The following is a 115,343-nucleotide window of genomic DNA, read 5'->3' on the forward strand; positions in this document are numbered from 1 at the left end:
CTTGTTCGAACCACCTTTGTTTGGGCGTTCTGGGAGGGGATTCTGGCTGGGTTGGTGATGGTGGGGGTGGCGATCAACTGGGTCAGGTTGAGTAATGATCCGGAGAGTTGGGCTGCGATTGATGCGGCATCGCTCTCTCAGCGCTTCAGTAAAGCCTTCAAGTAGTGCTTGATAGCCAAGCTTCCGTTCCTATGGAGGCTTCGGCTAACCGACATGGGGTGCACATGGAAATTGATGAGATCGAGCGCGAACGCCGTCGTGATGCTGTGGCAGCAGAAGTCGCTTGTCTTGCTCTGGACGGGGGGCAGCTTGCAGCTGAGCGCTTGGCACAGTTGCAGCGCTATGTGGATGGCCGAGTTAGCCTCCAAGAGCTTCGAGCAGAGCTGATTGAACGTCTGCGATTAGATGATGAGGGAATCGCAGATGAAGACGAAATGCGTCGAGCCTGGGGTGACCTTGAGTGATTCGAGTCTCTCGACCGTAGGCGGCTAAAGCCGAATGACCGAGTTCTCGATCTCGATTTTGATTTGCTGCCCCATTTGGACGCACTGGAGACACGATCAGTATCGAACAGGAACCAACTGATCCGATGAAAATTTTGATCTACTCAGATCTGCACCTGGAGTTCGCCGACTTCCAGCCTCCTATGACGGAATGCGATTTGGTCGTGCTGGCAGGCGACATCTCGGTGCGAAGTCGAGGGGCGCTGTGGGCGAATGAGACCTTCAGCTGTCCGGTGATCTATGCCTGTGGCAACCATGAGTTCTACAAAGGCCACATCGATCGAACGCTGACCAAGATGCGCGATGCGGCTGCAAAACATGTGCACGTCCTGGACAACCAGTCCCTGATCATCGGCGACATCAGGTTTTTGGTAGCAACAGCGTGGACAGACTTCACCGCGACTGGGGACTACAAAGCCGCGATGAGGGTGTGTGCGGAGGGGATGAGCGACTTCAAGCGCATTCGCATCGGGGAGGGCTATAGCAAGCTTCGTCCTGTCGACCTCATAGCGCGGAACATCGCCACTCGAGAGTTTCTGGTCACGGAACTCGCCAAAGACTTTGCTGGAAAGACTGTGGTGATTACCCATCACTGCCCGATCCAAGAGGTCGCGGGTGATGGCCATGAAGGTCACCTGGGTGCTGCCTATTTCAATGAATGGCATGACCTGGTTGCTCTGGCTGACGTTTGGATTTTCGGTCACACGCATCATGCAGTCGACACAATCGTCTCGGGCTGCCGGGTCATTTCAAATCCGCGAGGCTATCCAGGAGAGTGCACTGGTTTTTCGCCGGACTTCACCATAGAGGTTTGACAGGGTTACGCCTGCAGGTGCGGGCAATGTCAGTTTTGAAAAGGGAAGAGCCGATGTCAGCTGAGATCAACATCGAGTACCACTGCAAGAGCCCGTCGGATCTCCAGCTCAAGCGGATCTTACGAGCGATGGCTTACAAGTACACGCCACCTGTTACCGCCTACCTGAGCGATGTGTTCATCACGTCGGAGTGTGCTGCCGGCATCGTTTTTGGTCACATCGACCCGGGGCAGTATGAGCAACGCGCGGATGGGCACGTTCTGCAAGCGTCACGCATCGAGCATCTGAAGAAGATAGGGCGTTACTGGGTGATCACGACGGCTGAGGGACGGTGCGTGCTGACGTCGTTCAAGCGGGGAATGGGAAGGGCGAGCTTACGAGCGCTCATTGCGAAGATGATTCAAACAACATCGACGCTGGAGCAGAAGCATGAAGCGCGATTTTCTTAACATCTACAAGCGCCCGACAGGCCACTGAAGCGCTGCGTTGCTAACATGAGGCTGTTGCCGCGAGCTTACCTTCCGCAAATTGAGTTGCTGCGGGTAGAGGCAGAAAGCCTTTTTCAGGCGCTTGCCGACGATCAAATGAGAGCAATGGGAGTGTCATCCCCCTCCATTCATTGGCAGCTGATCATGGCTATCCTGCCAATAGCATGCATTCTGCGAGGCCAGGCAGGTGTCACCCGCGACCTAGCAACATAACCGCCCGGCGCAGCACACTGATCTAACAAATATCCCCACAGCACACTGATGAGTAGTGTCAGCCCCGTCGCACCCAGGGACGAGTGCTTGAAACGGCGCTTGGCAATGTGCCATAAAGGCCTAAATCCAAGGTGCATCTATAGCACCTCGCTTTCGCTGATAAATTCCAGGGTTGAAATGGATTTTTACATTCTTGATCGAACAGACAAGCTTCCTACGCAGGCGACCAGTACCGCCTATCTTCGGTATGATCGCTGGAATGATTTTAACTTTGTGACAATGTTTTATGTCACGCTTTACGACAGTGCCGGAAAATCGCATGACCTTGGCAATGTCAAAATCGGTTTCAAAGGCCAGGACAAGGACACATCAACGGCGTCTAAGCTTACGGACAGTTTTCCAACGCTGCCGATGGATTTTTTCTCTTTAGGCACTAATGTTGAGTACTACGAAAAGCTTGCGAATGAGGTTCCACCTGATTCAAAACAGGCGTATCTCACCGGATTGCGAGATCTGGCGGCACATCCCGATTTGCTGGAGAGCGTTCGAGAAGAAGCAGTGTTATCGGTCTCTCTGCTCCGGGACGTCAGTTTAGCCAGTGTCAAGCAGCAATTTGTAAGGATTCTTGATGGCGGTGCAGTTCGTACAAACTACTCATTCATCTATGAGAAAAAATCTGGAGAGCGCGTAGCGGGGATCGAACTTGAGTTTGATGTCGAGGCGGACTCAACCCCTTCAAGTAATATTCATGCGTTGATTGGCCGAAATGGCATAGGTAAAACCACCATTCTCAACGGGATTATTGGGGCGGCCACAGGTCATGCTAAAGACTCTGACGCCTTATATCATACTGGTGAGTTTGGACTGGGGCGGATTCCAGTCACTAAAGAATATTTCAGTAGCGTAGTATCAGTATCATTCAGTGCATTCGACCCCTTCAATCCGCCGCCTGAGCAGCCTGATCCAGCGAAAGGCACATGTTTCTATTATGTCGGTCTCAAGGTGCCTGACGATACAGGCTATCGCCTAAAAGGGGCAATGGAGCTTAAAAGCGAGTACACCCAAGCGCTAAAGGCATGCTTCCGCGATGACTACAAGAAGACAAGGTGGATGGAGGCTGTAAAGGGATTGCAGTCTGATGATAACTTCGCTCGCATGGACTTTATGGCTTCAGTCGACCTCTCGCAAAGCAAATATATAGACGCTGCAGGCGACTTGTTCTCGACCCTGAGTTCGGGTCATGCCATCGTTCTGTTGACCATTGCCAAACTGGTTGAGCGCGTTGAGGAAAAGACCTTGGTACTTCTCGACGAGCCGGAAAGTCACTTGCATCCGCCACTGCTGTCTGCATTCATTAGGGCTCTTAACGACCTGTTGCTTGATCGAAATGGCGTAGCGATTATTGCCACCCACTCACCTGTAGTGCTTCAGGAAGTACCCTCATTCTGTGTTTGGAAGGTAAACCGCTCAGGATTGGTGGCTGCCGCAGCACGCCCGTCAATTGAGACGTTCGGTGAAAACGTCGGGATTCTCACCCGCGAGGTGTTCGGCTTAGAGGTGGAGCTATCCGGTTTCCACACCATCCTCAAGGCTGTGGTTGAACAAGGTGACAGCTATGATCGGATTTTTCGGAAGTTCGGAGGCCGCTTGGGCTACGAAGCGCAGGCGATCCTAAGAGCGTTGATTGCCGATCGTGACGCAAGGGCCTCCGAATGAGAAAGATGACCATTACAGAGTATGATCCTGATTACTCCTATCGGCAGTGTGTTTCCGCTATTTTGAGCGAGCAGGAGCGTGGTCGAATGCTCGACCAGGTCGATGGAGTTAAACAAGCAGCTATCGACTACCTGGAGCATACCCAAAGGGCAACAACCTACACTATCGTACCTATCATAGCGGGCAAAAACCAAGACCCCATTGTCCTGGGTGAAATTACCAAGTCAGAGTTCGTATATCTATATGATTATTATATGGTAAGGCGTGAACCCGGGCGATCCATCTACGATGCCATCCTTGTGGCTGCGAATGAAACGTGCCCGCTTTGTGGTGGAGTAGGGCAGGCGCGAACGATCGACCATTATCTACCCAAGGCCAATTATCCTCAATTTTCAGTGCTGCCCTATAACTTGATTCCGGCCTGTCGCGACTGCAACTCAGACAAGAAAAACCCCATTATTACAGAGGCCAAGAAACAGCATTTTCATCCCTATTATGATCAGGCGTGTTTCTACGAAGAGCCATGGGTTGTAGCAGTGGTGAGCCATGAGCTTCCATGCGCGGTCACCTACAGCGCAAGCCCACCCGAGCAATGGACTACGCTAAATAAAGAGCGCGCGACCAATCATTTTAACTTCTTTAATATTTCCAAGCGATATAGTATCAGGGCGGCTGAAGAACTTGCTATATTGGTGCATCAGCGGCGGGGCTTTTTGCGAGATTTCACTCCCGAAGCATTCGCTCAATTCTTGCAGTCGATAGCCGACAGTCCAGATCTGTTTCCCAATCATTGGAAGAAGGTTATGTACAAGGCTCTCGCGCTAGATGACTGGTTCTGTAGGGCAGAGTTTTAATGGGTGAGGGTCGTGCATCGGCCACCGAACATGCACTCTAGGTAGTCATGGCGATAATGAGATCATCAGCACTATTTGTGAGTGCTGTTCAGTGTTGCGTTGAATACAACTAAGAAATATCATTGTGGGTAAGTGGATGGGTGTCATCCTGTTCCACCTTTTGGATGGAACCATGCGTTTCAATGAACTCAGTCGAGTGCTGCGTGGAACTACCCCTCGTCTTCTGACCAAGCAGGTTCGTGAACTGGAAGAGGATGGTCTGGTGCATCGCACTGTCTACCCCGTCGTACCGCCCAAGGTTGAATACAAACTCACTGACGAAGCATTGAGCCTGGCGCCTCTTTTGATCGTTTTGAGCGAGTGGGGGGCAGTGGCTCGAACGGCGCGGCATTAAAACCGTGGTGCAATTGGAAGCAGAGGAAGCGAGCTCGCGTAGGTGCTGAGTCGCCCACAATTAAGCAAGACTGCGCGAGAACCATCAGCTCATATCTGATCGGAACGTTACGCGGCCGGCTCCGGCCGCAGCAGATCAGTTCACCACTTCTTCCGTGAATCCAGGGGCTAGGAGGGAGTTATCGACCCCTCTAAGCACCTCATGATTCCTGAGCCAAAGCCTGTACTCGGCACCCCTGAGTCGATGGTCAGGTGAGCAATCCACGCTCCACTGGCGCAAGGTATAGCCTGCAGTCAGAGCCTGGACAGTCATCTTCATGACCCCGTCCTGCATACCGTAGTCCAAGTGCGTGACCTCCGGGCGAGGCTGGTCGGGATGATGAATCAACTCAAGCGTCACTTGCTGATTCCACTGACCGTCCGCTTCACGTCCTTCCTGATCTTGCCGCACGACTTCGTCAACGATCCGTGGTTCCAAGATGCGCGTGATTACGAAATCCCTGAACTCTTCGGATTTGCGATCAAAGCCGCGCACGTGCCAGCGAAGGCCGTTGTCGACCAGCACGTGCGGGACAATAACTCGTTCACTTGCTCCGTTGAGCGATTCATAACGTATGTGCAACGGTTGCCGGTGGAAGATGGCGCGGGTCACTACGCCTAGAGTTTCTAAGTTCGGGTTTCCTAATCGCGCTGGCTGCAGGGCCGGGACGCCAGCCGCCCAGACACCCGGTAAGCCATCCGCAAAGCCTTGAGCCAACCAGGTCATGACCCGTTCAGAGCTGAAGCTGTACATTGGCTTGAATGCCGAGCCGATGAAGAATGTCTTCGCGCTGACGTCGTAGCTCAGATTCTCAGGGTTCAAGCTTGCATAGAGGGCAAGATCCCTCGTTGCGGAAGCGGCCTTGATCTGGAATCGCTTCACGAGCATTTGGCGTCGTACTTGCCCTAGAAACCACAGGTTGAGCTCAATGTAGGCGAGGCGTTCCTGCTGGGCCTGCGAGTGGTCTGGGATCTCTTTGGTCATCAAATCGTCTGCATTCTATTTTTTGGTTGCGATTCTTGGAGGCACAAGGCTAGTATCGGTACAACCACCTCAAAATGATTCGATAATACTGTCTGGAGCGGGTGGCTCGACAAGGCATCTGAGGGTTGATTATGAACGACCTTTCTAGCGTGGCGGAGTCCCCAAGTACGAGAAACGGTGCTCTGTTTGATCTGACAGCGCACCAGCGGAATCTTCTGCTTCTCCGCCCGATCCTGCGACTCGACATCAATAAGATGACGTACTCGGGAGAAGACGATAGCCCTGTTTTGGATGGGTTGGACACGAATTACCTTTGTCTAGCTGCCCTGTTTTTCATGATGGAAGGTGCCGCAATCAATCAGGGGTACACCTTGACCGAGGTACGAGACCATGTGATGGGGATCGCAGGTTCTATGCGCACAGTACTGAGTGATTCCGCTAGGTTGCGCGTTGCCGAGATTGTCCTGGACACCTTGGGCAACGCTTCAAACAAGTATGCCGCTCATCAAGAATCGTTCTTTCATGCCCCCACGGGTGAAACCCGGCATGTGAATTTCAAGCTGATCCGCTTAGAGCAGGATCATGAGGACGTCATTCGCTATACCCCAACCGAAGACGGGTATGTTGTATTGATGGGGATGCTCGATCTTGAAATCCAGGATTACCAGGTTCTCATCGAAAAAATGCTCGTGCATCTCATCGAGAATGGACGATTTGAGCAAGCGTTAGAGCTAGCGAACCGTGCCCGGGTACTGTCGATCGAGCACAGGCAAATGATTCGAGATTTGATACGCCAGGCCCATCGAGCCCCAGGAACGGTGAACTGGCGTTCAGACATCAGCCCACGGCTGGGAGAAGCACGGCTCCACGTCAAAGAGCGTCAGCTGGTAGATCATCACATGATGGAATCGCTGGCGGTAAAAATCCGCGACCTGGATAACCCCAACGCCATTGCCCCCCTTGCAAAGCTGAACCGTCAACTGCAAAACGCCAATGCCCAGCGGATGCACCTGCTCAACGACATTGGCGGTGCAGGCGAACAATTTCTCGCAGGCCAAACATTTGGTTTCCGTGCGCGGCGTCGCTCGGGAATTCCTGACATCGACCACCAACTGCTTCCGGGCCTGATGGAGAAACCAGCAGTTGAAATCGTCGGACTGGCTGATGATCTGCTGCTGAGTTTTTATCCTGCAGTTCCACCTAGGGTGTTTGATCTGTCGAGCCTCTTCGAGGCATTGCTGGAACGGCGTGCCACCTATGTGTTCGATGGTGAGGATGAAGAAACGGGCGGTGAGATCACCGAATTCTCAGAGATTCCAAACCCTTACTCAGATGCCTTGATTGCGAAAATACTGGACTGGCTGGATGCGAAAATGCATTCCGGTGAGACCTGGCAGTTGGCGCAACTGATCGATCTGGCAGAAAGCGAGGGTATGACATTCACGGAGCGAAAAGCTCTCTCCTATGAGCTCTACAGGGCATACGCCGATAGCGAATCCCGATACCCCCATCTTCATGCTGTCGTCGAGGGAGAGTTCGAAACGTCAGTTGTTTCCGGTGACAACCTTAGGTACGACACTCGAGAGGAGGCCAGTGATGAGCAGCAGTGATAGTCAGGATGCAGCGACGCTGCTCTATAAGGCCATGGGTGTTTCAGCCAATCCCAACAGCGATGCTGACTATCGCCAGTTGCTCGCCAAATACCGAAGTGACCGAGCGTTTTCAGAAATGGTCAGCGGCGTGGCAACCGGCATGGAACTGGTCATTTTAGATGTCAGTGAGCGTGGTCTAGTGATTGCCCCAACAGGTAAGAGCAGCAGGTTCTCGGTGCGGCTCTCCGATTTTCGACAGAACCTGTCAGAGCCCGAACGGGTAGCAATAGTACTGATTCACCTGGCCATCGCTGCGGTGTTCTATCCCACTACGGATCATGTCGAAGATGAAGGGCGCTCTCCGTTCCCGAGCAGCGTCATGGACGTCAGGGAAAAAGTAATCAGCGTCGCTAGCTCGCTTCGTTTAGCCGCGGAAGGGGACAGCTACGCGGCTGAAGAGCTTCGGCCAGGGTGGAGTCTGATTTTGGGATTGCCAGTGACCATTCCCGGTAGCGAGCGAGCCTCCATGAAGTCGGTGGATGGAATCGTAAAGGTGTGCCTTTCCCGACTTGCGCATTACGGCTTGGTGAGGAAGGAAGGTAAAGAAGATATCGGCGACAAGACGATCTTCACTCCGACGCACCAGCTGCGTGTCCAGTTGCGTGAGCTGACGCTTCCAAACCTTTTTCGAGCCATCGCAACTGCCGCCTCCGACGGCACCCAAGGGTGATCTATGCGCATCTCTAGAATTTACGTAGACCGGTTTGGATCGCCTACAAGCTGGTATGAGCAAATCACGCTTGACCTGTGTGAGCCGGTATCGGGTGAGGCGATCGACAGCTGCATGAACCTCGAAAATGCAGGGGGTAAGACCTCGTTGCTGTCCTACATTTTCAGCTGTTTTGAACCCAAGCAAGAGAGGTGGCTTCAGCACCTGCAATCGAAGGCCCACTCCTTCAGAGACTACTTCTCACGCGATGTCAGACCGTCCTTTATGGCGATCGAATGGATCATGCCTCCGCGCAGCCCTAATGGTCGGCCTTACCGCTTAGTCGTTGGGCAAGCCGTTCAACTGAAGGAGTCAGCAGACCGGGCGTCGGAGGTGGATCGACGGTTCTTTGCCTTCGAATCGAGCTCAGGCCTGGCCTGGGAGCACCTCCCAGTTCCAGGCATATCCATTGCACCGGTTCACTCGATGCAGGAGTTTTTGAACTGGGCTCATCACACCGCTCGCCTGGAGAGTCAGGGCGACTACTACATGACCTTCAACCAAGGGGATTGGGTTACCCATTTGGAGCAGCGTCGGTTGATCGACGTGGAACTCCTGCGGATGCAGCTGTCGTTCAACAGCCGGGAAGGCGGCAGTGAGGAGGGCTTTCTGTCTTTCAGTTCTGAAAGCGATCTCATCTCGAAACTGCTGCATTTGTCGATGAACCAAGAGCACACCGTCGCATTGAGGGACATGGTCGCCCAAACCATGGATCGCCTGAAGTCCAAGCCCAAGTATGAAGCCAGGCTGCACCAGCTACAGCTGCTTCAGGCTGCCATGAAACCGTTTGCTGAGAATGCCGCAAAACTTATGGGGGCGAAGGCTGCTCTTGCCGAGCTCGAACAGGATGCCGCGGATACCGCTTTCACGATGCGTGATCAAATCAACGGGTTGGATGTGAGGCTGGCTAAAGCCATTACTGCGCTGGCTCAGCTTGAGCAGTTGGCGACCAACGCGGACAACCAGGCTGCGTCGGCCAAGCGCAATCATTTGGCACTTCAGGGCATGAAGTTGTCCCGGGCTGATCTTGCTGCCAAGAAAACCAGGAGTGATTTGCAGGAGCAAGTCACGGCGGGCCAAGTTCGCCTTGAATGCCTAAAGGGCGCCATGCTTAAGCGTGAGATCGCCAACGCTGAAAAACTGGTTGAGGGGCTTGTACGACAAACTGCTGCACTCAAGGAAGAGCTGAAACCCCTTGAAGCGGAGACCGCCGAGAATGGTGCGATGCTGCGGTTCCTGCTCGAGCAGCACATTGAGAAGCAGGAGCAGGCGCGTTCCTCTTTGAATGCCCAAGCAACAGAAGCCAACGCCGTCCTGTCGCAGATTGCTCAACAACGGGAGCAGGGTACTACGCGTAGATCAGAGCTCCATGGGTTGAGGGGCGAGGTGGAAGAGCGTGTCAAGATTGGCGGCGAGGTTCGGGATGGCCTCATCGAGAGCGGCTGGTTCTTGCCCACTGACATTGATGTAACCGCAGCTATCGAGCGATTGCAGGCTATCGTTGATGAGCTCAATTCAGGCCTGAATGAGCTCAAAGAGCAGCGGGCCTCCAAGAAGGCTGCTCTCGACGAGACTCAAGGCAAGGACGCATTGATACAGAATGCCATTATCAACGCTGAACACGCGCAGGAGGCGCTGAGGCAACGCTTGAGGGTGTACGACCAGGCAGTAGAGAAACTGCAGAACGACCCCGTGTTGACTGGACTGGTAGAGGGGCAATGCGATCCCCATGCATTTTCATTGGTCACTCACGTCCAGCAGTACATCGAGACCACTAACAGGGAGCTTTCCAACTGTGCGATTCGGTTGAAGCAGCTTCGCGAGCAGCAGGAGTCGATTGAGCAGACAGGCTTGGCTGGGCGCAGCGATGATGTGGATCTGGTGATTGGTGCCCTCAAGGCAGCTGGCGTGTTGTCTGCGAGAGCTGCAAATACCTACATCGCTGATCTTCGGCCAGACGCTGCAGAAGCAAGGGCACTGGTTTTGTCAGACCCTGCACGCTTTCTCGGTGTGAACGTAGCTAAGGATGAATGGGGTAAAGCGCTTCAAGCCGCAGCCTCGTTAGACCTACAGCTGTCTTTGCCAGTTACGCTCGCAGTGGCAAGCCTCGATGCTCAGGCCACATCTGAAGACCGGTACGTTCTAGGCCCCGAGAAAAACTCAGCTTTCAACAAGGCCGCAGCGTCAGAGCTTCTGGCAGATTGCCAGACTCTCATCAAAAAAATCGATATCGAACACGGCGCATTAATGCATCGTCAGAGGCAAGCTCAATCCACCCTGGCCAACCTCCAGCGCTTTCAGTCTGACTATACCCCTGAGGCCATTCAGCAGATTGCCCGCGAGATTGAGCAACTGCAAAGCGAGCTGGAAGTTGGGCACGCCGACCATGCTGAGATGATTGGTCAAGCACAGGTTCTGAACCAAGAATTAGAAGCACTCAGCGGTCGGATCGAGGAGATCCCAAGGGAAATCTCGATCCAAGAGAATGGCCTGCAACGCGTGGTCAACTACGGCGAAGTCTGGGAGCCGAAAATCGAATCTGGCCGTAAAGAACTCGGAGAGATCAACCGCGAACTGCTGCACATTGATCAGGTGTTGCAGCAGCTGAGGGAGGAGGAGTCTGTCCAGAAAGAGCGATTGGAGGATCTGCGGAATGAGCTTGGAGAGGTCAGATCGAAGATTAGTAATCTCCAGCGGGAGCATGGTCAGGTCGTGCGGTTCGATTCGGGTTTTGACGCACATGCCCGAATTCTGGAAAAAGGTTACGTCCTGAGTCTGCTCCAGACAATGTACGCGAATGCCCTTCAGATGCTTTGTGCCCAGGAAGAGCAAAAGTTGGGTGTTGTTGCTTACCAGCTGGAGGGGCATCGCCAACAGGCTGGTAGGCTAGCCGAACAGTACCGCAAGGATTTCGGCCGCCAAGACGAAGCATTCATCTCCGAGTTAGCTCAGAGCGACGTCGACATTGACTTTGAAGTCGAAAGTCAGAACAGGCGCAATGCTCGGCTCGTCGCCGACAAGGAGCAAGCCGTAAGCAACGCTAGCGTGACCGAAGTGCTGCTGAAGAAGTTCATCGACGAGCATGTCCCAGATCAGCCATCGGTGGAGATGGAAGCGCTGGGTGATGATGAGGTGCTCGAAGCGATTGAGCGGGAGCAGGGTGACATGCAGGCGAAATTGGCTGAAGCATCTTCTCTCCGACGTCAGATGGGCCTGCAGCATGCCGAGAGCGAGGCTGACAAGAGGCGCCGAGATTCACTGGTGATGCAAGTCAATCACGTAAGCTCTGCATTTCCTGCAGCAGAACTCATACCCAAGCTGATCGACCTAGACCAGGATGTTGAGGGGCACATCCGCGCTCTGCTAGAAAAACGCACCGCGCGGGACTCATCAGTACGGAAAGCTAAAGACGAGACCAATAGCGCGCACCGTCAGTTGGTCAAGGTAGCCAGCCACGCTGATTTTGCCATCGCAGAGCCTGAGGTATCTCTGCATATCAGTCAGGATGACTTTGATAAGGCTTGCTCTGACCATGATCGTCTAGAAGAGCTGGTGAACGACCGGGTAGCATCGGTCACGGATCAGCTCAACGAGATGGCACCTGATTTCGAAAGCTGCATGAACGAGGTCTACAACCAAGCCACGTCTGCTAGTTCTCTCTTGAAACATGCCATTGGGATCACCATGCCAATTGGCACGCCCTACGTCAGCGGGAAAGCGATCCTGAAGATGGGGGGGAACCTGTCCAGCAAGAGCTCAGAGCAGCGAAAAATTGAAATCCGTCACTACCTCAATACCCAGATCGAAAGCGGAGTTGTCCCGAACACAGGCGCAGACATCATCACCCAGTGCCTGTTGCGCTTTACCAACAACGGGGTGTTCGGGCTGCAGATGCTGAAGATGGAGCAGAACACTGAGTTCCAGTACCAGTCCGTCAACGCCATGAAAAAGTCGGGAGGTCAGGGCACGGTTATCGCGACATTCCTTTACATGCTGGTGAGCCATATGCGGGTGAACACGCAACTGGATGCTCGGCGTGGCGGTGGCGGGCCTCTGCTCTTGGATAACCCGTTTGCGAATGTCCAGACTAGAGCACTGATTGATGCGCAACGAAAGCTCGCCTCTAGCCTTGGAATTCAGCTCATCTGCTTCACAGCTAACGCGGACGCCAACATCCTAGAAGGGTTCAGGCGCATCATACGACTGCGCAAAGCCGGCGTTAACAGTAAGACTAAGAGGACGCATATCGAAATGGCCAGGGCCACGTTTGCTGAGATGGGCCCACAGCCATGAGTAGCCTTTTCGTCGATAAGCTCATCCTCCAGCCCGGCAAGCGCGTCGCGTTGACGACTCTGAGAACTATTTGGTTGGACGCGTATCCGGAACAGGTAGCAACGCCTGATAGGGATCAGCAGCTACTAGCAGCTTTGGCTTTGGCGCAGACACAGGGAGTTCTGCGCCTGCCCGGGCCAGCAGGCTTCGAGAAGCTGGGCAATCCCCCCATGCCAAAGGCGGTGACTCTGATTCGGGAGGAGAGGCGTCCTCAAGCAATTGATTACGGCGCTGTTTCTTGGCTTCCTGAAATGGGTTTCTGGCCGAACCTTTCGCCAGGCGAGCAAGCGAACGCCTTCATGATCAACGAATGGCTCATACGGCGGCGGGGGCGCTTCATGCAGGTGCCGCTTCGGGAGCGTTCACTCGATATTTTTGGTGATGAGAAATTCCTGGATTCGCGAGCGCGCAATGGCGCGCTGTTCAACGGGCGCATGCCATTAAGTGCTATCGGGGCAATGCGGGTTGAGCATCCACTTGCATATCGGCCAGCAGATGCCATGGGATTGCCTGTCCTCGTGGTCGAGAACCACCACACTTTCTGGAGCCTAGGGGAGTGGAATGAGCAGGCTAAGCGCTACAGCGCCATCGTTTACGGGAGTGGTAACACTATCTGTGCCTCAGGATTAGCACTGGTTGAGGTCATGCGCGAACGAGAGGCCCAGCGAGCAGAGTATTTTGGAGACATTGACCCCGAAGGACTGAGCATTCCGCTGAAATTCAATCGACTGCACGAACTACAGTTGAGTCCGGGCGTCTTCTTCTATCAGATGCTGCTCGAAGTGGGGCGGCGGCGAGACCCTGTCATGCTTCCTAGCGGCTATGAAAGTTTGGCGACAGCTTGGCTGCCAGACTTGGCTGAGGAAGTGAATACCCTGTGGGGCGAGGGCTTCTGGTTGCCCCAGGAAGGATTGGGACTAGAGCAGCTCATGATGACTAGCTAAAAGTCGAGGAACAAGGGCAGCAATATTGCCGCCCATGCTATCTAGATGACCAGACTACCGCTTAGTAGCTCACTGGGAAGCCCAAGCCTCAACGGTTTCTGCGCCGTACTGGGATTTCCAATCTTTCAAGGTTTTGTGGTTGCCGCCCTTGGTCTCGAGGCGCTCACCGGTGTGGGGGTTTTTGTAGATTTTGAGCTGGCGAGGCTTACGGGTAGCCTTCTCTACTGTTGGGGCAGAGCGGCGTGAGGCTGCCGGATCCAGTAGGTCAATCACATTGCGCAGGCTGAAGCCGTACTCGCCAAGCAGGCCACGAAGTTTGGTCTCAAATTCAATTTCTTTCTTGAGGCCGTCATCATTCCTGAGGCTCTCAAGCTCGGCGAGCTGCTGGGCAAGTTGCTGCTCTAGTTTTCTGAACTCTGCAAGACGAGACATATGCCACCTCTGGCTGGAAAGAGTTCAGTATACACAAGCGTGCAAGTACTTGAGCCTTTTTTGTAGCGGCGAGCTCCATTGCCTCGACCTTGGCCGTGCAGTGCGCAGGTCAATTTCGCCGCTGCTAGCATGGAACATTTTTCATGCTATGATTCCCGCCATTGAGTAAGGGGTTGCATATGTGGATCTTTTTAGATACAAACATATACTACAATCAGTGGAATCTAGATGGCGCGAATTTTAATGCATTCAGGAACTTCTGCAACAATACTGGTGCGAAGCTTCTGCTGCCCGAAATTGTTAGAAGGGAAGTGCAGAATAAATACGAGTCGGAAGTAAGTGCTGCTCAAACGGAGTTAAACAAGGCTGCGCAGAAGCTGACAAAGCTAGGCGTTACGGATCATGGTGTGTCTGGCACAGTAGCAAACATAAACTACGATTTCTACGCTGTAGTTCGCGAGCAATTCCGCCGCGTACTGGATGTCCCTTACGGGGCAGTGCCGCACAGCGATCTGGTCACCAAAGCACTCGCTCCGAAGCTTCCTTTTCGGGATGGTGAGAAGGGCTATAGAGATGCGCTTATGTGGCTCTCCGTTCTGGACTTTGCCCGGAGTTTGAATTACCAGGGTGACATTCACTTCATTAACAATAACTCAAAAGATTTCTATCTAAACAAATCTGGTTCTCTAGAGCTACATCCTGATCTTAAGCAGGACATCATAGACCGTGAAATTATCGCGACAGTCATTCCTTATGTGGCGCTTAATGACTTCGTTGAGGCAAGAGTTCCGAAGGATCAGCACGGTATTGTTTGGAACGAGTTTTATGATGAATACAACGGTGAGCTGGATAGGGCGGTGAGCATGGCGGCGATTGAGTGGCTTGACGATGCCCCGTTAGTCGAATTGCGGGCAAGTTTCACGGCTGCTGGATATCCATCGGCAATAATGGAGGGGGCGTTTGCGGCCAACTTTGAAGATTGGGATGGGGTCGAGGACTCTTCGATATTGAGCATGCGTAAAATTGATGACGAAAGGTACTTTATTGATTATGGGTTCGATCTAAGGCAGCTAGAGGTAAAGCTCATATCACCCACAAGTGGTCACTCCTACTCTTTTGGGAATTTCGGAGGGTATATTGACACTGAAGTGGATAATGAAATCACAACAACGACTTTCTTTATGCGAGCTGACTTTACGGCCAGTGTAATTTTCAACGTAGAGTCCGGCCAAGTTGAAAAAGTTGATATGAATGGAATAACCATCAGGAGCCGTCATTGAGGTTGCCCGTCTAACCTTCCGTCTGAGGCCGGTAATCGCGGCCTTAGGCGGAAGGGCTGTAGCCCCAGCCATCGGTCTCAACGGTCATCTGGCCACAGCAGATTTCAGACCAAGACCGTGCGCCCAAACGGCGCATGGTGCGTACACGCGGCTGCCCCAGGAGGCCGTGCTTCACCATGAAACGTATTCGGCCGCCGGCGAGGAGGGCGTTCTCGCGGACTACGATGAGCGACTCGGTGCGTTCTATCAGCGCGAGGGGATGAACGCTGCTGGCTGGTCAGAGCAAGTGGTCAGCAGGCTGCGGAGTGTGTCGAACCTGCATGGGCGTGAGGAGCTTCTTGGTGAGCTGGCTCGAATGGGGTTTGGGCTGCGCTAATCAGCAGAACGTCATATGATCCCGCATGCTTGACCGAGCTAGCAACTTCCAGACGGTTCGCCCAGGCGGTGTATGGATACCTTGTAGGGCCTGAATAAATAGCAAGGATGCGTCTGAAATGAAACCTGAGATGTCTGAGTTTTCCTATGGGTTCGCCTTCACTAACGAGTTGATCCACGCTCCTGGTTCCCATGTCGTAGCAGCACCAGAATTCCCATCGTTGCAGAAGGAGGGAAAGCCTGGCGGCGGTTACGACGTCAAGATCCCCTTTGGTTCTCCACTTTTTCTCCAGTTCAAGCTCAGCCACTTCATGGCGCGCACCAACAGCAAGGAATACTCGCTGATGGGGGGAGCCTACTATCGCTGGCATCTCCATGCGCTGAAGCATTCCGCGCAGCATGATCTGTTGCTGGATCTCGAAGGTAGGGGCAACGAGGTTTATTACGTAGCTCCAGCTTTCCATCAAACCGCGGAACTGAATACTCATTACCTATCGAAGGAAATCGTTGAGCGATCGGCAGGTTTCCGCCCAAGTGATATTGGCACGCTAGATGATGAAGAGCATTACGTCGTGTTCGATAGCAGTCCCTTAGCCTATCGATGCTCGGACGATCCACACTCGGTCAGATTTCAAATGATGAGTCACTGGCTAGGTGCGCAACAGGGGCAACGGGATTCTCGAGCCTTGAGTGATGCTGAGGTTCACGCGATCGGTGAGACGATTGTCGATGCGCTGCGTCAAAGTAGAACCCGGCGAAAACTCGTGGGGCACAAGTCCATCGATCCGGATGATGTAGCAAGAGCAATCGATAACGAACCCACGCTAAGAACGCTAGCGTTTGTTTCACGGACGGTTCTGGATTCTGAGCTTCTGATCGTCACGCCCACGGAGCGATCCTCCAAGGTAGTAAGGCGTAAGCGCAGTTAGTTGTGTCAGTTATCCGAAGATCACGACAGACGATCGTGAAGGTCGCATGGGATGCTACTGGCTGATCAGCAAGCTCGACACTCGCCAGCCCTTGGCTACTGTGAGCGTCTGGCTTACCGTTAAACCAGACCTTTTCGCCAGGCCTTCCTGCCGCGCCAGCTCAAAAAGCCGAACGCATGACCCCATGCCGCTGTAGCCGATGCACGCCATCTGGATCGCGTAAGTCATCAGGCGGCGCTCTGGGCGTGTGGTTACCCACGCAAGGGGTGACGCCAGACTACCGCAATGGCAAGATGGCATTATGCCTACTCAGTCATAGTCAGGTACGACGTTTGACGATCCATAGCCAATACGCATGTGCCATTGATGGCGATCTACGTGTCCTCGTTCCGGTTAGGCGCTACCAACTGGTGCTGAAACACCGCCTCCTCGATCAGTTGGGTGGCTTCTCGCATTTACTGCTAGAGGCGCTCGCCCAGATGCCTGATCGTGGAATTAGGTGGGTGCTCGACATCACAGGATCAAGCCCCCAACAGTTGGCCCCAATCCAAGGCAGGCTAGAAGGCCTCGGGCTGATCGAGAACGGAAAGCTGACCCCTCAATCCAGAGCGCTTCTTACGTTCAAGCGGCTTCTACACGGGCAATCTCGTTCACTCTGGCTGGACGGAGCCTACAAGACGCATTCTTTCTGCGGTGCCCATACGCTTCAAACCGTTGCTCTGGACGAGCAAGATTTTGTTATTCGCCAATGGCATCGAGGTGACGGAAATCCCCGTCGTTGGCCCACTGCGGACTGGAATGAGGACTGTGAGCGTCAGAAGAAACGCATCATGATGTGCCCAGACCAGTACCTTTCGATAGCATTTGAAGATTTTTATAGCTGCTTCAAAGATGCCAAATTCATTCCAACAGAATGGGTGCTTCAAGTTCGACTCGATGCTGAAAGCGCCAAGAGTGATCAAGCGATCGAAGTGAACCTGGAGTCGCAGTTCGTCAGTCGTAAGCAGGGATGTGAATTCAAATTCGCGAGCCCGGTGATCTGCCTTTCGACCCGCTACAGCCTGCCCGCCGATGCACCTCACCATCTCTCCCAGCTCCTACCACCGAATCAACTGCGGTTCACCACGTTTCTTGACTATGACGATGAGTGCTCAGACGAGATTGTTTTATCTGAGTCGCCGGATACACCGTGGGTGTGGCCTATCGTAGATACCATCGTGCGAGAGCAAGTGATAGAGCAGCTGTTCTATGAGGTGGCTTCCTCGGAAGACGGCGTTTCTTCCGTTATCAATCGGAAACATGTATTGGAGGATCGCTGGCAGCACCTAGGGTTCAACTGGGGGGCTGTAGAGCAAAGCCTTAATCTGGAAGGCCTGCACGTTGTCAGTGGTGATCAATGAAAACCGTCGACATTTTTGCCAGCGTCATGGATCAAGCGTTTCAGGATACTCAAACACGCCGATACGGAGCGATTCTGCTTACACGGGGGGTAGGAGGTGTCGCCAAACTCAACCCGACGGCTGTATGGGTTGACGCAGTGGTAGCTGTGATTGAGGCCGGCTCCAGCTACCTACGCTACTGTGCCGCCCGTGAAGTGACAGCGCAAATTCGAGCGTTCAACGAGCAGCTTGAGGTGACTTTGGCTCAGCAACTGCGTTTGGGTGAGGATGAATTGAAGATCATTCGGCGCGATCGAGCGGAACGGGCCAAGATGATTACTCAGGTGCTCGCAGGGGCTCAAAATATGAAAGTACTCACTGCCAAGACGGTAGAGCGGCAACTCAATAGCCTTAGACGGCAACACGTTTTGCTACAAGCGGAGCGTCGAGAGCTAGGGAATTTCCAGGAACTCGTCGCCTTACAGGTGTGCCTTGACAGGTGCATTGATGCCACCTTGGCACTTCTTCTGAGTCCTACGGGAGAGAACGCATGAAAGCACCAAGCAAACCTACCCCTTCCAAGCCAGCACCTAAGAAGCCGGCTGGTAAAAAAGGAGGAGGGGGGATCAATTTTTCCCAGGCAATGGAGATGGCAAATGCCTCTGCAGATGCCTTCAAGGCATTTGCTGACTACAAGAAAGAGAGCCTGATTACTGAGAGGGCGCTCATCGATGGCGAGCGTGCGATTCGCCTTGGAGAGCAACAGCTCCAGGAAGCTCACCTACGAGATCAGCAGCATTTGAGGGAGCATCATGAGCGTATGCATGAACTCGAAACTCAAGGTCGACACGCTGAAAATAGCCATGAGCATGCGATGGCGTCGCTGGACAGCAAAGTCAGTAAGGAAGATCGGATCCTGAAGCAGCTCGAAGCAAAGGAAATCACAGCTCAAGAAGCTGCTCTCTTGCTGTACGGAGGCCAGGAGTAAGTCATGGCTATTCCCTTCCTCGTCGCGGCTGGCCTTATGGTCATGGCAACCGCCAAAGTAATTAGCTGGGTCGCTAACAGCATGACCGAGGAAGAAGAGCGTAAGCAGAGGGAGGAGAGGAGGAAAACAGCTGACATCCGCAGCCGTGCACGTGCGGCTAAAGAAAGGCAAGACGAGTCTCTCAGGCAAGAATACAAAGCCATGGCTCTTGAGCATGCTCAATTGCTACGGCAAGTCATTCAAGACAATCGCGAAGCGGTTGCTGGCGTCCCTCAAGTGCTTCTGGAGCTTGAGGCAATGATCGGCATGGAGGTTCGCGACAAGACGTCAAGCCCGTATCGCAAGTCAGCACTGCGCCGGGAGTATGCGCGCATCGAAGATGCCATTGTGCGAATGAAAGAGTACGAGAAGTACCTGTCCTACGCGGTATCTGAGATTGATGGTCTATTAGCTCGGAGCCAGTACGAAGCACTCCTTGAGGTCGAAACAACTGAGCCACTGCTTCCCCTTGAATGGCTATACCCGGGCAAGCTGGTACTGCTCGCTATGAATGAGATCGGAAAACCTCTGCCGCGGTTTGGTCATCGCGTCTCTTTCGGAAAAGATAGCGTTGCTCAGAAAGCCCTGGCGCTACCTTACAAGGACGAGATTCCTGTCCTGATCAATCGCCGTTGGGACAATGGATCCTTCAGCGGATGTGTTGCCAGAGGGCTGCTTTATTACAATCACATAATGACGGGTGAAGCTGTATCGCTCATAGTTGATCACCCAATCAAACAGGGGGTGGTGGGGACGCTTTTCGATGGTGTCATCAAAGCCAGGCTTCCAAGCAGTCAGCTCAAACATCCCGGTGTTCGATTGCTGGTCGGCCAAAAGGTGTTGGTACACTTAACCCACTACGACCTCTGCTTACAGCAAAACCCTTTCGAAGAAAAGCCGACTCATATCGAAGTCAGTGAGTTTGATTACCACACTCGCAGCGTGCAGTCATATCAGCAACTCTACGTTGCCGTAGATGAGGTGCTCCTTAGCGAAATCTCTGATCAGAAATTTTTCGATTCTGACGAGCCATGGACGCTTCTCGACTTTTCCAGCTCAACCGGAACAATTTCTCTAGCCAAATCGTCCGTACGCATTGAATGCAAGCCCTCAGCGAATTACGAGATACTTGAGGTTATCAAGGCCACCCAGACAGGGGCGTTGCAGATAGGGATTGATACTCCTTTCCGCTTCACGCTCATCGAGCGGAATTTGGCTGCCAGAGGACAGGTTGGATGGCGCGATGGCGTAGACGAGTTTCTCAGTTTCTGTGCCCAGACAGCCTTGGATATGAAGGACTCACCTGAGCGGCTAGCTCAAAGCCGCTTCTACCAGCGTTGGGAGCAGGTAATTGCCTATCAGCGCAGCAGGGAGGAAGTTTCGTCGGTGAACTTCCAGGCAAGCGCCTTGGTGCAGCTCGAGGATGAAAGCCTTCGTTTGTCCAGGGATCGCTTGTCGTACGCTGAGCTCGACGGATTCGATCAGACAGTTGAAAAACTGAAGGAGGTGCTTGATCCACGGAACAAGCTCAATCAAGACTTCTGCGTCCGCCTGTACAAATGGGACGAAGCACGGTGCGAGTTCATTCTGGCGACTGATCGTCGAAGATTTCCCTTATATTCATGTTCCAAAGATAGCATCAGCATAGACGGGGCATTCTCGCTCCCAGAAGATGAAACCATGATGCTCCGTTTGGTGGTGACAGTGACAAGCACTGCCCTCAAGCGTCAAGCTCAAGCGCTCGAAGATTTTTTCAACGACCAGCTGGTTAACCCTGCACTGAAAAATATACTGCTTTCCCCTGAGCAATATCTTGCCGAGCAAGATAGTCGAGAAAGAGAGCTTGCTTGGTCTGGGCCTCTCGACGAAAGCCAAAGGCGTGTTGTCCAGTTAGCGCTGAAGGAGCGCAATATCGCCTTGATACAGGGCCCTCCAGGGGCAGGGAAGACGACAGCCATCGTCGAAATGCTCTATCAGCTTTATCGTCAACGCCAGGATTTACGCATATTGGTCGTTTCTCAGCAGAACTCGGCTGTCGACAACGCGTTGAGTAAATTCCTCAAACAGCATGCTGATAGCTTTGATAGCCCGATTCGTATGATTCGTATCGGCAACCCAGAAAAGATGAGTGCAGAGATCAGGCCGTCAGGTTTCGATGCCCAGTTTTCAGACTACATCACTGAGCTGGAGGAGCGTGCGATCGCCGGAGCAGTCAGCTTGCCAGAGGATGAGGCTGCTCTGTGTCATATGTGGTTAAGCCTAATCAAGCAGGCCGCTCAGTCGAAGGCAGACCAAGATGAATTCTTCATCACATTGCTTGCTGATCGAAACCTGCTGGGCGCGACATGCGTGGGTCTGGCCAGCAACAAAGGCGGGATCGACCAACTGCAGTTTGATGTTGCTATCATCGATGAGGCGGGGCGCGCCACCATTCCCGAAATCCTGATTCCTATCCTTCGTTCGCGCAAGATAATCTTGGTCGGCGATCACTACCAGCTTCCACCTAGCATTGCTCCGCTGCTTCGGGAGGACGAGGCCGCTGAAGAGCTCGGGTTCCTTCGCGAGAATTTCTTAGACAACAGCTTCTTCGAACTTATGTTTGAACGCCTCCCGGCTCAATGCTGTGAGACGCTCAATCTGCAGTACCGAATGGCCCCCGCGATTGGCAATTTGGTTGCCGAGCTTTTCTACATGAGAAATGGACAGCGGGTACTGCACAACGGACGCGAAGATGATTATTTCAACGATCTCTATGTCTTGCAGAAGCCCATTTACTGGGTAGATGTGAAAGGAAAGCAACGTCAGCCTAAAGGTTCGAAAAGCCAGGAAAACAAGGAAGAAGCGTTGCGGATTACCGAATTCCTAAGCGAGCTCGCCCAGCGCGTGGAACGTCCTCTTTCAGTCGCAGTGATCACACCCTATGGGGCTCAAAAGGAATGCATCCGTAAAAGCCTGAAAAAAGCCGATTGGATCGATGGCTGCAAGGGATCTTTGACTGTTGCTGTCGATACTGTTGATGCCTTCCAGGGCAGTGAGGCAGATATCGTCTGCTACTCCACAGTGCGCACCGAGGGCAATCTCAACTTCATTCTTGATCGGAAGCGATTGAACGTAGCGTGCTCAAGGGCAAAGCTTCACCTGCTTTTCTTCGGGCATCGGGACTTTTTGGGGCGGTGGCGCTCGAAGAAAGACTCTGAAGCAAACCTCTTTCCAAGGCTGATGTCTCACGCGTTTAACCTAGCTGTCACGTTTAAGGATGCAGAGCAGGAAGGACTCACGGAGTGCTGAGATACAGAGCCGTGGCGTCGCGCCACTTGCGCCGAGTCACTCAGGAGGGGGGCGTCAGTGTCGCCCTTCCTATTACGAGGCTAAAAGCTGTGCTTTCACTCAGGGTTTGCGGCGAAAAAGACTCAGGTTGAACTCTTGGCTGAAGCGAGTGGCTATATCGATGATTTGTGCTGCGAAGCCATTTTCACTCTGATTCATCAAGTTAAGCCAGGCATCCGGATCAGTGTTCCAATTGGAATGGATAGGGTAGGCGCTGAATGCTCTAGTATCGAATGTCCACCAAGGCCACCACTTGGTCGGTGCTGATGAAGAGATACCACAAAACTCGGTCATCGCCTTACTAATGGCATCGTTCCGCATGTTAGCAATTTCCTCTTGACTCCAGGCGCAGATGCCGAAGTAGAGTTCCTGATGGTTGCGCTTGTTAAACGCCCAAGCTGGGCCACAAACATCCTCAGGACTGAAACGTATACCTAATGTGCAATGAGATGCACCGTCGGCCAAGCCTTCATCGACTAGAACCTCCACGTGGAGGTGCGAGATTTGCTGGCGAAGGGATGCTTGAAAGTCTTGCCAAACCTGCCGCTTTGCTGCGTGCAGCTGCTGGCTGATTTGAAAGGCGGCTCTAACATTCTTTTCGGTACGCAAAATGAGTGCAGTTAGTTCCTGGCCATTCTCCACAATTAATTCTCCATTGATCTGTTCACGAACAAATTGCGCAATCGCCTCCACGAAAAGGCGCACAGCGTGTGCGCGTGTATGCTGAGCGCAGTCCTCAAGCCAGCGAGCAAGTTGAAAAAAGTCGAGACCTACAACTTGGTCAGTAAGAGCAGCCGATGACTGCTTAGGAAGCGTATATTCGCTGACCTCACCATTACTCAGGTAGATTAATAGCCATTGGGCTTTGGTGTGCTGGCTTTCCAAGTATCTGGCGTAGTCAAACAGCTGATTTTTTTGATCGGTTGCCCAAGGTTTGTTCTCAATAGCTAACCCGCCATTACGAAACCTTAGATATATGTCCATTCGGCGGTGGCTAGGGAGGCGAAACTCGGTGTGAGCGGCTACAAAATCTTCTGATAAGGCAAAGCCTGTGTCAGGGAGGAGAGCAAGAAATTTAGTAAGGTATAGATCACCTTGTCCGTGGCTACCGTTGGGATCAAGCAGCTCTCCCAAGTAGCTAGAAAGAGCATTTTCATCACGCTGCAAGAACATCATCAACCTGAAATCTGGTGCGAGCTGGGCCTGGTAGCGGCGCTTTGCCTTCGAATCCAGGTCATTCCACAGCTGGAACTCACCGAGCAACTGCTCAGCTCCTACAAAATCCATGTTATCGCCCTAACGAATGCTAGCAAGACCAATTGGGGGTTCATGATATTCGTACCGGCTGTACTCAGCCATCCTAGAAGCCTCTCGATCACCAACCCTTGGCTAACTCCTCAGTCGCCTGCGCGATGTGGGTGGTCGTGGGTCGAAGTGAAGATACCCAGTTTGGTGATTCGGAATCGTCTTCAGCACCTTCTTACTTAGCATGCCCATGAGCAGAGTGAGCCACTGTATTCAAACGGCCTCATACACGCACTAGGCATGCGCCGCCCAAGAGCAGTCAGGCCTACGGCATAGCGTTTGGATCAATCATGTCCATACGTGGCGAGTCATCAGCTGACGCTTGGTCGACTCACCCCTCCAGTTTCCTAATAAGGCCGCCAAACTGTTGAGCCGGCTCAACATAGCGAAGCGCTGACTTCATGTCGCTCCAGCCCACGTACTCCATAAGCGTTTTGATGTCCCACCCCGAGCTTGCTGCCCATGTGGCGAATCCACGTCGGATTGAGTGGGCACTGTACATCTGGAACGGCAGGCCGCAGCGTTTCAGGACATCTCGGAGGAGAGGAATCAGGCTATGTGCCGCGAGCGGGCGATCGCTGATGTTCCCCCAGCGATCGATTCCCCTGAATACACCGCCGCGGGTTAGGCCGGCAGCTTCAATCCAGTTCAGGTAAGCCTCCACCGGGCAAAGCTTGCTCAGCGATGGCGTTCTGTACTCCCGCCCGATGTTCTGCCGATCTCCCTTGCTGGATCCCAGGTAGAACCGGATGCCCACATGGCGCTCGGCATGCGTGTTCTCGATCGTCAACCTGGACAACTCATCTCCGCGAAAGCCCCTCCAAAAGCCGATGGTGAGGATGGCAATGTCGCGAGTCGCTTTCAGCAGGGTGGCTATGTTGCCGGCGGCTCTTGCTCGCGCAACCTCATCCTCGAGATGAGCTACTGCCTTCTCGAGCTGGAGCAGTGGTAAGGGAGCTGCTTGCTTCTGCTGTACCGGGTGTAGTGCCCGGATGCCCTTCAGTAACTGCCTGATCTTGGGTGCCTTGGTGGGATCCGGGAATCCATTGCTTTGATGCCAGTTAGCTAGCGCAGCCAGGCGCTGCCTGAGCGTGCTAATCGCCAGTTGGTCAGCGTACTCGGCAATGTATCGCACAACTGTCTCGGTGGTGGTGGGCAGGAAGCCGCCCCAGGTCACTTCGAAATGGGATAGGGCGGCCGCATAGCTCTTCGACGTGTTCTGCCGGACGCTCGCCTCTAAGTACTTATCTGCCTTGCTGACCACTTCAACCACGCCAGTTCCCCGCATCCAGCTCTAGGTGGCCTAATTTCGCCACACGTACCGCTTTTCGGGCCATTTTACCCGTCACCTAGGCCATGACAAGCGATAATGCTCGATTATATCTTGTCAAACGTCAGTCTGTTTAAGCTATGAAATAATGATAATGTGGCACGTAATTACATGAAACGTAAAACAGTACGAAATCGTAGGAGCTGAAATGGCTAGAGGCGGCATTAACCTGGCACTGGTGCGCAAAGCTCGCGAGGCGCTGCTGTCCAGGGGGCAGAACCCTAGCATTGACGCGATCCGTATTGAGCTCGGAAATACAGGTTCAAAGACCACAATTCAGCGCTATTTGAAGGAGATTGAGTCACATGATCCTCGCCCTTCGGCTTCGCCGTCGCGCTTGAGTGATGAGCTCACCGAGCTCGTGGGCAAGATGCTTGAGCGACTTCTGGTGGAAGGGAATGAAGCTTTAGCGCACGAGCGAGCAGCGTTTGAGCTAGAGCGTAAGGCCATGAAAGCCGAGAGCAGTACACTTCAGGGACACCTGGAACGGGCACAGCGGGAGATCACCAAGTTGCAGTCAGCACTGCAGACTCAGGATGAGGAGCTCAAGACTGTTCAATCCAGTCTGCAAACCGAGATCACCCGTAACGCCAGGATCAGCCAGAGCTGCAGCGACCTTGAGATTCGACTCCAAGAGAAGGACACCCAGATCCAATCTCTGGAGGAGAAGCACACGCATGCCCGAGAAGCCCTTGAGCATTACCGTGTAGCGGTTAAGGAACAGCGTGACCAGGATCTGAGCCGTCACGAATCTCAGATTTACCAGATGAAGCAAGAGCTGGCAGTCCTTCAGCAAACGCTGATGGTTAAACAGAAAGATGCCACCCGAATGATCCGCGACAACGAACGCTTGATCGCCGAAAACCGCCAGCACGCCAAGGAAGCGAACCAGCATCGGGATGCTATCGAACATCTGAGGGGTGACCTAGGCATCGCTAATGCAGCCACTGCGCGCGCGGAAGGCGCTAAAGAGCTCCTTTCTCAGCAACTGGAGGCCAAGGCTAAGGAGACTGTAGATGCTCAGTCCGAGGCCGCCGCAGGGAAGCTGCGGGAAGCTGAGTTGATCCAGCAGCTTGCCAGTGCACAAGCCGACCTCGAAAGGATGGACGACAAATCCTAGGAGAGGAGGCCAAGGGCATTCGCCTCGCCCTGTGTGTCCTCGCTAAGAAGCCGCGCTGTTGAGACTGCAGCCTGGAGATCAAGATGGCTCGAGGCAAACGAATTCATCAGGAGCGAGCGGGGAAGGGCCCAATCCCATTTCTCTCGGATCATGTTTTCGACGTTTTCCAATATGGGCTCTACATCTGAGATGTCCATTTGACCGACCACGCGCAACGCTCGCAACGTATCCTCCCCACTGAATGCTACTTCTAGGAAGAGCCCGGTGTTTTCACACTGAATGCCCACATGCCTGAGCAACAAGGCCAGCGCATCGTTGGTATAGTCCCCTCGCCAGGTCGCGACGTGGCTTACGCTGGCAGAGTCAACAATTGCCACGGCACTTAAGCCGAGGGCACGGAAGTTACTCCGAGCTTCCTCCAGTAGGGCTTGAGCGTGTTTGTCCAGGAAGGGACAAGGGGTGGTTTCCATCAGTACGTTGCGCATTTCAAGCCTGACGCGATCATCTACCTGCGCACCTAGCCCATCAAACTGAGGGGGCTCGCCGCCCCGCGCTGGCGTGACCACGATCACCTTCGCTTCAAGGTCGACGTCCTGAACCTGCCAGCGTCTGCCGCCGAAAATGATACGCTGCCCCTTGGTCAGGGGTTTGCTGACGGGCACCGAGCCAAGTGGTTTGCCATCCCGGAGCAAACGAAACTCTTCATCGCTCGTGAAGGCGGTGTAGAACTCATAGTGGTTGATCAACCGCTCCCCGAGCTCGCCTGGCAGCAGAAGTCCTGAGCTGTCCTGGACGATCAACTCTTTCTCACCCATACCTTTGAGCAAAGACAGGAAATCAGGCTTGGTGACGCTCGCAAAACTGCCGCTTGCTATGAGATTTCCCCATAATTGCGCCGCCGAGGCACCGCCGAGCTGAGCAATCGAAGACAAGCACTGCTGCACCAGTGTCGAGGCGTGTAGGCCCTCCGACCGTGGCGGTTCAAACCATCCATTGATCAGCAAGCGGATCATGGCGACCGTTTGGACAAGGCCCTCACGTAACTGATCGGAGAGATCAGACTGATCCGTTAAGGGGCGCTCTCGGCAGTACGCCCTGAGCATGGCAGGCTCACCGGGTCGACGACCTGAGCGGCCAAGTCGTTGCCTGAGACTTGCAACAGAGGGTGGGGAGCCGATCTGTGCGACCGTCCTGATGTTACCGATGTCGATACCCAGCTCAAGGGTGGTAGTGCATACGGCAGAAGCTGGAGGATCTCCAGCTTTCAACGCCCGTTCGGCATCCTGGCGGAGCTCCTTGGACAAGCTACCGTGGTGCGGCCAGAACTCGTTTGACACTCCATCGTTCTCGCACAGTGAGCGCAGACGGTCGGCAAACCATTCAACCTCCTGGCGCCTGTTGGGGAAGATCAGGTTGTTATGCCCCCTGAGCACCTTATACAAGTGACCTGCGATAGCCACTTTGGTACCTGAGGTGTCTTCCTTTTCAGCGCTTTCCTCTGTTGACGCATTTTCGGGGTGTTCGGCCACCAGCTGCTGCATGGGTTGTTCAATGTACCCACGTACCTGCACCTGGAGTTCCTGGCCAGAGGATTTCGACTCGATGACGGTAATGTCATCGGGGCGAACTGGCCTCAGGAATTTTCGGGCCAGCGACATCTCCCCAAGCGTCGCCGAAAGCCCTACACGAGGCAGGGCCCTACCTACGACGATCTCAACCCGCTGCATGAGCGATTGCAGCTGTTTACCGCGCTCACTGCCAATGAAGGCATGGAGCTCATCGACGACGATGTAGCGTAGGTTCTGAAAAGCTCCAGGCAAACTCGAGCCTCTGTTCACGAACAGCGCCTCGAGTGACTCCGGAGTGATCAGCAAGATGCCTTCAGGCGACTTCAGGAACCGTTGCTTCTTACTTGCTGCCACATCACCATGCCAAGCAACGACGGGCATCTCTAGCCGTTCGCACAGCCGGCTGAGTCTGTCCCACTGGTCGTTGATCAGTGCCTTGAGCGGGCTGATATACAGCACTGCGCCGGCGGGCTCACAGTCGTTGAGTAGGTTGGTCAGGATGGGTAGGAATGCAGCCTCTGTTTTGCCTGCCGCTGTGGACGCCGCAATGATCACATCGCGATCAGCGCCGACCAACGCCGGCACCGCCCACTCCTGGGCATCACGTAACGACGTCCACCCCTGTGACCAGATCCATTGCTGAACCTCGGGGTGCAGGCGTTCAAAAGAAGAAGAGTCAGAGCTTGAAGCTGGCGAGCTCATCGTCGGCCTCTACTTCAAGATCCTGCTGCCCAGCCTCATCCTTGGCCAGCTCCACGGCGCCCAGCAAGGTACGCCAATCCGCTGTAGGGTTTTGCTCTATCACCGCGAGCAGGTTGATGAAAGCTGTAATGGTCGTGCGTGGCGTCCGGAAGTAAGCCTCGCCCAAGCGCTGGTTGCAGTGCGCCATGAAAGCAGGGATGGCTTCGTCCGGCAGCAAGAACTTCTCAGGTTCACCGAAGGCGTAGACGTTACGCAGCTTCTGTAGCAGCACATAGAAGTCTTCTGGGGTCAGGCTGCTGAGTCGAATGACCGGCCCAGAAAGGTCGACCAGGCCAGATTTAGCAAAGCTGTTTTCAGCGAGGCGCGACTGGAGGGCAGGGTAGCTGTAGAGCCCGCGACGCGTGTCCATCAGAAACTCAGGCGTCCCCCCCAGGACAAGGCCCAGACCTTCGGCGGAGCCCTGCAGAGAATCGTTGAGGATGCGCAGAATCTGTTCGTAGTTGGCGTTGCGGGCCTGGGTGTTCGCCAGTTTGTACAGGTTGACCAATTCATCCAGGCAGACCATCACGCCGCCAAAACCTGCTAGACGCACAAACCGTGATAACAGCTTCAACTGGTCGTAGATGGAGGCATCGTCGACGATCGTCCTTACACCCAGTGCAGCCCGAGCATCGGTCTTGGTGGAAAATTCGCCGCGTAGCCAGCGGATGGCATCAGCTTTGAGCTGCTCATTGCCTTCTTCGAAACCGCGGCAGTAGGCAGCAATGACGTCGGCAAAGTCATAGCCGTTGACCATCTCGGTGAGCTCCGCCAGGTACTCACGAATGACCACTTCACTTTCGACCCCTTTGGCTTTAGCTTCCGTTTTAGCCTGGGAGATGAATTTCTCAACGATACCCTGGAGTGCGCCGCCGTCAGGCTTGGTACGCGTGGCCATGTTTTTGGCCAGCTCCGAGTAAAGTGATCGCGCCTGACCGCCTGAGGCGTGAAGCCGGCGGTCTGGGTTCAAGTCGGCGTGCATGGTGACGAGCTTGCGCTCCATGGCGATGCCGCGTACCAGGTTAAGGAAGAAGGTTTTACCCGCGCCGTACCCGCCAACGACGACACGGAATGCCGAGCCGCCATCCGCGAGGCGATCTACATCCTTGAGCAGCGAGTCGAGCTCACCTGCCCGACCTACCTGGATCAGGTGCTGTCCCACACGAGGCACAACGCCCGCGCGCAGCGATTGAATGACCGCGTCGCGATCCTTGGCTCGTATCTTACTCATAGGGCTAATTCATCCAGAATGTCGGGGTTGATTTCGATGAGATCGTCGCCTTCGGTCACGGGCATGTCGAACAGCTCAAATGCTGTGTCGTTGATCCGTTCCAGGGCGCCATCCAACATCAGTTCCATATCACTGGCTGCGTCTTCCAGCTCAGCGCGGCTCCATTCAGTCCGAGAAACCAACAGACGGAGGAACGCGGAATGCTCGACGTCCAAACCGTGTACGGTAGCAAGCTGTTCGGCGGTACTGCCTTCCTGTTCTTGGGGTGCTTCTGATTCCGAGGCGCCCGATGTTTCGGTGGGAGACTCTTCATTGAAGACGCTGGCTAGAAGCGCCGACACCTCTGCCGTTTCTTGTTGCAGACGAGCGACCTTGCCCATGTCCAGTACAAAGCCTGAACTCATGCTTTCTGACGCCTGTGCCGCAGTCGCCGGCGTGGCAGTCGAAGTCATTGCCTCCAAAACCTGGGAAGGGCGAACGGCTGCACTATGGAGATCGCTGTAGACGAATTGGGGATCGAGAGCGAGCGATTTGTACACGCGCTCAAGCAGCTTCACTTCCTGCGGCGTCACCTCACCATCCGCATGTGCCAGGTGGGCCAGGAAACTGGCAATTTTTCGTTTGGCCTCAAGGGGCAGGGGCTCAAGCTTCTTCTTGAGGCTTGCCAGCGTGGGCGGTTGCTTCAGTTGGATTTGGAGGTGCGCTTTCAAGCGTTTGCGATGCGCAACGCAGAGGTGATCCCACGAGTCAATGTGGCCTGACAGCAGACTTAGCTCTTCTAGCGAGGTGTCACCGTCTGCCGCAGCGACTGCACTGGCCAGGTCTAACGTCACTGCTGCAGCACTGTAGGCATCGGTAGAGCGAAGGCTGCCTTCGTCAGAGTCCGCGGCGAACAGCGCGATGGTGTCTTCTGCCTTGGGCGTACGGCTGCCAGAAAGGACATCGGGCTCCAATCCAATTCGCTTGCTTTCCAAGGCCCGGGCGAGTGCGACGACTTTGTCGCGGGAGAGCGCGCCGGCTGATTTGAATCGGCCTGCCAGCTCACCGAAACTCATGCAGATGGCTTCGCCCCCGACGCGTTGCTCCAACTGCTCGAGCTCTGCTTTTGCTTCAGCAGGCCAGAGTTCGGTTGGCAACTGCAGGATGGCTTCCAGGCTATCCCCGACGTCTGGATTGCGCCCCAGATACCGACTGTAAGCGTCGAGTACGGTGGTGCAATCCTCGACAATAACCTGCAGCTTGTTACGCGTTCCTGAGGTCGCCGCGACATCAGGAAGGTCACCTACGGCCACTGCCGGAATGCTCAATCCGGCAGAAGCGGGTCGATAGGCGATCTTCAGCTTGGTCTTGTTCTGGGGAAGCACAATGCCGTTGGGATAGCGCTTCGCGAATTCGTGTTTGAAGAGCGCTGCGAATTGCTCGGGACACCGGGTCACAGGTGTGCGCCTGGAGATGTTGGGCTCTGCGAGCGCCCAGGCCAATGCCCAGCTCGGATTGAGTGGGTATTTATCCACGGCCATCTGACCCAGCGCGATCCTCAGTGACATGGGCAGCTCGTACCCATCTGCGGCAGTGGCGGCGGGCTCACTCATGTAGCTTTGAGGTTGAACAGAACCCGCGTCGATATGGGCGAGGAAGCGAGTTGCGTAGCTGCGGAAAGAATTGTTGTCGCCGTAGACATCAAGCAAGCGCTCGACCTCAGCCTTGATGGCTGGGATCTCTGCCTTGGCCTGAGGGTCAGTCGGTGCATCGACCAGCGCGCGGCGTTCAAGTCCGTAGAAAAACAGGAACACATAACCTGCATCGGCAGGCTGGCGGCGACTTCCTGCCAACCATTGTAGATACGCTCGCCGCGCCTCGGGCGTGATGCTCCGGTAGCTCGGCCAGTAGGGCATCTGTCGCTCGGTGAGGTTCATCGGTGAGCGCGCGACTCGAAGCGTGGCATCGATCAGGTACGGTTCAGATTGGCCGAATTGTGTCGCTCGCTCGGTGATGTAGAGCAGTCCACCTGGTATTGCCAGCCCAGCCACGTTGATGGACTCACCTTCAGCAAGCCAACGAACCCCTGCGGATTTAGCACTGGGCTTTGGGATGGCGTAGCTCTGACTATCGCTGGACGAACCGACCTGGACGGAATGGAAGTCTCGCTCGCGGTTACTGGTACTAAACTGGACGGTTACAGTGGGGGAGGTTGCTTGTCGAGAGGACGCCGCGATCTCGGCGGCAATATCATCTTCAGGAACGTAGGGCTTTGCTTGGGTAGCGCGTCTGACGGCCCATACCAATACACCTATGCCCAGGATAACCCCGATGGCGATCCAGACCTGTTTTGGAATCTGTGCCAAGAGGGCAACGACGAACAACAAGGCGTATAGAGCGATCGACCCGCCGCCGCCCCCTTTGAGCTTCCGTGGCATATGAGTGTTCCGTACAGTTGGTAATGGCCAAGTGACATTCTTACGGATTTTACGAGGCGGGCCAAGCGGAACAGACGGAGGGGCATTGGGGCGTAATGGGCAACCCCACTCTTAGGTATCTGCAGTTACAGGAATTTCCTCATAGTCATAGCGTTCGAGCATCTCCTTTACGTTACCTTGCCTGTTGCTGCGTAGGCATTCCCAACCCCAGTCAGCGTCCTTTTTTTCGCTCGCGGCCAATCGGAGGTGCTCTTGTGAGAGACCAGGCGCTGACTCATCGATTCGAAACGGTTTTCCCATCGCAAAAAAGATGTCGAATCCATATGTGATATCGAGCAGTTTCGCCATGACACGGGTGCGCTTACTCCAAGGAAGAGACTGGCCTTTCCCGATTTTAGTGCGATAGACTAAAATGTTAAGTCGCGCGGAAGCCTCGATGTATTCATTCACTGAAAGTGCCACCCGCTCATGCGGCTGCATAGCAAGTGGCAGAATGCGGTCAACCAGGATTTGAAGGAGAGGGCGGGCGACTTTCATTGCATGCAAATCCATCGCCATCATGAGCAAAACGTGGTGCAGCGCCATACCAATTCGGCCTGTGTTAGTGCCACCAGCATGCCGTGACTCACGAAGTAGCCAAACCAGGCAAGCAACGGCATCCAGATTCGCCTTACGCACCAAGCGTTTTAAGAGAACAAACGTCACTGGCAGCCGGGCACTTTGGATCAAGGGTGCATCGTCTTCAGGTGTGAAGATCACCGTTTGCACGCCAGGCGCAAGCGCTCTCAGAAAACTCTCACCCTTCAATATTTTCTGGTCTGAAACATCCAGAGCGCGCCACAAAGGATGGTTCAGGTCTCGCGCTGACCCGTGGCACTTCTCATCAACCATCCTGAGCAGCGCTGGCTGGGGGCGGTGGACACCATCCTCATAGCGTATCCACTTGTTCCGGTAGCTGCTGATCGAGTCATTCTGGTCACGGATGAATGAGCTTGGCTCAAAAAACTGCTCAAGGCTGTAGGCGGTCGGAAGTGCAGTGCGGCGACGCAGGTTTTCGAACCAAAACCGGATCGACAAGCTTTTAATAGACTCGTGCCCGCTCAGGGGATCTATGTGCAAAAGATTTCGCGTCGGAAGGTGAAACTGCTTGATTATCCTAAAAACGCCTTTTAAATCAACCATGTAGTCAAAAATCGCTCTATTTCCATACAGTAAAAAAATAAGGGGGTCTTACGGCTCGTGCAACCCCTAGGGGTCGTCTAGCATGTTCCGCAATCGCTCTGGGGCAGGCATTTTAGCTAGAGCATGACTCATTCAATTGCGAAGAACATGGAGCTAGGCAGTGGCATCCGTTGAACATGGTAACCAGACCAATCAAGCACCCGAAATCCTCATTCCCCAGGGAGTTCTAGCCCGCACCCTAGCAGCGTTAGCATCCGCAGTCCTGCGCTCCCAGCAAGCGCATGACAAAGCATCTTGGGAGCAAGGCTCTAATCATGGCTATGAACGTGGTTGGCAGAAAGGCGTCGATGCAGGCTTTCAGCAAGGCCGAGATAAGGGTTGGGTACAGGGACACGCGGAAGGAGCTCTGCAAGGCCATCAGCGGGGAATGGAAGAAGGGCTTGAGGCAGGCAAGCGGATCATCGAGCTGCGCCCGGGGAGAAAGGTCGAGGTCAAAGGCCCGCTGATTGACCACAATCTCTTCGAAGATTGGCGCTTTCCTATCAACGAAGAGGTTGAGCGAGAGGTGAGAGCCAAAGTAGCTCAGCATCTGAAAGGGCAGGAGCCAACGTCTGATCAGTGGAAGATGATTTTCTCTACAGATCCTTCCACCTGCATCGTCGCAGGTGCTGGCAGCGGCAAGTCCACAACAATGGTGCTGCGCCTTCTCGTCTTGCATCGATATCTGGGAATCCCGAAAGAGAACATCGCCGTGGTGACGTTCACGCGCGAATCCCGCAAAGACTTCAGGCGCAAGCTCGCCGAGGTATTCGCCCTATGGGAAATCACACTCACTGAGAAAATGACCGGCCAAATCGTTCGGACGTTCCACTCCAGGATTCTCGATTTCCTTCGCTGGAGCCAAGATCACTCGAAGGTTACCGCCTTCGAGTTCTTCTCCCTCAAAAAAAATGAGGAGGACGAGGAGGCAGAGGAGGTGGACGAGCTTGAAGACGTATTCGACATCCGCCTTACCGTGGAGCAGCTTACGCTGATGAATGCCGCCTACCAGCAAACCTACGAAGCAGACGAGGAGTTCAGAGGGTTGGTAGCTGAGCTTGTACGTCGGTCATCCGAGCTGCCTCCTTTGGGCGCAAATACGCCTGAGGCAAAGCGCCGCGCTGGTCGAATCACGGAGTGTTCAGAGCGTGATGCAGAGCTCACTGAAGCAGTAGAGGGGCTGTGGCGGGAGGCAGGTGCTTGGCCGATCGAAGGTATCCAACCTGGCCCCTTTCCAGTCATGCTCAAGGGTAAGGAATTCTTCGCTAATGGGTACTGCGAGGAGCTTGAAGCTTATGTAATCCTTGGGGTGGGAAAAAATGACCGGAAACTAGCATTGCCTTCGCACCCTCGGATGAAGCTCACGGGCGCGACGACCATGAAAAAAACCTTTTTCCAGGTCGACTGCGACAAGGGGATAATTTTCCTAGATAACTACGCCGAAGCGGCTGCAACGCTCGACGTTCTCCGGGGTTATGTTTCTAGATGTCCAAAATTTGATTATCAGATTGAGGGTGAACTAGGCGAAGCCCCTGTCATGCAGGCTTTCCATTCAGCCGCTTCTTTTCTGGAAACTCTCGGGCTCGATGTCTCTGAAGCAGTGAGCCAAATGAGCTTTCCAGCGAGGAGCAGCGATGCACTGTTCTTCAAGGCATTGGCCATTTACTGGCCCGCTTTCAACCTTTACCTGAGCCAGCAGAATCCGCCCATTTTCACTTTCAATAAGATGTTTGAGATGTTCGGCGAACGAGGGGAGGCGAACCTTAGGGAACTACCCGATGACGTCTTCATGCCCATGCTCCATTTGTTGGTCGATGAGTTCCAGGATTGCGGGGCCAACACGATCTCCTGGCTTAGGGCTGTTTTCAAGGAGTCGCGCTGCCGGCGCCTGCATGTTCTGACTGACACAGCTGTTTGTACAGGATCGCTCATGGCGGTGGGTGATGATTGGCAGAGTATTTATGGATGGCGAGGAAGCTCTCCAGAATTTTTCACCGATTTTGAGGAGTATTTCCCCTCATCCAGCACAACTCATGTGCTGATGAAAGAAAATTACCGCTCACAACAGATGGTGATTGATGCAGCAGAAAGCCTGGTCAAGCATCAGTCGACAGATGATGAGAAGCACGGTGTTGCCTCGCACCCCAAGGTAAAAGATTTGAGGCACCCTGTGCAGGTGCTGGATCGAGACGACGAGCTTCTTGCGCAATTCGTTGAGCATCATTTTGATCAGGAACAGTCCATACTCGTGCTCTACCGAAAAAATGAGACCAAGAAAGAAGTGCAGGGCAAGCTCCGGGCCGTTCTCGCTAAAGCTAGGAGACTGAAGCGTTCAGCGAGCATCAAGCTTTTGACTTACCACGGCTCTAAAGGCCTGGAGGCCGACGCCGTATTTTTAGTTGGGGACTGCGCGCAGCTATCAGTCTCGCCCTACCGCAACATGGCTTATAGGCAGGCTAAATTAGGCAAGCAAGGCGACCCCAAGCCCTATGACACTGCCCAAGGAGAGGAGACACTGCGATTAGCCTATGTCGCGATCACACGAGCGAAGAAACACTGCTACTGGTTTGTCGATCCAGCCCAGCCGCTCAAAGGTGGCTTGGTAAGCGCACTGGCGCAAGTGTCCTTCAAGGAACCATTCTTTGAAGATGTGAGGGAGCGATAGTTTTATTCTCGAGCTGCAGCAGGGGGGAAGGAAACTCCTCCTTCTGCTCGCCTAGATGAAGAATGCGGATGTCCTTAATCAGTTAACGCACTTTGGGCACCGTGGTGGAGTCGGGAAAATCATGGGAGTGAAGCCAGCAGGCCATGAGTTGAATTTCTCCGAAGCAGCACGACATCGAAGGCTCAGCTCCGATTACTCAGATACCCAGCGAGCTGACCTTGGCAGCGCAGTTGGATAACCTGGTTGGAGGCAGCTAGATGTACAAGACGGTTTCGTTCCCGGCCCAAGAGCTTTTCGAGAAGGTTTGGTCGACGCCTGTCCTGACGCTTGCTCGAGAAATAGGTATCTCAGACGTCGCGCTGGGTAAAGCCTGCAGAAAGGCGGGTATCGCTGTCCCTCGCCGCGGTCATTGGGCAAAACCAGCAACAAAACGACCGAAAAAACCTGCTCCACCAACTTCTAACGAGCTGGTGTCATTTCGTGTGCTAGACCGCACCTTGTTCCCTGAAAAACTGGCGTCCGTAACCGATGAATTACCTCCGCCACCCAAAGTCACGATCCCTGACAGTCTTGTCGATCCACATCCACTCGTAGAACGCTGGCGGAGGACGGCACAGAAAGCCAAAGCGATTGAAGGAAGGCTGGCTCTTCAGCAAGCCAACGTGCTCAACACCAGGATCTCGCCAGCACTCATCGATCGCGCCGCAATCCTCCTGGACACATTGATCAAGCATACCGAGACCAATGGTTGTACGTGGGCCGTATCCAAACAGCAGACGACAGTGACCTTTGATGGTGAAACGGTCTACGTAACCCTCCGAGAAAGATTACTTAAGCAAGAGGTGCCACCGCCGCCGCCAGACCCAAAGCCCAAAAGGGTTTGGACTCCAGACTTCTCACGCATGGGACTGCCGAGGTATGAGTTCCTCTCTACTGGAGAGCTGACCTTAATTCTCAGGGAGAGCCCAGACTATGGGCCTCAGAAGACATTTTCCGAAGCGAAAATGGGACGAATTGAGGAAAAAATACACCTGTTCACTACAGGTCTAGAAGCGCTCATCCTGCGGATCAGGGCAGCTCGTAAAGAATCGGAGGAGAGGAGGCGCCGTGACGAAGAGGAAGAGCGCGTCCGCAAGGCTCACACGATCAAGTCGGAGCAACAAAGGCGCCTGCGTAAACGCTTGGTGCAAAATCTCGAGCGGTGGGAAAAAGCCAACAGGCTGCGGTCATTTGTCGATGCGGTTGTCAGAGACAGCAAAGCAGATGCTGACCAGGTCGACGCATGGGCAGAGTGGGCGCTCCAGCAAGCCGCACTCTTAGACCCTTCAAAATCGCTCTCTACCACCTCTCTCGACTGTCAGATTGAAAGCTATTTCACTGGATATCGAGTTACGAGAGACGAGGGCGATTGGTGGGAACGCTAGGTAGGTGTCAATCCAACCCCAAATGTGCGATCACTACAGCACCGTCATGAGTAGTAGGCCCGAGAGTGCCAGGAATCACAACGCCCAGCCGGCCGGTGCCACCCCCAAACCACCGGCAATCGCCCATCCTCGTAAACTGGCGCTAACGGCATTTAGGGCTGTGATTGAGTTGCCTAACTGAGCAGCATCGGTAAGCTGCGGCGGTTCAACCTCTTTACCTGGAGCCATGAGTGGATGTGCTGAATGCGGTGCAGGTGTTCGTGAGTGTTGTGGAGACGGGCAGCTTTACCAACGCTGCACAGTCGCTCCACATGCACCGGCCCGCTGTGTCAAAGACAATCCAGCTTCTTGAGCAGCAGCTTGATGGGCGACTCCTCAACAGGTCTACACGCAGGCTGAGCATGACCCCGGAGGGTGAGGCGTTTTACCACCGATGTAGGGCCATCCTCGACGATGTCGGGCAGGCGATGGCTTCGCTGGGCGATCGTCCAGCGCGATTGGTAGGGAAGCTGCGTGTCGACTTGCCGGTGTCGGTGGGCCACTTGCTCGTCATTCCTTCACTCATGGAGTTCCAGCAACGCTATCCTGGGATCGAGTTGACGCTGGGTACAAGTGATAAGCCGATCGACCTGATCAGCGAAGGCGTCGATTGCGTTGTCAGGCTCGGCGCCCTGGAAGATTCGAGCCTGATTGCCAGCGGGATTGGTTATCTACCCATGGTGACCTGCGCATCTCCAGCGTACCTCGCTCGACACGGGGTACCCGAACGCATTGCTGATCTAAGCGAACACCTCGCGGTAGACTATTTCTCGGGCAGCAATCTTCGCACGCTGGAATGGTTGTTTGTTCAGGGCGATGAAATTCAGACCGTCCGAGTCAGGTCGGCAAGTAACGTGAATGACACTCAGGGATTCGTCGCATCAGCCCTGGCGGGGTTCGGCCTTATCCAAGGCCCAGCGCTCAATGTTCAGGCTCATCTTGATTCCGGCGCACTGGTGCGGGTGATGCAGCAGTGCCCAGTACCTTCGAAGCGTGTCTCGATCCTGTACCCTCATCGCGAACTGATGCCGCCGGCGGTCGAGGCCTTCGTTGCATGGCTACGCTCGCTGATGGCTGACAAGGGCTTGACCCAGCCTTGATTGGTAATTTTGGGATATCAGTCTGTAACTCGGACGCGTCTTTTTCTCTGGCTTGCAGCTCAGTAATTTTGTGCTTTGAGCATTCACAAGAGAAGCAAAGACATGTCAAAGGTTGTTCGATTCCACCGTCTTGGTGGCCCTGAGGTTCTTCAGATTGATGAGCTTGACGTCAGGTCTCCAGGCCCAGGTGAGGTGAGGATTAACGTCAAGGCACTTGGGCTCAATCGCGCGGAGGCGATGTACCGCTCCGGCCAATACACCTTCACGCCCGATATGCCCGCCGCCCTAGGCTATGAAGCGGCTAACGGCTAATGAGCGTTTTTCACGCGCATTCGGGCTGCCAGCGGAGAGGTGCATGGCCGGCATTCCGATCGAAGAGGCATTCTCCCCAATTCACCCAGATGACCGTGATCGTGTCTCCGCCGACATCCGGGTAGCGATGAATCGTGGTGGAGCATACCGGCGTGAGTACATGGAAAGGCAAGAAGATAGTAGCTATCGGTGGATCGAGGCAAATAACCGCGCCGAGCTCATTTCAGAAAGCCAAGCTGTACGCTTCCCTGGGATTCTCATGGACATCGAGTCACGCCGCTCTGCCGAGGCGGAGCGTGACAGGATGTCAGCCTTTTACTGCTGCAGTGCCTGGAGTCGTCTACGCCAAAGACTTGGAAGGCAGGCTCCTCGTTGCGAACCATGAAGCTATCCAATTCATCGGCAAAGCGTTGCTCAGGAGCGACCCAGGCAAAAGGTTGACCTCGCTTTTCCGCCTCCAAGCACGTAAAGCTTGAATACGAACCCGGCGCGGGAGCTCTCAAGCCTTTGCGAGACGATCGAATACCTCTTGGTAGATATCACCGTCAGCCAGAGCGAAGAGCAGCATCTCTACCTCATGAATATGCTTTTCATCGCCCCACAGATCCTTGCTTACCTTGCGCACGATGGATAGGTACCGAAGGTAAGCATCCTGCTCTGGCACAAAATGCTTTTCCCTCATGCTTTTCGGGTCACTGCTTTCGCCTTGAAGTAACCGTTCACCCAACAACAATGTGGTGACATCCAGCATCTTCAGCCGCGTATTACGACCTTCAGGCATCGGAAAAATAGGGTGGGCAGCACCGGTAAGGTAATTGATGGCATTCAGAGAGTACGCCACGCGTGCATCATAGATGCATGCCCAGTCTGGGCAGACGATAGACGCCCACTTCGACCAGCTGCTGATGAGTTTGAAGGGAGGCTTGAACCCCGACGGCACTGCTGGGGAACCCTTGTGAGGGGAGAAGAGTTCAAGCGTCTCGCGGACTTTTGAGAAACGCTTGATACCACCCCAAACCTTGATGAAATAGGTGGCTATTCTGCCATGCTCAGCCTCACAACGGGTTGAGAGAACAAGATCTCGAAGTCCTGCTTTCAGCTCAAGAGTGCGATCGAATGAGGTTTTACCTGTAAAAGCGATACCAAACTCTTTGGTCGCCAAGTGATCATCGAATGCCCAATCGTAAAGAGACGGCAGATCATCTTTTTTCTCCCGCAAGAATTCTGCTACAGCTTTTTCCATCATCTGCCCGCCGTAAAAATGACGCAGATGATAGCAAAAGCACATCTCCGTATGGGCCCCGGACTATCGTTCGTCTAGTGTGAGCTTGCTAGTTCGTGAAAGCTAGCTCGGTTTGCATTGAGCGTTGCTCTCCGGGTTTAGCTGCACGAGGCGGGCGACGACCAGACAATTGAATGGTGCTTGAATCGTTCAGCTGGATGCTCAGGCTAGGCAAGCCTCCATCGTGTAGAAGCTCATCAAGCTCGGCTCGCATTTTTGACATCAAGTCCGATGCAGACCTTCCAGTATCGTCGCTCAGTGTCAGCGTGAGGAGCGTCAACGGGCTCAATTCGAGTCGGTTACTGATTTGTTCAAGCTTGTCCAGAGTGATGCTTGATTTCCCTAATTCAAGCTTTGATAGGTAGGTGCGGCTAGTCGTGTCAGCAAAGTCCCGCTGTGTGATATTACGCTTGCTGCGCAGTGCACGAAGCACGTTGGCGAAGGAGGCTTTGAGCGTCATGCTTCGTTCTCTGCGTTTTTGGCCATTTTGATAGTGGGCTACGTATCCTGCCTCTAGCCTATCATGGCTGGAAAGGGGTACTCGCATGTAGAGGTAACACCGCACCGCTAATTCGCAGCACAGAAGCAATGTGAGGTTGAGCATATGCAGCGAAAAAAACGGCAACCAGTCCTGCCCGATGATCCTCTGTATCAGCAGGCCATAGAGGCCATGAAACGCTATGATCAAGCCAAAGCGGATGGGAGACCTAAAGCTGAGGTGGAGCGCCTCCGTCTGGAGGCCGAATACGCATTTCAGTCAGTCACCGACTACCAACTTGAAGCGCTCGGTGGTCGGTCTCCGACACGCCATTAGCGTACGCTGCGGTACCAAGGAAAGCGCGTAGCCCCTATCGCAGGTGTAGTTGAGTCGACCAAGCTGGCGCTCACGGAACTTGGTCGCACAACTGCGGAGGGCACTGATGCTGGCGCCAATTCAGGTAGGATGGCAGAGCCTCTGCAGCCCAGCTCGGGACTGCATCTGACCTGCTTGAGATCCACCTATGAACGGACACTCGAACACCTTCATCGACCTTGATCGTACTTTCTCCAAAATCCCCTTCGACTCTGATGCGTCCGACGATGTAGATTTGAGTGGTCGCCATAGCAGGAGCGGAGAACTTCGCTGGCCAGACCTGCTTCAGCACCGCCGAGTCATACTGCTGTCCGAGGCGGGATCAGGCAAAACCGTTGAAATCCGGAACGTCACTCGTCAGCTCCGCAGCGAAGGAAAGAGGGCCTTTTTTCTACGGATCGAGAACGTCTCCACGGATTTGGAAGACGCAATCGAGGAGGGTAGCTTCGATGAGTTCGAAAGCTGGTTAGATTCGGGCACCGAAGGTTGGCTGTTCATGGATTCAGTGGACGAAGCTCGGTTGAAAGATCCGAGGGATTTCGAGCGCGCAATCCGTAAGATTGGCCGTTTGACTCAACGCTTAGGGGCCCAGGCGCACATACTCATCACCGGGCGGAGCACAGCGTGGCGTGCCAGGACGGATCTAGCGATCTGTGAGGAGAACTTTTCCTTTGAGCCCATAGCCCAGCAAGCACCTACTTCTGAGTCTGATGTGCTTGCAGACTCAGCGCACACGGTTTCAACAAAATCGAAGTCAGGTGTGTCGTTTCTCGTAGTGACTCTCGACGACATTCATGGGAAACAAGTCGAGCAGTTCTTAGCAGCCACTGGTGTCGAAGATGGCAAAGCATTTCACGCTGAACTTGAGCGTAGGGATGCATGGTCGCTGACGACGCGCCCCCTGGACTTCTTGGAGCTCGTCGATTTTTGGCAGGCACACCATCGTATAGGCTCGCGCTTGGAGCTGATGAAAAGCAGTATCGATCGTCGCCTGGAAGAGCGAGACCAAAATCGCGCCGAGATCAAGCCTATCGCACCAGAGAAGCTTCGCGAAGGCGTCCGTCTTATAGCTGCCGCGACTACATTTGGACAGATCTCTGCCGTCCGCGTCCCCGATGGCGATGCCAACAAAAAGGGTATTCCAGTTCAATCTGTCCTTAAGGACTGGAATGACGCAGACGCTGGTGCTCTGTTGACCCGCCCGATTTTCGAGCCGGGCATTTATGGAACGGTACGCTTTCACCATCGCACTGTCCGTGAATACCTGACAGCGGAATGGCTTCACGAGCTAATTCGAGATGCGGCCTCTCGCGTCAAGATCGAGAATCTGTTCTTCCGCACCCAATACGGACTGCAGGTAATCAACCCCTCGCTGCGTCCAGTCTTGCCTTGGCTGGCGCTATTGGATGATCGCATTTGCGCACGGCTGGAGGAGGTTGCTCCAGAGGTATTCTTCGAGGGTGGTGATCCAGGCCAACTCCCATTAACGACTCGCCGGAACGTGTTGCGTAAAACTTGCGAGCACTTGGCGCAGCCGGCCCATAGCTGGTCAATGACTGACTATTCAGCTGTACAGCGATTCGCTCACCATGACCTCACCGAAGATATCAAAGACCTGCTGGCGCTCTACAGCACAAACGACGATATCACCTGGTTCCTGTTACGCATGGTTTGGCAAGGGGAGGTGGTGGGCGCGCTCGCAGAAGCGAAGCAATTCGCTCTCACTGCAAAGCACAAGCACACGCGTTTGGCAGCCATACGTGCCGTCATCGATTTGGGTACGCCCCAGGACGTCGCTGACCTACGCCAAGGGTTATTGAATGGTGACAAGGACATTAATCGGGAGTGGTTGGCAGAGCTCGTCGATATCGTGCCGCCGAACGATGACTCAATTCGTTGGTTGCTAGATGCGATCCAGCGAGCGGCCAAGAAGGAGCGTTACAGCGGTAGGGACAGCCTAGCGATTAACCTTTCAAGCTTGGCAGTAGATTTGCCGCTGGAGTATTTCCCTACCTTTATCCGTGGGCTAAGGGAGCTTCTGGCCAAGCCGCCTACCAAAGATCACGGCTTCATTGCCATCTCGAAAAAGTATATCTGGCTTGCCGAAATTGCTGGCCAATGTGTGCTCCGGCTGATCCATGAGCGCGATCCGTTTGCGCTCGATGAAGCCGCCCTAGGCATCTTGAGCAAGCTCGCTCTAGCTCATGTGCACGATGAGCGGGATATTCAAGAGCTAGGTGAAAACCTCCGAATAGCGGTGCCCGCTTGGCCTGAGCTTGATTACAAACTGTTCTGGCATGACGTCGAGGTTGCCCGAAAGGGGCGTGTGCACCGCAACGCGCCAGTGATCAACGTCTGGCAATTGATCGGTTTCCGACCATTCTGGACGCTGAACAAACAGAATTTTAGTCGCGCCTGCGACCAAATTGTCAGCCTTACTGAATTCCAAGATCGCCACATGGCGATGAGTATGGCCTTTGAAATTTATAAGCAACATGGCACGCCGATTGAGTGGCAGGTGCAGCTTCGAAGGGGCACTGAGTCCGACGCCGAGCTAAGCGATAAGCTGGAACTCATGCTGAATCCGCCGCCGCGACAAGTCGAGGAATGGGAGATCCAGCAAGCCCAGTGGAAAGAAGAGGCGGCCCTACGAAAGAGTGAGGAAGCGAATCGACGTCGCGAGTGGCGTGAAGGTCTTGCCGCCGATGTATCGCACATCAACAGTCCCGAGCCGGGTGTGATGACTCGCTGTCAAGCCTATCTACTCGAGGAGATGCGTGATGGTACGTCATCCTCAAGTACATGGAGCAACGGCAACTGGCAGTCACTCGCTCTCGAGTTCGGAATGCCGGTCGCTCAAGCGTTCCGTGTAGGGGCGATTAATTTCTGGAGGGGCTATTGCCCGCAGCTTCCATCAGAAGGCGCGCCGGCGAATACGACTCCATACCAGGTGATTTTTGGGTTGACGGGGCTTGCTATAGAAGCAAGGGAAGAGTCGTCCAGTTTCTTCCAAATGTCTTGCAGGGATGCTGAGTATGCCGTTCGTTATGCTCTCCTTGAATTGAATGGTTTCCCAGAGTGGCTCCCTACGTTATTCAAACACTGGCCGCAATCTGTTCTAGAAATCGTAGAACGTGAGATCTGTTACGAGCTGAGTCAGCCATGCTCGGATTCAGGTGGCAACCATGTCCTACGCAGGCTTCGCTACGGTGGTGAATGGTTGTATGAAGCACTATCAACCCCGCTCATGACTCGGCTGGCTCAACCTGTGAAAACCCTGGAATCCCTTCAACTCGTCATGAGCGTCGTAGTGGAGTCCCCCATCAGTGATCAGGCACTGGCTGAGCTCGCCAGCGAGCGTGCTATCGCAGAGAGCGATCTGGATATCGCGCCGTCTTGGTTTGCTACGTGGATTGGATCGGAACCTGCTGAAGGTATCCCGGCACTGGCGGCTCGTCTCGACTCGCTGCCTTCAGATGACGCTAAAGCTCAATTTGCGATGCTCTGCCTAATTGGCATTGTTGGTGGCCACAATGCACACCGTTGCCGGCAAAACTACAAGACAGTAGGGCATGCCAAAGCGCTGTATCTGCTCGTTAACGAGTACGTACGTATCGCGGATGACATCCAGCGCGCAGGAACAGGCGTCTACTCGCCAGGCCTGAGGGACGACGCCCAGAATGCACGTGACGGATTACTTGCTCTCATCCGAGAAACACCTGGTAAAGAAGCGTTCCTGGCTTTAGAGGAAATTGCTCGGGCGCATCCTTCAGAGAGCCTTCGCCCGTGGAGTGCTTTCTACGCGCAACAGAAAGCCACGGCAGACTCTCAAACGCCGCCTTGGTCACCAGAGAAAGTCATCGATTTCCATAACTCGCTGGAAAGCACTCCTACCACGCACCGAGAGCTTTGGAATCTCGCTATTGATCGCTTACTGGATTTGAAGCATGTGCTGGAAGAAAGTGACTCAAGCTGGGCAGAGCTTCTTTTGCCTTCAAGCCAGGAGACCTCGGTTCGAAAATTTATCGGGGACTGGTGTAGAGACCGGGCTGCTAGCCGCTACGGGGTAGTCCAGGAGGAACAGCTAGCAGACGACAAGCGACCTGACTACAGATTCCTGAACACTCAGTTCGATGCCCCCGTACCGGTTGAACTGAAGCTCTCGCAGAACTGGAGCGGGCCGCAGCATTTCGAGCGCCTTGAGAATCAGCTATGCGGGGATTACCTTCGCGATGACAGGTCGAGCTGTGGAATCTTTTTGCTTGTCAGCCGAGATGATCAAACCAGATGGGAGACCCCAAAGGGTGATCGAGTCGGGTTTGACGGCTTGGTAGCAGCCTTGCAGGAACACTGGTTGAGTATCGCCTCTAGATACCCTGGCGCTGAGGAAATAAAGGTCATCGGCATCGACCTTACCAAGCGGGGAGGACAGGCAGCAGCCAAAGCCATCAAGGCCAACCAGGTGGAAGCCGGCCTGAGTGAGGAGGGGTAAAACCTTGGCTGATCTCATTGAAGGCGAGCGTCGATTCAGACGGCTGCTTTGGGCTCTCTCCGATCTCCGCCCTGGCGACCCTAAAGCGGTAGCTGTCCTCCAGGAGCTGGATCTGGTCGAGCGCGACCTTTGCGACGTGTCCTTGTCCTGCAAACATCTCCTCGACCTGGTCACTAAATCTCCTCGATCCTCAGGCCGCTTGGTCGTTGACGAGCATACGATCCCGATGCCTTGGCGGGAGCGATTCGCCCAAGCGAGCATTGGGTCTACCCGAGTTGCCGCGGGCCCGTACTTGGATGACTTTGAAAAATTCGTCGAGGAATGGGGGAGGGAGATGACTCATCTTCAGGCGCATAACGTAGTTTCTGGAATGTAACATGGACAACGTTACATTCCGAAAATCGCGTTACAAATCATGAGGTCGGGCCGCTAGGGCAGAGCGTCGCTTTGCTTCAGCTAGGCACGCCTTGAGCTTCTCAATGCTCATGACCTCGGATCCACGATGCACCACCGCATGGCAGTTCGGGCACAGTGGGATCAGATCCTTTATAGGATCAAGCTTGTACTCTGCGCCGATCGTACTAAGGGGAACGATGTGGTGGACATGGATGAGCCCTTCGGCAACCTCGCCATAAACCAGTCCGAAGTCAAATTTGCACGCGTAGCAAACCGCTTTATAGTGATCGATACATGCTGCCCGAGCCTGAGCGCTGCGCTCATAGGCATTAACCTTTACCTCGCGGACTGCGCCCTCTAGGTACAGTTCGGGCTGACTGACCTCTTCAGGGAGCGCTGGCATCGTCGGCTCATCGCACGCAAACCACTCACCATTCTGTTTAAGAAGCCACTTACGAGTGATCGAGCGCTTAAAGTTCTTAATCTTTGCAGGCCCAACACCGTCCGCGTTGCGGCGCTCATCCGAATGCATAATCTTAAACGTATAGAGTTCGTATCCTTCTTCGGCGACCAGCCTGAGATGTTCGACGCTCTGCGCATAGCCATTGTTGCGGCGTCCATTTTCAATCTCCCAATCCTCACTGAGGATGAGTGAGCGGTCACCGCTGATGTGCGTATCCCACTCTCCGAAAATGATCTTTTGCTCCTGATGGTTCACAAACGACCAGCTCCAAATCCAGTTCTTACACGTCGCTCCCAAGGATTCGATAAACGCTTTGCGGCTTGAGTGATTAGGAGTGGTCATGCGCGGATCCTGTGCGTGTAGTGCCGGGAGGAGTGGGAGTGACGGTGTCGACAACGTTAGCGCTTCGCTTATAGCATCAGGCCACGAGGCCATCAAAGCGCCATACACCAGCACTTCGCCAAGGAACGTCGACTGTGATCACAAAAATCCGTATCCGTGGGTACCGCATCTACAAAGATTTCGAGCTCAAGCCCAACCCGGGCGTAAACATCCTGGTCGGTGACAATGACGCTGGGAAGTCCACATTGATGGAGGCCATTTCGCTGGCGCTGAACGGCCGGATAGGTGGGCGGGGGATCCTCGAAGAATTGAACCCACACTGGTTCAACACTCAAATGGTGGCTCAGTTTCTGGCACTCCGGAATGCAGGGAAGACGCCCAAGCTCCCAGAGATTCTGATCGAGCTTTACCTGCAGGACACAGCTGATCTGCAGATACTGCTCGGTGCAGTGAATGCGGACGTACCGACCAACGTGTGTCCGGGAGTATTCCTCTCCATTTTCCCGAACGAGGAATATCAGGACGAGCTGGATCAGTGGCTTAAGAATCCTTCTCCCCTGCTGCCCGTTGAGTATTACACCTATGAATGGCGGTCGTTTGCTGACAACGAGCTCACTCGGCGCCCGCGGGCTCTATCGGTGGCCACGATCGATTCTCGGACGGTTAAGTCCGCTGCTGGGGTTGACTACCACCTTCGACAAATCCTGAGCGATCACCTGGAGTCAGCCGAGAAGGCGCAAATCTCGCTGGACTATCGAGGCGTGAAAGCATCCATGACAGAAGGAGCGCTGGCGCCGGTGAACAAGCGGCTCGAGGGGCTTGGCGCTGCGCTGCAGTCTGAGCCTCTGGCGCTGGCAATGGATCAAACGTCCAGGACATCCTGGGATAGCGTGGTCACTCCTCACGTCGATGGCCTTCCGTTCGCGATGGCTGGCCAGGGGCAGCAAGCCGCAATCAAGATCTCCCTCGCGATGAAGCGGCACTCTTCAAGCGTGAAAATCGTGATGATCGAGGAGCCTGAAAACCACCTCTCACACACCAGCCTAACGACACTTCTCAACCGTATCGAAGACCTGGCCACGGAGGAGCAGCAGCTTTTCATTTCAACTCACAGCACCTACGTCTTGAATCGACTCGGCCTCAACGCGTTGCTACTACTCCACCGCAACAGCGCGGCCAAGATCACGGGGCTCGATCCGACAACGGTGAGCTATTTTCAAAAGCTCCCGGGCTACGACACCCTCCGCCTCGTGCTAGCGAAAAAGGTCGTCCTGGTAGAGGGGCCGTCTGACGAGATCATTTTTGAACGCGTTTACCAAGACTGCTTCGGCGCTCGACCAATGGCCCATGGAGTTGATGTCATCAGCATGCGTGGACTTGCACTAGCACGATGCCTAGAGCTTTGCGCTGCGATCGACAAGCCTGTCGCCGTCATGCGCGACAACGATGGCATTGATCCAAACGAGCTGCGTGAACCAGTTGAGAAGTGGCTGGAAGCGAAGCGCAGAGATCTGTTCATCGGCGATGTTGTCCACGGCAAAACGCTCGAGCCGCAACTCATCACCGCCAACGGTGAATCTCAGTTACGGAAGACGTTGGGCATCAGAGATTCAGCAGACTTGCTGACGTGGATGACACGCGAGAAAACGGAAGGGGCGATTCGGATTGCCGTGTCTGACGAAGCCCTCAACCCACCACCTTATATGAAGGCCGCGGCGGAGTTCATTCACGATGCCTAACCATCTGACACTCGCGGTCGCCGGCGGGAGAAAAACACAAGGCCTCGTAGATCACTGCAAAGGGTTGCCCAGTGATCGCCGCGTCCTTGTCGCCACTTTTACCCAGACCAACCAGCAAGAGCTTTCCCATCGGCTTCGAGCACAGGCTGGCGATCTCCACAACATCGAGGTGCTGGGTTGGTACACGTTTTTGCTTCGCCACTTTGCGAAGCCGTTCCTGCCGGTGAAATTCCCCGGAGAGCGGGTAGGGGGCTTCAATTTCGAAGGACGCCCCTACAGGTTCGCCAAGGGCAAGCAAAGGTTTATGGACGGAAGCAACCAACTTTATGCCTGCGAACTCGGCCGCCTGGCGCGTGAGCTGATGGCTGCAACACCTGCTTTGCTTCGCCGCCTGGAGCACCTGTACGACGAGATTCTGATTGATGAGGTTCAGGATCTGAGTGGCTACGACTGGGAGATCGTCCATGATCTCCTGCAATCTCAGATCGAAGTTCGTATGGTCGGTGATGTACGCCAGGCCGTGCTGTCGACCAACCCGAGGGGACAGAAGAATAAGCAGTATGGTTATGCCGGCGCTCTTGAATGGTTTCAGGAACGCGAGCAAGGAGGGCTGTTGAGTATCAACTACGCGACGGTCACCTATCGCTGTCGGACGGAGATTGCAACGTTCTCTGACACCATTTTTGATGCGTCCTGGAAGTTTCCGGGCACCACCTCAGAAAACCACGAGGTGTCTGACCATGATGGCGTGTTCCTGGTGCACTCGAAGCACGTTGACCAATACGTTCAACAGTACCGACCGCAATGCCTTCGTGCCATGGCAGCATCCGGCAAGGAGTTTGCCCTCGACTATATGAACTTCAAGGTCTCCAAGGGCGCGACGTTCGAGCGTGTGCTAGTCGTACCTACAGGGCCAATCACGGCTTTCATTCAGAAGGGAGCCTACCTTGAAGCCACCTCTGCAGCTGCATTCTATGTAGCTGCAACACGCGCAAAGCAGAGCCTCGCAATCGTGATCGACAAGCCGGGCAAGTCGACTCTGCCGGTCTGGGAACCTTGACCACTTGAATCGCTCCATCCAATCAAAAAGTTGCCAGTCCGGCTAAAGTTTTCGCGATTTTTTACCGTTGTTGTAGTGAGTCCCCCTAAATCGAGACTGGTAGCTTGACTGATCAAACCACTGCACCACTTTCAAAAATCGACCCTGTCCAACCGATTGAATCGTGCAACGACTCATCGCTGCAGGGTACACACATCGGATGGAAACCGTATCTCCTTGACGCTCGAGGGCCACAGCTACCTGAAGGCCAACAATGTGATCAGCAGCATGAGCCGACGGGGAAACTGCCACGACAATGCCGTCGCCGAGAGCTTTTTCCAGCGGCTGAAGAGGGAACGAATCAGACGAAAGATCTACGCAACACGTGACGAAGCCCGAAGTGACATTTTCGATTACATCGAGATGTTCTATAACCCTAAACGCCGGCACGGCAGTGCTATGCAGCTGTCGCCAGTTGAGTATGAGAAACGCTATGTCCTGAGGTTGGAGAGTGTCTAGGAACCAGGGGCGATTCATGGAGGTGGTGACGTTTGATGAGTTGCTAGGCAATTTGCACTTGTTGGCGCAGCACCTGACGCCTTCACAGTCGAAACCTGTTACTAATGTCTTTTGAAAGCACTACCGATGCCGAACCTGGACGTGGATACCATGTGCTCAGCATGTGTTGGAGAGCGCCCAGATGGAGACCTTGATAGGGCGAAAAGAGGGAAGGGTAGTTAAACCCTCAAAACGAGTGCAGCAGCTACCCGGGGAAAATCACGGATGACAATCTAGGTAATCTTCGGCTTCTTACCTGCGAGCTCAAAATTTGCACGCGCCGAACGACGCACCTGGCTGAACGTCAACTGGCGGAGTTTAGCCGCAGTTTCTGGTGCATCTGGCAGCATCTCATCATTCCTTGCGGCATCCGAAATAGCCACCCGATGCCGTTGGATCACGCCATCGGCACTGCCGGCAGTCATGCCGTTCGACTTCCGATTTTCTTGCAGCGTGCAAACATCAGGGAGCGCATTTTTGGTCGTCAGTCCTCGAGATTCGACGTAGTCGTTCAAAATCGGAATGAATTGGGGGCAAAGCGGGCGCTCTGTTTCTAGAGGCGCTCCCGGGTTATCAGTGAATACCCAATGGCTACAGCGAGGCGGATCACCAGGCTTGGCCGGCCGTGCATAAGTCGTAAATTGGCTTAGCAAACCTACATACTGACCGTCCCGGCATAATCTAGCCAGTGGAATAGTCGTAAATCTCGCCACAGCTAACATGAATCGGCACATCTCGTATTCGGGGCTGATATGGCGCCAGTACTCGAGGTGTGCGAAAAGCCAATCCATTTCCTTGTGCGACAGATTTGCAGCGGCCAGGCCCTTATCTGGCGGGGTTTCCGGGGTCTTAGCCATGACTGGAGCCGGCTCCTTCCGAACGCGGATACGCCACAGATAATTGAGAAAATGAAAGGTGATACCGTGTACCTTGCGCATGACTGTGCTGACGATCGGAGCCTCAGGGTCGGGGCGATAGCATGGGCGCCAGGCCGGGTTAATGGGCTGCTTTGTGAGAATCGGATGGCCTCTGAACAGGAAGCGACATCCAGCCGTACTCTGACTGATCCAATTGTCGTCAGGCTGCTTTATGAAGTGCAGAAATCGCGTAAGGCTCTCGTTATCCCATTCCGTCATGGGCCGCCGATCAACTAGGAAACTCCAGTTCAGCGCCATCTGTAGCACAGACGTGTAGTCCAAGTATCGACTAGCCCAGGGTGTTTGCTTGGTCTGCATTGACTCAAGGATAAAGTCCGCGGCGTGACGGCACATTTCGACTGGGAGGCAGGATGGGTCGACATCGGATAAACGTCGCTGTACATGGACATTTGCCGGGAAATCCATGCCTTCGTTTAAGCAGCGGACGAACGTCGACATCGTTGGGAAAATTGGGAACGGGCTTGACGTCCAGTTCATGAGAAATGCACGTTTTGTGAGTTCAGGATAAGTGTAGTCCGGGGAGCTTTATGTGACCGGTGCCTAGGATGCGCTGTAGTTATTACCGCATGGTGTGCAGCTACTTGCGTAAAGCCACTGGCGTGGTGTCGAAGTCTTTACTGTGTCGGTGAGTCACGGATGTGGTTTGTCGCTTGTCGGATGCTGACGATGCGCCGATAGGAGGATGTTTGAAAATCCAGTAGAAAGGGTACGATTGATCGACTGGATGTTCTGAGGTTTGAACCTTCCGCGCCAAGAGCGTCCAGTATCAAGAAACGATCCAGGTGGACACGGAATCGGGTAGGCGAGGACAAGGCTTTGAATTTCCTACGTTCGAGCGTCCAGATTCAGAAAATTTCCGTCCGATCATTAGGAAACGCTGACAATCTGTGCCTTCTGACACAGTATGTGATTTAACATAATATACATTATACGAACCTAGACATATTCCACCCAGCCCACACCCAGGGTACATTTCAAACCCTGAACCCCACCCAGGACGCTGAGCCTCAATCCAAGGACCGAAACCCTCCATGCCTCACCACCCATCCGCGCACCGGATCATCGATCTCTATGACCGCCATGCCGATACCTGGGATCGACTGCGCAACAATCATTTTCCCGATCGCAAATGGATCGAGCGTTTTCATTCGCTGCTGCAACCGTCTTCACGCGTGCTGGATATCGGCTGCGGTTCCGGTCAACCCGTGGCGCGTCTGCTGATCGAGGCTGGTCATCAGGTGACTGGCGTGGATTCCTCGGCGCAGATGATTGCCCAGTGCCGCGCGCGATTCGCCGCGCACGAATGGATTAGCGCCGATATGCGCACGCTGGATCTGAACCGCCAGTTCGCCGGGATCCTTGCCTGGAACAGCTTTTTCCATCTGCATCCCGACGACCAACGCCGAATGTTCCCGGTGTTCCAGCGCCACGCGGCGCCCGGCACGCTGTTGATGTTCACCAGCGGCACCGGCCTGGGCGAAGCCCTGGGTGAATTCCAGGGCGAGACGCTGTATCACGCCAGCCTCGATCCGCAGGAATACCGCAGTCTGCTGCACGAACACGGTTTCGAGGTGCTGGAGCATGTCGTCGAAGACCCGGAAAGTGGCGGCCTGACGGTCTGGCTGAGCCGCGCCCTGTCCTCTTGACATATGCAATAAAATTATAACTAAACTAAATAATCATTTAGTTTAGTTATATTAAGGTGCGTGAAGCACCGCCATCACTACCCTCCTCGTCACTTCACGGCCTTGCGCCATTCGCGAATCTGCTCGATGGTCGCGGTCACCCCACCACAGACCACGACCAGGACGCGTTCGTAGCGGCGCAACTCGGCACTCGGCGCATAGGCCAGGGCCAGCGCGGCGCCGCAGGCGGGCTCGACCAGCAGCCGATGGTCGGACAGAAAGCGCTCGCAGGCATCCAGCGCTTCGGCATCGCTGACCACATGGCTGAACACCTTTCCACGCTGGCTCAGCATGAACGCCTGTTCGCTGACCTGCTTGGCACCCAGGGAGGTGGCGACGCTGTCGATGCTGTCCAGCACCACCCGCTCGCCCTTGGCCATGGCGGCGGCCAACGAGGCGGCACCGGCGGTTTCCACGGCGAACACCGGCACATCCTCCCAGCCGTTGCGCCGCAGCCCCTCGCAGACACCGGACAGCAGCCCGCCCCCACCCACCGCCAGGACCACCGCATCCGGCGTGAAACCCGCCGCGGCGACTTCGTCCACCAGGCTGGCATGCCCCTCCCACAACAGCGGGTCGTCGAACGGATGAATGAAGGCGTCGTCCTCGCCCAGCAGCGACAAGGCCAGCTCATTGGCCTCCTGCCAGACCTTGCCGTGGACGATGACCTCGGCCTGCTCCTGGCGTATCAGCTGGCGGGCGCGCTCGGTGGTGCTTTCCGGCACCACCACGGTCACCGGCAGGCCCAGGCAACGCCCGGCATAGGCCACGGCGATTCCGGCATTGCCGCCGGAGGACGAGATGAAGCGGCGCTTGCCCTGCCGCGCATGGTGTTCGCAGGCCAGGCCGATACCGCGCAGCTTGAACGAGCCGGCGGGCTGCAGCGCCTCCAGTTTCAGCCAGACTTCCTGGCCGCTGGCCAGGCTCAGCGGGCGCGACGCCAGCAAGGGCGTGTTCAGATGCAGGCTCATGCCGAGGCTCCGAGGAACAGTGTGCCGCGCAGGTACAGGCGTGCTTCGCCGCTGATGAGCACCCGGCCGTTGTCCGCCAGTTCGCAACGCAACTGGCCGCGCCGCGCGCCACCCTGGCGGGCGACGAAGCGACGCTTGCCCAGGCGTTCGGCCCAGTAGGTGACCAGCGAGGTATGCGCCGAGCCGGTCACCGGGTCCTCGTTGACCCCGACCCGCGGACCGAAGAAGCGCGAGACGAAGTCGAAACCGTCGCTGCCCGCCGCCGTCACGGCGATGCCACGCACGTCGTAGTGCATCAGGGCGGCGAAGTCGGGTTTCAGGTTCTCCAGGGTCCGCGCATCCTCCACCACCACGATGTAGTCGTCGCTGCGGTACAGCGCTTCGATCCGGCAGCCCAGGGCTTCGGCCAGGCCGGCTGGCGGCGTGTGTGGCTGGGGGTACTTCTGCGGGAAATCCATCGTCAGATGATCGCCCTCGCGGCTGACCCGCAGTTCGCCGCTGCGGGTGAAGAAACGCAGGGTCGACGCGCTGGCGCCGAGTTCGTTGAACAGTACCCAGGCCGCGGCCAGGGTGGCGTGGCCGCACAGGTCGACTTCCACCTCGGGGGTGAACCAGCGCAGACGGTAGCCCTCGCCCTCGTCGACGAAATAGGCTGTCTCGGAGAGGTTGTTCTCTTCGGCGATGCGCTGCAGGGTGACGTCGTCCAGCCAGTGTTCCAGCGGACACACCGCCGCCGGATTGCCGCCGAATACGCGATCGCTGAAGGCATCGACCTGGTAGATCGGGAGTTGCATGGCGATATCCTTAACCGTTGCGGATTTCTTCGAGGTAGTTGTAGATCGTGTAGCGACTGACACCCAGCGCCGCCGCGGCTTTCTCCACCGCGCCCTTGACGATGAACAGCCCGCCGTCGTGCATCTGCCGCACCGCTTCGAGCTTCTGCGCCTTGCCGAAACGCACGCCACGCTGGCGGGCGTCCTGCAGCGCGCCGTCGATGATGCGGTTCATCAGCTGTTCCAGGTCCGGGGCCTCGGCGGGCGTTGGCGGCGGTTCTTCCGCGCTGCCAAGCAACTGCTCCAGGCAAGCCTGGGCGGCGGCGATACCGCTGAGGTCGCTGTTCACGCAGAGACTGGCGAAGGGCTCGCCGCCGGCATCGCGGAACACCGCGGTAGCGCTGCGAAAGGTTTTGCCATCGTGGCCCTGGGTCGGGTAGTTGCCGATCACCACCGGGGTCTGGCTGCCCTTCTCCATCGCCGCCCGCAGCACGGCGTCGAAACCGCGGTCATGGCGCGGGCCGGCTAGGATCGGGCTACCGACCCGGCGGCCGCTGATATGACCGTTGACGATGGCCAGCACCGAATGTTCCGGTCGGGTCAGGTCGTGCAGGACCACTTCGGTGTTGCGGCCCAGGACGGTGCCGAGCATGCGCACGGTGGCATGGAGCACGTCGAGGACCAGTTGACGTTCTGGGGCGGCAGGCATGGGACTGTCCGGGAGGGCTGGACAGGCAAAATATCAACAGAGAGTTTAATTTTCAACAAATCATCGTAGAAACTTCGATCAGGACTGCTCCACATCCAGCGCCTCGCCGATCGCATAGAAGTGCCCACCGGCCACGTAATGCAGGCTGCGCAGCGCCGGATCGGCCTTTTCGAACACCCAGTGCCCCTCCACGAACACCCGCTCGTCCGCCCAGGCGCCCACCACTTCGGCGATGAACAGATCGTAGGTGGTCTGGTTGTGGGGCTCGTCGATCACCCGGCACATCAGCCATGCCGAGCATCCGGCCACCAGTGGCGCCGGATAGCCGTCGACGCGAAACAGCTCGACGCCGGCCTGGTCGAGCTTGTCCGGCTGCTCGGCCAGGCTGTGGCTGCCGACCTGGTGAGTCAGTTGCAACTGCCCGGCATTGGGCACCTGCAGCACCATCCAGCCGCTGTTTTCCACCAGTGCGCGGGTGCGAGTGATCTTGTCGATGACCACGGTGACCTTGGGCGGATCGAAGTCCAGGGCGCAGGCCCAGGCGGCGGCCATGACGTTGTCGACGCCGGCGTGGCTGGCGGATACCAGGACGGTCGGGCCGTGGTTCAGGAGGCGGTAGGCTTTTTTCAGGTCGACAGGGTGGAAGTGGGGAGACATTCGGAACCTCGGTGTCAGTGGTGGGACCGCGTTGCGGTCCTTCGCGAGCCAGCTCGCTCCCACAAGGATCGCGGGAGCGAGCTCGCGAATACTGACTCAACCGCGGTACAGAATCACCAGGTCATTGATCACCGAAGGCCGCTCCTGCCCCAGCACGTGGATATTGATCTCCAGGGTCAACTGCGTGCCGCGTCCGAGCAGTTCCACGCTCTTGACCCGCGCCCGCGAGTGAATCCGTGCCCCCGCCGGCACCGGCGCGGGGAAGCGCAGACGGTCCGAACCATAGTTGATCTGGGTGCTGAAACCGCTGATCTCGAAGCCCAGCGCCAGCTTCATCCGCGACTGCAGCACCTGGACCAGCGCGCCATGGGCGATGGTGCCGCCAAACGGGCTGTGCAATCGCGCCCGCTCGGGATCGGTGTGAATCCAGTAGTCGTCCCCGGACAACTGGGCGAAGGCATCGATCAACGCCTGGTCGACCACGATCACATTGCTCCAGTCGCTGAAACTGTCGCTGACCAGCGCCTGCAACGCCGCGGCATCATTGAAGTCGATGCGGGTGACCGCCGGCGCCTCGACCTCGACCGCCGCTGCCAGCCCCGGCAACGGTTCCAGCGCCGCGGCGTGCTTGTCGACGGCGGTAAAGCGCAGCAGGCGATTGCCCTTGCCGTCGACCTCGGCGAATACCGGCTGCAGTGCCATGCCGACGTGGATCTCGTCCTCGTTGAGGCCGACCAGGGTGGTGTTGATCCGCACCCCTTCGGCCAGCTCCACCACCGCCAGCTTCTGCGGCATCTCGTCGGCGAAGTCCGGCAAGGTCGCAATCCGCGTCAGGGTGAAGCTGTACAGCGTCGCCCTGCCCTGCACCTCGCGCCAGGCCAGGTCGTGGGCCAGGCATTGCGGGCAGTGCCGGCGCGGATAGAACACCCAGTGCGCACAGGCATTGCACTGCTGGATCAGCAGGCGGCGGGCCTTCAGGCCTTCCCAGAACGGCGCGGAAATTTCCGTGGCGACGGGCATCGGTTTGTTGTTGGACATCGCTCAAGCTCCCTGAAGAATCAATGCGCCCTGCTCGCTCATCACGCCGCCGGTACCGGAGACGTAGACGCTGTCGCAGCGCTGCAACTGGCGCTCGCCGGCGGCGCCGGCAATCTGCGTCACCGCTTCGATCACCTGCGACATGCCGCCGGCCGAGCCGGCCTGGCCGAAACTGAGCTGGCCGCCATGGGTGTTCATGGGGAAATCGCCGCGGAAGGTCAGGTCGTGTTCGCGAACGAACGCCATGCCCTCGCCCTTGCCGCAGAAACCGGCGTCTTCCAGGGTCAGCAAGGCGGTGATGGTGTAGCAGTCGTAGATCTGCGCCGCGTGCATGTCGGCCGGTTTCAAGCCGGCCATGGCGAAGGCTCGCTGCGAGGCCGGGCCGATCGGCGTGTGCAGCATGTCCTCGGCATAGGACGGCGACTTGAACGCCAGGTGTTCGCCGAAGCCGGTGACGAAGGCCGGACGCTTGCGGGCCCGCGCGGCCACTTCCTTCGAGGCGATGATCATCGCCGCGCCACCGGCCACCGGCATGACGATCTCCAGCACATGCAGCGGGTCGGCGACCCTGCGGCTGGCCAGCACCTGCTCCACGCTCAGTGGCTGGCCGAAGAACATCGCCTCCGGGTTGGCCTGGGCGTTGGTCCGTTGGTCCACGGCGATCTTGGCCATGGCCCGCGGGTCGTAGCCGTACTGCGCGGCATAGCGCTGGGCGATCATGGCGTAGCCAGTGTTCTGCCCCATGTGCCCGTAAGGCAGGTCGAACTCCGCCTCCGGTGCACCGAACGCCGTGCTGTGGCCGCCGAAACGCATGGCCCGGGCCATCCAGCTCGGGTCTTCGTCCGGGCCCAACGGCGCCATGCGCGCCGGCAGCACGCACAGCACCGCCTGGCACAGGCCCAGTTCGATGGCGGCGGCGGCGCGCCAGACCATGCCCACCGAGGTGCAGCCGCCGAGGTCCACCACTTCGGCGAAGTTCAGCCGCAGGCCGAGGTATTCCGCGGCCATGGCCGGGACGAACACCGAGGCTTCGTGAAACTGCGGGCCGTTGATCACCAGGCCGTCGAGGTCTTGCGCGCTCAGGCCGGCATCGCGCAAGGCGCGGGCGGCGAGGTCGGCGACCTGCTCCAGGTGGAACATCTTCGGCGCCGTGGCGTACTTCTCCGGCTTGTATTGCGCGGTGCCAACAATGGCCGCGTGCCCTTTGAGGCCCATGTTTCCTCCCTGCCCGGGCCCCCTGGCCCGGGTGTCGTGTCGATGGATGTGGATCAGAAACTGTACTTCATGGAGAAGGTGGCGTAGTCGCGGTCGGCGAATGGCCGCTTGATCGGGTCCGGCGAGCCCAGGTAGCCGGTATAGTTGAGGCCGACTTCGAGGTTGCCCAGGTACTTGAAGGTGGTGCCTACGCTGATGCGTCGGTCGCCCTGCACCCCGGAGATGCTTCCGGACATGGGTGTCGAGCCGCTGAACACGTTGGAGAAGCGCACTGGCACTTCCAGATCCCAGCCCTGGAAAACCCCCGGATAACTGAACGATGCGCCCAGGGTGTAGGCGCTGGCCGTGCGGCTGCGCCAGGCGGACGAGGTCTTGTAGCTGTAGTCATCGGACTCTCCCACCATGCCGGCCAGCGACGGCAGCAGGTTGACGCCTTGCAGGTTGGGCGCCGCCGAAGTGGCGTCGACGCTGTCGGCCCGCACATGAATGATTTCCCCGGTCAGGGTGGTCTGGCTGGCCCACGGCCGGTCGCCCAGCACGCGCATGGCCGAGAGTTGCATCTGCTGGCCCTTGCCGCGGGCCGGGACCGGGCCGAGGCCGGTGTTGACCATGATCGGTGCGCCGTCGCGGTACGACCATTCGCCGCCGACCTGCACCTCGCCGATCTTGGTCGAGGCGCTGATCCCGGTGAGCTTGATGTCCTCGAAATACTTGACCCGGTAGCCATTGGCGGCGAAGGCATACAGGCCGCCGCCCACCGGCAGCGGGTTGTAGCCGACCAGGGCGGTGGCCGGGTTCTTGTCGTGGTAGTTGACGTGGAACAGCGACATCTCGATCGCCGGCACCGGCCGGAAGCGCACCTGCACGCCCCACTGGCCGCTGTCGCGCGGCTCGTCGGTGCCGCGGTAGGCAACGCGCCCGGTCGGCGTGATGAGGAACTCGCGCCCCGGCCCGATCACATCGCTGCTCGACAGGTAGCTGCCCACCGGCGGCAGTTCGGTGCCCTTCCATTCGTACTGCACGTAGGCGCCGAAGGTGATCTGCGGATTGAGACGGAACGAGGCGGACACCTGCCCCACCGGCAGCAGCACTTCCTTGACCTCCACACCGGGCTGCGCGGCTTTCACCGCATCGGAGGGGTTCTGCACGCCATTGACCCCGGGGTAGTACAGGCTCTCGCCCCAGGACTCGATGTGCCGGCCGGCCTTGACGTCGAGCATGGTGTCGTTGTCGAAGCGCCAGCCACCGAACACGTAGGCATCCAGCAGGCGCGTGCGGCCGCCACTGTAGTAGCGGGTGCGGCTGGTGAACTCGTCGTTGTCGCCACTCTTGTTCACCGTTGCCGGCGAGTCGTTGTCGTTGCCCTTGTGGTAGACGTCGTCGTAGAAGGTACTGGCGCGCACCACCGCGCCGTAGTTGTCCTTGCGCAGAATCATCTCGCCCAGCGCGCCGATGCGGTGGGTGGTCAGCGCGCCACGGTCGAAGTTGCGGTTGGCGTCGTCGGCGTTGACCCCCAGCAGGCGGTCGCTCTGCTTGCCGAGACGTGTGCCGATGCCGTAGCTGGTGGTCACCGACCAGTCGATGGTGGTGCCATCGTCGAACTCGAGGGTCTCCCCGGCCGAAACCTGGGTCGCCACCAGGGCGATGGCCGTGGCCAGGCCGCTGAGCTGAAGCCCTCGTGAGCCAAGGCCAGGCGTTTTCTTGTTGTTATCGATCACACTGACTCTCCTGTTGGGCAGCCGTTCCGGCCGCCGGTTTTAGGCAAGGTTGGCGCGGCGCCGGTAGCGATACAGGCCGCCGTCCTCCTCGCGAAGCAGCAGCCCTTCGGCCATGAGGTAGTTGGCATGGGCGAGGGTTTCGCCCAGCGCCATCAGTTCGTCGAAGCGCCCGCTCAGCCGGGGAAACAGCACGCCCATCAGCTCGCGCGCGGTGCGCGGTTCGGCGCAGCTGTCGAGCAGGTGCGCGAGGTGGGCGCGGTGGTGCGCCGCCAGTTGTTCCAGGCGCGCATGCAGGTTGCGGAACGGCCGTTCGTGAGCCGGCAGGACCAGGACGTCGTCCGGCACGCCGCGCAGTTGCTCGATGGACGCCAGCCAGTCGCGCAGCGGATCGGCATCCGGCTCGGTGGCATGCACGCCCACCGTGGAGGTGATCCGCGGCAGCACCTGGTCGCCGGAAATCAGCAGGCGGTCGGCGGCGCTGTACAGGCAGACGTGCTCCGGCGAATGCCCGCGCCCCACCCTCACCTGCCAGTCCCGCGTGCCGATGCGCAGGCACTGGCCATCGCGCAGGCGCCGATAGCTGTTGAAGTGCAACGGACGGAAATGCCCGTCCTGGATGAGCCGGTACATCTCGCCGGCCTGCGCCGCGGTGAAACCGGCACGGGTGTAGTAGTCGAGGAAATCCCAGCCCGGCGCGTCGCCTTCCGGCACCTTGACGTACAGCGCCTGGTACTCCGCCTCGCTCATCAGGATCGGGCAACGGAAGCGCTCGGCCAGCCAGCCGGCGACCCCGGCATGGTCGGAATGGAAATGGCTGCAGATCACCGCGCGCAGCGGCAGACCGGCGCATGGCCCGGCCAGTACCGCGTCCCACACCGCGCGGGTCTGCGCGGTGTTCATCCCGGTATCCAGCGCCACCCAGCCGTCGCCATCGCGCAGCAGGTACAGGTTGATATGGTCGAGCCGGAACGGCAGCGGCATGCGCAGCCACAGCACGCCGTCCGCCACCTCGCGCACCGTGCCGCTGTCCGGGGCCTGCGGCCAGGGATAGCGCAGGCCGTCGCGCAGCTCGTGGCCGTTCGCGTCGAGTTCAGCCATGATCGGCGACCGCGAAAGGCGCCAGTTCCAGGCGCTGCAGCAGTTCCGGCGAATACGGCTGGTAGCTGCGGGTGCTTTCGTCACGGATGAACAACGGATCGGTGCACGCCTGGGGGCTGTAGCCCTGGCGCTGCAGATCGACCTTGCGCAGCTTGAAGGTGCTGGTCAGGTCCGCCGCCGCGCTGACCCTGACGAACACCGGCGCGGCATAGCGCGGCAGACGGGATTCGCTCAGCTGGTACAGGGCCTGCGGATCGAACGCCTGCCCCGCCTGCATCAGCACCGCGGCCATGCCCGCGCGCCCCTCGTGCCCCGGCACCTGCACACCGTAGATGTTGATCAGTTCCAGGCCATGCAGGTCGCCGAGGGCATCGGCCACTTCCTGGGTCGAGACGTTCTCGCTCTTCCAGCGGAAGGTGTCGCCGATGCGGTCGACGAAATAGCAGTAGCCATCGGCGTCCTCGCGCAGCAGGTCGCCGGAGCTCCACCAGGCATCGCCTTCGCGCAGCACATTGCGGCGGATCTTGCTTTCGCTGGCGGCGGCCGAGGTGTAGCCCTCGAAGCGCCCGCCGCCGATATCCGGATGATCGACGATGAAGCCCATGGCCTCGCCGACCTCGCCCACTTCGGCGAGCTGATAGAAGCCGTTTTCGTCGCGGGGATGGCAGTCGTTCTCGATGTCGTAGCGGATCAGGCGCAGGTTGGTGCGGCCCCAGTCCGGCACGCGGCCGCAGGAACCCGGGTAGTTGTCGACATTGATCAGGTTGGTGTTGGCCTCGGTGGCGCCCCAGCCCTCGAAGACCTGGATCGGGCCGAAACGCTCGATCCAGCGCTGCCACGACTCCGGGGTCAGGCCGGCGCCGAGCATGCAGCGCAGGCTGTGCTGGCGTTCGCCGGGCTGCGCGGGGCGATTGAGCAGGTAGCGGCAGATTTCGCCGATGTACTGGAACACCGTGATGCCGTGGCGGTTCACATCGCGCCAGAACTCGCTGACGCTGAACTTGCGCCGCACCACGATACTGGCCCCGGCGCGCAGCGCGGTGGAGGTCACCGAGGTGGCGGCGGCGCCGTGGTACAGCGGCAGGCAGCAATAGAAGACGTCCGCGCAGGTGGCGTCCAGGGTGACTTCCATCACGTCGCCGGACGACAGCCAGCGCATGTGGCTGTAGCGCGCCGCCTTGGGCAGGCCGGTGGTGCCGGAGGTGAAGATCAGCAGGGTCGGCGTCTGCGCCTCGATCCGCGCGCGGATATCCCGCGGGAAGGTCGTGCGCGGTGCGCTGTCCAGACGGCTGGCGAACTGCCGGTCGATGAACGCGGGGATCGTACCCGGCCACGGGTTTTCCGCATCGGCCACCAGCCAGTAGGCCAGTGCCGGCAAGTCACCGGTCCGCAGCAGATTGCCCAGGCACTCCTCGCCGATCACCAACGCTTTCGCCGCGGTGGTGGCCAGCGCATGCAGCAGCGGTTTGCCACTGACCTGGGTATTGATGAGCGCCACCACCACGCCGAGCTTGACCAGGCCGAACCAGGCGCTGAAGAACGCCGGACGGTTCTCCATGGCGATGGCGCAGACGTCGCCGGCGCGCAGGCCCTTGGCGTAGAAGGTGTGCGCCATCTGGTTGGCGCGGGCATCCATTTCGGCGTAGCTCAGCACTTCGTCGCCGTAGATCAGCAGGGGCCGCTCGGCGAAGCGCTCGGCCTGCTGTTCCAGGCGATCGGCCAGGCTGTAAAGGTCCGCCGGTTTGATCTGCGCGCTGGCCGCGGAACGACGGTCGAGCAGCGCCTGGGTCTGTTCCCGCGGCACCACGATGCTCGCTGGCAGGTTCATGGCGTGACCTCCCGCGCGGCGTCGAAACGCGGGTAGTCGGTGTAGCCGCGGCTGCCCGCGGTGTACAGGGTCTTGCGCTCGAAACCGGCCAGCGGCTGGCCGTGGCGCAGGCGCTCGACCAGATCGGGGTTGCCGATGAAGTGGCGGCCGAAGGACACCGCCGCGCCCTCGCCCGCCTCCAGCGCGGCGCGGGCCGAAGCGCCGTCGAAGCCGTCGTTGAGGATCAGTTTCTGACTCGCGTGCTCGCGCGCCAGGCCGAAGGCGTCGAGCCCGTCGAGGGGCGAACGCATCACATGCAGGTAGGCCAGCGCCAGGGGCTCCAGGGCCTGGCACAGGGCGACGGTGGTCGCCAGCGGGTCTTCGTCGTGGATATCGTTGTACGGGTTGCCCGGGCACAGGCGCACCCCGACGCGACCCGCGCCGATGGCCGCGGCCATGGCCTGCACGGTCTCGGCGACGAAGCGCACGCGCTTGCGCGCACTGCCGCCGTAGGCGTCGTCACGCTGGTTGCTGCCGGAGGCGAGAAACTGCATGGGCAGGTAACCGCTGGTGCAGTGCAGTTCGACCCCGTCGAATCCGGCGGCGCGGGCATTCAGCGCGGCCTGGCGGTACTCGCCGATCACCGTGGCGATGCCGTCCAGGCTCAGCGCCTCGGGCTGCTCGGTGTCCACCATGCCTTGGGCGTCGCTGAACACCTGGGTCCGTGCGCGGATCGCCGACGGCGCCACGGTCGCCGCACCTTCCGGCTTGTTGAAGCGGCTGGCGGCACGGCCAACGTGCATCAGTTGCAGGACGATGCGTCCGCCCTCGGCGTGCACCGCCTCGGTGACCTGGTGCCAGGCGGCGATCTGCTCGGCGTTGTAGATCGCCGGGGTGCGGCAGTAGCCCAGGCCGCTGGCGGACGGCGCGGTACCCTCGGCGACGATCAGCCCGGCGCCGGCACGCTGGCGGTAGTACTCGACCATTTCGGCACCGGGCACCGCCCGCGCATCGGCGCGGCTGCGGGTCATGGGGGCCATGACGATACGGTTGGCCAGCTGCAGTTCGCCCAGGCGCACCGGCTCGAACAGAATGCTCATGTCAGCTCCTTCGTTTCTTGTTGTTTCCCGGGCTGACGGGCCTGCCGCAACCCCGGACATGGGCTGCATGATTGACGTCGAACGAGGCGCGAACATCGTCCGACAAGACTAGTTTTGCGCCTTCGGGTATCGTCTCGGGCGCCGTGCGGAGAAGCATGGAAAATGGTCTGAACGGACGATGAAGCGGGTGCCGGATGCGCCGACGATCGAGCTCGATAGAACAAGAACCGGAGCAGCGCAGTGAACCCATCCAACCCTGTCACCTGGCGCACCCATTACGCGCTTCTGGTGCTCGCCAGCATCTACGTCTTCAACTACATCGACCGCCAGCTGATGGCGATCCTGATCGAGCCGGTGAAGCTCGAATTCGGCATCTCCGATACCGGTATCGGCCTGCTTTCCGGGGTGACCTTCGCGGTGTTCTACACCGTGTTCGGCTTTCCCCTGGGCCGGCTCTCCGACCGCATCGGGCGCAAACCGGTGATCGCCTTCAGCTGCATGGCCTGGAGCCTGATGACCATGCTCTGCGGCATGGCCGGCAACTTCCTTACCCTGGTCCTGGCACGCATCGGCGTGGCGGTGGGGGAAGCCGGCGGCACGGCGCCTTCGGTGGCGATGGTGTCCGACCTGTACCCGGCCGAGCGCCGCTCCACGGCGTTGTCGGTGCTGATGCTGGGGTCGAGCCTGGGGGCGATCGTCGGTCTCGGCCTGGGCGGCTGGATCGCCCAGCACCATGGCTGGCGCTATGCGTTCCTGCTGATCGGCGCGCCGGGGATCCTTCTCGGCCTGGTACTGCTACTTACCGTGCGCACACCGAAACCGCGGGTGGTCGCGGTGGAAAACCACGCGACGGTGCAGGACGGCTGGCTGCAGACGCTGCTGGAGCTGTTTCGCATGCCGTCATTCATCTGGCTGGTGCTGACTGGCGGCTCGGCGGCGATCGCCGGCTATGCCATCGGCACCTGGAGTCCGAGTTTCCTGATCCGTTCCCATGGTCTGAACCTGCAGGAAGCCGGCTTCCTCGTCGGTGTGGTCGGCGGCACCGGTTCGACCATCGGCACCCTGGTCTGCGGCATGCTCACCGATCGTCTGGCGCGTCGCGATGTGGGCTGGCAGATCGGTGTGCCGCTGCTCGGCACCCTGCTCAGCATTCCCTTCGCCCTCGCCTATTTCCTCTGGCCCCAGGGCATCGCCTTCCATATCGGCAGCATCGCCGTGCCGCAGGCGTTCCTGTTCTACAGCGCGTTCGGTTTCTTCGGGGTGTGGTGGGCAACGCCCTGCCTGGGCGCGATCACCCATCTGTTCCCGGCGACGCGTCTGGCCCAGGCCACGGCGATCTTCGTCATGGCCATGACCCTGCTCGGGGTTGGCATCGGGCCGTTGCTGATCGGGGTGCTGAGCGATTTCTTCGTGGGGACGCTGGGCGGGGAGTCGCTGCGTTATGCGCTGGCGGCGTCGGTGTCGCTGCTGGTGCTGGCGGCGTTGTTCCTGGGGGTGGCGTTGCCAAGGTATCGGCGGCAGTTGCGGGGTGAATTGCCGGGGGGCCGTATCGAGGCTACCGGGTGCCTGTCTTGAGTCTTGCAGCGCCTTCACGATCGAGCGCCGCCCGCGCGGCGCATCGCGAGCGCGCTCGCTCCTACATTTTTTGCAACGTGCCATGGCCTGTGAGAGCGGCGTCGCCAGCCTTTGGTGCCTGGCGATTCATCGTGGGGAGGCTTTTGGGCTCGACGCGGTACCGCGTCGTACCAACAAGGCGGTCAACCATGGCCTGTCAGGCATAGGCACGTTGCAAAAAATGTAGGAGCGAGCGCGCTCGCGATGCGCCGCGCGGGCGGCGCTCGATCTCAACGGCGCTGCAACGCTCAAGACAGCCCCTGACGGATCTCAGCGCTCAGCCTCGATCACCTTGTTCAACACCGCCCCATCGATACTCAGGGTGGCGCTGTTGAACATGCCCTCGACATAGGTCTTGGCCGCCTGCTCCTGGCGCTGCGCGCGCAGGGCATCGCGCAGTTGGCCGCGCATTTCCTCGAAGGTGGCGGTGCGCGCCGGCTGCAGTTCGGTCAGCTTGATGATGTGCAGGCCCAGCGAGCTTTGCAGCGGCTCGCTGACCGCCCCGACCTTCATCTTCGCCACGCTGCCACGCACTTCCGGCAACAACTGGCCCAGCGGTTGCAGGCCGGTGTCGCCGCCGCGGGTGGCGCTGCCATTGTCCTGCGAGTAGGTCCGCGCCATTTCGGCGAAGTCCGCACCATCGGCCTGGGCCCGTTTGGCCAGGGTCTGCGCCTGTTTGCGCACGGACTCCAGGGCACTGTCATCCGGCACGCTAAGGAAGATCTGGCTGACGCGATACAGCGCCGGCACCTGGAAGGATGCCTTGCCGTTCTCGTAGGCCTGTTTCAGTTCCTCGTCACCCGGATAGTCCTTCGGCACCTCGGTGACGCTGTTGAGGTAGCTGCGCAGGACGATCTGCTCGATGGCCGCGCGGGTCTGCGCTTCCACTTCCGGACGCTTCGACCAGCCCTTGGCCTCGGCCTGCTGGTACAGGGCCTTTTCCGCCAGACGCGCACGAATCCAGGTTTCCAGCGCCGGGCGGTCGTTGCGCAACTGCTCGCGGGCGGCAGCCGGCAATTGCGCGAACAGCGCCTTCAGCTCGCCGGCATCGACTTTCTGCTCACCCAGGCTGGCCAGGGCATCGCCGCTCTGCGCCGCTTCCGGCACCGAACGGCTGGCGGCGACCGGGTCGCTACCCGGACGCAGCGCCAGCGTTACCGCAACCGCCAGGACGGCCAGCGCACCTGCGCCGGCCCAGAGATTGCGAGGACTCACGAGGCGCTTTCCGCTTGCACGGCGGCTTCCTGGGCGGCGGCGATGTTGCGGCTGTAGTCACGCAGGAACACGATGAACTCCTGCAGCAGGCGATCCCACAGCACCAGCGAACCCTGCAGGTGCTTGTAGGTCACGCCGTCGGCGACCACCACGTCCTGTTCCAGGACCAGGAACTCACCCTGCAACGACAGACGCGAGTAACGCCGCGAAGCGTTCCACAGGTTGGCCAGGCCTTCCGGCAGTTCGCCCTGGATGCGCAGGGCGCAGCTGTAGGTGAAGTCGAGGAACTGGCCTTCTTCCACGGCACGATTACCGAAACGTACGGCATAACCCACGCCCTGGCTGGCGCTCAGCAGTTGGACAACGGCGTTCTGCTCGGTACGGTTGACGCGGCAACCGGCGTCCTGCAGCAGCGTGGTCAGAGAGTCGGCACTTACGGTTTCGATCAGCGTGTTTGCAGTCATGTGTCACTTCCTTGCGCAGTTAAAAGCCTGAAGACAAAGCAAAATTTGTAGCACATTGATGGCATCGGGTATAGCACGCGCACAAACCATCCACCGTTCTAGCGTGGCGCATTGCCGAGACGCCTGAGCAACTCCTCCCGCGCCAGCAGCGGTGCGAAGTAATGTCCCTGGCCGAGCAGGCAGCCCATGTCCAGGAGGATCAGGTGCTGTTCCGCGCTCTCCACCCCGGCCACGGTGATGCCCACGCCAAGTCGCCCGGCCAGCCCCAGGCTGCCGTGAATCACCGCGCGATGGCGCGGCTGGCTGTCCAGTTCACGCATGAACTGACTGGACAGTTTGACCTCGTTGAACGGCAACTGGCACAGACGCTGGAACGAGCCGCCGTTGCTGCCGAACTCGCCCAGGCTCAGGCCGCAGCCGAGCATGCGCAGGCGGATCAGGCTTTCCAGGTGCATCACCGACGGTTCCGCGGCGCCGCTGAAGGCCAGCTCGAAGCCGATGCCCTGCCCCACCGAGCGATGGAACTGCAGCAGCGACTTGATCCGCCGGGTCAGGCCGCGGCTGCCCAGTTGGGCCAGGTGCAGGGTGAAGGACAGGCGCAGCACGCGCCCCTCGGACATCAGCGTGCGCTGCAGTTCCAGGCCCTGCTCCAGCAACACCACCAGCATGTCGTCGAGCAGTCCGCAGCGCTCCACCTCGGGCATGAACAGGTGCGGCGCCAGCAGCCCCAGTTGCGGATGGTTCCATTGCGCGACCACGTCGACGCCCTTGATCTCGCCATTGGTGAGGTCGCAACGGGGCAGGTAATGGGCGACGAATTCCTTGTAGGACAGGCCACGACGAATGTCCGCTTCGCTCACCGGCACTTCCGGCAACGGCGCCGGCAGCGCCAGGGTGGCCTGGGTGCGAATGCGTTCGAGGGCACCGCGCATGCTTTCCAGGTGCAGCGGTTTGCCGACGTCGCCGAGAAACGCCACACCCAGACGCGCGACCAGCTGGGTGATGGCGCGGCGTACCTCCGAATGCAGGCCGCTGCTGACGATGACCCCGGCGATCAGTTGCGCCTGCGCCGCGCGGTGAATGAACTCCAGGCCATCCATGCCCTCCATGCGCACGTCGCAGACCACGACGTCGACCGGGCCGATACGTTCGAGCAGGAGGATCTTCACCGCGATGGCGCGTTGGAACGACTGGTTTTCAAGGATCAGAACACGCAAAGACTTGGCAGGCACAACCGGCTTCCTCGCAAAGGTCCAGCCCCCATGTTGCTACCGCCGCGGACAAGATGAATCAGGAGCCTTCCCAGCCTTGCGCGGAAATCTCCGACGTCTACCACCGGTATCGGTTCAGCGCTGGCAGAACTCCTCCAGACGTTGCGTGAGCGCCGCCATGGCCCGGCGCAGGTCGTCCACCAACGGATCGATGCGCGGTGCCGGGCGACTTTCCAGGCAGGCCTGTTCGAGGTTCTCGCAGGCCTGAAGCAACCAGCGGGCCTTGATGATCCGCCCGCCGCCCTTGATCCGGTGGACCAGGTCGGCGAGCCCGGCCAGATCGCTGTCGGCATGCAGGCTGGCGAGCTGGACCAGATCTTCGCGGTTGCTGGTCAGCAGGTCGCGCAGCAACAGCTTGATCGCGTCGCGATCGCCGCCGGTGAGGTGGCGCAGGCTGGAAATGTCCAGGCCCTCGCCCAGCTCGCTCTCGCCGGCACTGTCGGCGACCAGCAGGCGCTGCTCGCAGGGCGCCAGCTTGCCGGCCAATTCCTTCAGGTTCAGCGGCTTGAACAGGCAATCGTCCATCCCCGCCCGCAGGCAGCGCACCTGCTCCTGCGGCTGGGCGTTGGCGGTACAGCCAAGCAGCAGCACCGAGGTCTTGCCCTTGCGCCGCTCGTCCTCGCGCACCGCGCGCGCCAGGGCGTAGCCGTTGAGGCCGGGCATGTTGCAATCGGTGATGAGCACATCGAAACGCTGGCGCAACCAGGTGCGCAGGCCTTCGTGACCATTGGCGGCGGTGGCCACGCGGTGGCCGAGGAAGCTCAGTTGCTGCTGCAGCAGCAGGCGATTGGCCGGATAGTCGTCCACCACCAGGATGTCCAGGGGCATGGCCGCGCCAGCGGCGGGCTGCGGCAGGCTGGCGAGCAGCGCGTCCGAGGGCATCAGGCGCGGCAGGTCGAGGCGGATCTGCGCGCGGGTGCCGACCCCGAGGGTACTGTCCAGCTGCATTGCGCCGCCCATCATCGCGCACAGCGTGTGGCTGATGCTCAGGCCCAGGCCGGAACCGCTGCGGGCACTCTGCTGGTTGTTGCTGGCCTGGCGGAACGGACTGCCCAGCTGCGCCAGTTCATCGGCGGGAATGCCGACCCCGGTGTCCTCCACCGAGAGGTGCAGGCCAACCCGCTCGTGGTCCACCTCCAGCGCCAGGGTCACGCACACCCGGCCTTCATGGGTGAACTTGATGGCATTGCTGATCAGGTTGGACAGCACCTGCTTGAAACGCACCGGATCGAGCAGCACCTGGACCGGTCCGTGGCCGTCCATGTCCAGGTTCAGTTGCAGGCGTTTCTGCCGCGCCTGGCCCTCGAACAGGCGCACGGTGCTTTCCACCTCGCGGTACAGGTCCACCTGCTGCGGCGACAGCACCAGGTGGCCGGACTCGATGCGGGTGATGTCGAGGATATCGCCCACCAGTTCCAGCAGGCCGCGCGCGGCACCGGAGGCGACGTCCAGGGCCAGGCGGTCGAGCACGCCCTCCTCGGCCTTGCGCGAGGCCAGTTCGAGCATGCCCAGCAGGGCATTCATCGGCGTGCGGATCTCGTGACTCATGGTGGCGAGGAAATTGGTCTTGGCGCGGTTGGCCGCTTCGGCGTCGTCCTTGGCCGTCTGCAGGGCGTCGCACAGTTGCTGGCGTTCGGAGATGTCGATCCAGCCGCCGATCAGCCCGGCCACCGCGCCGTCGCTGCCACGGTACGGCAGCATCCAGTGATAGATGGTCAGGCGCCGCCCGGCCAGGACCAGCTCGCGGTCCTCGACCACCGAAACACCCTGGGCGATCACCTGGCGATAGGCCTCGCGGCACTGGCGGGCCTGGGCCGCGCCGATCAGCCATTCCGGCAGCGGCTGGCCGATCACCGCCTCGCGCGACACATCCAGGGCCTGCAGGTAGCTGACGTTGCAGGTCAGCAGGTGACCCTTGCGGTCACGCACGTAGATGGGGTTGGGCGTGCCGTCGATCATCACCCGCATGAACTCCAGCTGGTCGCTCAACGCCTGCTCGGCCTGCAGGCGTTTCTCCACCTGGCGGCGCAGGCCGCGAATCCAGTACACCGCCAGCAACAGCAGGCCGACGGCCATGAGGAAGCCCTGGAGGATCATGCCGCGGTACTTGCGCCAGTAGCTGTCGGCGACGATCACTTCGTTGCGCCAGCGATTGATCAGCTCGTCCATTTCCTGCGGGGAGACACTGAGCAGCGCCTTGTTCATGATCGAACGCAGCTCCGCTTCGCCGCGCCGGGTGGCGAAGGCGAAATGCACCGGCGCCACCGGCAGCGCGGCGCGGATGCGCAATTGCCCGCGGTAGTGGCGAGCGATGGTGTAGCGCGCACCGATCAGGCTGACCACCGCGCCCTGGGCTTCGCCGTTGGCGACCCGTTCCAGGGCCGCCTGCGGGCCCTCGCTCCAGAGCACGCGGACCTGCGGATGCTGCTCGCTCATGTAGTCTTCCAGCACGCTGCCCTCGACCATCGCCACGCGCATGCCGCTCAACTGATCCAGGCTGTCGAGCCGGGAGCTGTCGCGGGTCACCAGGACCAGGCTGTTGCTCAGCCAGGAGCGGGTGAAGGCAACCTGCTCCTGGCGTTGCGGGCTGAACGGCAGCGCCGCCAGCAGGTCGACTTCGTCCTCTTCCAGTTGCCGCGCCATGTCGCTGAAGCCCTTGCCTTCGACGATCGAGAAGGACAGCCCGGTGCGCTGGCCGATCAAGTCCAGCAGGTCCGCGCTGATACCGCGGAAGACGCCCTGGTCGTCGCGATAGCTCACCGGCAGGAACTGCTCGTCGATGGCCAGGCGCACCTGCGGATGCCGGTCGAGCCAGTCGCGTTCGCGCGGGCTGAGCTGCAGCGCATGCTTGCCGACGGGCTCCGGCACATTGCCGTTCCAGCGCCTGAGAATGCCCTGCCGGGCCTGCTCCGGGATGATCGCCAGGGCCTGGTTGACCATGATCTTCAGGCGCAGGTTGGCGGGACTGATGGCGAAGCCGTAGTGGTTGTTCTCGAACAGTTCGGTAGGCGACAGCTGCAGTTGGGTCAGGTAGCTCTTCTGTCTCTGGTAGCGGGTTCCCAGGGCATTGCCGAGGAACAGGTCGGCCTGGCCGAAAGCCACCGCGCCGAGGGCATTGAGTACCGAGGGATAGACCGTCAGCCGCGCCTGGGGAAACAGTTGCCGGACATGGGCCTCGGACAGATAGCCCTCGCGCATCGCCAGGCGTATGCCGGGGCGTCCGGGGTCGGGGACGGTTTCGTTGCTGCGGCTGACCAGGACAGTGTGGTTCGGCGCGTAGGGTTCGGACAGCAGCAGGCCATTGCGCGCGGCTTCGTCGGCGTTGGCGGTCCCCAGCAGATCGATTTCGCCGGCACTCAGGGCTTGCAGCGCTTCGGCCCGGGTAGCGTAGCGGCGTACCCGGATCTCCACGCCGAGCAACTGCCCGAGCAGCCCGACATAGTCGGCGGTCAGGCCCTCGTAGTCGCGGCCGGTGGTCATGATGTCGAACGGCGCGCGGTCCGGCCGACTGACCCCCAGCCACAGGGTGCGCCGATCCCAGAGCCAGTGACGGTCGTCATCGTCGAGCTGCAGGCGCAGGCCTTCGTCGAGGTTCGAACGGGCCAGCAGGCTCGGCGTTTCGTCCCAGGCCAGGGCGCCGCCCATCCACACGCACAGCACGACCAGCTGGAGCAGCCAGCCGTAGCGTCTTGGCAAGAAGAACAAGAGGATTCAGATCAGTGCATGGCGTCTGGCCAGATCGGCCAGGTCCACCTGGGAAGCCACCCGCAGTTTTTCCAGCAGGCGGGTCTTGTAGGTGCTGATGGTCTTGTTGCTCAACAGCATGGCCTCGCCGATCGCCTTGTTGCTCAGACCACGGGCCAGTTGCTGCAGGATCAGCAGTTCGCGGTCGGTCAGGCGCTCGATGCGCTGGGCCTCGGTGGCCTGGCAGTCATAGCGGTTGACCGAACTCAGCGACACCTCGGGGAAATAGGTATAGCCGGACATGATCGCCATCACGGCCTTTTTCAGCTCGGTCAGGTCGTCGTTCTTCGAGACGAAGCCCGAGGCTCCCAGGCGCATGCAGCGCAGGGAGAAATAGCCGGGCACCTGGGAGGTCAGCACCAGCATCTTCATGCTCATCTGCGCGGCCTTGACCCGGGTGATGATCTCCAGGCCATCCATGCGCGGAATGGAAATGTCGAGAATCGCGATATCCGGTTCGTGCTCGCGAATCAGGCGCAAGGCGTCGACGCCATTGTCGGCCTCGGCGACGATCTCGAAGTGCTCCTGGCGCAGGAGCATCCTGACACTGGCCCGGATGAACGGGTGGTCGTCCACGATCATGGCTTTGTACATGGATCCCTCACTCTACTGACGTGCATGGTCGGTTGGCCTGCCTTGCCTGGCGGGCGGTGCTGCGTGACATCAAAAAGCCACTAGCGGTAGACAGGAGTATCGGCCGCGAGGCAGGCAGATGGGCATCGGATGTTTCCTTCAAATGCGCAGGACGTTTCCTATTTTCCGAGTCAGCCCTTGATTTCGACCCGGCGGCGCTCCCCTCCTTCGATCAGCTCGAAGCGATACACCCGACCCGGAGCGCGCCTGAACGGGCGGTCGAGGCCCGGGCGGATATGGTGCTTGGTCGCCACCGCGCACTGGCTTCCGGTGCGGTCGCAGTCGTTGAAATGGTCGAGGACCACGGTGGCGCTGCCGTTGTTGCGAATGTGGAACTGGCTGTCCAGTTCGTTGATCTCGGTACGAAACGTCGTCTCCTGCGGTCGGACGAACAGCAGTGCGCCGTATCCGGCGAGGATGTTCACCCCGGCCTTGAGTTCCGCCTCATAGCTGCGCGCCTCCTCGTCGCTGATCGCGAAACCGTCGCCGTGCTCCGGCAGCACCGGCACGAAGCGCAGGCGGAAATAGCGCTCGCGTTCGCGCTCGCCGCGATACAGCAGGCGCACCGCCTGCATGCCATTGGCCGGGACGATCAGGCGGGCCGGGCTGGCGATCAGTGGCCGCTCGGCCACCGGCAGGCCGTCATGGGACACCTCGCGCGCCTGGCCACGGCCGTCGTAGACCAGTTCGACCACGCTGACCTTGACGAAGGCCGTGGTGTCACCCAAGTTGCGCACCCGCTTGAGCAGGGTGCTGGAACCGCTTTCGAGGTAGTCGTAGAGGCCGCCGACGTTGATCTGCGGGCCGGCCTGACTACCCCCCGCCAACAGGGCCAGGATCATCCCGGCGAGTAAACGCTTCATGGTGTCGCTCCTTCAATGATCAGAAATTGGCGTCGAAGACGATGGTCACGTCGCCTTCGTAGCGGGCGCCGGGGAAGCGGGTCATTTCCGCCACGGCGGCCTTGTCCACCTGGAAATGCAGGCTGGCACCGCGGTTGATCGCCGGCTCCATGGCTTCCAGCTGGATCGCTTCGGCCTCGCCCACCGGCAATGGCAGGCGGTTGACCGGCTGGCCGTTGTGCTGGATCACCGTGGGCAGGGTCAGCGCAACCTGCAGCGGGACCAGGTGGTCGTTGGCCTGGTTGCGGATGGCGCAGCGCCCGCCCATGGGGTATTCGCAACGGGTATGGGCGGTGAACGGCCCGGACGACCAGATGCGCAGCGGCAGGTCGCGGTACAGGCGTTCCGGCGGGCGCTGGTGGTTCAGCCATTGGGTCCAGCCGCCGGGCGGCTCCAGCACCACGCGGTCGGAGCCATCGGGAAAGTCCATGACGAAGGCGTGGACCACATCCAGCTCGAAGTTGACCGTCAGGCTGTCGTCGCTGAGGTTGCTGACATCGTTGCCGAAATCGAAATCCATGCCGGGCCCGACGGTGTAGTCGAGATGGCCGCGGTAGACGCCTTGCTTCATTTTCAGGGGCGATGGCATGACCAGCCGATACGCCACACCGAAATCGCTGGTGCGTACCAGGCGCTGCGCACCGACCCCGCCGGGGCTGCCGATGGGGTAGCAGCCAGTCGGGTTGGCCGGTGTCCGCACACTCCACAGGTAGGACGACCAGTTGCCACCGCTCAGGGTGAACAGGTAGCTGCAGCCCCCCCTGACGTACAGGGTGTGTACCGGCGGTGGTCCCCCGCCTTCCACGTTCACCACGTACTGGCTGACCGCATACATCTCGAAGGTCAGGGTGTAGGTTTCCCCGGTGCCCTGGTGGGTCACCGTCACGCTGCGCCGCGGCGGCAGACTGATATAGAAATTGTCGCGGGGTTCGGGGGCCTCGTTGATGGTCTTCTTTTCGTAGGTGATGGGCAGGCCGACGGTTTCGACACCGTTGCAGTAATGCGGCCAGCGCCCGCAGAACGCCGCCTGCGGCGTGGTGTTGGTGAACTCGGCGCCCTTGCGGTATTCGGCGGTGATGTTCACCTGCGCGGCCTCCAGCGGCGGCGCCCAGTTCAGGACCAGGGCCACCAGTGCGGCACGGAGCAGATAAGTGTTGCGTAGCATCAGGCGTCTCCGTTTGCGGATTGGTCGGTGCCGGCCAGGCTGTCCGGTGAGCAGACCTGGTCACCGGCCAGGAGCACGTCGTCCTGGCGTTCGGTACCGGTATTCAGGCTCAGCAGGCACAGCCGTCGGCCGCCCTGGCGGATTTCCAGGGTCGGGGTCGATTCGCTCATTTCCACGGCGAAGATTTGTAGCACATTGATGGCATCGGGTATAGCACGCGCACAAACCATCCACCGTTCTAGCGTGGCGCATTGCCGAGACGCCTGAGCAACTCCTCCCGCGCCAGCAGCGGTGCGAAGTAATGTCCCTGGCCGAGCAGGCAGCCCATGTCCAGGAGGATCAGGTGCTGTTCCGCGCTCTCCACCCCGGCCACGGTGATGCCCACGCCAAGTCGCCCGGCCAGCCCCAGGCTGCCGTGAATCACCGCGCGATGGCGCGGCTGGCTGTCCAGTTCACGCATGAACTGACTGGACAGTTTGACCTCGTTGAACGGCAACTGGCACAGACGCTGGAACGAGCCGCCGTTGCTGCCGAACTCGCCCAGGCTCAGGCCGCAGCCGAGCATGCGCAGGCGGATCAGGCTTTCCAGGTGCATCACCGACGGTTCCGCGGCGCCGCTGAAGGCCAGCTCGAAGCCGATGCCCTGCCCCACCGAGCGATGGAACTGCAGCAGCGACTTGATCCGCCGGGTCAGGCCGCGGCTGCCCAGTTGGGCCAGGTGCAGGGTGAAGGACAGGCGCAGCACGCGCCCCTCGGACATCAGCGTGCGCTGCAGTTCCAGGCCCTGCTCCAGCAACACCACCAGCATGTCGTCGAGCAGTCCGCAGCGCTCCACCTCGGGCATGAACAGGTGCGGCGCCAGCAGCCCCAGTTGCGGATGGTTCCATTGCGCGACCACGTCGACGCCCTTGATCTCGCCATTGGTGAGGTCGCAACGGGGCAGGTAATGGGCGACGAATTCCTTGTAGGACAGGCCACGACGAATGTCCGCTTCGCTCACCGGCACTTCCGGCAACGGCGCCGGCAGCGCCAGGGTGGCCTGGGTGCGAATGCGTTCGAGGGCACCGCGCATGCTTTCCAGGTGCAGCGGTTTGCCGACGTCGCCGAGAAACGCCACACCCAGACGCGCGACCAGCTGGGTGATGGCGCGGCGTACCTCCGAATGCAGGCCGCTGCTGACGATGACCCCGGCGATCAGTTGCGCCTGCGCCGCGCGGTGAATGAACTCCAGGCCATCCATGCCCTCCATGCGCACGTCGCAGACCACGACGTCGACCGGGCCGATACGTTCGAGCAGGAGGATCTTCACCGCGATGGCGCGTTGGAACGACTGGTTTTCAAGGATCAGAACACGCAAAGACTTGGCAGGCACAACCGGCTTCCTCGCAAAGGTCCAGCCCCCATGTTGCTACCGCCGCGGACAAGATGAATCAGGAGCCTTCCCAGCCTTGCGCGGAAATCTCCGACGTCTACCACCGGTATCGGTTCAGCGCTGGCAGAACTCCTCCAGACGTTGCGTGAGCGCCGCCATGGCCCGGCGCAGGTCGTCCACCAACGGATCGATGCGCGGTGCCGGGCGACTTTCCAGGCAGGCCTGTTCGAGGTTCTCGCAGGCCTGAAGCAACCAGCGGGCCTTGATGATCCGCCCGCCGCCCTTGATCCGGTGGACCAGGTCGGCGAGCCCGGCCAGATCGCTGTCGGCATGCAGGCTGGCGAGCTGGACCAGATCTTCGCGGTTGCTGGTCAGCAGGTCGCGCAGCAACAGCTTGATCGCGTCGCGATCGCCGCCGGTGAGGTGGCGCAGGCTGGAAATGTCCAGGCCCTCGCCCAGCTCGCTCTCGCCGGCACTGTCGGCGACCAGCAGGCGCTGCTCGCAGGGCGCCAGCTTGCCGGCCAATTCCTTCAGGTTCAGCGGCTTGAACAGGCAATCGTCCATCCCCGCCCGCAGGCAGCGCACCTGCTCCTGCGGCTGGGCGTTGGCGGTACAGCCAAGCAGCAGCACCGAGGTCTTGCCCTTGCGCCGCTCGTCCTCGCGCACCGCGCGCGCCAGGGCGTAGCCGTTGAGGCCGGGCATGTTGCAATCGGTGATGAGCACATCGAAACGCTGGCGCAACCAGGTGCGCAGGCCTTCGTGACCATTGGCGGCGGTGGCCACGCGGTGGCCGAGGAAGCTCAGTTGCTGCTGCAGCAGCAGGCGATTGGCCGGATAGTCGTCCACCACCAGGATGTCCAGGGGCATGGCCGCGCCAGCGGCGGGCTGCGGCAGGCTGGCGAGCAGCGCGTCCGAGGGCATCAGGCGCGGCAGGTCGAGGCGGATCTGCGCGCGGGTGCCGACCCCGAGGGTACTGTCCAGCTGCATTGCGCCGCCCATCATCGCGCACAGCGTGTGGCTGATGCTCAGGCCCAGGCCGGAACCGCTGCGGGCACTCTGCTGGTTGTTGCTGGCCTGGCGGAACGGACTGCCCAGCTGCGCCAGTTCATCGGCGGGAATGCCGACCCCGGTGTCCTCCACCGAGAGGTGCAGGCCAACCCGCTCGTGGTCCACCTCCAGCGCCAGGGTCACGCACACCCGGCCTTCATGGGTGAACTTGATGGCATTGCTGATCAGGTTGGACAGCACCTGCTTGAAACGCACCGGATCGAGCAGCACCTGGACCGGTCCGTGGCCGTCCATGTCCAGGTTCAGTTGCAGGCGTTTCTGCCGCGCCTGGCCCTCGAACAGGCGCACGGTGCTTTCCACCTCGCGGTACAGGTCCACCTGCTGCGGCGACAGCACCAGGTGGCCGGACTCGATGCGGGTGATGTCGAGGATATCGCCCACCAGTTCCAGCAGGCCGCGCGCGGCACCGGAGGCGACGTCCAGGGCCAGGCGGTCGAGCACGCCCTCCTCGGCCTTGCGCGAGGCCAGTTCGAGCATGCCCAGCAGGGCATTCATCGGCGTGCGGATCTCGTGACTCATGGTGGCGAGGAAATTGGTCTTGGCGCGGTTGGCCGCTTCGGCGTCGTCCTTGGCCGTCTGCAGGGCGTCGCACAGTTGCTGGCGTTCGGAGATGTCGATCCAGCCGCCGATCAGCCCGGCCACCGCGCCGTCGCTGCCACGGTACGGCAGCATCCAGTGATAGATGGTCAGGCGCCGCCCGGCCAGGACCAGCTCGCGGTCCTCGACCACCGAAACACCCTGGGCGATCACCTGGCGATAGGCCTCGCGGCACTGGCGGGCCTGGGCCGCGCCGATCAGCCATTCCGGCAGCGGCTGGCCGATCACCGCCTCGCGCGACACATCCAGGGCCTGCAGGTAGCTGACGTTGCAGGTCAGCAGGTGACCCTTGCGGTCACGCACGTAGATGGGGTTGGGCGTGCCGTCGATCATCACCCGCATGAACTCCAGCTGGTCGCTCAACGCCTGCTCGGCCTGCAGGCGTTTCTCCACCTGGCGGCGCAGGCCGCGAATCCAGTACACCGCCAGCAACAGCAGGCCGACGGCCATGAGGAAGCCCTGGAGGATCATGCCGCGGTACTTGCGCCAGTAGCTGTCGGCGACGATCACTTCGTTGCGCCAGCGATTGATCAGCTCGTCCATTTCCTGCGGGGAGACACTGAGCAGCGCCTTGTTCATGATCGAACGCAGCTCCGCTTCGCCGCGCCGGGTGGCGAAGGCGAAATGCACCGGCGCCACCGGCAGCGCGGCGCGGATGCGCAATTGCCCGCGGTAGTGGCGAGCGATGGTGTAGCGCGCACCGATCAGGCTGACCACCGCGCCCTGGGCTTCGCCGTTGGCGACCCGTTCCAGGGCCGCCTGCGGGCCCTCGCTCCAGAGCACGCGGACCTGCGGATGCTGCTCGCTCATGTAGTCTTCCAGCACGCTGCCCTCGACCATCGCCACGCGCATGCCGCTCAACTGATCCAGGCTGTCGAGCCGGGAGCTGTCGCGGGTCACCAGGACCAGGCTGTTGCTCAGCCAGGAGCGGGTGAAGGCAACCTGCTCCTGGCGTTGCGGGCTGAACGGCAGCGCCGCCAGCAGGTCGACTTCGTCCTCTTCCAGTTGCCGCGCCATGTCGCTGAAGCCCTTGCCTTCGACGATCGAGAAGGACAGCCCGGTGCGCTGGCCGATCAAGTCCAGCAGGTCCGCGCTGATACCGCGGAAGACGCCCTGGTCGTCGCGATAGCTCACCGGCAGGAACTGCTCGTCGATGGCCAGGCGCACCTGCGGATGCCGGTCGAGCCAGTCGCGTTCGCGCGGGCTGAGCTGCAGCGCATGCTTGCCGACGGGCTCCGGCACATTGCCGTTCCAGCGCCTGAGAATGCCCTGCCGGGCCTGCTCCGGGATGATCGCCAGGGCCTGGTTGACCATGATCTTCAGGCGCAGGTTGGCGGGACTGATGGCGAAGCCGTAGTGGTTGTTCTCGAACAGTTCGGTAGGCGACAGCTGCAGTTGGGTCAGGTAGCTCTTCTGTCTCTGGTAGCGGGTTCCCAGGGCATTGCCGAGGAACAGGTCGGCCTGGCCGAAAGCCACCGCGCCGAGGGCATTGAGTACCGAGGGATAGACCGTCAGCCGCGCCTGGGGAAACAGTTGCCGGACATGGGCCTCGGACAGATAGCCCTCGCGCATCGCCAGGCGTATGCCGGGGCGTCCGGGGTCGGGGACGGTTTCGTTGCTGCGGCTGACCAGGACAGTGTGGTTCGGCGCGTAGGGTTCGGACAGCAGCAGGCCATTGCGCGCGGCTTCGTCGGCGTTGGCGGTCCCCAGCAGATCGATTTCGCCGGCACTCAGGGCTTGCAGCGCTTCGGCCCGGGTAGCGTAGCGGCGTACCCGGATCTCCACGCCGAGCAACTGCCCGAGCAGCCCGACATAGTCGGCGGTCAGGCCCTCGTAGTCGCGGCCGGTGGTCATGATGTCGAACGGCGCGCGGTCCGGCCGACTGACCCCCAGCCACAGGGTGCGCCGATCCCAGAGCCAGTGACGGTCGTCATCGTCGAGCTGCAGGCGCAGGCCTTCGTCGAGGTTCGAACGGGCCAGCAGGCTCGGCGTTTCGTCCCAGGCCAGGGCGCCGCCCATCCACACGCACAGCACGACCAGCTGGAGCAGCCAGCCGTAGCGTCTTGGCAAGAAGAACAAGAGGATTCAGATCAGTGCATGGCGTCTGGCCAGATCGGCCAGGTCCACCTGGGAAGCCACCCGCAGTTTTTCCAGCAGGCGGGTCTTGTAGGTGCTGATGGTCTTGTTGCTCAACAGCATGGCCTCGCCGATCGCCTTGTTGCTCAGACCACGGGCCAGTTGCTGCAGGATCAGCAGTTCGCGGTCGGTCAGGCGCTCGATGCGCTGGGCCTCGGTGGCCTGGCAGTCATAGCGGTTGACCGAACTCAGCGACACCTCGGGGAAATAGGTATAGCCGGACATGATCGCCATCACGGCCTTTTTCAGCTCGGTCAGGTCGTCGTTCTTCGAGACGAAGCCCGAGGCTCCCAGGCGCATGCAGCGCAGGGAGAAATAGCCGGGCACCTGGGAGGTCAGCACCAGCATCTTCATGCTCATCTGCGCGGCCTTGACCCGGGTGATGATCTCCAGGCCATCCATGCGCGGAATGGAAATGTCGAGAATCGCGATATCCGGTTCGTGCTCGCGAATCAGGCGCAAGGCGTCGACGCCATTGTCGGCCTCGGCGACGATCTCGAAGTGCTCCTGGCGCAGGAGCATCCTGACACTGGCCCGGATGAACGGGTGGTCGTCCACGATCATGGCTTTGTACATGGATCCCTCACTCTACTGACGTGCATGGTCGGTTGGCCTGCCTTGCCTGGCGGGCGGTGCTGCGTGACATCAAAAAGCCACTAGCGGTAGACAGGAGTATCGGCCGCGAGGCAGGCAGATGGGCATCGGATGTTTCCTTCAAATGCGCAGGACGTTTCCTATTTTCCGAGTCAGCCCTTGATTTCGACCCGGCGGCGCTCCCCTCCTTCGATCAGCTCGAAGCGATACACCCGACCCGGAGCGCGCCTGAACGGGCGGTCGAGGCCCGGGCGGATATGGTGCTTGGTCGCCACCGCGCACTGGCTTCCGGTGCGGTCGCAGTCGTTGAAATGGTCGAGGACCACGGTGGCGCTGCCGTTGTTGCGAATGTGGAACTGGCTGTCCAGTTCGTTGATCTCGGTACGAAACGTCGTCTCCTGCGGTCGGACGAACAGCAGTGCGCCGTATCCGGCGAGGATGTTCACCCCGGCCTTGAGTTCCGCCTCATAGCTGCGCGCCTCCTCGTCGCTGATCGCGAAACCGTCGCCGTGCTCCGGCAGCACCGGCACGAAGCGCAGGCGGAAATAGCGCTCGCGTTCGCGCTCGCCGCGATACAGCAGGCGCACCGCCTGCATGCCATTGGCCGGGACGATCAGGCGGGCCGGGCTGGCGATCAGTGGCCGCTCGGCCACCGGCAGGCCGTCATGGGACACCTCGCGCGCCTGGCCACGGCCGTCGTAGACCAGTTCGACCACGCTGACCTTGACGAAGGCCGTGGTGTCACCCAAGTTGCGCACCCGCTTGAGCAGGGTGCTGGAACCGCTTTCGAGGTAGTCGTAGAGGCCGCCGACGTTGATCTGCGGGCCGGCCTGACTACCCCCCGCCAACAGGGCCAGGATCATCCCGGCGAGTAAACGCTTCATGGTGTCGCTCCTTCAATGATCAGAAATTGGCGTCGAAGACGATGGTCACGTCGCCTTCGTAGCGGGCGCCGGGGAAGCGGGTCATTTCCGCCACGGCGGCCTTGTCCACCTGGAAATGCAGGCTGGCACCGCGGTTGATCGCCGGCTCCATGGCTTCCAGCTGGATCGCTTCGGCCTCGCCCACCGGCAATGGCAGGCGGTTGACCGGCTGGCCGTTGTGCTGGATCACCGTGGGCAGGGTCAGCGCAACCTGCAGCGGGACCAGGTGGTCGTTGGCCTGGTTGCGGATGGCGCAGCGCCCGCCCATGGGGTATTCGCAACGGGTATGGGCGGTGAACGGCCCGGACGACCAGATGCGCAGCGGCAGGTCGCGGTACAGGCGTTCCGGCGGGCGCTGGTGGTTCAGCCATTGGGTCCAGCCGCCGGGCGGCTCCAGCACCACGCGGTCGGAGCCATCGGGAAAGTCCATGACGAAGGCGTGGACCACATCCAGCTCGAAGTTGACCGTCAGGCTGTCGTCGCTGAGGTTGCTGACATCGTTGCCGAAATCGAAATCCATGCCGGGCCCGACGGTGTAGTCGAGATGGCCGCGGTAGACGCCTTGCTTCATTTTCAGGGGCGATGGCATGACCAGCCGATACGCCACACCGAAATCGCTGGTGCGTACCAGGCGCTGCGCACCGACCCCGCCGGGGCTGCCGATGGGGTAGCAGCCAGTCGGGTTGGCCGGTGTCCGCACACTCCACAGGTAGGACGACCAGTTGCCACCGCTCAGGGTGAACAGGTAGCTGCAGCCCCCCCTGACGTACAGGGTGTGTACCGGCGGTGGTCCCCCGCCTTCCACGTTCACCACGTACTGGCTGACCGCATACATCTCGAAGGTCAGGGTGTAGGTTTCCCCGGTGCCCTGGTGGGTCACCGTCACGCTGCGCCGCGGCGGCAGACTGATATAGAAATTGTCGCGGGGTTCGGGGGCCTCGTTGATGGTCTTCTTTTCGTAGGTGATGGGCAGGCCGACGGTTTCGACACCGTTGCAGTAATGCGGCCAGCGCCCGCAGAACGCCGCCTGCGGCGTGGTGTTGGTGAACTCGGCGCCCTTGCGGTATTCGGCGGTGATGTTCACCTGCGCGGCCTCCAGCGGCGGCGCCCAGTTCAGGACCAGGGCCACCAGTGCGGCACGGAGCAGATAAGTGTTGCGTAGCATCAGGCGTCTCCGTTTGCGGATTGGTCGGTGCCGGCCAGGCTGTCCGGTGAGCAGACCTGGTCACCGGCCAGGAGCACGTCGTCCTGGCGTTCGGTACCGGTATTCAGGCTCAGCAGGCACAGCCGTCGGCCGCCCTGGCGGATTTCCAGGGTCGGGGTCGATTCGCTCATTTCCACGGCGAAGAAGCCGTCGGCCTCGCTGACGCTGCGACTGGCGTGGTTGATCACCATCGCGCCCTTGAGCGGCTGGCCATGCACGTCGAGCAGGCGTCCGAGCACGGTCACCGTGCGCATGACCCGCAGCAGGCGGTAATCGACGCCGCCGCGGTTGAGGTGATAACTCAGCGCCGACGGCTGGATCACCGCCGCCGGCACACCGCCGTCGGCGAAGTCCAGTTGCACGCTGCCGGACTTGTAGGCGTTCACCGGGATCACGTTGCGGCCGGGACGCAGCAGGCTGCTGTGGCCATCGAGGTCGTCGACGCGCAGCTTCAGGTCCTTGAAGTCGGTTTCCACATCGACGATCAGTCCCGCCTCGTACGGCAGGTACTGCCCGCTCAGGGCCAGTTTGCCGCCGCCCAGGGCCAGGGTGCTCTCCAGGTTGAGGCCGGCGCTGATGTCGTTGTTGTACGAGGAGTTCTGCACATAGGCGTCGCCATACAGCGCCTGGTTCTCGAACTGGGTATTGGCGGCGAACGCGGTGCCGTAGCGGTCGGCGTTGACGGTGCCGGCCAGGCTGCGGAAGGTGCCGTGGTCGAGGTCCTGCTGGTAGGTCACCGAGGCATTCAGGTCGCGTCCGCCGTCGCGCGAGGTGCGCGTCCCCAGGCTGCCGTTGATGCGCCGGCCCGGCCCGCCCAGGCTCATGCTCAGACTGAAGGTGATCCCGCGGTTGCGTTGATTGCCGCTGCTGAAGTTGCCCGGGCGGTCGAACAGCGCGACCCGCCAGTTGGCCTCCGAGCCCATCAACTGGCCATGCTGCGACCAGCCCAGGTCCACACCGGTACCGCCGACCGTGCCGCTGTTGTGGCTGACGCGCAGGGTCGCGGTGCTTCTGCGGTCGATGCGCTGGCTGAGGGACAGCGAGGTCTGGCGGACTTCACGGGTGCGCGGCACGTCCTGGTTTTCCAGGCGGTAGGCGCGCGGGTATTCCAGCCAGGAGCGGTTGTGGCTGAAGACCACGCTGCCCGAGTCGTGATGCCATACCCCCTGCAGGTCGTAGCCGTTGCCCTGCTGGTCGGTGTGGAACAGGTTGCCGAACACCTTGAAGCGGTCCAGCACGTCCCAGTCGAGCGAGGTGCCGTACTGCATCAGCCCGTCCAGGCGCTGCGCCGAGAACCCGCTCACCACCCGTGGATGCACCAGGTAGTTGGCAATGACCCCGGCGGCCAGGCCGCCATAGTGGTCCTCGTCCCAGTTGCTCAATAGGTCCTGCTGCTGGCCGGCGTACAGGTTGTAGCGCCAGGGCGAGGCGGTATTGCTCCAGTTGCCCGGTTTGTAGATGAATTCTTCGTTGCGCGAGGTGACCTGGCCATCCTCGATCAGGCGCACCTCCACTTCGTAGATACCGCCGGGCAGGACCCGGGTATCCAGGGCCTGCAGGCCCGCCTGCACCGGCTGGCTGTTGATCAGCTGACCGTTGCGGTAGATCTCGACGATACCGGGCCGATTGGGCGTGACGTAGATCGGTGTGGCACTGGCCGTGCCGTTGTTCACCGCCAGGCTGTCGCTGCTGCCGAACATCACCCCGACCGTGGTATCCGGACTGCTGCCGAGCAGACGCGGCTGGCGGCTGAGGCCCTGGACGCCGGGAGTGAAATAGCCGAGGCGATAGAAGCGGTCCTCGTGGACCCGTTCGGCGAACAGCTGGTCGACCCGGTGCCGGGTCTGCGGGCGGTCTTCGTTGTTGCGATCGACCTGGGCCTCGGCCACGGTGGTCCAGTTGCCGACGCTGCCCTGACCGCGCAAGGCATAGCGGCCAACGGTGTCCTGGCCGTCGCGGCTGAGGTTGAGCTGGTTGCGCAGGATCACGCCGTGGCTGCCCTGTTCCGGCAGCGTATGCCAGGCCGCCTGCTGGTCGCGTTCGGCATTGCGGGTGAGGATCGACAGCTGCGAATTGACCAGGCTGTAGTGCACCGCCACCAGGTCCTGCGGACAGGCCTTGACGCAGTTGCCCAGGGCCTGGCCGGCCCGCAGCACGTCACCCCAGCGCTGGCGCACGGTGTCCGGTTCGCGGCTTTCGTGGGTGTCGGTGAATTCCAGCAGTTGCACGCGTTCGTCGCGGCCGAGGATCACCATGGCTTCGCCGAGCAGGCGACCGTCCAGGTCGATCCGCACCGCCAGCGGCACATCGAAAAAGTGTTCGTCGAATTCCTTCGGTAATCCTTCGGCCTGTCGCAGGATTCCGAGCTGACTGGTCTGCCCCGTCTCTTTGGCGCTGACGTCGGTCAGCCAGACGGCGGCCACACAGCAGTCCACCGCCAGTCGTATGGATGTCGCAAGAGACATGTTGGTTGCTCACAGATGAAAACGGCACCAATCCCCCCCGGAACCGGCATGGGGAGCGCCGGCCCGGAGACGATCGGAAGGAGAAGGGAACGAGCCCTGGCTTACTCGGTGGTGGTTTCGAACATCATGTTGACCACGCCGAGGTAGTTGCCCGGGGTGTAGCCGCCGGCGCCGGCGGTCTGCGCGGCGACTTCGAAACCGACGATGCTGCCAGGGGCCGCCTGCTCCTCGCTGACCACCTCGGACGAGGTGAGGGTCAGGACCTTGCCCGCCACGCTGACATTCAGGCCGATGGTGTCGGCGCCGCTGGTGATGGTCGCCGGGTTGAGCAGGTAGGCCGAGATCGGCCCGGTGGTGCTGCGCACCTGGAGCTGCTTGCGGATCGGCTGCAGGGTTTGCTGGAACGAGTTCCAGGCCATGTCCTGGGGTTCGTTCATCCAGTTGCCGCCCACGGGCTCGACGTAGAAGCTCTCGGTCGGGATGGTCGCGGTCACGGTGACCTGCTTCTCGATCGGATCGGCGGCCTGGGCGGTACCCGCCGCCATCATCAGTGCCAGGGGAAGTGCGAGAACGCTGTATTTCATGACCAATTTCCTTGTTGAGTAACGAAAAATTCGCGGATTCCACAGAGAACATCGCCGAATGCTGAGGACTTGGCGGATGTCTCGGTGAGCGAGGCGGATTATTCGTGACCAGGGAAATGGCTTACATCAGACGTGTCCCAGCGAGGCAGGGAAATTTCCCAACGGGCTTATTGACAGGCTGGGGTCGGCGGGTGGCTGGGTTGTGGGAGGGGTCTGAATTGTTTGTCTTGAGGTTGGGGGAAATCGAGCGCCGCCTGCGCGGCGCATCGCGGGCAAGCCACCCTACAGGTCATAGGTATCTACACATCTTTGAGGCCTGCCGGGAACCGCATCAAGGCCGCCAGGCGCCTGTCTTGAGTGTTGTAGCGCCCTCCAGATCGAGCGCCGCCCGCGCGGCGCATCGCGAGCACGCTCGCTCCTACATTTTTTGCAACGTGCCTATGCCTGACAGGCCATGGTTGACCGCCTTGTTTGCACGACGCGGTATCGCGTCGACCCCAACAGCTTCCCCGCGATAAATCGCCAAGCGCCAAAGGCTGGCAACGCCTATCCCACAGGCCATGGCACGTTGCAAAAAATGTAGGAGCGAGCGTGCTCGCGATGCGCCGCGCGGACGGCGCTCGATCTCAAGACCGCTGGAAAGCGGCCGACATGCGCCCCTCACCGCCGCGGCAGAAAAATACCGAACCGCGCCCCACCCAGCGCCGACTGGCCGACATCGAGCCGCCCGCCCTGGCTCTCGATCACCCGCCGGCTGATCGCCAGCCCGAGGCCGAAGCCGCCGGTGGCGCGGTCGCGGCTGCGGTCCAGGCGATAGAACGGCTGGAAGATCTGCTCCCGCTCATGCTCGGGAATGCCGATGCCGTCGTCCTCGACACTGATCAGGCAGTTGCCCTGGCTGTCCTGGCTCAGTTCCAGCAGCAGCCGCCGGTCGCAGTAGCGCATGGCATTGCGGATCAGGTTCTGCACGGCGCGCGCGGTCAGCCGCGGGTCCAGCGCAAAACGCTGCAGTTCGGCGCCGCCACGCACCTCCCAGCACACCCCGCGGCCGTCCAGCTCCTCGGCGAAGCTGCCAAGGATGCTGTCGATGAATTCCAGCAGCGACACCTCGACCCGCTCGACCACCTGCCCAGGCGTCTGCAGGCGGCTGTACGACAGCAGTTCCAGCACCAGTTCATCCAGCTCGCGGACGTGCCCGACCAGTTGCATCAGGCGCTTGCGACTGGCCGCCGGCAGCTCGTCATAGAGCAGCACCAGGCCGAAGTCCAGGCGGGTCAAGGGCGTGCGCAGCTCATGGGACACGGCGTTGAGCAACTCGCGCTGCTGGGTCAGCAGTTGTTCCAGGTCCTGGGCCATGGTGTCGAACACCGCCGCCAGCGCGCCGATGTTGGACCGCGGGGAAATCAGCGTGCGCTCCGACAGATGCCCCTGGCCGAGCAATTGCGCGGTGGCCTTGAGCCGCTGCAGGTCGCGCCAGTGCGGCCATAGCCAGAGCAGCAGGCAGCCAAGCACCGCCGCGCCGATCAGCACGGTGATGCCCCAGGACAGCAGGTTGATGTCGAACGGGTCCGGCGGGGTGCTCAAGGCCACCAGCCACTGCTCGCTGAGCGGCGCGATGGCGGTTTCGTAGTAACCCCAGTCACCCAGGCGGACGACGTTCTGCCCGGCATCCAGGTGCTGGCGCTCGGTGTCGCTCAATGATGGGTCGGCACGCGGCAGCAGTTCGATGGCCAGTGGCGCGAAATCGTCGGCGAGCGCCTTCGCCACCCGCGGCCATTCACTCTCCGGCGTGCGGCGGAACTCCTTGACGATCAGGCTCTGCACGCCCCGGGCCTGCTCCAGGTTGTAGACGACATAGCGTTCGTTGAAGACGTTGAGGATCAGCTCCGGCACCAGGAACAGCGCCCCGCCGTAGGCGATGATGGTCAGCAGGTACAGGCGAACGAGGATCTTCAGCATGCTCGGGCCTCAGACCTCCCATTCCATGCGGCTGAACAGATAGCCCTTGCCCCAGACGGTCTTGATCTTGCGCGCTTCGCCGGCGTTGTCGTCGAACTTGCGGCGCAGTTTGGATATCGCCACGTCCACCGAGCGGTCGGTGCCGTTGAACTCGATGCCGCGCAGGTGCTGGAGGATATGGTCACGGCTGAGCACCGTGCCAGCATTGCGCGCCAGGACCACCAGCAGGTTGAACTCGCCGCTGGACAGCTCCACCGGCATGGCGCGCCAGAGCACGGTGCGTTCGGCGAGGTCGATGCACAGCGCGCCGATGGCGATGCGATCGCTCTCCAGGTGCGGTTCGGCGACGCTGCTGCGGCGCAGCAAGGTCCGCACCCGGGCCAGCAGTACCCGCGGCTCGCAGGGTTTGGCCACGTAGTCGTCGGCGCCCATTTCCAGGCCCAGGACCTGATCATGGCTGTCGTCACGGGCGGTGAGCATGAGAATCGGCAGGGTCTGCGATTCGCCGCGCAGGCGCCGGCAGACCTGCAGGCCGTCGAGGCCGGGGAGCATCAGGTCGAGGATCACCAGGTCGGGCCGGTCGCGGCGCACCTGTTCCAGCGCCAGGTCGCCGCGGGCGATGACGCTGACGGTGAAACCATTGCGTTGCAGATAGCTGGCGATCAGCTCGGACAGGGCGCAGTCGTCTTCGACCAGAAGGATGTTGGGCATGGCTGGATGTGCAGGACAGGGAAAGTCGGCAGGATATAGAACCGGCCAAGGTAAGAAGTTATTTCCTTACACTTTTTAACAGACACTCTACACAGCTTCACAGCGACTGGCGCCGCGCCTGCGTACCATGCGTCGGTCATTTATGGAAGAAGCGTATGTTGCCCTCGAGTCCCGCCCGCCTGCTCCCCCTCGCCGCCGCCCTCCTCCTGCTCGCCGCCTGCGGCGATGGCCAGGCCCCGGAAGAGGCGCAAATGCCCGCGCCGAACGTCTCGGTGGAAACCGTGCGGATCCAGCCGCTGGCGATCAGCAGCGAGTTGTCCGGGCGCATCCAGGCGCCGCGCATCGCCGAAGTGCGCGCGCGCGTCGCCGGGGTCGTGCTCAAGCGCGAGTACCGCGAGGGCAGCGATGTGAAACAGGGCGAGGTGCTGTTCCGCATCGACCCGGCGCCGTTCCAGGCCGACTACGACAGTGCCCGCGCGACCCTGGCCAAGGCCGAGGCGGCGCGCTATCAGGCCAGCTTGCAGGACCAGCGCTACGCCGAGCTGATCGCCATCAATGCGGTCAGCCGCCAGGACCGTGACAACGCCCGCGCCGCGGCGATGCAGGCGGATGCCGAGGTTGCCGCGGCCAAGGCGGCGGTGGAACGGGCTCGGCTCAATCTCGGTTACGCCACGGTCACCGCGCCGATCTCCGGACGCATTGGCCGTGCCCTGGTCACCGAGGGCGCGCTGGTAGGCCAGAACGAGACCACGGCGCTGGCGACCATCCAGCAACTGGACCCGATCCATGCCGATGTCACCCAGTCGACCCGCGAGATCAACGCCCTGCGCCGCTCCCTGCGGGCCGGCGAGCTGCAGCAGGTCGGCCAGGACCAGGCCCGGGTCACCCTGATCCAGGACGACGGCACGCCCTACCCGCTGCCGGGCAAGCTGCTGTTCTCCGACATCGCCGTCGACCCGGGCACCGGCCAGATCACCCTGCGCAGCGAATTCCCCAACCCGGACCTCGACCTGCTGCCGGGCAGTTTCATCCGCGTGCGTGTCGAGCAGGCGATCCAGCCCCAGGGCATCAGCGTGCCGCAACAGGCGATCCTGCGTGACAGCGCCGGCCTGCCACGGGTGCTGGTGGTGGATGGCGAGCAGCGCATCGTCGAACGCGCGGTGGTGCTCGGCAGCGCGCAGAACAACCGCTGGATCGTCAGCGAAGGCCTGACCCCGGGTGATCGCGTGGTCACCGAGGGCCTGCAGCACGTCAAGGCCGGCGACCAGGTGCAGGTCACCGGCACCGATGCGGGCACCTCGTCCGTCGTTCAGAACACCACCGGCCAGTGAGGGCCTGATTCATGCCGCAGTTCTTCATCGATCGCCCGGTCTTTGCCTGGGTGGTCGCGTTGTTCATTCTTCTCGCCGGTGCCCTGGCCCTGCCCAAGCTGCCCGTGGCCCAGTACCCCAACGTCGCGCCGCCGCAGGTGGAGATCTACGCGGTGTATCCCGGCGCGTCGGCTCAGACCATGGATGAAAGCGTGGTCAGCCTGATCGAGCAGGAGCTCAACGGCGCCGATCACCTGCTGTACTTCTCCTCGCAGAGCAGCCTGGGCAGCGCCACCATCACCGCCACCTTCGAGCCGGGGACCAACCCGGAACTGGCCCAGGTGGACGTGCAGAACCGCCTGAAGATCGTCGAGTCACGCCTGCCGCGGGCGGTGACCCAGCAGGGTCTGCAGGTGGAAAAAGTGTCCACCGGCTTCCTCCTCCTGGTGACCCTCAGCTCGGAAGACCCGCGTCTGGACGAGACCGCCCTGAGCGACTTTCTCGCGCGCAGCGTGATGAACGAGATCCGCCGCTTGCCCGGGGTCGGCAAGGCGCAACTGTATGGCTCCGAACGTGCCATGCGGGTGTGGATCGATCCGCAGAAGCTGATCGGCTTCAACCTCACCCCCGAGGACGTCAACAACGCCATCGCCGCGCAGAACGCCCAGGTCGCGCCGGGCAGCATCGGCGATCTGCCGGGGCGCTCCGGACAGGAAATCACCGCCAACGTACTGGTCAAGGGCCAGCTGTCGAGCCCCGAGGAATTCGCCGCCATCGTCCTGCGCGCCAACCAGGATGGCTCCAGCGTCACCATCGGCGATGTCGCCCGGGTCGAGATCGGCAGCCAGGAATACCAGTTCGGCACCCGCCTCAACGGCAAGGCCGCCACCGCTTTCAGCGTGCAACTGGCGCCGGGGGCCAACGCGATGCAGACCGCGACCCTGGTCCGGGAGAAGATGGACGAGCTGTCGCGCTACTTCCCGCCGGGCGCGAAGTACGCCATTCCCTACGACACCTCGCCCTTCGTGAAAGTGTCCATCACCCAGGTGATCCACACCCTCGGCGAAGCCATGGTCCTGGTGTTCCTGGTGATGCTGCTGTTCCTGCAGAACATCCGCTACACCCTGATCCCCACCCTGGTGGTCCCGGTGGCGCTGATGGGCACCTTCGCCGCCATGCTCGCCCTGGGGTTCTCGATCAACGTCCTGACCCTGTTCGGCATGGTCCTGGCCATCGGCATCCTGGTCGACGACGCCATCGTCGTGGTGGAGAACGTCGAGCGCATCATGATGGAGGAAGGCCTGGCGCCGAAGGAGGCGACGCGCAAGGCCATGGGCCAGATCAGCGGCGCCATCGTCGGCATCACCGTGGTGCTGGTGGCGGTGTTCCTGCCGATGGCGTTCATGAGCGGCTCGGTCGGCGTGATCTACCAGCAGTTCTCCATGTCCATGGCGGTCTCGATCCTGTTCTCGGCGTTCCTCGCCCTGAGCCTGACCCCGGCCCTGTGCGCCACCCTGCTCAAGCCGGTGGCCAAGGGCGAGCACCACGAGCGACGCGGCCTGTATGGCTGGTTCAACCGGCGTTTCGAGGCGCTGAGCAACGGCTACCAGCGCTGGGTCATCCACGCCATCGCCCGCAGCGGTCGCTACCTGCTGGTCTATGCCCTGCTGTTCGCCGCGCTGGTGTTCAGCTTCAGCCAGTTGCCGTCGTCGTTCCTGCCCACCGAGGACCAGGGCTACACCATCACCGACGTACAACTGCCGCCGGGTGCCAGTCGCGAGCGTACCGAACAGGTGGCGGCGCAGATCGAGGCGCAAAATGCCCAGGAAGCCGGCGTGGGCGACACCACGGTGATCCTCGGCTTCAGCTTCTCCGGCAACGGGCAGAACGCCGCGCTGGTGTTCACCACCCTCAAGGACTGGTCGCAGCGCACGGCCGATGACGCCGCGGCGGCCATCGCCGAACGCGCGACGATCGCCTTCAGCCAGTTCAAGAACGCCATCGCCTATTCGGTGCTGCCGCCACCGGTGGACGGCCTGGGCACCTCGACCGGCTTCGAGTTCCGTCTGCAGGACCGTGGCGGCCTGGGCTACGCCCGGCTGATGGCGGCGCGCGACCAGTTGCTCGCGGCCGCGCAGAAGAGCCCGGTGCTGGTCAACGTGCGCGAGAGCGCCCTGGCGGAAAGCCCGCAGGTGCAACTGGAGATCGACCGCAAGCAGGCCAATGCCCTTGGCGTGTCGTTCGCCGATATCGGCACGGTGCTGAATACCGCGGTGGGTTCCAGCTACGTCAACGACTTCCCCAACCAGGGCCGCATGCAGCGGGTGGTGGTCCAGGCCGAAGGCGACAGCCGCAGCCAGGTCGAGGACCTGCTGAAAATCCACGTGCGCAACAGCAGCGGCAAGATGGTCCCGTTGGCCGCCTTCGCCCGCGCCCAGTGGGTCTCGGGGCCGGTGCAACTGACCCGCTACAACGGCTATCCGGCGATTGCCGTGAGCGGTGAGCCGACCCCGGGGCACAGCTCCGGCGAAGCCATGGCCGAGATCGAGCGTCTGGTCGGCGACCTGCCTCTCGGTTTCGGTCTGGAGTGGACCGGCCTGTCCCTGCAGGAGAAGCTGTCCGGCAGCCAGGCGCCGTTGCTGATGGCCCTGTCCTTGCTGGTGGTGTTCCTCTGCCTGGCAGCGCTGTACGAAAGCTGGTCGATCCCTACCTCGGTGCTGCTGGTGGTGCCGCTGGGGATTCTCGGCGCGGTGCTGGCGGTGACCTTGCGCGGGCTGCCCAACGATGTGTTCTTCAAGGTGGGGCTGATCACCCTGATCGGCCTGTCGGCGAAGAACGCCATCCTGATCATCGAGTTCGCCAAAAGCCTGGTGGATCAGGGGCATGACCTGCTGGACGCGACGGTCCAGGCCGCGCGCCTGCGTCTGCGGCCGATCGTCATGACCTCGCTGGCCTTCATCCTCGGCGTGGTGCCGCTGGCCATCGCCACCGGCGCCAGCTCGGCGAGCCAGCAGGCGATCGGCACCGGGGTGGTCGGCGGGATGCTCAGCGCGACGCTGGCGGTGGTGTTCGTGCCGGTGTTCTTCGTGGTGGTGATGCGGGTGACCGGGTATCAGCGCAAGAAGGCTGCCGAGGCGCTTGCGGATCCGCTGTAACAAGGGAGGCAGGGACCGCTTTGCGGTCCTTTCGCGGGCAAGCCACGCTTCTACGGGGTGAGTGCGGGTCACTCGACAGCGGGGTGCCATCATGGGAAGGTGACCGCCCACAGACGGAATCCCCATTCAATGAGCACCACGCCCCTGCCCTCCTGCTCCATCCTGATCCTGGCCGGTGGTCGCGGCCAGCGCATGGGCGGGCGGGACAAGGGTTTGCTGCAATGGCACGGCGAGCCGCTGATCGCGCATCTGCACAAGACCGTGCGGCCCCTCAGCGATGACCTGATCATCTCCTGCAACCGCAATATCGAGGCCTACCGGCCTTACGCCGATACGCTGGTGCAGGATGCGCAAGCGGATTTCCCGGGGCCGATGGCCGGTGTCCTCGCCGCGCTGCAGGTCGCCCGCCATGACTGGCTGCTGGTCCTCGCCTGCGACGCGCCACGGGTCGACCGGAGCCTGCTGGAATCCCTCCTGGCCCTGGCCAGCGAGGCACGCACGCCGGTCATGGTGCGCCAGGCCGGGCACTGGCAACCGATGTTCAGCCTGCTGCCGCGCACACTCGCAGGCACGCTTTCAGCCGCCTGGGAACGTGGCGATCGCAGTCTGTCATGGGTGTTGCGTGGCGGGCCCTTGCTGGCCCTGGATTGCGCCGAAGACGATCCGCGGCTGACCAACTTCAATACGCCGCAGGCCCTCGACGACGACGCCTCAGCGCAGTCGTGAACGGATCTGCCGGCAGGTATCGAGCATCTGCTGGCGGTTCTGCGGTTCGAGACCGAGCTTGCCGTTCATGCAATCGAGCAGTTGCGCCGCTTCCAGCTTCAGCGCCTTGCCCTTGTCGGTCAGCAGCACCTTGCGCCGACGCCGGTCGCCAGGGTCGAGATAGACGGTGATGAACCCGGCATCGGTGAGACGGCGAATGATCGGCGTCAGGGTGCCGAGGTCGAACAGGGTCACCGCGCTGAGCGAGCTGATGGACATGTCGTCCTCTCCCCACAGGCCGATCAGCACCAGCAATTGCGGGTAGGTCACGCCATGCCGGCGCAGCGGTTCGCCGTAGTCGCGGACCATGGCATTGGCGGTGGAATACAGGGTGAAGCACAGCATTCTGTCGAAATCGAAGGTTGGTTCTTCCATAGGCGTCTCTCGGGTGGCGATCATCCGGCCACCCCTCTTTGCTCGTTGCATGCCCAACGCCGCGGCAGGACGAAATCCACGCGTCCGCTGCCGGTGCCGGGCAGTGTTGTCTTGACAGTGATTGCCGCGGGTACCGGCCGGATGGACAGACCATCCCGGCAGTGTCCCAGGCTCAGGGGTTGTTCGACGGGCAGGCCGTGGAGAGTGCGGATCCGGGCGTTGGGAAACAGGTTGTTCATCCTTGATATCTGTCGGTGCCGCAGCCCCGCCCCGCTGTTTGTGACCAGGTGCGCCAGGGTGGCCCCGGCAGCCACGGCCCTGAGCATCCGATACAGGCCGTAGTCCGCGGACAATGGCAGGGAGCACAGGATGTTGTCAGTGACTTCACAAGCCAGATTACTGCGCAAGGAGTCCAGTGCCGTAGCGGCGTTGCGGCGGCGGACCATCACCCCGCGCGATACGTCCAGGCCTTTCATGGCGCACGCCGGACCCGGGAGATGCAAGGCACGCAAACGTTGTCGACGGGCGAGGTTCCTGTCATCGAATGCCCTGACGCTGTCCATAGCAAAGACGCCTTAATTGGTTTGCGAAAAAAGTAAAGACTCAGAGCTTCCAAAACATCCAGAAGTGTGAACTGGGTCCGATTTTCAGCAAGATTGCCCCATTCGAAGGAATATAGCTAGTTGCTATGATGGCGAATAAATGGCGTCAATGAAACGCGCAAGCCCGCGCGTGGCGGGCTGTTCAGCGGGCAGGCAGGAAAAACTTTCCCGGCCATCCGAATGGATGGCCGGTCGAAGTCACTCAGCCAAGGCGGTGCCAGACCCGGCGTTCGCGGGCGAGCAATTCGTCCGCGGCCACCGGGCCGTCCTCGCCGGCCGCGTAGGCATGGACTTCACCGCCCTCCTTCCAGGCATCGAGAAACGGCTGCACCGCGCGCCAGCCGTTTTCGATGTTGTCCGCGCGCTGGAACAGCGTCTGGTCGCCGATCAGGCAGTCGTAGATCAGGGTTTCGTAGCCGGTGGCCGGGCGCATGTTGAAGAAGTCCTTGTAGGCGAAACCCAGTTCGACGTTCTCCATCGCCAGGGCCGGCCCCGGACGCTTGGCCTGCAGGTCGAACCACATGCCCTCGTTGGGCTGGATCTGGATCTTCAGGTAGTTGGGCTTGGGCCGTTCGGCGTCGCTGTCGCGAAACTGCGCGTAGGGCGCCGGCTTGAAGCAGATGGCGATCTCGGTATCGCGCACGCTCATGCGCTTGCCGGTACGCAGGTAGAACGGCACGCCGACCCAACGCCAGTTGTCGATCATCACCTTCAGCGCGACGTAGGTTTCCGTCTGGCTATCCGCGGCCACCCGGGGTTCGTCGCGATAGCCCTTGAGTTTCTTCCTGCCCTGCCTGCCTTCGGTGTACTGCCCGCGCACCGAATTCTTCAGGGCCATGGCCTTCGACCAGGGGCGGATCGCGCCGATCACCTTGGCCTTCTCGCTGCGCACCGCGTCGGCGCCGAACGCCGCCGGCGGCTCCATGGCGACCATCGCCAGCAACTGGAACAGGTGATTGGGCACCATGTCGCGCAGCGCGCCGGTGTGGTCGTAGAAGGCCGCGCGCTCCTCGACACCGACGGTTTCCGCCGCGGTGATCTGCACATGGTCGATGTAGTGGTTGTTCCAGAACGCCTCGAACAGCCCGTTGGAAAAGCGGCTGACGAGGATGTTCTGCACCGTCTCCTTGCCCAGGTAATGATCGATCCGGTAGATCTGCTTCTCGCTCATCACCCGCAGCAGGCAGGCATTGAGCAGCTCGGCGCTGGCCAGGTCGGAGCCGAACGGCTTTTCGATCACCACCCGACGAAAGCCCTCTGTTTCATTGAGCAGTCCGCCATCGCCCAGGCGCTGCACCACGTCGGCGAAAAAGCGCGGCGCGGTGGCCAGGTAGAAGATCGCATTGCCGTTGCGCGACCTGCCGATGTGCTTGGCGATGGCCTGATAGGTGTCGGGGTCGAGGAAATCGCCGGTGAGGTAATCGATGCGTTTCGCCAGGCGTGCCCAGCGTTTCGGATCGAGGCTCTGGGCGCTGTCCGCCGCGGCCTTGTCGCGTTCGCGCATGAAGGCGGCGAGGCGTTCGGCGAATTCGGCGCCGGTGGCGGCATTGTGGTCGACGCCGACGATGCGCAGGTTGCGGTCCAGCAGGCCGTCGCGACTGAGGTTGTACAGGGCTGGCATCAACAGGCGCTTGACCAGATCGCCATTGGCGCCGAACAGGAACAGGGTGCAGGGTGGCGCGGTTTCGACGTTGTAGGGATTCATTCGCGACGCTCGACATGGCCGCCGAAACCGAAGCGCATCGCCGACAGCAGCTTGTCGCCGTAGGTGCCCGCCTGCTGTTGCGAACGGAAGCGGGCGAACAGCGCGCTGCTCAGCACCGGCGCCGGCACGCCCTGCTCCACCGCGGCATCGATGGTCCAGCGGCCCTCGCCACTGTCGGCCACCGCGCCGCTGTAGTGACTCAGTTGCGGATCGGCCGCGAGGGCGTCGGCGGTGAGGTCGAGCAGCCAGGAGGTGACCACGCTGCCGCGGCGCCAGACCTCGGCGATCTGTGCCACATCCAGGTCATAGCGCTGGTCTTGCGGCAACGCCTCGCCGGCCTTGCCGCGAAGGATGTCGAAGCCCTCGGCGTAGGCCTGCATCAGACCGTATTCGATGCCGTTGTGGACCATCTTGACGAAGTGCCCGGCGCCGGCCGGACCGGCATGGATATAGCCGTGTTCGGCGCGCCCCGGCTCGCCTTCGCGGCCGCGGGTGCGGGGGATGTCACCGAGCCCCGGGGCAAGGCTGGCGAACAGCGGATCGAGGCGTTCGATCACCGCCTGTTCGCCACCGATCATCATGCAGTAGCCGCGCTCCAGGCCCCAGACACCGCCGGAAGTACCGACATCGACGTAGTGCAGCTTGCGCGTGGCCAGTTCGCCGGCACGGCGGATATCGTCCTTGTAGAAGGTGTTGCCGCCGTCGATGATCGTGTCGCCGGCCTCCAGCAGATCGGCCAGTTGCGCGATGGTCTGCTCGGTCGGCTCGCCGGCCGGGAGCATCACCCATACCGCGCGCGGCTTGCGCAGTTGCCGCACCAGCTCCGGGAGGTCCGCCGCGCCTTGCGCGCCCTCCACCACCAGCCCGTCGATGGCCACCTGATTACGGTCGCTCACCACCATCTGGTGACCGTTGCGCATCAGGCGCCGCGCTATGTTGCCGCCCATGCGGCCCAGCCCCACGATTCCCAGTTGCATGCCGATGCTCCGTTCGAAGGATGAAATGTCGCGTCAGGTCCACAGGTTAGTCCAGTGGTGATGACAATGGTTTCACGACGAACGGCGAGACAGCGGCGAATAAAAAAGTTCCACCAGACGGAAAAAGAATTCAGAATCGCGCCCCGTCAAGCGTCTACGCTGCAGTTGTATGACAAGTCATTAGTGAGGTGCACGATGCAAACCCTGATCTCGGCAAGCCCGCCCCAGACGCTCTACGTCTCGATTCGCCGTGACGAACTGCAACGCCTGAAGCAGGAACGCGACGAGCTCCAGGAGCAGGTCGCGCGTCTCAATCTGCTGCTGCAACAGGCTCAGCCCCAGCGTCATCCCGCCACGCGCTGAATCCCCTCGCGCTGCTGGCTCAGGCCAGCAGCAAGCGACACCAGTACACCACCCCCACCGCCGCCAGCAGCAACAGCAGCCACGCCGACAGGCGCGCGATGCCTGCCTTGTAGCGTTGCGCCAGAGCGTGGCGCATCAGGCCGATGTACAGCGCCAGGATCCCCAGGTCGACCAGCAGCCAGAGCAGCGCCAGCAGGCCGATGCTGGTGCCGAACGACGCCGTCACCGGAATGAACTGCGGAAACAGGGCGACGAAGAACAGGATGTCCTTGGGATTGGCGATGCCGATCAGAAAGCCCTGCCACCAGCCGTTGGCCCTGGCGGTCGCGACCTGTTCCGCTGTGCCGGTGTCGCGCAGCCCGCTGAAGCCCAGCCAGCCGATGAACAGGCAGCCCAGCAGCGCGCCCCATTGCAGGACCTGCGGGCTCAGCGCCAGGGTGCCGGCGAGTATCGCCGCGGCCGCGGCCACCAGGATCAGCGAAGCGGCATTGGCCCCCAGCGCGGTGCGGATGGCGCTGCCGGTGCCCGAGCGGCTGGCGGCATCGAGCACCAGCAGGACCACCGGCCCGGGGGTGGCGATCAACAGGATGACAGTGCCCAGGTAGGCGATCAGCAGCGGTGTATTCATGTTCGGTTCTCGACACGTTGATTGCGCGCATTGTGTGGCGCACCGGGTGCCTTGAAAAACGCAAAATGCGCTGGCCTACTATGACTCCGACTCATGATGAGCCCGCTTCCACCATGGCCGACCGTCTGCCCCCGCTCTACGCCCTGCGTGCCTTCGAGGTCGCCGCCCGCTCCTGCTCCTTCACTCGCGCCGGCGCTGAACTGGCGCTGACCCAGAGCGCCATCAGCCGGCATATCCGCAGCCTGGAAGAGCAGCTCGGCTGCCGCCTGTTCGAACGCAATGGCCCGCGCCTGCGCCTGACCGATGCCGGGCAGCGCCTGGCCAGGCAGCTCAGCGCCGGCTTCAGCCTGATCGAGCAGGCTTGCCAGCCGTTTCGCGGCGCCGCGCGGCAACTGCGCCTGAAGGCACCCTCGACCCTGACCATGCACTGGCTGCTGGGCTGCCTGGAGCGTTTTCGCGAGCACCAGGACAGGACCCTGGTGCAGCTGTCCAGCGTGTGGATGGACCAGGACAATGTGGATTTCGCCAGCGAGCCCTATGACTGCGCGGTGTTGCTGGGCAATGGTCAGTTCGGCGAACGGGTGAAGTGCCGCAAGCTGTTCGAGGAATGGCTGATTCCGATCTGCGCACCGTCGCTGCTGGGCGAAGGACCGTGGGATGCGGCCTGGCTGGCGCGCATGGCGCTGGTGCATCCGTCCGCCGACCGTCGCGACTGGACGCGCTGGCTGCACGGCAGCGGGCTCGCCGGGCCTGTCGAGCTGAACCGCGGCGCCTGTTTCGACACACTGGACCAGGGCATGGCCGCGGCGATGGCCGGGCATGGGGTGTCGGTGGGCGACCTGGCCCTGGTCGGCACGCATCTGCGCGATGGGCGGCTGGCCCTGCCGTTTCGCCAGGCGGTGGCCACCGGGGATGGCTATTACCTGGTGTGGCCGCAGGGCAGTGCCTGGGAGGACGCGATTCTGGGGTTGGGGGAGTTTCTGCTGGGGCAGAAGCCGGAGCCGGTGCTTTAGGTTTTCGCTGGTTTCGCGGGTTGGACAGGGAACCGCGTCAAGGCTGACTGGTGCTCGCCTCAACATATTCAGAGCCCTCGAGATCGAGCGCCGCCCGCGCGGCGCATCGCTGTGCATGACGATGCTCTTCTAGTGCCCTTGAGATCGAGCGCCGTCCACACGGCGCTTCGCGAGCAAGCTCGCTCCCACAGTTTGTTGCAACGCGCCATGGCCTGTGGGATTTGGGTTGTCAGCCTTTGTTTTTTCGGCGAGGCTGTTGGGTTCGACTCGGTATCGAGTCGAACACACAAAGCGGTCAATGGCGGTCTATCAGACATAGGTTCGTTGCAACAAACTGTGGGAGCGAGCTTGCTCGCGAAGCGCCGTGCGGACGGCGCTCGGTCTCAAGGGCGCTAGAGAAACATCGTCATGCACAGCGATGCGCCGCGCGGGCGGCGCTCGATCTCCAGAGCGCTGCAAGACTCAAGACCGGCACCTGGCGGCCTCAATACGGTTTCCCGCCAAACCATCAAATAGCTGCCGCGATGCCCCCCCAACACACCACACCTTTTTCAGCCATGGACACCCGCTGTAACATCCCCCCATGCAAACCGAACTCTTCACCTCCAGCGATCCCCACTGGCTCGGCAAACAGGTCGTGGTCCTGCCCGGCTTCGTCCTGGACCGGTTCGAGCGCCTGCTGCCGGCGCTGCGCCAGATCGTCCTGGCCGCGCCCTTCCGCAACATGACCACCCCCGGCGGGCGGACCATTGCCGTGCGGGTGACCAACTGCGGCGAGCTGGGCTGGATCAGCGACCTGCACGGCTACCGCTACAGCCCCGTCGACCCGCTCAGCGGCAAGCCCTGGCCGGCGCTGCCCGAGGTGTTCCTGGAACTGGCCCGCAGCGCCGCGCACAGCGCCGGCTTCGAAGACTTCACCGCGGACGCCTGCCTGATCAACAGCTACCTGCCCGGCAACCGCCTGACCCTGCACCAGGACCGCAACGAGCGCGACTTCAGCCAGCCGATCGTCTCGGTCTCCCTCGGCCTGCCGGCCACCTTCCTGCTCGGCGGGCACACGCGGGCCGAGCGCACGCAACGGGTGGCACTGCAGCACGGCGATGTGATGGTCTGGGGCGGCGAGGATCGCCTGCGCTTCCACGGTATCCTCCCGCTCCAGGACGGCCGCCATCCCGTGCTGGGCGCGCGGCGCATCAACTTCACCCTGCGCAAGGCCGGCTGATGCTCAGATCCGCGCCCGGCGCCCGGCCCATGGCGTGTCCTGTTCCAGCTGGCTGGCCAGGCTGATCAGAGTGCCCTCGCCGCCCAGCCGCGCGGTGAACATCATGCCCACCGGCAGACCGTTTTCGCTCACCCCCAGCGGCAGGGAAATCGCCGGCTGGCCGCTGACATTGGCCAGCACGGTGAAGCTGGCGCTGCCCATGGCGTGGCGGGCATAGGTCTCCCAGTCCTGGTCGAGGCTGAGCAGGCCCAGTTGCGGGGTCAGGTTGGCGGTCACCGGAGAGAGGATCAGGTCGAAGCGTTCGAAATGTTTCTCCATAGTCGCGCCAATGCTTTCGAAGGACTGCCTGGCGCGGTACAGGTCTTCGCCCTTGGCGCCCTGGGCGCGCTCCAGCACCACGCGGGTGATGCGTTCAAGGTCATCGGCGCCGGCAGCGTGACCGAGTGCCTGTTCGCGGTCGTGGACCAGGCTGAGCAAGGCGGTGCCGATGACCATGCCGTGGGCGCCGAACAGTTGCCGTGGATCGACGCCCAGGGTCAGTTCCTCCAGTTCGTGCCCCAGACCTGACAGTTGCTTGATGGTCTTTTCCAGGGTCGCGGCAATCGCCGGTTCCAGCGGTGCCCCGGTCAGGGACTGGCGGACCACGGCGATGCGCAGCTTGCCCGGATCGCGCTTGAGTTCCTCGACGTAGGCACGCTCCGGCGCCGCGCTCCAGTAGGCGCTGCCCGGTTCGTGACCGTGCCCGGCATCGAGGAACAGTGCCGTATCGCGCAGGCTGCGCGACACCACGTTGCCCACGCTGGCACCGAACCAGCCCTCGAAATGCGCCGGGCCGCTGGGGGTGCGATAGCGGCTGGGCTTGAGCCCGACCAGGCCGCAATAGGACGCCGGGATGCGGATCGAGCCACCGCCATCGGTGGCATGCGCCACCGGCACGATCCCGGCGGCCACCGCGGCGGCCGCGCCACCGGAAGAACCGCCGGCGCTGTGACCGACATTCCACGGGTTGCGGGTCTGGCCCCAGGCCAGGGATTCGGTGGTGGTGGTCAGGCCGAATTCCGGGCAGGTGGTCTTGCCGAACGGCACCGCGCCGGCACGCTCGTAGCGGGCGATCAGGGTGCTGGTGTGGCTGGCGGGCGGCGCGTTCCTGAACAGGCGGCTGCCGTTGCTGGTGGACGTGCCCTGCAGGTAGGTATTGAGGTCCTTGAGCAGCAGCGGCACCCCGGCCAGGGCGCCCTGGGCCTGCTGGCCGGCGGCACGGCGCTGGGCCAGCAGGTTGCGCGCGTAGTCCTCGTGGAGCATGTTCACCGCGCGCACCCGCGGATCGACCAGGGCATTGTGCGCCAGGGCTGCGTTCAGCAGGGCCTCGGGCGTGAGTTCGCCACGGCGCACGGCCTCGGCCATGGCCCAGGCATCGAGGGACTGGTAGTCGGCGGCGGACAGTTCGCCCGCCTGGGCGAAACGGCCGAACAGGCTGACGCCGGCGGCGATGGCGCTGGCCTTGAGCACGGTGCGACGAGGGATTCTGGTGGTCATCTGAGGTTGAGCCTTCTCGTTATTGATAATTGGAAGCGACGCGAATCCTGGCAGGCGCGGATTCATCCGCCCACATTGAACCGCGCCGACAAGCGATCCAGCGCCTGCGCCAGTTGCTCCAGGTCCGCCGCCGCCAGCGCACTGCGCCCGGCGCTGGCCGACAGCGCACCGGTGCCCGCCGAGACGTTCTCGACCCGCAGCACCATCTCGCGGGTCACCCGCACCTGCTCGTCGATCACCGTGGCGATGGTATCGACACTGCGGATCACGTCATCGGTGCCGCTGCGGATCTGCGCCACGGAATCGCCGGCCTCGTGGGCCAGGTTGACCCCGTCACGCACCCGCAGCACCACCCGGCCCATGCCGTCGACGACGGCGCGGGTACCTTCCTGGATGCGCTGCACGGTCAGGTCGATCTCGCCGATGGAACGCCCGGTGCGCTGGGCCAGCAGGCGCACCTCGTCGGCCACCACGGCGAAACCGCGGCCCTGCTCCCCTGCCCTGGCCGCCTCGATGGCGGCATTCAGGGCCAGCAGATTGGTCTGCTCGGCGATATTGCGAATCACGTTGAGCACGTCGCTGATCTCGTCGGAAAAACCTTCCAGCTGGTGAATATGCACGGCGGTGTCGCTGATCACATCGCTGATACGGTTCATCTCCTGGGCCATGTCGCGGATGAAACCCTCGCTCTTGCCCGAGCGTCCCGCCGAATGCTGGGTGATGTCGCGGGATACGCCGACATGGGTTTCCACCTCGCCGATCGAGCCGGACAGGTGTTCGACCGCGCTGGAGATTCCGCGCACCGCTTCCGCCTGTTGCTGGGTGGCCTGCGCGGCCAGTTCCGCCGACTCCGCCAGGTGCGCGGCTTCGCGACTGACCCGTTGCACCAGTTCGCGCATCTGCCAGATCAGCCCGTGCAGGCTGTCGCGCATGGCAACGATATCGCCGAGCATGCGCCCGAATTCGTCGTTGCCCTGCACCACGATCTGCCGCGACAGGTCGCCGGCGGCGATGGCCTGCATGCTGCTGGCCGCCTGGCTGAATGCGCGGCGCAAACGCGTGAGGGTGGTGAGCGCGGTGGCACTGCCGGCCACCACGCCAAGCACGCCCAGCAGCAGGTAGGCCAGCACCGTGTTGCGATAGCGCTGCTGCGCCGCTTCATAGGCCAGTTCCGCCGCGCTCTGCTGCAGGGCCTGCAACTTGCCCAGCTCGGCCCCGGCGGCGCTGCCGGCGGGCTCGGCCACGCGCAGGAAGGAAATGATCCCCGGCAGGCGAAAATCCCCGGCGCGCAGCGACTCCATGAGAATGCCCAGTTCTTCGCTCCAGGTGCCGTAGTGCTCGTCGAATGCCGTGGCCACGGCCAGCTCCTCGGCACTCAACTGACGCTGCCGGTAAGCGCCCCAGAGCCGCGACAGCTCGCGGTTGTTGGCGTCGATGCTGCCCAGGGTGAGCTCCACCGAGCGGTCGAAGGCCGCCATCAGCGGGCCTTCCGGGTCATGCAGCACGGCGAGCAGGGCCAGGCGCCGGCTTTCGTCGAGGCGGTGCTGGATCTCGCCGAAGCTCAGCAGGGTCGCCAGGTTGTCTTCGTTGATGGTGCGCAGGCTGTCGCGGGCCTGTTGCAGGCCGTAGACGCCAAAGCCCACCGCGGCAACGAACAGCGCGGTGGCCAGCAGCGCCCACAGCCACAGGCGCTGGGCAATGGTGATGGACTTGAACACAGTGATTCCTCGCCGGGCTCAGTCGGACGTCAGCATGGCCAGCATGGCCGCCTGGAAATGCTCGCCATAGGGCGGCAGCAGCCCCCATTCGCGACGCGGGTCATGGCTCGGCGCCTTGAATACCGTGCGCATATGGCTGAATTCGAGGAAACCTTCGCGGCCGTGGTAATGCCCCATCCCGGAGGCCCCGACACCGCCGAACGGCGCGTCGTGCATGGCCGCGTGCAGCATCACGTCGTTGAGGGTGACGCCGCCGGACAGGGTGTGGTCCAGCACGCGACGCTGCTCGTCGGGATCCTGGCCGAAATAGTAAAGCGCCAGCGGTCTGGGTCGGGCATTGATCTCGTCGATCACCGCGCCGAGGTCGTCGTAACCGAGCACGACCATGGCCGGCCCGAAGATCTCCTCGTGCAGGATGCGGCTGTGCGCCGGGGGATCGATCACCAGGCGCAGCGGACGCCGGCGCTGCTCCGCGCTGGCCGGCAGCTCGTGCGGCAGCGACTCGATGCGCGCCCCCAGCGCCCGGGCATTCTCGATATAGCCCTCGACCCGGGCCAGGTGCCGCGGGTTGACCACCGCCACCACATCCGGGTTGTCGGCGATGCTCGGGTGCAGGCTGGCATAGGCCGTGCGCAGCGCCGCGAGGAAAGGTTCCAGCAAGATTCGCGGCACATACAGCAGATCCGGATTGATGCAGATCTGCCCGCCATTGGTGGCCTTGGCCACGGCGATGCTGAAAGCGGCCTGGTCCAGATCGGCGCTGGTCGAGACGATCACCGGCGACTTGCCGCCCAGTTCCAGAGTCACCGGCACCAGGTTCTGCGCGGCATTGGCCATCACCGCACGGCCTATGGCGGTGCTGCCGGTGAACACCAGGTGATCGAAGGGTTGCGCGGTGAAGGCTTCGGCCAGCGCGGTGTCGCCGGTGACCACCGCTACTTCCAGCGGATCGAGGTGTTCGTCGCACAGGCGGGCGAGGACCTCGGCGGTGCGCGGGGTGACCTCCGACGGCTTGAGAATCGCCCGGTTGCCCGCCGCCAGCACCGAAGCCAACGGACTGAACAGGGTGAACAGCGGCGCGTTCCAGGTGCCGAGAATGCCCACCGTGCCCTTGGGCTGGTACTTGATCCAGGCGGCGGCGCCGAGCTGGTCATAGGGCGGGAATGGCGCGCGGGGCTCGTCCTGCATCCATTGCTCCAGGTGCGCGCGCGCATGCTTGAGCGAGGCCAGCGCGCCGAGGATGTCGTTCATCAGGGAAAAACCGGCGGGACGGCCGCCGAAATCGGTGTCCATGGCCTCGGTCAGCACGGCGTGGTGGTTCACCAGCAGGTCGATCACCTGCTGGATGCGCCGCCGCCGGGTGGCGGCATCCACCGCTCCCGCGGTATTGAACGCGGCTTTCTGACGCGCCAGCAGTGAAGAGAGGATCGATGAACTCATGCTTGCCCCCTTGGCAATTGGCCGATTGTCGTGGCTCTTGCAGCGCCCGATGCGCAAGGTCCACGTTGCCGGCAGAAGCCCCGGCGCGCCTCGTCCGATCGGACGAGAATCGAGCAAAAGCGTTAGTCCGTTGAGACGATGTTCGGCGCCTCGTCGCGGCGAATACTGGCCACAGGTAAAACCACTGCATGAGGCCAGTCATGGCAACACAACACCTCAGTTTCGACCCCCAGGCCTTCCGCGCGGCGCTCGGTACCTTCACCACCGGCGTGACCATCATCACCACCCAGGGCGAGGACGGCGCACCGGTGGGCATCACCGCCAACAGCTTCAACTCGGTCTCGCTGAACCCGCCGCTGGTGCTCTGGAGCCTGTCCAAGCAGGCCCGCAGCCTGCCGGTGTTCAGCAGCGGCAAGCACTGGAACGTGCATGTGCTGTCCACCGAACAGGAACGCCTTTCCGGGCGCTTCGCCACCCAGGGCGAGGACAAGTTCGCCGAGATCGAGCTGGACCGCGGCATCAGCGAAGCGCCGCTGCTGCAGGACTGCACCGCGCGCTTCCAGTGCCGCACGGCCTTCCAGTACGAGGGCGGCGACCATGTGATCTTCGTCGGCGAAGTGCTTGCCTTCGACCACAGCGACCGCGCACCGCTGGCCTTCCAGAGCGGCCAGTACGCCCTGACCACACGCAAGCCGCGCAACGAACTGCGCCTGGCGACCACCCCGCCACCGGAATGCAGCTACACCGAGGACCTGCTCGGCTACCTGCTGGGACGCGGTCATTACCAGGCGCTCAACCTGCTGCGCCAGCTGCTGTGCAACCAGCAACTGGACGAGCAGGCGTTCTTCATCCTCGCGGTGCTGTGCATCCGCGACAACCTCGACCTCGCCGAGATCAACACCTTCGTCAGCTACACCGGGCATGTGGTGACCCTGGCCGGCATGCGCTTCCTCGAACGCCAGCAACTGGTGGCGATCGAGGGCGAGGACGACGACCTGCGCTTCGTGCTCACCGCCAAGGGGCGCGAGACCTCGCTGCAGCAGGTGGCCCTGGCCAAGGTGGTGGAACAGGAACTCACCGCCAAGCTCGGCCAGGCCGATGCGCAGGCCCTGAAAGTCCTGCTCAAGCGCCTGATCGTGGTCAGCGACCCCGGCCTGCCCGACCTCTGGGCGCCGCGATGAGCGCCGCCGCGCCGGCATTGCCCGCGGCGGCGTCGGGCTGGCGTGACCATGGCCTGCTGTTGCTGCTGGCCATGGTCTTCGCCGACAACTTCGTCGGCCGGCAGATCCTCGCGGTGATGATCGAACCGGTGAAGGCCGAGTTCGGCGTTGGCGACACCGCCATGGGCCTGATTTCCGGGCTGGCTTTCGCCGCGGTGTATGCGCTGACGGGGCTGCCGGCGGGGCGCCTGGTGGATCGGCTGTCGCGCACTCGCCTGCTGGCGCTGTCCTGTCTGCTCTGGGCCCTGGCCACCATGGCCTGCGGCGTGGCCGGCAGCTTCGTGCTGCTGGCCATCGCGCGGATGCTGGTGGCGGTGAGCGAATCGCCGACCACCTCGGCCTCGCTGTCGCTGATCGCCGACCTGTATCCGCCGCAGCGGCGTTCCTTCGCCATCAGTTGCTTCACCGCCGCACCGACCTTCTCCTCGATCATCGGCCTGAGCATCGGCGCCTGGGTCGTCGAGCACCACGGCTGGCGCTTCGCATTCATCGCCCTGGGCGTACCGGCCCTGGCTTTCGCCGCCGCGCTGGCGTTCGTCGTGCGTGATCCGCCGCGCGGACGCTGGGATCTGACACCGCACCAGCCCTCGCCCTCCCCTGGCCTGCTGCGCGAGGCTGGTGGGCTGTGGCGGTTGCCGGCCTATCGGCAGCTGATTCTCGCCGGCGGGCTGACCACCCTCAGCTCCTATGCCATCGCCATGTGGAACACCAGCTTCCTGGTGCGCTCCCATGATTTGTCGCTGCAGCACGCGGGCTTGCTGGCCGGGGTGATCTGCGGCACTGCCGCGGGCGTTGGCGGGCTGTTCAGTGGCTGGCTCAGCGACCGCCTGAGCCGACGCGCCGGGCATTGGCAGTTTTCCATCCCGATCATCGGCCATCTCACCGCGATGTCGGCCCTGGCCACCTACCTGCTGTGGCCGGACACCCTGCTGCTGCACCTCGGCAGCCTGCCGGTACCGGTGGCGATGCTCTGGTGCGCGCTGTACAGCTTTTTCGCGGTGTGGTGGGTAGCGCCGTCGTACAACCTGGTGACCCAACTGGTGCCGGCCAATCGCCGGGGGACAGCGATGGCCTTGCAGACCATCGTCAGCACCTTGCTCGGCATCGGTATCGGGCCGCTGCTGGCCGGGTCGCTCAGCGACCTGCTGCTGCCGGTGGCCGGACAGGACTCGCTGCGTTATGCCCTGTTGCTGGTGAGTTTGCCGGTACTGGGGGCGGTGTTTTTGCTGGTGCGGACTTCGCGGCGGGTGGTCGAGGGGGGCTAGCGGTGTCTATTCGGGGAGCCTGCAGAATTCGCAACAATCCTGCGCCAGGATTTTCCGAGTCTTTGCAGGCCTTCCATTCACCTGTCCTCGCGGGAGTGACACAGGCGCAGCAGATAAGGTGATCGATCGGGAGAGCGCCGCAAGTCTCAAGACAGTCACCAGCCAACCCTGATGTGATCTCCCGCCCCTCTACTTACCCCTGAAACCCGCAATCGCCTCACGCGCCACATCGCTCTCCAGCATGCGCATGAAGACCCGGGCTTCCTCATCGATACGCACCACGACATCGTCGTTCTTCAGCAAGCGCTTGGTCTCGATCAGCGCCTGCAGCGGTTTGCTCGCCAGCTTGCGCGCCTGGGTCAATGCGCTTTGCAGCACCTGCGAAGGTTCCAGCACTTTGCTCACCAGCCCGGCCCTTGCCGCCGTCTCGGCATCGAAGGGATCACCCAGCAGCAGCGCCTCGGCGGCACGTTGGTAACCGAACAGACGTGGTAGCAACAGGCTGGAACCCGCCTCCGGGCACAGCCCCAGGTTGACGAACGGCAGGCTGAAACGGGCGTTGCTGCCGGCGTGAACCAGGTCGCAGTGCAGCAACAGGGTCGTACCGATACCTACCGCGACGCCGCAAACCGCCGCCACCAACGGCTTCGGAAAAGCCGCGAGCGTGCGCAGGAACTGCCAGACCGGGGCGTCCAGGCTATCCGGCGGCTGGCTGAGAAAATCGCCCAGGTCGTTGCCGGCGGAAAATGCCTGCTCGCTGCCGTGAAACAGCACCACCGCGATCCGCGGGTCATCCGCGGCGCGTTGCAGGGTTTCGCTCAGGGTCTGGTACATGGCCACGGTGATGGCGTTTTTCTTGGCTTCGCGGTTGAAGGTGATGACGAGGACGCCGGAGTCTTCGTGGGTGTGGATATCGGTCATGGTGGGCTCGCTGGTTATGGGGTGGGTAGCTATAACCGGCGGGAGGGGTTGGGGAAACGTCCGGATTGAGTAGAAGTCTGCTTGCAGCTTCAGCTTGGTAGCCAAGTCCTGGTGAAAAAATTTCAGAAACCATGGCTGTCAAAACGGAAATTTTGTAAGCGATACGAGAGAGTTCGACGCATTTACTCGACTCCTCTGCGAAACAAGGTTTCGGACCCTCTGAATATGCATACTCCCCGGCCCCTCTAAGGAAACCTGCGCATTCATAAAAAGTAGGAAATGTCCTTATTGGCTACGGGATATTTCCTACTGCTCGACAAGAATAGCCCTGCTGACTCAGTCCATTTATGTCGTAAGGATGATCAGCGCGCTCCTACCACCAAGGTCGCAACACTCTTTCTTCAGGGATATGTGGAGTTTCAACTCTAATGATCATCAATAAAAATACGTCAGAGTTAGATAATCAATGGACTGACTGGCGCTGGCAGCAGCGCAATGCTTGCCGGGACGAACTGTCACTAAGTCATGCCTTGGGCGGATTGGGAAAATCAGAGATCAGCGTCATAAAGAAAAACCTTACGAAGCAAAAACTACAGATAACACCCTACTATCTTGAACTTATTAAAAGCCATCAAACGGCCAAAAACCTTAGCGACAACCCACTATGGCGACAAGTAGCTCCATTGTGGGCTGAGGAGCCAGTCGGTGGATACGATGGAGAATCGGAAAACTGGGAACTGAACCATGAAATGAAGACGCCCATCTGCCAGCACAAATATCAAAACAGAGTAATTTTACGCATTACCAATACGTGCAATTCCTATTGTCAGTTTTGCTTCGAGGCTTTGCGAACCTTAAAACCAAAAACAGAAAAGGAAAATGCCAAACGCAACTCGTTTGAAGAGTCACTGGATTACATCAGACACAACCCGGAGATAGAAGAGGTAATTCTGAGCGGAGGCGATCCTCTGATGTTGACTGATAGCAAACTGGAGGAGAGTCTTTCCGCTATTCGTGCAGTCAATGAAAATCTGTTAATCCGCTTGCACTCTCGCGCATTGACATTCAACCCTTTTCGTATAACCAATGAACTGATCGAGACTTTCCAGAGATACCGCTTAAGCTCGTTCGGCATACATGTGTGTCACCCTTGGGAATTAAGCGAGGAATTTTCCAGCGCTCTGCGCAGGCTTCAGAGCGTCGTCCCACTAGTGTTTGCAAATACTCCATTTCTTAAGGGCATCAACGACAAGGAGGAAACTCTCCACCGGCTATTCATCGAGCTCTATCGCCTGGGCATAAAACCCTACTATTTGTATCACTTCATGCCATTCTCTCCTGGTGCCGGTGTCTACAAGGCCAGCATCAATGATGCGCTATCCATCATGAATAGGCTAAAGCGGCGCATATCGAACATCGCGCTACCAGAATATGTATTGCCTCACTCGGAAGGTAAATTCACCGTACCTCTGATCAATGAGGAAAACCCTGTGCCTACGTTTGAATATCGCGACGGAAAGCGCTACTACCGCTTTACAAACTGGAAAGGTGACGCCTGCGAGTGGCTCGACAACTAAACAGCGAGGAAGGTATCGATGAAAACCAACGTTATTGTCTTTGTTGATGTTGATGAAACGGAACAGTCGTGCTACAGCTATCGAGAGCCGCATTTCGCGGCTGCACGCAGGCGCGGATTATTTTGCTTGACCATTGCGAGAAAGAATCGATCCTCTTTGACGCGACTGTACAACGACAGCGACCAGGTCATCCTACTTGAATCACTGGACGAACAGTCCATACTTGCGTCATTGTCGACTTTGCATTCCACCTACCGGATCAAAGCACTATTTTGCTACGCTGGGCAGGCTACACGATTTGGTCAAATCGGAGTCATTGTCGCCAATATCTGCAAGTCTTTAGGACTTACCTACTCTTCCGCAATGAGCATCGGCTTGTGCAATGACAAGTTCTCGATGCGCGAAGCACTTAAGGAAAAAGGCATTGCATCGACCGCATTCGCGCTATGCCATAACCAATCTCAACTAATCGAGCAAGCAGAAAAAATTGGCTACCCGTTGATCGCGAAGCCGCGATTTGGTGCACGCTCTGCATTCATCAAGAAATGTCACACCCTGCGGGAACTGATAGAACATTACGATATTTATAGAGCTGATTTCGACCAGGTCCTCTCCAGGGACAGTTTTGGAAGTTTCGAGCGACCCACGGGAGATGGGAACTTTCCCGGGGCGACCATTCTGCTCGAATCATGGATAGACGGTATAGAAGGTAGTGTCGAATGTGTAATAGCAAATGGTTCAGTTCATCCGCTGATCATAAACGAGAAACTTATACTTACTGATCGAAAAAATACCATTCTAGAAAACCTTCTGATCACACCACCCGAGTCTTTTTCTTCGGCACAACAGCAAAGGATACGTGAGTATGCTCGACTTTGCATCGAGGCCGTCGGATTGGACAACGCAATAGCTCACTTTGAATTTAAGATGACCTCGAATGGTCCGATTGTGATTGAAATCAACCCCCGCCTTGGTGGCCTATATGTCAGTTCAGCCTTTACCGACATTGCCGAACTGGATCCATGGGAAACCTATCTTGACCTACTACTGAACGACAACTCCATTGCTGAGCGCTTAGCACAAGCCTGGAGCAGGGTGAATAGATGTACGGATAGATACGCCATGATTGCTCTGTACCCAGACTCACCTGGGCGATATCGGGAGGTCACTGACACTGGAACGTTGCAGAATAAAATGGAAATTCTCCAGTTCGAGCAACTGAAGGACGGCGCCATGGTGACATCAGAAACAGAAGAGCATTATCTGCTCAAATGCTGGGCAAAAGTGAAAGACACCGCTTCAGCCAGATCACTGTACCGCGAGGTCTCGGATCTGATAAGCCCAGTAATCGACTAAGCAGGTGTTCGTACACATGAATAGTCTTGTTGAGTCCCTAAAAGAAGCAGGCTTCCTGCATATTAAGAACATAGCGCAGCGGGCCTTCAGCAGCCCCTTGCAGAAAAAACTGTTCTCTTCTTGGTGGGGGGATCTTGTCCCAGACGAAAACTTCAAGGAATACACCAGTCGCGCCCGCAGAATCCTGCGATACTCCCTCTCCGGGCATACCCCGTCAACACTGACAATCAACAGAAACAGCTCTTACTCCTCTGCCGCAAAATACGAGATAGCATATAAGGAAGGGGTAAACAATCTCACGTATTGCGAGGAGGGGTTCATATCGGATCCCATTCTGCAGGCCGTTCTTCTTTTTGATCTTGAGCTTTGCCGTTCGTTCATTGGCCAGGGTAAATCAATAGAGCTGGATATTCATCAGTTCAGGATAAAATCGGAGGCAGGAGCGATCAGTCCAACAACGTCCGGAATTCATCAAGATGAGTATGACATGGTGTTTATGCATTTCGTTCGTTCCCAGAACATCTTGCCCGTGATTTCAGAGGTGTTCAGCCATCCAGATGAAGACGCCCTTCTTTTCAGGAAAGAAATGACAGGCTTCCTGGAAACCCTCGTTATTGATGATCGCCAGTGCTGGCATAGAGCATCGGCAGTCAGGCAAAAAGCACTAGGGGCTCCGGCCTGGAGAGATATGCTTATCGTGAGTTGCCGAAAGTCTGCATGGGAGGCGCCATTATGATCCAGGAAGGACATTCCATTTACGCAACGAATATCAGCTTGATCATAACCGCCCGCTTCTTTTCCGACTTCGGCGCCTTCCTCAACATGGTCGCGCTGTCCACCTACGTGTATATGCTGAGCCAGAGCGTACTGCAGGTCAGTCTGTTCCTCGCCTGCCGGGTTACGGGGGGTGTGCTGGCGAGCCTGGTTGGCGTGCCCTTCTTCCGGCGCTTTCGTGGGCGATTCTCGTTGCTGGCCTTCGATATCCTGCGTGCCTCATTGCTGAGCTTGCTGCTGATCCTGCCGTCTGGACTGCAACTGTACGTACTGCCCGCGATCGCGCTGGGAATAGGTCTGGGCAATTCGATGTTTGCCATAGGCCTGAACAGCCAGTTGCCTTGGTGGGTGGAGGAGTCCCGGCGAATATCCACCAACGCCTGGTTGACTTCACTGTCCGCGATGGGTGCGGTGGCCGGCAGTCTGGTGGCCGGGCTCCTTCTGGCCAGCATTGGTTATGAGGCGGTGTTCCTGCTCAACATCGTGGTTTGCCTGTTCGCTGGGCTTTGCGTGCTGCCATTGCGTTTTCTCGTCACGCCGACGCAGGGCCCCGCGCAGAGTCAACAGCAGGAATGGCGCAACCTCCGCTCAGGACTGCGCTCCGCGCCGATCCTGGGTGGGATGCTGCTGGTCACTATCGCCGATACCCTGGGGAGCGCCGCGCACAACGTGGGCTTTCCAATTCTTTCCGAACTGATCACGCCGGCGTCCGCGGGCAAGACCATGGGACTGCTGCTGGCCGTCTGGGCGGCGGGGAAGTTCACCGGCGCGCGGGTTGCCGATGGCCTGCTGCGCCGCGGCGCGGTTGTGCGACTGGAACGGCTGTTTCTTGTCGGCGTCGCGCTGATGTCCCTGGGATTCATCGGCACCTTCCAACAGAGCGCAATCCCGTGGGCACTGGCCTTCGTTGCGATAGCGGGGATTGGTGATGGCATTTCCGACGTGAGTCTTGTCTCGCGCATCCAGAGTGAGCCGGATCAATTGCGATTACCGGTGTTCAGCCTGATGACCCTACTGCAGCAGACCGGATTCGGGATTGGCATGCTGATCGTGGCACCGTTCTATGTGTGGTTTTCGCCAGCGGTGGTGATCGTGATCTTTCATGGCTTGCCATTGCTGACATTGGTAGGGGTGGCGTTGCTGAGCCACCGCGCACACCGCGATAGCAATAACCGACGCAGAGACTTGAGGAAACGTCCACATTGATTAGGCTTGACGCGAGCTAACGTCCTCCCTCACACCGTTATGGTGGAAACTACATATCGAAACCTGACACCGTGGTCAGATTTTACACCAATATGAGAGCCCGTCATGAAAGTCAGTGCCCGTAACGTATTCAAAGGAAAAGTTCGCGAGCTGCGCCCCGGCGCGGTCAACAGCGAGGTCATCATGGAGCTGGCTGGCGGCGAGACGCTGGTGGCGGTGGTTACCATGGAGAGCGTCAGCAGCCTGAAACTCGCGCCAGGCGTGGATGCCGTCGCCTTGATCAAGGCCCCCTGGGTGATGCTGATGACCGACTCCAGCGATATTCGTCTGTCTGCACGCAACTGCCTCAGCGGCAAGGTCGTGAACGTTACCGATGGCGCGGTCAACGCCGAAGTGACGCTCGAACTCGCTGGCGGCACCAGGGTCTACTCGATCGTGACCCGCGACGCGGTCCAGGAACTGGGACTGGCACCCGGCGTGAATGCCACCGCAGTCATCAAGGCCTCCCACATCATCCTCGGCGTACCGGCCTGATGCACTTCACAGGAGCATCGAAGGGTGCTCCTGCTCCCCCTCAGTCGTATTCGGCTTCGAGATGATCGCCCAGCAAGCGCAACTGCCGCGGGGTCGCGGCGGCAAGCACCCGCGGATTGAAACGCCAGCGCAGATAAGGCGAAAACTTCTGCGCCACCATGCGCCGCCCATAGTGGATCTGCAGCAACCGCCGCATCCGGTCCGGGGTGCGGTTGTCGCTGCCGGCGTGCCAGAGCTCGCTGCGAAACACCAGGACATCGCCGGCCTTGCACAGCACAGGCCGGGCCACCTGCCCCCGCCAGCCCTCCTCGCCCGCCAGCGGTGCCCTGCCGGCACGGTGACTGCCCGGCACTACGCGGGTCGGTGCCAGGTCGAGATCGATGTCGTCCAGGTACAACTGCGCCGTACAGATGAACATCGGCAAGTCGAAAGCCGGATCGCCCAGCCATTGCTCCGGTAGCGCCAGCGGCAGGTAATCCAGGTGCAGCGGCAGGCCGCGATAGCCCGGATGGCAACGCCAGGCGGTCTGGCCGATCACGTGACAATCATCACCCAGCGCCGCCTCGGCCAGCTCGATCACCCCGGGCAGGTCGAGAAACGCCAGCCACAGCGGATCGCGGTTGAACACGCACTTGAAATGATCGAGCAGGCCGCTGTAGTCCCAGTGTTCAGGTTCGAGCCGGGCGATGGCCGCCCGCAGCTGTTCGACCTGCCCGGCATCCACCACGCCGGGCAGGAGGACGAAGCCCTCGCGATGCAGGGCCTGCAACTGCCCGTCAATTGCGCTCACCTAGCGCCGCTCGTCCGACAACGGCGTTGGCGGGTCCGACTTCGGCTCGTACGTTTCGTGATTGATATCGCCGGGCCCGGTCGGCCGTTTCCGGTCGCCGTTGACATTCGGATCGGTGACCGGATCGTGTTCGCGCTGCGGATTGACCAGGGGGTCCTTCCACAGCGGATCGTCATGGGGTTCGGGGGTGTTGTTCATGACGCGGACCTCCATCGGGATATCCTCATTCGAGCAGACCCCGGGAAAGGAGTGCCGGGCAGCCGATCAACGGGCCGATGCTGGTAAGGTGTGGCCCCGCAACCCCATCGAGGTACCGATGAACATCCGCCTTGCCCGCCCCGAAGACGCCTTCCTGCTCCCGGTCATCGAGCGCTCGGCAGCGCAGTCGTTCCTTGCCCTGGAGAAGCTGGCCTGGCTGGCCGGACACGACGTCTTGAGCGTGGAGCAGCACCTGGCCTTCATCGCCCAGGGCCTGCACTGGCTGGCGGTGGACGAGCGCGACCAGGCGCTGGGCTTCGTCTGCGCCAGCGCG

93 protein-coding genes and 1 pseudogene (1 of these 94 running past the window's edge) are annotated in these 115,343 nt (G+C 60.2%); 43 read left to right on the plus strand and 51 right to left on the minus strand.

The window, feature by feature from the left end; translation table 11 throughout:
* Positions 1-224: 224 nt before the first annotated feature.
* The 6 genes from CHB99_RS29585 to CHB99_RS19535 all read left to right on the plus strand — a co-directional run bounded on the left by CHB99_RS29585 (position 225) and on the right by CHB99_RS19535 (position 4,983).
* Positions 225-464 carry an antitoxin VbhA family protein gene (locus CHB99_RS29585; protein WP_141137309.1) on the plus strand — a complete coding sequence of 80 codons (240 nt, stop codon included), beginning with the start codon at positions 225-227 and terminating at the stop codon, positions 462-464.
* A 125-nt stretch (positions 465-589) separates the two neighbouring features.
* The gene (locus CHB99_RS19515) at positions 590-1,318 is read left to right on the plus strand and encodes a metallophosphoesterase (RefSeq protein WP_042126169.1); all 729 of its coding nucleotides are present in this window, start codon (positions 590-592) and stop codon (positions 1,316-1,318) included.
* Positions 1,319-1,344: 26 nt separating this feature from the next.
* Positions 1,345-1,767, plus strand: coding sequence for a hypothetical protein (locus tag CHB99_RS19520; RefSeq protein WP_245655617.1), 423 nt, complete (start codon positions 1,345-1,347; stop codon positions 1,765-1,767).
* A 429-nt stretch (positions 1,768-2,196) separates the two neighbouring features.
* Positions 2,197-3,735, plus strand: coding sequence for an AAA family ATPase (locus CHB99_RS19525; RefSeq protein WP_042126166.1), 1,539 nt, complete (start codon positions 2,197-2,199; stop codon positions 3,733-3,735).
* Positions 3,732-4,589: an HNH endonuclease gene (locus CHB99_RS19530; protein ID WP_245655616.1), complete on the plus strand. Its 858-nt coding sequence runs from the start codon at positions 3,732-3,734 to the stop codon at positions 4,587-4,589. Before CHB99_RS19525 ends, CHB99_RS19530 begins: the two co-directional genes overlap by 4 nt.
* A gap of 121 nt (positions 4,590-4,710) precedes the next feature.
* Positions 4,711-4,983 carry a winged helix-turn-helix transcriptional regulator gene (locus tag CHB99_RS19535; protein ID WP_428977849.1) on the plus strand — a complete coding sequence of 91 codons (273 nt, stop codon included), beginning with the start codon at positions 4,711-4,713 and terminating at the stop codon, positions 4,981-4,983.
* A 135-nt stretch (positions 4,984-5,118) separates the two neighbouring features.
* Here CHB99_RS19535 and CHB99_RS19540 read toward each other — a convergent pair whose 3' ends face one another.
* Positions 5,119-6,006 carry a BrxR family helix-turn-helix transcriptional regulator gene (locus CHB99_RS19540; RefSeq protein ID WP_042126160.1) on the minus strand — a complete coding sequence of 296 codons (888 nt, stop codon included), beginning with the start codon at positions 6,004-6,006 and terminating at the stop codon, positions 5,119-5,121.
* Positions 6,007-6,137: 131 nt separating this feature from the next.
* Between CHB99_RS19540 and CHB99_RS19545 the strand changes: the two genes are divergently transcribed.
* The 4 genes from CHB99_RS19545 (at position 6,138) to CHB99_RS19560 (ending at position 13,643) form a co-directional block, all read left to right on the plus strand.
* Positions 6,138-7,616, plus strand: coding sequence for a hypothetical protein (locus tag CHB99_RS19545; RefSeq protein WP_042126158.1), 1,479 nt, complete (start codon positions 6,138-6,140; stop codon positions 7,614-7,616).
* Positions 7,603-8,328, plus strand: coding sequence for a hypothetical protein (locus CHB99_RS19550; RefSeq protein WP_042126155.1), 726 nt, complete (start codon positions 7,603-7,605; stop codon positions 8,326-8,328). The genes CHB99_RS19545 and CHB99_RS19550 overlap by 14 nt, the downstream gene beginning before the upstream one ends.
* Before the next feature lie 114 nt (positions 8,329-8,442).
* Positions 8,443-12,660, plus strand: coding sequence for a coiled-coil domain-containing protein (locus tag CHB99_RS19555; protein ID WP_141137310.1), 4,218 nt, complete (start codon positions 8,443-8,445; stop codon positions 12,658-12,660).
* Positions 12,657-13,643, plus strand: coding sequence for a Wadjet anti-phage system protein JetD domain-containing protein (locus CHB99_RS19560; protein WP_042126151.1), 987 nt, complete (start codon positions 12,657-12,659; stop codon positions 13,641-13,643). The genes CHB99_RS19555 and CHB99_RS19560 overlap by 4 nt, the downstream gene beginning before the upstream one ends.
* 69 nt (positions 13,644-13,712) lie before the next feature.
* Here the strand turns inward: CHB99_RS19560 and CHB99_RS19565 are convergent, their stop codons facing one another.
* Entirely contained in the window at positions 13,713-14,075 is a 363-nt protein-coding gene (locus CHB99_RS19565) for a histone-like nucleoid-structuring protein, MvaT/MvaU family (RefSeq protein WP_042126149.1), read from the minus strand.
* Between the two features lie 179 nt (positions 14,076-14,254).
* On the opposite strand from CHB99_RS19565, the gene CHB99_RS19570 reads away from it, so the two are divergent.
* From CHB99_RS19570 to CHB99_RS19580, 3 genes are all read left to right on the plus strand, one after another.
* On the plus strand, positions 14,255-15,355 hold the full coding sequence (locus CHB99_RS19570; RefSeq protein ID WP_042126147.1) for a PIN domain-containing protein: 1,101 nt from the start codon (positions 14,255-14,257) through the stop codon (positions 15,353-15,355).
* Positions 15,356-15,506: 151 nt separating this feature from the next.
* Complete coding sequence (locus CHB99_RS30765) at positions 15,507-15,731, plus strand: nitroreductase (protein WP_042126145.1); 225 nt, start codon at positions 15,507-15,509, stop codon at positions 15,729-15,731.
* A gap of 118 nt (positions 15,732-15,849) precedes the next feature.
* Entirely contained in the window at positions 15,850-16,659 is an 810-nt protein-coding gene (locus tag CHB99_RS19580) for a hypothetical protein (RefSeq protein ID WP_042126143.1), read from the plus strand.
* A gap of 54 nt (positions 16,660-16,713) precedes the next feature.
* Here the strand turns inward: CHB99_RS19580 and CHB99_RS29830 are convergent, their stop codons facing one another.
* Complete coding sequence (locus CHB99_RS29830) at positions 16,714-16,887, minus strand: hypothetical protein (protein ID WP_156994712.1); 174 nt, start codon at positions 16,885-16,887, stop codon at positions 16,714-16,716.
* 104 nt (positions 16,888-16,991) lie between these two features.
* Between CHB99_RS29830 and CHB99_RS19585 the strand changes: the two genes are divergently transcribed.
* Genes CHB99_RS19585 through CHB99_RS19600 form a run of 4 tightly spaced genes read left to right on the plus strand, consistent with a single transcriptional unit; the run spans position 16,992 to position 22,353 of the window.
* Entirely contained in the window at positions 16,992-18,059 is a 1,068-nt protein-coding gene (locus CHB99_RS19585) for a hypothetical protein (protein WP_042126141.1), read from the plus strand.
* Positions 18,056-18,592 carry a hypothetical protein gene (locus CHB99_RS19590; RefSeq protein ID WP_042126139.1) on the plus strand — a complete coding sequence of 179 codons (537 nt, stop codon included), beginning with the start codon at positions 18,056-18,058 and terminating at the stop codon, positions 18,590-18,592. Before CHB99_RS19585 ends, CHB99_RS19590 begins: the two co-directional genes overlap by 4 nt.
* Complete coding sequence (locus tag CHB99_RS19595; protein WP_141137311.1) at positions 18,589-19,026, plus strand: hypothetical protein; 438 nt, start codon at positions 18,589-18,591, stop codon at positions 19,024-19,026. The genes CHB99_RS19590 and CHB99_RS19595 overlap by 4 nt, the downstream gene beginning before the upstream one ends.
* A 3-nt stretch (positions 19,027-19,029) precedes the next feature.
* Positions 19,030-22,353, plus strand: coding sequence for a DEAD/DEAH box helicase (locus CHB99_RS19600; RefSeq protein ID WP_052419460.1), 3,324 nt, complete (start codon positions 19,030-19,032; stop codon positions 22,351-22,353).
* Between the two features lie 99 nt (positions 22,354-22,452).
* Here the strand turns inward: CHB99_RS19600 and CHB99_RS19605 are convergent, their stop codons facing one another.
* Complete coding sequence (locus tag CHB99_RS19605; RefSeq protein ID WP_042126135.1) at positions 22,453-23,679, minus strand: PDDEXK-like family protein; 1,227 nt, start codon at positions 23,677-23,679, stop codon at positions 22,453-22,455.
* A 349-nt stretch (positions 23,680-24,028) separates the two neighbouring features.
* On the minus strand, positions 24,029-24,970 hold the full coding sequence (locus CHB99_RS19610) for a tyrosine-type recombinase/integrase (RefSeq protein WP_167335870.1): 942 nt from the start codon (positions 24,968-24,970) through the stop codon (positions 24,029-24,031).
* Positions 24,971-25,175: 205 nt separating this feature from the next.
* On the opposite strand from CHB99_RS19610, the gene CHB99_RS19615 reads away from it, so the two are divergent.
* On the plus strand, positions 25,176-26,147 hold the full coding sequence (locus tag CHB99_RS19615; protein WP_042126131.1) for a DNA-binding protein: 972 nt from the start codon (positions 25,176-25,178) through the stop codon (positions 26,145-26,147).
* Here CHB99_RS19615 and CHB99_RS19620 read toward each other — a convergent pair.
* The 4 genes from CHB99_RS19620 to CHB99_RS19635 form a co-directional block, all read right to left on the minus strand.
* Positions 26,144-28,348, minus strand: a complete 2,205-nt coding sequence (locus CHB99_RS19620) for a DEAD/DEAH box helicase (protein ID WP_042126213.1) — start codon at positions 28,346-28,348, stop codon at positions 26,144-26,146. The two genes, CHB99_RS19615 and CHB99_RS19620, sit on opposite strands and share 4 nt — an antisense overlap.
* 43 nt (positions 28,349-28,391) lie before the next feature.
* Positions 28,392-29,687: an ATP-binding protein gene (locus CHB99_RS19625; RefSeq protein ID WP_042126129.1), complete on the minus strand. Its 1,296-nt coding sequence runs from the start codon at positions 29,685-29,687 to the stop codon at positions 28,392-28,394.
* Complete coding sequence (locus CHB99_RS19630) at positions 29,684-32,104, minus strand: tellurite resistance TerB family protein (protein WP_042126127.1); 2,421 nt, start codon at positions 32,102-32,104, stop codon at positions 29,684-29,686. The genes CHB99_RS19625 and CHB99_RS19630 overlap by 4 nt, the downstream gene beginning before the upstream one ends.
* Positions 32,105-32,215: 111 nt before the next feature.
* Complete coding sequence (locus CHB99_RS19635) at positions 32,216-33,286, minus strand: hypothetical protein (protein WP_052419459.1); 1,071 nt, start codon at positions 33,284-33,286, stop codon at positions 32,216-32,218.
* 160 nt (positions 33,287-33,446) lie between these two features.
* Between CHB99_RS19635 and CHB99_RS19640 the strand changes: the two genes are divergently transcribed.
* The 4 genes from CHB99_RS19640 (at position 33,447) to CHB99_RS19660 (ending at position 39,250) form a co-directional block, all read left to right on the plus strand.
* Positions 33,447-35,990, plus strand: coding sequence for a UvrD-helicase domain-containing protein (locus tag CHB99_RS19640; RefSeq protein WP_141137312.1), 2,544 nt, complete (start codon positions 33,447-33,449; stop codon positions 35,988-35,990).
* Positions 35,991-36,247: 257 nt separating this feature from the next.
* A complete protein-coding gene (locus CHB99_RS19645; RefSeq protein WP_042126125.1) occupies positions 36,248-37,414 on the plus strand; it encodes a hypothetical protein in 1,167 nt (388 codons plus the stop codon).
* A gap of 230 nt (positions 37,415-37,644) precedes the next feature.
* Complete coding sequence (locus CHB99_RS19650) at positions 37,645-38,553, plus strand: LysR family transcriptional regulator (protein WP_042126123.1); 909 nt, start codon at positions 37,645-37,647, stop codon at positions 38,551-38,553.
* Between the two features lie 355 nt (positions 38,554-38,908).
* Complete coding sequence (locus tag CHB99_RS19660; protein ID WP_346426412.1) at positions 38,909-39,250, plus strand: PAS domain-containing protein; 342 nt, start codon at positions 38,909-38,911, stop codon at positions 39,248-39,250.
* A 114-nt stretch (positions 39,251-39,364) separates the two neighbouring features.
* On the opposite strand, the gene CHB99_RS19665 is transcribed toward CHB99_RS19660, so the two are convergent.
* Positions 39,365-40,108, minus strand: coding sequence for a hypothetical protein (locus CHB99_RS19665; RefSeq protein WP_042126207.1), 744 nt, complete (start codon positions 40,106-40,108; stop codon positions 39,365-39,367).
* Positions 40,109-40,196: 88 nt separating this feature from the next.
* Positions 40,197-40,607, minus strand: coding sequence for a helix-turn-helix domain-containing protein (locus tag CHB99_RS19670; protein WP_042126118.1), 411 nt, complete (start codon positions 40,605-40,607; stop codon positions 40,197-40,199).
* 541 nt (positions 40,608-41,148) lie between these two features.
* On the opposite strand from CHB99_RS19670, the gene hyoA reads away from it, so the two are divergent.
* Both hyoA and CHB99_RS30170 read left to right on the plus strand, forming a co-directional pair.
* Positions 41,149-45,492 carry an NACHT domain-containing antiphage protein HyoA gene (gene hyoA / locus CHB99_RS19680; RefSeq protein ID WP_042126115.1) on the plus strand — a complete coding sequence of 1,448 codons (4,344 nt, stop codon included), beginning with the start codon at positions 41,149-41,151 and terminating at the stop codon, positions 45,490-45,492.
* 4 nt (positions 45,493-45,496) lie between these two features.
* Complete coding sequence (locus CHB99_RS30170; protein ID WP_042126113.1) at positions 45,497-45,868, plus strand: hypothetical protein; 372 nt, start codon at positions 45,497-45,499, stop codon at positions 45,866-45,868.
* A 30-nt stretch (positions 45,869-45,898) separates the two neighbouring features.
* On the opposite strand, the gene CHB99_RS19690 is transcribed toward CHB99_RS30170, so the two are convergent.
* The gene (locus CHB99_RS19690) at positions 45,899-46,693 is read right to left on the minus strand and encodes an HNH endonuclease (protein WP_042126111.1); all 795 of its coding nucleotides are present in this window, start codon (positions 46,691-46,693) and stop codon (positions 45,899-45,901) included.
* Between the two features lie 134 nt (positions 46,694-46,827).
* Between CHB99_RS19690 and CHB99_RS19695 the strand changes: the two genes are divergently transcribed.
* The 3 genes and pseudogenes from CHB99_RS19695 to CHB99_RS19705 form a co-directional block, all read left to right on the plus strand.
* The gene (locus CHB99_RS19695; RefSeq protein ID WP_042126109.1) at positions 46,828-48,432 is read left to right on the plus strand and encodes an ATP-dependent nuclease; all 1,605 of its coding nucleotides are present in this window, start codon (positions 46,828-46,830) and stop codon (positions 48,430-48,432) included.
* Complete coding sequence (locus CHB99_RS19700; protein WP_042126107.1) at positions 48,425-49,492, plus strand: UvrD-helicase domain-containing protein; 1,068 nt, start codon at positions 48,425-48,427, stop codon at positions 49,490-49,492. The genes CHB99_RS19695 and CHB99_RS19700 overlap by 8 nt, the downstream gene beginning before the upstream one ends.
* Positions 49,493-49,726: 234 nt before the next feature.
* A pseudogene (locus CHB99_RS19705) lies at positions 49,727-49,990 on the plus strand (IS3 family transposase); the annotation flags it as partial.
* A gap of 272 nt (positions 49,991-50,262) precedes the next feature.
* Here CHB99_RS19705 and CHB99_RS29590 read toward each other — a convergent pair.
* Positions 50,263-50,886: a hypothetical protein gene (locus CHB99_RS29590; RefSeq protein ID WP_141137313.1), complete on the minus strand. Its 624-nt coding sequence runs from the start codon at positions 50,884-50,886 to the stop codon at positions 50,263-50,265.
* 1,112 nt (positions 50,887-51,998) lie between these two features.
* On the opposite strand from CHB99_RS29590, the gene CHB99_RS19715 reads away from it, so the two are divergent.
* Complete coding sequence (locus CHB99_RS19715; RefSeq protein WP_042126103.1) at positions 51,999-52,613, plus strand: class I SAM-dependent DNA methyltransferase; 615 nt, start codon at positions 51,999-52,001, stop codon at positions 52,611-52,613.
* 89 nt (positions 52,614-52,702) lie between these two features.
* On the opposite strand, the gene CHB99_RS19720 is transcribed toward CHB99_RS19715, so the two are convergent.
* The 10 genes from CHB99_RS19720 to CHB99_RS19765 form a co-directional block, all read right to left on the minus strand.
* Positions 52,703-53,623 carry a pyridoxal-phosphate dependent enzyme gene (locus tag CHB99_RS19720; protein ID WP_042126101.1) on the minus strand — a complete coding sequence of 307 codons (921 nt, stop codon included), beginning with the start codon at positions 53,621-53,623 and terminating at the stop codon, positions 52,703-52,705.
* A complete protein-coding gene (locus CHB99_RS19725) occupies positions 53,620-54,417 on the minus strand; it encodes a PhzF family phenazine biosynthesis protein (protein ID WP_042126099.1) in 798 nt (265 codons plus the stop codon). The genes CHB99_RS19720 and CHB99_RS19725 overlap by 4 nt, the downstream gene beginning before the upstream one ends.
* Before the next feature lie 10 nt (positions 54,418-54,427).
* Positions 54,428-55,105 (minus strand): helix-turn-helix transcriptional regulator, encoded by a 678-nt coding sequence (locus CHB99_RS19730; protein ID WP_042126097.1) that lies wholly within the window; start codon positions 55,103-55,105, stop codon positions 54,428-54,430.
* Positions 55,106-55,183: 78 nt separating this feature from the next.
* The gene (locus CHB99_RS19735) at positions 55,184-55,762 is read right to left on the minus strand and encodes a flavin reductase family protein (protein ID WP_042126095.1); all 579 of its coding nucleotides are present in this window, start codon (positions 55,760-55,762) and stop codon (positions 55,184-55,186) included.
* Positions 55,763-55,858: 96 nt separating this feature from the next.
* Positions 55,859-56,800 (minus strand): bifunctional OB-fold nucleic acid binding domain-containing protein/MaoC family dehydratase, encoded by a 942-nt coding sequence (locus CHB99_RS19740; RefSeq protein WP_042126093.1) that lies wholly within the window; start codon positions 56,798-56,800, stop codon positions 55,859-55,861.
* A gap of 3 nt (positions 56,801-56,803) precedes the next feature.
* On the minus strand, positions 56,804-58,015 hold the full coding sequence (locus CHB99_RS19745; protein WP_042126091.1) for a thiolase family protein: 1,212 nt from the start codon (positions 58,013-58,015) through the stop codon (positions 56,804-56,806).
* Positions 58,016-58,068: 53 nt separating this feature from the next.
* Positions 58,069-59,733, minus strand: coding sequence for a DUF1302 domain-containing protein (locus CHB99_RS19750; RefSeq protein WP_042126089.1), 1,665 nt, complete (start codon positions 59,731-59,733; stop codon positions 58,069-58,071).
* Between the two features lie 39 nt (positions 59,734-59,772).
* Positions 59,773-60,831 (minus strand): MBL fold metallo-hydrolase, encoded by a 1,059-nt coding sequence (locus tag CHB99_RS19755; protein WP_042126087.1) that lies wholly within the window; start codon positions 60,829-60,831, stop codon positions 59,773-59,775.
* The gene (locus CHB99_RS19760) at positions 60,824-62,659 is read right to left on the minus strand and encodes a long-chain-acyl-CoA synthetase (protein WP_042126085.1); all 1,836 of its coding nucleotides are present in this window, start codon (positions 62,657-62,659) and stop codon (positions 60,824-60,826) included. The genes CHB99_RS19755 and CHB99_RS19760 overlap by 8 nt, the downstream gene beginning before the upstream one ends.
* Complete coding sequence (locus CHB99_RS19765; protein WP_042126082.1) at positions 62,656-63,738, minus strand: alkene reductase; 1,083 nt, start codon at positions 63,736-63,738, stop codon at positions 62,656-62,658. The genes CHB99_RS19760 and CHB99_RS19765 overlap by 4 nt, the downstream gene beginning before the upstream one ends.
* Positions 63,739-63,978: 240 nt before the next feature.
* Between CHB99_RS19765 and CHB99_RS19770 the strand changes: the two genes are divergently transcribed.
* Complete coding sequence (locus CHB99_RS19770) at positions 63,979-65,313, plus strand: spinster family MFS transporter (protein ID WP_042126080.1); 1,335 nt, start codon at positions 63,979-63,981, stop codon at positions 65,311-65,313.
* A gap of 309 nt (positions 65,314-65,622) precedes the next feature.
* On the opposite strand, the gene CHB99_RS19775 is transcribed toward CHB99_RS19770, so the two are convergent.
* The 17 genes from CHB99_RS19775 to CHB99_RS19850 form a co-directional block, all read right to left on the minus strand.
* Positions 65,623-66,567, minus strand: a complete 945-nt coding sequence (locus CHB99_RS19775; protein WP_042130376.1) for a peptidylprolyl isomerase — start codon at positions 66,565-66,567, stop codon at positions 65,623-65,625.
* Positions 66,564-67,031, minus strand: coding sequence for a YbjN domain-containing protein (locus CHB99_RS19780; protein ID WP_042130374.1), 468 nt, complete (start codon positions 67,029-67,031; stop codon positions 66,564-66,566). The genes CHB99_RS19775 and CHB99_RS19780 overlap by 4 nt, the downstream gene beginning before the upstream one ends.
* Before the next feature lie 98 nt (positions 67,032-67,129).
* Positions 67,130-68,263: an EAL domain-containing response regulator gene (locus tag CHB99_RS19785; protein WP_042130372.1), complete on the minus strand. Its 1,134-nt coding sequence runs from the start codon at positions 68,261-68,263 to the stop codon at positions 67,130-67,132.
* Positions 68,264-68,377: 114 nt separating this feature from the next.
* Positions 68,378-71,998 (minus strand): transporter substrate-binding domain-containing protein, encoded by a 3,621-nt coding sequence (locus tag CHB99_RS19790; protein WP_245655671.1) that lies wholly within the window; start codon positions 71,996-71,998, stop codon positions 68,378-68,380.
* Between the two features lie 15 nt (positions 71,999-72,013).
* The gene (locus CHB99_RS19795; RefSeq protein WP_042130371.1) at positions 72,014-72,640 is read right to left on the minus strand and encodes a response regulator transcription factor; all 627 of its coding nucleotides are present in this window, start codon (positions 72,638-72,640) and stop codon (positions 72,014-72,016) included.
* Positions 72,641-72,810: 170 nt separating this feature from the next.
* Positions 72,811-73,542, minus strand: coding sequence for a fimbrial biogenesis chaperone (locus CHB99_RS19800; protein ID WP_042130369.1), 732 nt, complete (start codon positions 73,540-73,542; stop codon positions 72,811-72,813).
* Between the two features lie 19 nt (positions 73,543-73,561).
* Positions 73,562-74,746, minus strand: coding sequence for a hypothetical protein (locus tag CHB99_RS29835; RefSeq protein WP_042130367.1), 1,185 nt, complete (start codon positions 74,744-74,746; stop codon positions 73,562-73,564).
* Complete coding sequence (locus tag CHB99_RS29840) at positions 74,746-74,916, minus strand: hypothetical protein (protein WP_170946397.1); 171 nt, start codon at positions 74,914-74,916, stop codon at positions 74,746-74,748. Before CHB99_RS29840 ends, CHB99_RS29835 begins: the two co-directional genes overlap by 1 nt.
* Positions 74,917-74,984: 68 nt before the next feature.
* Complete coding sequence (locus CHB99_RS19810; RefSeq protein ID WP_042130372.1) at positions 74,985-76,118, minus strand: EAL domain-containing response regulator; 1,134 nt, start codon at positions 76,116-76,118, stop codon at positions 74,985-74,987.
* A 114-nt stretch (positions 76,119-76,232) separates the two neighbouring features.
* Positions 76,233-79,853, minus strand: a complete 3,621-nt coding sequence (locus CHB99_RS19815; RefSeq protein WP_245655671.1) for a transporter substrate-binding domain-containing protein — start codon at positions 79,851-79,853, stop codon at positions 76,233-76,235.
* A gap of 15 nt (positions 79,854-79,868) precedes the next feature.
* Complete coding sequence (locus CHB99_RS19820) at positions 79,869-80,495, minus strand: response regulator transcription factor (protein WP_042130371.1); 627 nt, start codon at positions 80,493-80,495, stop codon at positions 79,869-79,871.
* Between the two features lie 170 nt (positions 80,496-80,665).
* Positions 80,666-81,397 (minus strand): fimbrial biogenesis chaperone, encoded by a 732-nt coding sequence (locus CHB99_RS19825; RefSeq protein WP_042130369.1) that lies wholly within the window; start codon positions 81,395-81,397, stop codon positions 80,666-80,668.
* Positions 81,398-81,416: 19 nt separating this feature from the next.
* Positions 81,417-82,601: a hypothetical protein gene (locus CHB99_RS29845; RefSeq protein WP_042130367.1), complete on the minus strand. Its 1,185-nt coding sequence runs from the start codon at positions 82,599-82,601 to the stop codon at positions 81,417-81,419.
* On the minus strand, positions 82,601-85,105 hold the full coding sequence (locus CHB99_RS19835; protein ID WP_042130365.1) for a TcfC E-set like domain-containing protein: 2,505 nt from the start codon (positions 85,103-85,105) through the stop codon (positions 82,601-82,603). The genes CHB99_RS29845 and CHB99_RS19835 overlap by 1 nt, the downstream gene beginning before the upstream one ends.
* A gap of 101 nt (positions 85,106-85,206) precedes the next feature.
* Positions 85,207-85,689 carry a CS1 type fimbrial major subunit gene (locus CHB99_RS19840; protein ID WP_042130363.1) on the minus strand — a complete coding sequence of 161 codons (483 nt, stop codon included), beginning with the start codon at positions 85,687-85,689 and terminating at the stop codon, positions 85,207-85,209.
* Between the two features lie 660 nt (positions 85,690-86,349).
* Complete coding sequence (locus CHB99_RS19845) at positions 86,350-87,648, minus strand: ATP-binding protein (protein ID WP_042130336.1); 1,299 nt, start codon at positions 87,646-87,648, stop codon at positions 86,350-86,352.
* Between the two features lie 9 nt (positions 87,649-87,657).
* Positions 87,658-88,359 (minus strand): response regulator, encoded by a 702-nt coding sequence (locus CHB99_RS19850; RefSeq protein ID WP_042130334.1) that lies wholly within the window; start codon positions 88,357-88,359, stop codon positions 87,658-87,660.
* Positions 88,360-88,514: 155 nt separating this feature from the next.
* Between CHB99_RS19850 and CHB99_RS19855 the strand changes: the two genes are divergently transcribed.
* The 3 genes from CHB99_RS19855 to mobA all read left to right on the plus strand — a co-directional run bounded on the left by CHB99_RS19855 (position 88,515) and on the right by mobA (position 93,550).
* Positions 88,515-89,690: an efflux RND transporter periplasmic adaptor subunit gene (locus CHB99_RS19855; RefSeq protein ID WP_487379635.1), complete on the plus strand. Its 1,176-nt coding sequence runs from the start codon at positions 88,515-88,517 to the stop codon at positions 89,688-89,690.
* Positions 89,691-89,701: 11 nt separating this feature from the next.
* Positions 89,702-92,824 carry an efflux RND transporter permease subunit gene (locus tag CHB99_RS19860; protein WP_042130331.1) on the plus strand — a complete coding sequence of 1,041 codons (3,123 nt, stop codon included), beginning with the start codon at positions 89,702-89,704 and terminating at the stop codon, positions 92,822-92,824.
* Between the two features lie 129 nt (positions 92,825-92,953).
* Positions 92,954-93,550 (plus strand): molybdenum cofactor guanylyltransferase MobA, encoded by a 597-nt coding sequence (gene mobA / locus CHB99_RS19865; protein WP_042130329.1) that lies wholly within the window; start codon positions 92,954-92,956, stop codon positions 93,548-93,550.
* On the opposite strand, the gene CHB99_RS19870 is transcribed toward mobA, so the two are convergent.
* The 4 genes from CHB99_RS19870 to gnd all read right to left on the minus strand — a co-directional run bounded on the left by CHB99_RS19870 (position 93,536) and on the right by gnd (position 97,248).
* On the minus strand, positions 93,536-93,964 hold the full coding sequence (locus CHB99_RS19870) for a MarR family winged helix-turn-helix transcriptional regulator (protein WP_042130327.1): 429 nt from the start codon (positions 93,962-93,964) through the stop codon (positions 93,536-93,538). The two genes, mobA and CHB99_RS19870, sit on opposite strands and share 15 nt — an antisense overlap.
* Before the next feature lie 20 nt (positions 93,965-93,984).
* The gene (locus tag CHB99_RS19875; protein WP_141137314.1) at positions 93,985-94,440 is read right to left on the minus strand and encodes a hypothetical protein; all 456 of its coding nucleotides are present in this window, start codon (positions 94,438-94,440) and stop codon (positions 93,985-93,987) included.
* Between the two features lie 328 nt (positions 94,441-94,768).
* On the minus strand, positions 94,769-96,271 hold the full coding sequence (gene zwf, locus CHB99_RS19880) for a glucose-6-phosphate dehydrogenase (protein ID WP_042130322.1): 1,503 nt from the start codon (positions 96,269-96,271) through the stop codon (positions 94,769-94,771).
* Positions 96,268-97,248 carry a phosphogluconate dehydrogenase (NAD(+)-dependent, decarboxylating) gene (gene gnd, locus CHB99_RS19885; protein ID WP_042130320.1) on the minus strand — a complete coding sequence of 327 codons (981 nt, stop codon included), beginning with the start codon at positions 97,246-97,248 and terminating at the stop codon, positions 96,268-96,270. The genes zwf and gnd overlap by 4 nt, the downstream gene beginning before the upstream one ends.
* Before the next feature lie 195 nt (positions 97,249-97,443).
* Here gnd and CHB99_RS29850 point away from each other — a divergent pair, with 195 nt between their 5' ends.
* On the plus strand, positions 97,444-97,611 hold the full coding sequence (locus CHB99_RS29850) for a DUF6026 family protein (RefSeq protein WP_167335892.1): 168 nt from the start codon (positions 97,444-97,446) through the stop codon (positions 97,609-97,611).
* A gap of 19 nt (positions 97,612-97,630) precedes the next feature.
* Here the strand turns inward: CHB99_RS29850 and CHB99_RS19890 are convergent, their stop codons facing one another.
* Positions 97,631-98,239: a LysE family translocator gene (locus CHB99_RS19890; RefSeq protein WP_042130318.1), complete on the minus strand. Its 609-nt coding sequence runs from the start codon at positions 98,237-98,239 to the stop codon at positions 97,631-97,633.
* A 113-nt stretch (positions 98,240-98,352) separates the two neighbouring features.
* Here CHB99_RS19890 and CHB99_RS19895 point away from each other — a divergent pair, with 113 nt between their 5' ends.
* A complete protein-coding gene (locus CHB99_RS19895; protein WP_042130316.1) occupies positions 98,353-99,252 on the plus strand; it encodes a LysR substrate-binding domain-containing protein in 900 nt (299 codons plus the stop codon).
* A 583-nt stretch (positions 99,253-99,835) separates the two neighbouring features.
* Positions 99,836-100,474, plus strand: coding sequence for a DNA oxidative demethylase AlkB (gene alkB / locus CHB99_RS19900; RefSeq protein ID WP_042126905.1), 639 nt, complete (start codon positions 99,836-99,838; stop codon positions 100,472-100,474).
* A 3-nt stretch (positions 100,475-100,477) separates the two neighbouring features.
* Here alkB and CHB99_RS19905 read toward each other — a convergent pair whose 3' ends face one another.
* The 3 genes from CHB99_RS19905 to CHB99_RS19915 form a co-directional block, all read right to left on the minus strand.
* A complete protein-coding gene (locus CHB99_RS19905) occupies positions 100,478-102,010 on the minus strand; it encodes an amidase (RefSeq protein WP_042126903.1) in 1,533 nt (510 codons plus the stop codon).
* A 62-nt stretch (positions 102,011-102,072) separates the two neighbouring features.
* Complete coding sequence (locus tag CHB99_RS19910) at positions 102,073-103,728, minus strand: methyl-accepting chemotaxis protein (protein ID WP_042126902.1); 1,656 nt, start codon at positions 103,726-103,728, stop codon at positions 102,073-102,075.
* A gap of 18 nt (positions 103,729-103,746) precedes the next feature.
* Positions 103,747-105,219 carry a coniferyl aldehyde dehydrogenase gene (locus tag CHB99_RS19915; RefSeq protein ID WP_281177163.1) on the minus strand — a complete coding sequence of 491 codons (1,473 nt, stop codon included), beginning with the start codon at positions 105,217-105,219 and terminating at the stop codon, positions 103,747-103,749.
* 149 nt (positions 105,220-105,368) lie between these two features.
* On the opposite strand from CHB99_RS19915, the gene CHB99_RS19920 reads away from it, so the two are divergent.
* Positions 105,369-106,349 (plus strand): flavin reductase family protein, encoded by a 981-nt coding sequence (locus tag CHB99_RS19920; protein WP_042126897.1) that lies wholly within the window; start codon positions 105,369-105,371, stop codon positions 106,347-106,349.
* Positions 106,346-107,653: a spinster family MFS transporter gene (locus CHB99_RS19925; RefSeq protein ID WP_042126896.1), complete on the plus strand. Its 1,308-nt coding sequence runs from the start codon at positions 106,346-106,348 to the stop codon at positions 107,651-107,653. Before CHB99_RS19920 ends, CHB99_RS19925 begins: the two co-directional genes overlap by 4 nt.
* Before the next feature lie 189 nt (positions 107,654-107,842).
* Here the strand turns inward: CHB99_RS19925 and CHB99_RS19930 are convergent, their stop codons facing one another.
* Positions 107,843-108,574, minus strand: a complete 732-nt coding sequence (locus CHB99_RS19930) for an enoyl-CoA hydratase (protein WP_042126894.1) — start codon at positions 108,572-108,574, stop codon at positions 107,843-107,845.
* Between the two features lie 428 nt (positions 108,575-109,002).
* Between CHB99_RS19930 and CHB99_RS19935 the strand changes: the two genes are divergently transcribed.
* From CHB99_RS19935 to CHB99_RS19955, 5 genes are all read left to right on the plus strand, one after another.
* Positions 109,003-110,151: a KamA family radical SAM protein gene (locus CHB99_RS19935; RefSeq protein WP_042126892.1), complete on the plus strand. Its 1,149-nt coding sequence runs from the start codon at positions 109,003-109,005 to the stop codon at positions 110,149-110,151.
* Positions 110,152-110,169: 18 nt separating this feature from the next.
* Complete coding sequence (locus CHB99_RS19940) at positions 110,170-111,507, plus strand: ATP-grasp domain-containing protein (protein WP_042126890.1); 1,338 nt, start codon at positions 110,170-110,172, stop codon at positions 111,505-111,507.
* Between the two features lie 16 nt (positions 111,508-111,523).
* Positions 111,524-112,243, plus strand: coding sequence for a 2OG-Fe dioxygenase family protein (locus CHB99_RS19945; RefSeq protein WP_042126888.1), 720 nt, complete (start codon positions 111,524-111,526; stop codon positions 112,241-112,243).
* Positions 112,240-113,487: an MFS transporter gene (locus CHB99_RS19950; RefSeq protein ID WP_042126912.1), complete on the plus strand. Its 1,248-nt coding sequence runs from the start codon at positions 112,240-112,242 to the stop codon at positions 113,485-113,487. The genes CHB99_RS19945 and CHB99_RS19950 overlap by 4 nt, the downstream gene beginning before the upstream one ends.
* A 105-nt stretch (positions 113,488-113,592) precedes the next feature.
* The gene (locus CHB99_RS19955; RefSeq protein WP_042126885.1) at positions 113,593-114,021 is read left to right on the plus strand and encodes a TOBE domain-containing protein; all 429 of its coding nucleotides are present in this window, start codon (positions 113,593-113,595) and stop codon (positions 114,019-114,021) included.
* A 40-nt stretch (positions 114,022-114,061) separates the two neighbouring features.
* Here the strand turns inward: CHB99_RS19955 and CHB99_RS19960 are convergent, their stop codons facing one another.
* Both CHB99_RS19960 and CHB99_RS19965 read right to left on the minus strand, forming a co-directional pair.
* Positions 114,062-114,811, minus strand: a complete 750-nt coding sequence (locus tag CHB99_RS19960) for a phytanoyl-CoA dioxygenase family protein (RefSeq protein ID WP_042126883.1) — start codon at positions 114,809-114,811, stop codon at positions 114,062-114,064.
* Entirely contained in the window at positions 114,812-115,009 is a 198-nt protein-coding gene (locus tag CHB99_RS19965) for a hypothetical protein (protein ID WP_042126911.1), read from the minus strand.
* 118 nt (positions 115,010-115,127) lie between these two features.
* Here CHB99_RS19965 and CHB99_RS19970 point away from each other — a divergent pair, with 118 nt between their 5' ends.
* Positions 115,128-115,343 carry the beginning of a GNAT family N-acetyltransferase gene (locus CHB99_RS19970; RefSeq protein ID WP_042126880.1) on the plus strand. Its footprint extends 288 nt past the window's final position, so 216 of the gene's 504 nt are visible here — the first part of the coding sequence; its start codon is at positions 115,128-115,130; its stop codon lies beyond the right edge, outside the window.

This window comes from Pseudomonas japonica (assembly GCF_900188455.1).
In the GTDB taxonomy this organism is placed as follows: Bacteria; Pseudomonadota; Gammaproteobacteria; order Pseudomonadales; family Pseudomonadaceae; genus Aquipseudomonas; species Aquipseudomonas japonica.

Excerpts from the sequence above, each read along its gene's own strand:
- CHB99_RS19570 (WP_042126147.1), top strand. The coding sequence starts at position 14,255 with ATGTGGATCTTTTTAGATACAAACATATACTACAATCAGTGGAATCTA.
- CHB99_RS19580 (WP_042126143.1), top strand. The coding sequence starts at position 15,850 with ATGAAACCTGAGATGTCTGAGTTTTCCTATGGGTTCGCCTTCACTAAC.
- CHB99_RS19890 (WP_042130318.1), bottom strand. The coding sequence starts at position 98,239 with ATGAATACACCGCTGCTGATCGCCTACCTGGGCACTGTCATCCTGTTG.
- CHB99_RS29590 (WP_141137313.1), bottom strand. The coding sequence starts at position 50,886 with ATGGCTAAGACCCCGGAAACCCCGCCAGATAAGGGCCTGGCCGCTGCA.
- CHB99_RS29835 (WP_042130367.1), bottom strand. The coding sequence starts at position 74,746 with ATGCTACGCAACACTTATCTGCTCCGTGCCGCACTGGTGGCCCTGGTC.
- CHB99_RS19665 (WP_042126207.1), bottom strand. The coding sequence starts at position 40,108 with ATGGAAAAAGCTGTAGCAGAATTCTTGCGGGAGAAAAAAGATGATCTG.
- CHB99_RS19625 (WP_042126129.1), bottom strand. The coding sequence starts at position 29,687 with ATGAGTAAGATACGAGCCAAGGATCGCGACGCGGTCATTCAATCGCTG.
- CHB99_RS19645 (WP_042126125.1), top strand. The coding sequence starts at position 36,248 with ATGTACAAGACGGTTTCGTTCCCGGCCCAAGAGCTTTTCGAGAAGGTT.
- CHB99_RS19925 (WP_042126896.1), top strand. The coding sequence starts at position 106,346 with ATGAGCGCCGCCGCGCCGGCATTGCCCGCGGCGGCGTCGGGCTGGCGT.
- CHB99_RS19660 (WP_346426412.1), top strand. The coding sequence starts at position 38,909 with ATGGCCGGCATTCCGATCGAAGAGGCATTCTCCCCAATTCACCCAGAT.
- CHB99_RS19820 (WP_042130371.1), bottom strand. The coding sequence starts at position 80,495 with ATGTACAAAGCCATGATCGTGGACGACCACCCGTTCATCCGGGCCAGT.
- CHB99_RS19560 (WP_042126151.1), top strand. The coding sequence starts at position 12,657 with ATGAGTAGCCTTTTCGTCGATAAGCTCATCCTCCAGCCCGGCAAGCGC.
- hyoA (WP_042126115.1), top strand. The coding sequence starts at position 41,149 with ATGAACGGACACTCGAACACCTTCATCGACCTTGATCGTACTTTCTCC.
- CHB99_RS19855 (WP_487379635.1), top strand. The coding sequence starts at position 88,515 with ATGTTGCCCTCGAGTCCCGCCCGCCTGCTCCCCCTCGCCGCCGCCCTC.
- CHB99_RS19590 (WP_042126139.1), top strand. The coding sequence starts at position 18,056 with ATGAAAACCGTCGACATTTTTGCCAGCGTCATGGATCAAGCGTTTCAG.
- CHB99_RS19950 (WP_042126912.1), top strand. The coding sequence starts at position 112,240 with ATGATCCAGGAAGGACATTCCATTTACGCAACGAATATCAGCTTGATC.
- CHB99_RS29845 (WP_042130367.1), bottom strand. The coding sequence starts at position 82,601 with ATGCTACGCAACACTTATCTGCTCCGTGCCGCACTGGTGGCCCTGGTC.
- CHB99_RS19605 (WP_042126135.1), bottom strand. The coding sequence starts at position 23,679 with ATGGATTTTGTAGGAGCTGAGCAGTTGCTCGGTGAGTTCCAGCTGTGG.
- CHB99_RS19720 (WP_042126101.1), bottom strand. The coding sequence starts at position 53,623 with ATGAGCCTGCATCTGAACACGCCCTTGCTGGCGTCGCGCCCGCTGAGC.
- CHB99_RS19895 (WP_042130316.1), top strand. The coding sequence starts at position 98,353 with ATGGCCGACCGTCTGCCCCCGCTCTACGCCCTGCGTGCCTTCGAGGTC.
- CHB99_RS19870 (WP_042130327.1), bottom strand. The coding sequence starts at position 93,964 with ATGGAAGAACCAACCTTCGATTTCGACAGAATGCTGTGCTTCACCCTG.
- CHB99_RS29830 (WP_156994712.1), bottom strand. The coding sequence starts at position 16,887 with ATGACTTACGCGATCCAGATGGCGTGCATCGGCTACAGCGGCATGGGG.
- CHB99_RS19935 (WP_042126892.1), top strand. The coding sequence starts at position 109,003 with ATGATCATCAATAAAAATACGTCAGAGTTAGATAATCAATGGACTGAC.
- CHB99_RS19840 (WP_042130363.1), bottom strand. The coding sequence starts at position 85,689 with ATGAAATACAGCGTTCTCGCACTTCCCCTGGCACTGATGATGGCGGCG.
- CHB99_RS19780 (WP_042130374.1), bottom strand. The coding sequence starts at position 67,031 with ATGACTGCAAACACGCTGATCGAAACCGTAAGTGCCGACTCTCTGACC.
- CHB99_RS19800 (WP_042130369.1), bottom strand. The coding sequence starts at position 73,542 with ATGAAGCGTTTACTCGCCGGGATGATCCTGGCCCTGTTGGCGGGGGGT.
- CHB99_RS19725 (WP_042126099.1), bottom strand. The coding sequence starts at position 54,417 with ATGCAACTCCCGATCTACCAGGTCGATGCCTTCAGCGATCGCGTATTC.
- CHB99_RS19700 (WP_042126107.1), top strand. The coding sequence starts at position 48,425 with ATGCCTAACCATCTGACACTCGCGGTCGCCGGCGGGAGAAAAACACAA.
- CHB99_RS19740 (WP_042126093.1), bottom strand. The coding sequence starts at position 56,800 with ATGTCCAACAACAAACCGATGCCCGTCGCCACGGAAATTTCCGCGCCG.
- CHB99_RS19520 (WP_245655617.1), top strand. The coding sequence starts at position 1,345 with ATGTCAGTTTTGAAAAGGGAAGAGCCGATGTCAGCTGAGATCAACATC.
- CHB99_RS19940 (WP_042126890.1), top strand. The coding sequence starts at position 110,170 with ATGAAAACCAACGTTATTGTCTTTGTTGATGTTGATGAAACGGAACAG.
- CHB99_RS29585 (WP_141137309.1), top strand. The coding sequence starts at position 225 with ATGGAAATTGATGAGATCGAGCGCGAACGCCGTCGTGATGCTGTGGCA.
- CHB99_RS19735 (WP_042126095.1), bottom strand. The coding sequence starts at position 55,762 with ATGTCTCCCCACTTCCACCCTGTCGACCTGAAAAAAGCCTACCGCCTC.
- CHB99_RS19835 (WP_042130365.1), bottom strand. The coding sequence starts at position 85,105 with ATGTCTCTTGCGACATCCATACGACTGGCGGTGGACTGCTGTGTGGCC.
- alkB (WP_042126905.1), top strand. The coding sequence starts at position 99,836 with ATGCAAACCGAACTCTTCACCTCCAGCGATCCCCACTGGCTCGGCAAA.
- zwf (WP_042130322.1), bottom strand. The coding sequence starts at position 96,271 with ATGAATCCCTACAACGTCGAAACCGCGCCACCCTGCACCCTGTTCCTG.
- CHB99_RS19600 (WP_052419460.1), top strand. The coding sequence starts at position 19,030 with ATGGCTATTCCCTTCCTCGTCGCGGCTGGCCTTATGGTCATGGCAACC.
- CHB99_RS19765 (WP_042126082.1), bottom strand. The coding sequence starts at position 63,738 with ATGAGCATTCTGTTCGAGCCGGTGCGCCTGGGCGAACTGCAGCTGGCC.
- CHB99_RS19630 (WP_042126127.1), bottom strand. The coding sequence starts at position 32,104 with ATGCCACGGAAGCTCAAAGGGGGCGGCGGCGGGTCGATCGCTCTATAC.
- CHB99_RS19845 (WP_042130336.1), bottom strand. The coding sequence starts at position 87,648 with ATGCTGAAGATCCTCGTTCGCCTGTACCTGCTGACCATCATCGCCTAC.
- CHB99_RS19525 (WP_042126166.1), top strand. The coding sequence starts at position 2,197 with ATGGATTTTTACATTCTTGATCGAACAGACAAGCTTCCTACGCAGGCG.
- CHB99_RS19515 (WP_042126169.1), top strand. The coding sequence starts at position 590 with ATGAAAATTTTGATCTACTCAGATCTGCACCTGGAGTTCGCCGACTTC.
- CHB99_RS19860 (WP_042130331.1), top strand. The coding sequence starts at position 89,702 with ATGCCGCAGTTCTTCATCGATCGCCCGGTCTTTGCCTGGGTGGTCGCG.
- CHB99_RS19945 (WP_042126888.1), top strand. The coding sequence starts at position 111,524 with ATGAATAGTCTTGTTGAGTCCCTAAAAGAAGCAGGCTTCCTGCATATT.
- CHB99_RS19540 (WP_042126160.1), bottom strand. The coding sequence starts at position 6,006 with ATGACCAAAGAGATCCCAGACCACTCGCAGGCCCAGCAGGAACGCCTC.
- CHB99_RS19795 (WP_042130371.1), bottom strand. The coding sequence starts at position 72,640 with ATGTACAAAGCCATGATCGTGGACGACCACCCGTTCATCCGGGCCAGT.
- CHB99_RS19550 (WP_042126155.1), top strand. The coding sequence starts at position 7,603 with ATGAGCAGCAGTGATAGTCAGGATGCAGCGACGCTGCTCTATAAGGCC.
- CHB99_RS19955 (WP_042126885.1), top strand. The coding sequence starts at position 113,593 with ATGAAAGTCAGTGCCCGTAACGTATTCAAAGGAAAAGTTCGCGAGCTG.
- CHB99_RS29840 (WP_170946397.1), bottom strand. The coding sequence starts at position 74,916 with ATGAGCGAATCGACCCCGACCCTGGAAATCCGCCAGGGCGGCCGACGG.
- CHB99_RS19565 (WP_042126149.1), bottom strand. The coding sequence starts at position 14,075 with ATGTCTCGTCTTGCAGAGTTCAGAAAACTAGAGCAGCAACTTGCCCAG.
- CHB99_RS19615 (WP_042126131.1), top strand. The coding sequence starts at position 25,176 with ATGGCTAGAGGCGGCATTAACCTGGCACTGGTGCGCAAAGCTCGCGAG.
- CHB99_RS19875 (WP_141137314.1), bottom strand. The coding sequence starts at position 94,440 with ATGAAAGGCCTGGACGTATCGCGCGGGGTGATGGTCCGCCGCCGCAAC.
- CHB99_RS19920 (WP_042126897.1), top strand. The coding sequence starts at position 105,369 with ATGGCAACACAACACCTCAGTTTCGACCCCCAGGCCTTCCGCGCGGCG.
- CHB99_RS19595 (WP_141137311.1), top strand. The coding sequence starts at position 18,589 with ATGAAAGCACCAAGCAAACCTACCCCTTCCAAGCCAGCACCTAAGAAG.
- mobA (WP_042130329.1), top strand. The coding sequence starts at position 92,954 with ATGAGCACCACGCCCCTGCCCTCCTGCTCCATCCTGATCCTGGCCGGT.
- CHB99_RS19850 (WP_042130334.1), bottom strand. The coding sequence starts at position 88,359 with ATGCCCAACATCCTTCTGGTCGAAGACGACTGCGCCCTGTCCGAGCTG.
- CHB99_RS19730 (WP_042126097.1), bottom strand. The coding sequence starts at position 55,105 with ATGCCTGCCGCCCCAGAACGTCAACTGGTCCTCGACGTGCTCCATGCC.
- CHB99_RS19905 (WP_042126903.1), bottom strand. The coding sequence starts at position 102,010 with ATGACCACCAGAATCCCTCGTCGCACCGTGCTCAAGGCCAGCGCCATC.
- CHB99_RS19670 (WP_042126118.1), bottom strand. The coding sequence starts at position 40,607 with ATGACGCTCAAAGCCTCCTTCGCCAACGTGCTTCGTGCACTGCGCAGC.
- CHB99_RS19555 (WP_141137310.1), top strand. The coding sequence starts at position 8,443 with ATGAACCTCGAAAATGCAGGGGGTAAGACCTCGTTGCTGTCCTACATT.
- CHB99_RS19715 (WP_042126103.1), top strand. The coding sequence starts at position 51,999 with ATGCCTCACCACCCATCCGCGCACCGGATCATCGATCTCTATGACCGC.
- CHB99_RS19965 (WP_042126911.1), bottom strand. The coding sequence starts at position 115,009 with ATGAACAACACCCCCGAACCCCATGACGATCCGCTGTGGAAGGACCCC.
- CHB99_RS19635 (WP_052419459.1), bottom strand. The coding sequence starts at position 33,286 with ATGGTTGATTTAAAAGGCGTTTTTAGGATAATCAAGCAGTTTCACCTT.
- CHB99_RS19545 (WP_042126158.1), top strand. The coding sequence starts at position 6,138 with ATGAACGACCTTTCTAGCGTGGCGGAGTCCCCAAGTACGAGAAACGGT.
- CHB99_RS19745 (WP_042126091.1), bottom strand. The coding sequence starts at position 58,015 with ATGGGCCTCAAAGGGCACGCGGCCATTGTTGGCACCGCGCAATACAAG.
- CHB99_RS19825 (WP_042130369.1), bottom strand. The coding sequence starts at position 81,397 with ATGAAGCGTTTACTCGCCGGGATGATCCTGGCCCTGTTGGCGGGGGGT.
- CHB99_RS29850 (WP_167335892.1), top strand. The coding sequence starts at position 97,444 with ATGCAAACCCTGATCTCGGCAAGCCCGCCCCAGACGCTCTACGTCTCG.
- CHB99_RS19690 (WP_042126111.1), bottom strand. The coding sequence starts at position 46,693 with ATGACCACTCCTAATCACTCAAGCCGCAAAGCGTTTATCGAATCCTTG.
- CHB99_RS19760 (WP_042126085.1), bottom strand. The coding sequence starts at position 62,659 with ATGAACCTGCCAGCGAGCATCGTGGTGCCGCGGGAACAGACCCAGGCG.
- CHB99_RS19755 (WP_042126087.1), bottom strand. The coding sequence starts at position 60,831 with ATGGCTGAACTCGACGCGAACGGCCACGAGCTGCGCGACGGCCTGCGC.
- CHB99_RS19530 (WP_245655616.1), top strand. The coding sequence starts at position 3,732 with ATGAGAAAGATGACCATTACAGAGTATGATCCTGATTACTCCTATCGG.
- CHB99_RS19930 (WP_042126894.1), bottom strand. The coding sequence starts at position 108,574 with ATGACCGATATCCACACCCACGAAGACTCCGGCGTCCTCGTCATCACC.
- gnd (WP_042130320.1), bottom strand. The coding sequence starts at position 97,248 with ATGCAACTGGGAATCGTGGGGCTGGGCCGCATGGGCGGCAACATAGCG.